Annotated in this window: 101 protein-coding genes, 3 tRNA genes and 2 pseudogenes (1 of these 106 running past the window's edge); 51 read left to right on the top strand and 55 right to left on the bottom strand. The window is 68.4% G+C overall.

What is annotated here, in order from left to right; genetic code table 11:
• From ACY466_RS00530 to glf, 7 genes are all read right to left on the bottom strand, one after another.
• A protein-coding gene (locus ACY466_RS00530; protein WP_463248881.1) for an alpha/beta hydrolase-fold protein crosses the window boundary here: on the bottom strand, positions 1–1464 show its 5' portion. It extends 441 nt beyond the left edge of the window; only the first 1464 of its 1905 coding nucleotides appear in the window; its start codon is at positions 1462–1464; its stop codon lies off the left edge, out of view.
• 265 nt (positions 1465–1729) lie between these two features.
• Entirely contained in the window at positions 1730–2659 is a 930-nt protein-coding gene (locus ACY466_RS00525; RefSeq protein WP_463248877.1) for an alpha/beta hydrolase, read from the bottom strand.
• A 426-nt stretch (positions 2660–3085) separates the two neighbouring features.
• The gene (gene zomB / locus ACY466_RS00520; RefSeq protein ID WP_463248873.1) at positions 3086–4969 is read right to left on the bottom strand and encodes a flagellar motor control protein ZomB; all 1884 of its coding nucleotides are present in this window, start codon (positions 4967–4969) and stop codon (positions 3086–3088) included.
• Positions 4947–5852, bottom strand: a complete 906-nt coding sequence (locus ACY466_RS00515; protein WP_463248869.1) for a decaprenyl-phosphate phosphoribosyltransferase — start codon at positions 5850–5852, stop codon at positions 4947–4949. The genes zomB and ACY466_RS00515 overlap by 23 nt, the downstream gene beginning before the upstream one ends.
• A complete protein-coding gene (locus ACY466_RS00510) occupies positions 5849–6442 on the bottom strand; it encodes a phosphatase PAP2 family protein (RefSeq protein WP_463248867.1) in 594 nt (197 codons plus the stop codon). The genes ACY466_RS00515 and ACY466_RS00510 overlap by 4 nt, the downstream gene beginning before the upstream one ends.
• The gene (locus ACY466_RS00505; RefSeq protein ID WP_463248865.1) at positions 6420–8351 is read right to left on the bottom strand and encodes a glycosyltransferase; all 1932 of its coding nucleotides are present in this window, start codon (positions 8349–8351) and stop codon (positions 6420–6422) included. Before ACY466_RS00505 ends, ACY466_RS00510 begins: the two co-directional genes overlap by 23 nt.
• Entirely contained in the window at positions 8348–9547 is a 1200-nt protein-coding gene (glf, locus tag ACY466_RS00500) for a UDP-galactopyranose mutase (protein ID WP_463248862.1), read from the bottom strand. The genes ACY466_RS00505 and glf overlap by 4 nt, the downstream gene beginning before the upstream one ends.
• A gap of 375 nt (positions 9548–9922) precedes the next feature.
• On the opposite strand from glf, the gene ACY466_RS00495 reads away from it, so the two are divergent.
• Positions 9923–12016 carry an N-acetylmuramoyl-L-alanine amidase gene (locus ACY466_RS00495; RefSeq protein ID WP_463248859.1) on the top strand — a complete coding sequence of 698 codons (2094 nt, stop codon included), beginning with the start codon at positions 9923–9925 and terminating at the stop codon, positions 12014–12016.
• Positions 12017–12078: 62 nt separating this feature from the next.
• Here ACY466_RS00495 and ACY466_RS00490 read toward each other — a convergent pair whose 3' ends face one another.
• Positions 12079–12915, bottom strand: coding sequence for an HAD family hydrolase (locus tag ACY466_RS00490; RefSeq protein WP_463248855.1), 837 nt, complete (start codon positions 12913–12915; stop codon positions 12079–12081).
• A gap of 79 nt (positions 12916–12994) precedes the next feature.
• On the opposite strand from ACY466_RS00490, the gene ACY466_RS00485 reads away from it, so the two are divergent.
• From ACY466_RS00485 to ACY466_RS00470, 4 genes and pseudogenes are all read left to right on the top strand, one after another.
• Positions 12995–14677 carry an ABC-F family ATP-binding cassette domain-containing protein gene (locus ACY466_RS00485; protein ID WP_463248852.1) on the top strand — a complete coding sequence of 561 codons (1683 nt, stop codon included), beginning with the start codon at positions 12995–12997 and terminating at the stop codon, positions 14675–14677.
• Between the two features lie 144 nt (positions 14678–14821).
• A pseudogene (locus tag ACY466_RS00480) lies at positions 14822–16200 on the top strand (GntP family permease).
• A gap of 1 nt (position 16201) precedes the next feature.
• Positions 16202–16729, top strand: a complete 528-nt coding sequence (locus ACY466_RS00475; protein WP_463248849.1) for a gluconokinase — start codon at positions 16202–16204, stop codon at positions 16727–16729.
• Positions 16730–16835: 106 nt separating this feature from the next.
• Entirely contained in the window at positions 16836–17258 is a 423-nt protein-coding gene (locus ACY466_RS00470) for a VOC family protein (RefSeq protein ID WP_463248845.1), read from the top strand.
• Positions 17259–17327: 69 nt separating this feature from the next.
• Here ACY466_RS00470 and ACY466_RS00465 read toward each other — a convergent pair whose 3' ends face one another.
• Positions 17328–18104, bottom strand: a complete 777-nt coding sequence (locus ACY466_RS00465) for a lysophospholipid acyltransferase family protein (RefSeq protein WP_463248843.1) — start codon at positions 18102–18104, stop codon at positions 17328–17330.
• 21 nt (positions 18105–18125) lie between these two features.
• Positions 18126–19139, bottom strand: a complete 1014-nt coding sequence (locus tag ACY466_RS00460; RefSeq protein WP_463248840.1) for an NADP-dependent oxidoreductase — start codon at positions 19137–19139, stop codon at positions 18126–18128.
• Between the two features lie 90 nt (positions 19140–19229).
• On the opposite strand from ACY466_RS00460, the gene ACY466_RS00455 reads away from it, so the two are divergent.
• The gene (locus ACY466_RS00455; RefSeq protein WP_463248838.1) at positions 19230–19859 is read left to right on the top strand and encodes a TetR/AcrR family transcriptional regulator; all 630 of its coding nucleotides are present in this window, start codon (positions 19230–19232) and stop codon (positions 19857–19859) included.
• Here the strand turns inward: ACY466_RS00455 and ACY466_RS00450 are convergent.
• On the bottom strand, positions 19797–20969 hold the full coding sequence (locus ACY466_RS00450) for an MFS transporter (RefSeq protein ID WP_463252396.1): 1173 nt from the start codon (positions 20967–20969) through the stop codon (positions 19797–19799). The two genes, ACY466_RS00455 and ACY466_RS00450, sit on opposite strands and share 63 nt — an antisense overlap.
• A 57-nt stretch (positions 20970–21026) precedes the next feature.
• On the opposite strand from ACY466_RS00450, the gene ACY466_RS00445 reads away from it, so the two are divergent.
• Positions 21027–21473: a hypothetical protein gene (locus ACY466_RS00445; protein ID WP_463248836.1), complete on the top strand. Its 447-nt coding sequence runs from the start codon at positions 21027–21029 to the stop codon at positions 21471–21473.
• Here ACY466_RS00445 and ACY466_RS00440 read toward each other — a convergent pair.
• The 3 genes from ACY466_RS00440 to ACY466_RS00430 form a co-directional block, all read right to left on the bottom strand.
• Positions 21389–21832, bottom strand: coding sequence for a WS/DGAT domain-containing protein (locus tag ACY466_RS00440; protein WP_463248833.1), 444 nt, complete (start codon positions 21830–21832; stop codon positions 21389–21391). The genes ACY466_RS00445 and ACY466_RS00440 overlap by 85 nt on opposite strands.
• A gap of 77 nt (positions 21833–21909) precedes the next feature.
• Positions 21910–23169: a serine--tRNA ligase gene (gene serS, locus ACY466_RS00435; RefSeq protein WP_463248831.1), complete on the bottom strand. Its 1260-nt coding sequence runs from the start codon at positions 23167–23169 to the stop codon at positions 21910–21912.
• A 43-nt stretch (positions 23170–23212) separates the two neighbouring features.
• Positions 23213–23656, bottom strand: a complete 444-nt coding sequence (locus tag ACY466_RS00430; protein ID WP_463248829.1) for an ankyrin repeat domain-containing protein — start codon at positions 23654–23656, stop codon at positions 23213–23215.
• Positions 23657–23691: 35 nt separating this feature from the next.
• On the opposite strand from ACY466_RS00430, the gene ACY466_RS00425 reads away from it, so the two are divergent.
• The 5 genes from ACY466_RS00425 to ACY466_RS00405 all read left to right on the top strand — a co-directional run bounded on the left by ACY466_RS00425 (position 23692) and on the right by ACY466_RS00405 (position 27730).
• Positions 23692–24945, top strand: coding sequence for a septum formation family protein (locus ACY466_RS00425; protein ID WP_463248826.1), 1254 nt, complete (start codon positions 23692–23694; stop codon positions 24943–24945).
• Positions 24946–24958: 13 nt separating this feature from the next.
• Positions 24959–25291: a metallopeptidase family protein gene (locus ACY466_RS00420; protein WP_463252395.1), complete on the top strand. Its 333-nt coding sequence runs from the start codon at positions 24959–24961 to the stop codon at positions 25289–25291.
• A 95-nt stretch (positions 25292–25386) separates the two neighbouring features.
• Positions 25387–25695 (top strand): PE domain-containing protein, encoded by a 309-nt coding sequence (locus ACY466_RS00415; RefSeq protein ID WP_463248824.1) that lies wholly within the window; start codon positions 25387–25389, stop codon positions 25693–25695.
• Entirely contained in the window at positions 25692–26933 is a 1242-nt protein-coding gene (locus ACY466_RS00410) for a PPE domain-containing protein (RefSeq protein WP_463248821.1), read from the top strand. Before ACY466_RS00415 ends, ACY466_RS00410 begins: the two co-directional genes overlap by 4 nt.
• A 56-nt stretch (positions 26934–26989) precedes the next feature.
• Entirely contained in the window at positions 26990–27730 is a 741-nt protein-coding gene (locus ACY466_RS00405; protein WP_463248818.1) for an ESX secretion-associated protein EspG, read from the top strand.
• 47 nt (positions 27731–27777) lie between these two features.
• On the opposite strand, the gene ACY466_RS00400 is transcribed toward ACY466_RS00405, so the two are convergent.
• On the bottom strand, positions 27778–28437 hold the full coding sequence (locus tag ACY466_RS00400) for a histidine phosphatase family protein (protein WP_463248816.1): 660 nt from the start codon (positions 28435–28437) through the stop codon (positions 27778–27780).
• Positions 28434–29351 carry a prephenate dehydratase gene (gene pheA, locus ACY466_RS00395; RefSeq protein WP_463252394.1) on the bottom strand — a complete coding sequence of 306 codons (918 nt, stop codon included), beginning with the start codon at positions 29349–29351 and terminating at the stop codon, positions 28434–28436. Before pheA ends, ACY466_RS00400 begins: the two co-directional genes overlap by 4 nt.
• Positions 29352–30243: 892 nt before the next feature.
• Here pheA and ACY466_RS00390 point away from each other — a divergent pair.
• From ACY466_RS00390 to ACY466_RS00380, 3 genes are all read left to right on the top strand, one after another.
• On the top strand, positions 30244–31014 hold the full coding sequence (locus ACY466_RS00390) for a DUF2470 domain-containing protein (protein WP_463248813.1): 771 nt from the start codon (positions 30244–30246) through the stop codon (positions 31012–31014).
• Between the two features lie 56 nt (positions 31015–31070).
• The gene (locus ACY466_RS00385) at positions 31071–31871 is read left to right on the top strand and encodes a CPBP family intramembrane glutamic endopeptidase (RefSeq protein ID WP_463252393.1); all 801 of its coding nucleotides are present in this window, start codon (positions 31071–31073) and stop codon (positions 31869–31871) included.
• A gap of 460 nt (positions 31872–32331) precedes the next feature.
• On the top strand, positions 32332–33249 hold the full coding sequence (locus ACY466_RS00380) for an LCP family protein (protein ID WP_463248811.1): 918 nt from the start codon (positions 32332–32334) through the stop codon (positions 33247–33249).
• A gap of 2 nt (positions 33250–33251) precedes the next feature.
• Here the strand turns inward: ACY466_RS00380 and ACY466_RS00375 are convergent, their stop codons facing one another.
• A complete protein-coding gene (locus ACY466_RS00375; protein ID WP_463248808.1) occupies positions 33252–34400 on the bottom strand; it encodes a DUF3500 domain-containing protein in 1149 nt (382 codons plus the stop codon).
• Positions 34401–34555: 155 nt separating this feature from the next.
• On the opposite strand from ACY466_RS00375, the gene mhpA reads away from it, so the two are divergent.
• Positions 34556–36247 (top strand): bifunctional 3-(3-hydroxy-phenyl)propionate/3-hydroxycinnamic acid hydroxylase MhpA, encoded by a 1692-nt coding sequence (gene mhpA / locus ACY466_RS00370; RefSeq protein ID WP_463248806.1) that lies wholly within the window; start codon positions 34556–34558, stop codon positions 36245–36247.
• Here the strand turns inward: mhpA and ACY466_RS00365 are convergent.
• Positions 36157–36948 (bottom strand): IclR family transcriptional regulator domain-containing protein, encoded by a 792-nt coding sequence (locus ACY466_RS00365; protein WP_463248804.1) that lies wholly within the window; start codon positions 36946–36948, stop codon positions 36157–36159. The genes mhpA and ACY466_RS00365 overlap by 91 nt on opposite strands.
• A 21-nt stretch (positions 36949–36969) precedes the next feature.
• Between ACY466_RS00365 and ACY466_RS00360 the strand changes: the two genes are divergently transcribed.
• Together ACY466_RS00360 and ACY466_RS00355 are read left to right on the top strand one after the other, a co-directional pair.
• A complete protein-coding gene (locus ACY466_RS00360) occupies positions 36970–37851 on the top strand; it encodes a fumarylacetoacetate hydrolase family protein (protein WP_463248802.1) in 882 nt (293 codons plus the stop codon).
• A gap of 11 nt (positions 37852–37862) precedes the next feature.
• Positions 37863–38426 (top strand): ferritin, encoded by a 564-nt coding sequence (locus ACY466_RS00355; RefSeq protein WP_463248799.1) that lies wholly within the window; start codon positions 37863–37865, stop codon positions 38424–38426.
• A 30-nt stretch (positions 38427–38456) separates the two neighbouring features.
• Here the strand turns inward: ACY466_RS00355 and ACY466_RS00350 are convergent, their stop codons facing one another.
• Genes ACY466_RS00350 through ACY466_RS00335 form a run of 4 tightly spaced genes read right to left on the bottom strand, consistent with a single transcriptional unit; the run spans position 38457 to position 41635 of the window.
• Positions 38457–39368 carry a DUF5926 family protein gene (locus tag ACY466_RS00350; RefSeq protein WP_463248796.1) on the bottom strand — a complete coding sequence of 304 codons (912 nt, stop codon included), beginning with the start codon at positions 39366–39368 and terminating at the stop codon, positions 38457–38459.
• A gap of 50 nt (positions 39369–39418) precedes the next feature.
• Positions 39419–40195 carry a glycerophosphodiester phosphodiesterase gene (locus ACY466_RS00345; protein WP_463248794.1) on the bottom strand — a complete coding sequence of 259 codons (777 nt, stop codon included), beginning with the start codon at positions 40193–40195 and terminating at the stop codon, positions 39419–39421.
• Positions 40192–41280, bottom strand: a complete 1089-nt coding sequence (locus ACY466_RS00340; RefSeq protein WP_463248791.1) for a DUF4328 domain-containing protein — start codon at positions 41278–41280, stop codon at positions 40192–40194. Before ACY466_RS00340 ends, ACY466_RS00345 begins: the two co-directional genes overlap by 4 nt.
• A gap of 13 nt (positions 41281–41293) precedes the next feature.
• On the bottom strand, positions 41294–41635 hold the full coding sequence (locus ACY466_RS00335; RefSeq protein ID WP_463248789.1) for a rhodanese-like domain-containing protein: 342 nt from the start codon (positions 41633–41635) through the stop codon (positions 41294–41296).
• Between the two features lie 239 nt (positions 41636–41874).
• Between ACY466_RS00335 and ACY466_RS00330 the strand changes: the two genes are divergently transcribed.
• Positions 41875–42801 carry an LLM class F420-dependent oxidoreductase gene (locus tag ACY466_RS00330; protein ID WP_463248786.1) on the top strand — a complete coding sequence of 309 codons (927 nt, stop codon included), beginning with the start codon at positions 41875–41877 and terminating at the stop codon, positions 42799–42801.
• Here the strand turns inward: ACY466_RS00330 and ACY466_RS00325 are convergent.
• Positions 42789–43970, bottom strand: a complete 1182-nt coding sequence (locus tag ACY466_RS00325; RefSeq protein ID WP_463248784.1) for an acyltransferase family protein — start codon at positions 43968–43970, stop codon at positions 42789–42791. The genes ACY466_RS00330 and ACY466_RS00325 overlap by 13 nt on opposite strands.
• Positions 43971–44199: 229 nt before the next feature.
• On the opposite strand from ACY466_RS00325, the gene ACY466_RS00320 reads away from it, so the two are divergent.
• From ACY466_RS00320 to ACY466_RS00305, 4 genes are all read left to right on the top strand, one after another.
• Positions 44200–44823 (top strand): superoxide dismutase, encoded by a 624-nt coding sequence (locus ACY466_RS00320; RefSeq protein ID WP_463248781.1) that lies wholly within the window; start codon positions 44200–44202, stop codon positions 44821–44823.
• A gap of 350 nt (positions 44824–45173) precedes the next feature.
• Positions 45174–45704 carry a peptidase gene (locus tag ACY466_RS00315; RefSeq protein ID WP_463248778.1) on the top strand — a complete coding sequence of 177 codons (531 nt, stop codon included), beginning with the start codon at positions 45174–45176 and terminating at the stop codon, positions 45702–45704.
• 222 nt (positions 45705–45926) lie between these two features.
• Positions 45927–46637, top strand: a complete 711-nt coding sequence (locus tag ACY466_RS00310) for a TMEM165/GDT1 family protein (RefSeq protein WP_463252392.1) — start codon at positions 45927–45929, stop codon at positions 46635–46637.
• Positions 46638–46715: 78 nt separating this feature from the next.
• The gene (locus ACY466_RS00305) at positions 46716–47483 is read left to right on the top strand and encodes an SDR family NAD(P)-dependent oxidoreductase (protein WP_463248775.1); all 768 of its coding nucleotides are present in this window, start codon (positions 46716–46718) and stop codon (positions 47481–47483) included.
• 160 nt (positions 47484–47643) lie between these two features.
• Here the strand turns inward: ACY466_RS00305 and ACY466_RS00300 are convergent, their stop codons facing one another.
• Positions 47644–49233 carry a TM0106 family RecB-like putative nuclease gene (locus ACY466_RS00300; protein ID WP_463248771.1) on the bottom strand — a complete coding sequence of 530 codons (1590 nt, stop codon included), beginning with the start codon at positions 49231–49233 and terminating at the stop codon, positions 47644–47646.
• A gap of 129 nt (positions 49234–49362) precedes the next feature.
• Here ACY466_RS00300 and ACY466_RS00295 point away from each other — a divergent pair, with 129 nt between their 5' ends.
• The 5 genes from ACY466_RS00295 to ACY466_RS00275 are packed head-to-tail and all read left to right on the top strand — an operon-like array spanning position 49363 to position 52835.
• Positions 49363–50016: a DUF6474 family protein gene (locus ACY466_RS00295; protein WP_463248769.1), complete on the top strand. Its 654-nt coding sequence runs from the start codon at positions 49363–49365 to the stop codon at positions 50014–50016.
• Positions 50017–50033: 17 nt separating this feature from the next.
• Positions 50034–50570 (top strand): hypothetical protein, encoded by a 537-nt coding sequence (locus ACY466_RS00290; protein ID WP_463248766.1) that lies wholly within the window; start codon positions 50034–50036, stop codon positions 50568–50570.
• A gap of 36 nt (positions 50571–50606) precedes the next feature.
• Positions 50607–51290, top strand: a complete 684-nt coding sequence (locus ACY466_RS00285; RefSeq protein ID WP_463248763.1) for a YcnI family copper-binding membrane protein — start codon at positions 50607–50609, stop codon at positions 51288–51290.
• Entirely contained in the window at positions 51287–51862 is a 576-nt protein-coding gene (locus ACY466_RS00280) for a copper resistance CopC family protein (protein ID WP_463248761.1), read from the top strand. The genes ACY466_RS00285 and ACY466_RS00280 overlap by 4 nt, the downstream gene beginning before the upstream one ends.
• Positions 51863–51872: 10 nt before the next feature.
• Positions 51873–52835: a CopD family protein gene (locus ACY466_RS00275; RefSeq protein ID WP_463248758.1), complete on the top strand. Its 963-nt coding sequence runs from the start codon at positions 51873–51875 to the stop codon at positions 52833–52835.
• 19 nt (positions 52836–52854) lie between these two features.
• Here ACY466_RS00275 and ACY466_RS00270 read toward each other — a convergent pair whose 3' ends face one another.
• The 3 genes and pseudogenes from ACY466_RS00270 to ACY466_RS00260 all read right to left on the bottom strand — a co-directional run.
• A complete protein-coding gene (locus ACY466_RS00270) occupies positions 52855–53901 on the bottom strand; it encodes a hemolysin family protein (RefSeq protein ID WP_463248755.1) in 1047 nt (348 codons plus the stop codon).
• Positions 53898–55325, bottom strand: coding sequence for a hemolysin family protein (locus tag ACY466_RS00265; protein WP_463248752.1), 1428 nt, complete (start codon positions 55323–55325; stop codon positions 53898–53900). The genes ACY466_RS00270 and ACY466_RS00265 overlap by 4 nt, the downstream gene beginning before the upstream one ends.
• A 156-nt stretch (positions 55326–55481) precedes the next feature.
• Positions 55482–57035 (bottom strand): annotated as a pseudogene (locus ACY466_RS00260) (succinic semialdehyde dehydrogenase); the annotation flags it as partial.
• Positions 57036–57209: 174 nt separating this feature from the next.
• Here ACY466_RS00260 and ACY466_RS00255 point away from each other — a divergent pair.
• Entirely contained in the window at positions 57210–58004 is a 795-nt protein-coding gene (locus ACY466_RS00255) for a MerR family transcriptional regulator (RefSeq protein ID WP_463248745.1), read from the top strand.
• 42 nt (positions 58005–58046) lie between these two features.
• On the opposite strand, the gene ACY466_RS00250 is transcribed toward ACY466_RS00255, so the two are convergent.
• Entirely contained in the window at positions 58047–58268 is a 222-nt protein-coding gene (locus ACY466_RS00250; protein ID WP_463248742.1) for a DUF6480 family protein, read from the bottom strand.
• 174 nt (positions 58269–58442) lie between these two features.
• Between ACY466_RS00250 and rraA the strand changes: the two genes are divergently transcribed.
• On the top strand, positions 58443–58937 hold the full coding sequence (gene rraA / locus ACY466_RS00245) for a ribonuclease E activity regulator RraA (RefSeq protein ID WP_463248739.1): 495 nt from the start codon (positions 58443–58445) through the stop codon (positions 58935–58937).
• Between the two features lie 138 nt (positions 58938–59075).
• On the opposite strand, the gene ACY466_RS00240 is transcribed toward rraA, so the two are convergent.
• Complete coding sequence (locus ACY466_RS00240) at positions 59076–59678, bottom strand: MerR family transcriptional regulator (RefSeq protein ID WP_463248736.1); 603 nt, start codon at positions 59676–59678, stop codon at positions 59076–59078.
• Between the two features lie 53 nt (positions 59679–59731).
• Between ACY466_RS00240 and ACY466_RS00235 the strand changes: the two genes are divergently transcribed.
• Positions 59732–60223 carry a DUF4188 domain-containing protein gene (locus ACY466_RS00235; RefSeq protein WP_463248733.1) on the top strand — a complete coding sequence of 164 codons (492 nt, stop codon included), beginning with the start codon at positions 59732–59734 and terminating at the stop codon, positions 60221–60223.
• Positions 60224–60312: 89 nt separating this feature from the next.
• Here ACY466_RS00235 and ACY466_RS00230 read toward each other — a convergent pair whose 3' ends face one another.
• Complete coding sequence (locus ACY466_RS00230; RefSeq protein WP_463248729.1) at positions 60313–60552, bottom strand: RNA-binding S4 domain-containing protein; 240 nt, start codon at positions 60550–60552, stop codon at positions 60313–60315.
• Positions 60549–62063, bottom strand: a complete 1515-nt coding sequence (gene amaB, locus ACY466_RS00225) for an L-piperidine-6-carboxylate dehydrogenase (RefSeq protein ID WP_463248726.1) — start codon at positions 62061–62063, stop codon at positions 60549–60551. Before amaB ends, ACY466_RS00230 begins: the two co-directional genes overlap by 4 nt.
• An 85-nt stretch (positions 62064–62148) precedes the next feature.
• Here amaB and lat point away from each other — a divergent pair, with 85 nt between their 5' ends.
• Together lat and ACY466_RS00215 are read left to right on the top strand one after the other, a co-directional pair.
• Positions 62149–63495, top strand: coding sequence for an L-lysine 6-transaminase (lat, locus tag ACY466_RS00220; protein WP_463248722.1), 1347 nt, complete (start codon positions 62149–62151; stop codon positions 63493–63495).
• Positions 63496–63505: 10 nt separating this feature from the next.
• Positions 63506–64309 (top strand): alpha/beta fold hydrolase, encoded by an 804-nt coding sequence (locus ACY466_RS00215; protein ID WP_463248720.1) that lies wholly within the window; start codon positions 63506–63508, stop codon positions 64307–64309.
• A 9-nt stretch (positions 64310–64318) separates the two neighbouring features.
• Here the strand turns inward: ACY466_RS00215 and ACY466_RS00210 are convergent, their stop codons facing one another.
• A complete protein-coding gene (locus tag ACY466_RS00210) occupies positions 64319–65356 on the bottom strand; it encodes an NAD(P)H-dependent flavin oxidoreductase (protein ID WP_463248718.1) in 1038 nt (345 codons plus the stop codon).
• Positions 65357–65504: 148 nt separating this feature from the next.
• Between ACY466_RS00210 and ACY466_RS00205 the strand changes: the two genes are divergently transcribed.
• On the top strand, positions 65505–66788 hold the full coding sequence (locus ACY466_RS00205) for a GGDEF domain-containing protein (protein WP_463248714.1): 1284 nt from the start codon (positions 65505–65507) through the stop codon (positions 66786–66788).
• 71 nt (positions 66789–66859) lie between these two features.
• Complete coding sequence (locus ACY466_RS00200; protein ID WP_463248705.1) at positions 66860–67147, top strand: hypothetical protein; 288 nt, start codon at positions 66860–66862, stop codon at positions 67145–67147.
• Between the two features lie 96 nt (positions 67148–67243).
• On the opposite strand, the gene ACY466_RS00195 is transcribed toward ACY466_RS00200, so the two are convergent.
• Positions 67244–67819, bottom strand: a complete 576-nt coding sequence (locus ACY466_RS00195; RefSeq protein ID WP_463248703.1) for a TerD family protein — start codon at positions 67817–67819, stop codon at positions 67244–67246.
• A gap of 192 nt (positions 67820–68011) precedes the next feature.
• On the opposite strand from ACY466_RS00195, the gene ACY466_RS00190 reads away from it, so the two are divergent.
• From ACY466_RS00190 to ACY466_RS00170, 5 genes are all read left to right on the top strand, one after another.
• A complete protein-coding gene (locus tag ACY466_RS00190; protein WP_463248700.1) occupies positions 68012–68887 on the top strand; it encodes an oxygenase MpaB family protein in 876 nt (291 codons plus the stop codon).
• The gene (locus ACY466_RS00185; protein ID WP_463248696.1) at positions 68887–69690 is read left to right on the top strand and encodes a transglutaminase-like domain-containing protein; all 804 of its coding nucleotides are present in this window, start codon (positions 68887–68889) and stop codon (positions 69688–69690) included. The genes ACY466_RS00190 and ACY466_RS00185 overlap by 1 nt, the downstream gene beginning before the upstream one ends.
• An 84-nt stretch (positions 69691–69774) precedes the next feature.
• Positions 69775–70173 carry an MmcQ/YjbR family DNA-binding protein gene (locus tag ACY466_RS00180; protein ID WP_463248694.1) on the top strand — a complete coding sequence of 133 codons (399 nt, stop codon included), beginning with the start codon at positions 69775–69777 and terminating at the stop codon, positions 70171–70173.
• Positions 70174–70195: 22 nt separating this feature from the next.
• The gene (locus ACY466_RS00175; RefSeq protein WP_463248692.1) at positions 70196–70795 is read left to right on the top strand and encodes a histidine phosphatase family protein; all 600 of its coding nucleotides are present in this window, start codon (positions 70196–70198) and stop codon (positions 70793–70795) included.
• A 133-nt stretch (positions 70796–70928) separates the two neighbouring features.
• On the top strand, positions 70929–72527 hold the full coding sequence (locus tag ACY466_RS00170; protein ID WP_463248689.1) for a phage infection protein: 1599 nt from the start codon (positions 70929–70931) through the stop codon (positions 72525–72527).
• 9 nt (positions 72528–72536) lie between these two features.
• On the opposite strand, the gene ACY466_RS00165 is transcribed toward ACY466_RS00170, so the two are convergent.
• Together ACY466_RS00165 and ACY466_RS00160 are read right to left on the bottom strand one after the other, a co-directional pair.
• Complete coding sequence (locus ACY466_RS00165; RefSeq protein WP_463248686.1) at positions 72537–72827, bottom strand: putative quinol monooxygenase; 291 nt, start codon at positions 72825–72827, stop codon at positions 72537–72539.
• Positions 72828–72922: 95 nt separating this feature from the next.
• Entirely contained in the window at positions 72923–73777 is an 855-nt protein-coding gene (locus tag ACY466_RS00160) for an NAD(P)-dependent oxidoreductase (RefSeq protein ID WP_463248683.1), read from the bottom strand.
• Between the two features lie 167 nt (positions 73778–73944).
• Between ACY466_RS00160 and ACY466_RS00155 the strand changes: the two genes are divergently transcribed.
• Positions 73945–75477: an MFS transporter gene (locus ACY466_RS00155; protein ID WP_463248681.1), complete on the top strand. Its 1533-nt coding sequence runs from the start codon at positions 73945–73947 to the stop codon at positions 75475–75477.
• 127 nt (positions 75478–75604) lie between these two features.
• Here the strand turns inward: ACY466_RS00155 and ACY466_RS00150 are convergent, their stop codons facing one another.
• From ACY466_RS00150 to ACY466_RS00140, 3 genes are all read right to left on the bottom strand, one after another.
• The gene (locus ACY466_RS00150; protein WP_463248679.1) at positions 75605–77071 is read right to left on the bottom strand and encodes a glutamate synthase subunit beta; all 1467 of its coding nucleotides are present in this window, start codon (positions 77069–77071) and stop codon (positions 75605–75607) included.
• A complete protein-coding gene (gene gltB / locus ACY466_RS00145) occupies positions 77064–81665 on the bottom strand; it encodes a glutamate synthase large subunit (protein WP_463252391.1) in 4602 nt (1533 codons plus the stop codon). The genes ACY466_RS00150 and gltB overlap by 8 nt, the downstream gene beginning before the upstream one ends.
• A gap of 541 nt (positions 81666–82206) precedes the next feature.
• Positions 82207–82292: transfer RNA gene (locus tag ACY466_RS00140), tRNA-Leu, on the bottom strand.
• A 326-nt stretch (positions 82293–82618) separates the two neighbouring features.
• Between ACY466_RS00140 and ACY466_RS00135 the strand changes: the two genes are divergently transcribed.
• From ACY466_RS00135 to pknB, 7 genes are all read left to right on the top strand, one after another.
• Positions 82619–84481 (top strand): DUF3662 and FHA domain-containing protein, encoded by a 1863-nt coding sequence (locus tag ACY466_RS00135; protein WP_463248677.1) that lies wholly within the window; start codon positions 82619–82621, stop codon positions 84479–84481.
• A 164-nt stretch (positions 84482–84645) separates the two neighbouring features.
• Positions 84646–85110, top strand: a complete 465-nt coding sequence (locus ACY466_RS00130; RefSeq protein ID WP_463248675.1) for an FHA domain-containing protein FhaB/FipA — start codon at positions 84646–84648, stop codon at positions 85108–85110.
• Positions 85107–86714 carry a PP2C family protein-serine/threonine phosphatase gene (locus ACY466_RS00125; protein WP_463248673.1) on the top strand — a complete coding sequence of 536 codons (1608 nt, stop codon included), beginning with the start codon at positions 85107–85109 and terminating at the stop codon, positions 86712–86714. The genes ACY466_RS00130 and ACY466_RS00125 overlap by 4 nt, the downstream gene beginning before the upstream one ends.
• A complete protein-coding gene (locus ACY466_RS00120) occupies positions 86714–88168 on the top strand; it encodes an FtsW/RodA/SpoVE family cell cycle protein (protein ID WP_463248671.1) in 1455 nt (484 codons plus the stop codon). The genes ACY466_RS00125 and ACY466_RS00120 overlap by 1 nt, the downstream gene beginning before the upstream one ends.
• Complete coding sequence (locus ACY466_RS00115) at positions 88168–89655, top strand: peptidoglycan D,D-transpeptidase FtsI family protein (protein ID WP_463248668.1); 1488 nt, start codon at positions 88168–88170, stop codon at positions 89653–89655. The genes ACY466_RS00120 and ACY466_RS00115 overlap by 1 nt, the downstream gene beginning before the upstream one ends.
• Positions 89656–89663: 8 nt before the next feature.
• Complete coding sequence (locus ACY466_RS00110; RefSeq protein WP_463248664.1) at positions 89664–91139, top strand: serine/threonine-protein kinase; 1476 nt, start codon at positions 89664–89666, stop codon at positions 91137–91139.
• Positions 91136–93055, top strand: a complete 1920-nt coding sequence (pknB, locus tag ACY466_RS00105; RefSeq protein ID WP_463248660.1) for a Stk1 family PASTA domain-containing Ser/Thr kinase — start codon at positions 91136–91138, stop codon at positions 93053–93055. Before ACY466_RS00110 ends, pknB begins: the two co-directional genes overlap by 4 nt.
• Before the next feature lie 9 nt (positions 93056–93064).
• Here pknB and ACY466_RS00100 read toward each other — a convergent pair whose 3' ends face one another.
• On the bottom strand, positions 93065–93697 hold the full coding sequence (locus ACY466_RS00100; RefSeq protein ID WP_463248658.1) for an aminodeoxychorismate/anthranilate synthase component II: 633 nt from the start codon (positions 93695–93697) through the stop codon (positions 93065–93067).
• 133 nt (positions 93698–93830) lie between these two features.
• On the opposite strand from ACY466_RS00100, the gene crgA reads away from it, so the two are divergent.
• Positions 93831–94094: a cell division protein CrgA gene (crgA, locus tag ACY466_RS00095; RefSeq protein ID WP_463248654.1), complete on the top strand. Its 264-nt coding sequence runs from the start codon at positions 93831–93833 to the stop codon at positions 94092–94094.
• Positions 94095–94175: 81 nt separating this feature from the next.
• A complete protein-coding gene (locus ACY466_RS00090; RefSeq protein ID WP_463248650.1) occupies positions 94176–94643 on the top strand; it encodes a PH domain-containing protein in 468 nt (155 codons plus the stop codon).
• Positions 94644–94655: 12 nt separating this feature from the next.
• On the opposite strand, the gene ACY466_RS00085 is transcribed toward ACY466_RS00090, so the two are convergent.
• The gene (locus ACY466_RS00085) at positions 94656–95534 is read right to left on the bottom strand and encodes a rhomboid family intramembrane serine protease (protein ID WP_463248646.1); all 879 of its coding nucleotides are present in this window, start codon (positions 95532–95534) and stop codon (positions 94656–94658) included.
• A 52-nt stretch (positions 95535–95586) separates the two neighbouring features.
• On the bottom strand, positions 95587–96123 hold the full coding sequence (locus ACY466_RS00080; RefSeq protein ID WP_463248641.1) for a peptidylprolyl isomerase: 537 nt from the start codon (positions 96121–96123) through the stop codon (positions 95587–95589).
• 33 nt (positions 96124–96156) lie between these two features.
• Here ACY466_RS00080 and ACY466_RS00075 point away from each other — a divergent pair, with 33 nt between their 5' ends.
• Positions 96157–96546 (top strand): hypothetical protein, encoded by a 390-nt coding sequence (locus tag ACY466_RS00075; RefSeq protein WP_463248637.1) that lies wholly within the window; start codon positions 96157–96159, stop codon positions 96544–96546.
• A 23-nt stretch (positions 96547–96569) separates the two neighbouring features.
• On the opposite strand, the gene ACY466_RS00070 is transcribed toward ACY466_RS00075, so the two are convergent.
• The 14 genes from ACY466_RS00070 to dnaA form a co-directional block, all read right to left on the bottom strand.
• The gene (locus ACY466_RS00070; RefSeq protein WP_463248634.1) at positions 96570–97880 is read right to left on the bottom strand and encodes an alpha/beta hydrolase; all 1311 of its coding nucleotides are present in this window, start codon (positions 97878–97880) and stop codon (positions 96570–96572) included.
• Between the two features lie 83 nt (positions 97881–97963).
• On the bottom strand, positions 97964–98929 hold the full coding sequence (locus ACY466_RS00065; RefSeq protein ID WP_463248631.1) for a GGDEF domain-containing protein: 966 nt from the start codon (positions 98927–98929) through the stop codon (positions 97964–97966).
• Positions 98930–99074: 145 nt separating this feature from the next.
• A tRNA-Ala gene (locus tag ACY466_RS00060) sits at positions 99075–99147 on the bottom strand.
• Positions 99148–99270: 123 nt separating this feature from the next.
• A tRNA-Ile gene (locus ACY466_RS00055) sits at positions 99271–99344 on the bottom strand.
• A 110-nt stretch (positions 99345–99454) separates the two neighbouring features.
• Positions 99455–100537 (bottom strand): DUF3566 domain-containing protein, encoded by a 1083-nt coding sequence (locus tag ACY466_RS00050; RefSeq protein WP_463248628.1) that lies wholly within the window; start codon positions 100535–100537, stop codon positions 99455–99457.
• A 5-nt stretch (positions 100538–100542) separates the two neighbouring features.
• Positions 100543–104343 carry an intein-containing DNA gyrase subunit A gene (gyrA, locus tag ACY466_RS00045; RefSeq protein ID WP_463248625.1) on the bottom strand — a complete coding sequence of 1267 codons (3801 nt, stop codon included), beginning with the start codon at positions 104341–104343 and terminating at the stop codon, positions 100543–100545.
• An 82-nt stretch (positions 104344–104425) separates the two neighbouring features.
• Positions 104426–106480 (bottom strand): DNA topoisomerase (ATP-hydrolyzing) subunit B, encoded by a 2055-nt coding sequence (gene gyrB, locus ACY466_RS00040; protein WP_463248623.1) that lies wholly within the window; start codon positions 106478–106480, stop codon positions 104426–104428.
• Positions 106481–106734: 254 nt separating this feature from the next.
• Positions 106735–107868 (bottom strand): PDR/VanB family oxidoreductase, encoded by a 1134-nt coding sequence (locus tag ACY466_RS00035; protein ID WP_463248620.1) that lies wholly within the window; start codon positions 107866–107868, stop codon positions 106735–106737.
• Positions 107869–107871: 3 nt separating this feature from the next.
• A complete protein-coding gene (locus ACY466_RS00030; RefSeq protein ID WP_463248617.1) occupies positions 107872–108798 on the bottom strand; it encodes a metal-dependent hydrolase in 927 nt (308 codons plus the stop codon).
• A gap of 183 nt (positions 108799–108981) precedes the next feature.
• Entirely contained in the window at positions 108982–109524 is a 543-nt protein-coding gene (locus ACY466_RS00025) for a DUF721 family protein (RefSeq protein WP_463248614.1), read from the bottom strand.
• Positions 109521–110798, bottom strand: coding sequence for a DNA replication/repair protein RecF (gene recF, locus ACY466_RS00020; RefSeq protein WP_463248610.1), 1278 nt, complete (start codon positions 110796–110798; stop codon positions 109521–109523). The genes ACY466_RS00025 and recF overlap by 4 nt, the downstream gene beginning before the upstream one ends.
• Positions 110799–111704, bottom strand: coding sequence for a phosphogluconate dehydrogenase (NAD(+)-dependent, decarboxylating) (gene gnd / locus ACY466_RS00015; RefSeq protein WP_463248607.1), 906 nt, complete (start codon positions 111702–111704; stop codon positions 110799–110801).
• 40 nt (positions 111705–111744) lie between these two features.
• Positions 111745–112929, bottom strand: coding sequence for a DNA polymerase III subunit beta (gene dnaN / locus ACY466_RS00010; protein ID WP_463248604.1), 1185 nt, complete (start codon positions 112927–112929; stop codon positions 111745–111747).
• A gap of 540 nt (positions 112930–113469) precedes the next feature.
• Positions 113470–115098 (bottom strand): chromosomal replication initiator protein DnaA, encoded by a 1629-nt coding sequence (gene dnaA / locus ACY466_RS00005; RefSeq protein WP_463252390.1) that lies wholly within the window; start codon positions 115096–115098, stop codon positions 113470–113472.
• Positions 115099–115343 lie beyond the last annotated feature (245 nt).

Raw genomic sequence — 115343 nt, 5'->3', positions numbered from 1 at the left:
CTCGTAGCCCTGGCGGGCCCACTCGTCGAGGATGGCGCCGCGCACCGCGTGGGCGCCGTTCTGCGGCGTCCAGTAGATCATTCCGTTGGTGAAGGCGTTGTAGCGTCCGCGGCCGTCCGGCGTGCGGAGTTCACCCGAGGTCGGCATACCGAGGACACCGCCCGGGCCACCGGCCGAGGCGTACTCGCCGCCGATTGCGCCGGCCACGACGTTGGTGCCGGCGCCGGAGGAGAAGATCCGACCGAAGCGGAAGTCCTGTGCGCGGCCGCCCGCGACGTCGTACTCGGTGGTGAGGCAGTCGCCGATCCAGGCGTTGCCACTCGCCGCTCCGCCGATGTTGCCGCCGACGCTGCACGCCGGCTTCTCGACCTCGACACCGAGGGCGGTGGCCATCTGCGGCCACGCCTGCCGCAGCTCGAACTGCCAGTAGTCCCACGTATGGGTGCCGGACGGGCGGTAGTTGATCGAGGCGGGGATGCCCAGCTTGTTCAGCTTCGTCGCGAAGGTCTGCGACGTCAGCCGCGACAGGATCTCCAGGCCCATACCGGCCGTGTTGATCGGCACGCCGGGCAGGGTGGAGGGCTGGTCGTACGGTCCGGTCAGTCCGCTGCCGCTCGAGACGTACAGGCTCATGCCCGCGAGCTTCTCGGCGAGAACGTACGGATCGTGCTGGGCCCACAGCTCGTTGGACGGCACGCCCCACATGGCCGCGGCGTCGAATCCGCCTGCGTCCTGCATCGCGTATCCGATGGCCTGGGGCATGCCCAGGGTGGTGGTGCTGAGGATTCCGGAGAACGATCCGGCGAACTGGAAGAATCCGGGGTTGCGCGCGGAGAGCATCATCGCCGCGGTGCCACCCATGGAGAGTCCGGCCACGGCGCGGGTCTGGTTCATACGCCAGTCGCGCTCGAGGATCGGCGGGAGTTCACGGGTGAGGAACGTTTCCCACTTGTAGTTCTTGCCGTTGTTCTGATCGACCCAGTCCGAGTAGAAGCTCGACTGGCCACCGACGGGCAGCACGACGTTGACGTTCTTGTCCGCGAACCAGGACTCGGCATCCGTCTCCGCCGTCCATCCGTTCTCGGAGTCGGTGGCACGCATGCCGTCGAGCATCCACACGGACGGGAAGGTGGCCTGCGGGTTCTTGTTCCAGTCGCGAGCGAGGAGTAGCTGGACCTGGATCGGGGTCGCCATGGACGGCGAGTCGATCCACAGGGCGACCCGGCGATCGGTGAGCCAGTCGACCCGACTGACGGTGGCCCCGGAGGCGGGCTGCGCCTGGACGGGCGCGGCCTGGAACGGCGCGGCCTGGGCGGGCGCGGCGGCGGCCGGAGCGGCGAACGTGGTGGCGACGGCGCCACCGGTGAGCGGAAGCACGAGCGACATCGCCAGAGCGGAGGCGAGGCGGGTGCGGCGCCGCGTGGGCGGCCGGCCGTCGTGGTGGTCCGCGCTGGATACACGCATGTGGGGGACTCGCTTCCTTCTTTTCGACGCTACGAGCGCTCGCGGGACGGATGCGTCCCACCGTGAACTGAGTGTGTGGCACTTTTTCTACACCGAGAAACGGCGTCGCGGCCGGAGGCTCGCTGTGACTGATGGTGCAAATGTTACTGGAGAAGCGTCATGGGGTGCTATTCGCGCCCACCGAACAGCACAGACCCCGAGAGTGCACCGCACCGCGGTGAACTGTCGGGGTCTGTCGATCTGCTGTGATTCTCGACCGAAGAGGTCAGCCGATGTTGGCGCCGAGGTCGCCGCCGAGCTTGACGATCTCGTCCTGCCAGTAGCCCCACCGGTGCGTTCCCTGCGCCGGGAAGCTGTAGGTGACGTTGTTGGCGCCGATCGAGGCCATCCGAACCTGGAAGGCGCGGCTGTTCGCCAGGGCGAGAGCCTCGAGGCCCATGCCGTTGGCGGTGTTGTAGAAGTCGAGCAGCGAGGCCGGGCGGTCGTAGAAGCCGGGCAGGCCGCTGGCCGCCGAGACCCACACGCGCGTTCCGTTGTCCCGCAGACGCGGAGCGAAGACGAACGGGTCGTTGCGCAGCCACGCGGGATCCCACGGCGGGCCCCACATGGCGTCGACGTTGAATCGGCCGGCGTCGAGCATCGCGAGACGGATGGCCTCGCGCATACCCGGTGCCGAGATGTTCAGGTATCCGGACAGCGATCCGGCGTAGCTGAACTGCTGCGGGTAGTAGGCCGCGAGAGTCAGCGCGGCACTGCCGCCCATGGAGATGCCGACGACGCCGTTGCGGGTCGAGCGGAAGCCCAACCGGTCGCGGAGCGCGTTGCGCAGATCCTGGGTGAGGAAGGTTTCCCACTTGTAGGTGGTCTGCTGACCGTTGAAGTTCGACGGTGCGTACCAGTCGGAGTAGAAGCTCGACTGTCCGCCGACCGGCTGGACGACGTTGATGTTCTGCGCGGCCAGAATGGCACCGGCGCTGGTCTCGTGCTCCCAGCCGCTGATGTCGTTGGTCGCACGCAGGCCGTCGAGCAGGTAGACGACGCGGTTGGTGTTGCCGTCCGCGGCGCGCCAGATTCGGCTCTTGATGTCACCCATCGAGGAACCGACCACGAAATCCTGCGCGGCGGGATCGAAGGCGGCGTTGGCGGTGGCGCCGGTGCCCACCACGGCCAGTCCCATGGGGATGGCGGCGGTCATCACCAGGGATACGAGGGCTTGACGCATGCGTCGGCCTACTCGGGGGGTGCGAAGGCGCGTGGCCTTCGGCAGCTGAGCGCTGTCGTCACCAGCGACGTCGGTAACGGACCCGTCACGCATACATTCGGCCTCTCACAGTTCTGCACAGCCGGACGGCCGCGCTTCGTACTTCGATCGATCTCGGGCGAATCGCCGATTCTGCACTCGGAATTCCGCCCCTTGCTTCGTCACAGCCCCCCGTAGGCGGCCCGAAGACCGCCCGAAAGCGCTGACGCACATCATCTACACATATCCCCGACGACGGGACCAGCGTTACACAACCGAGATGGAAGAATCCACCGGGGTACGAGGAATCGACGCGTGGCCGTGACGGAACACCACGAAGCGGAGACCGGAATGTGACACGGATCTCACTCGGGCGGGCGTTCACGACACCGGCCGTTCGGGCGGCGGCTCCAAGTTACACCGTTGTATTTCGTAGGCCGGAACCCGGTCGATCCGGTAGCCGGCACGATCCAGAGCACCCTTGAGGTTCTGCTTGAAGCGCGGCCACGTCAGCTCCGATCGGTAGGACGTGAGGAGCGCCTGCGTCTCGGGGCACGTCAGTCCCACCTCGGCTTCCGCCACCCAGTCCTCGTCGAGGAACGGCGGGAGGAACGGCGGAACGTCGACCATTCCGGTGTCGGCCACCACCCAATCCGGATACAGCGCCTTGTCGTGACCGATGCGGCCGTTCTCGAGCCGTTCGGTGTGCGCGGCCAACGGGTAGGCCAGGCCCATCTGATCGAGCACCCGGACCTCCAGCCCGACGTTCATGCTGGTCATACCCAGATTGAGGAAGAAGATGATGTGCTCGGCACCGTCCGGGGGAATGGGTCCGGGCGGCGGGACCACCTCCCAGTAGGTGAACTGCGGAGACGGTAGGAGCAATCCGCCGTCGGGTGTCGCGCGAATGGTCTCCACCATTGCGCGCATACGCGGGTAATCGAGGTAGTCGGACGCGAGGATCGGGTGCCGATGCCCGGTGTTCTGGGAGTAGAACGCCCGCTCGTCGACGATGCCGCTGCGGCCGACGGTGTCGCCCGTCGGCATCCCGGTGGTGTTGGCCGCGAACAACGCCCAGACGACGACGCCCAGCCACAGGGCGACGGCGGACACCAGGGCCGGGGTTCCGCGGCGCAGCGGGACCGGCAGCACCGACACGGGCAGGAGAAGCATGAACAGCGCGGGCAGCAGGGTGCGCCCGTGCATGAAGTCGCCACCCACGCGGATCGCATAGACCAGCGAGATCACCCCACTGACCAGCGCGAACACCACCACCGCGCGGGGAGTGCGCACACGCGCCACCCGCTCGGCCACCGTGCGGGCCGGCGTCGGCCGAGGGACGCGTCGGGACCGTCCGCGCGCGCCGACCACGAAGAGAACCGCACCCGTCGCCACGAGCACCAGCGGAACCCACAACGCATAGGGGCCGACGAGATTGCCGAGATAGGCCAGACCCTGGGACCACTTGGCGCCGCCGGCGTCCTTGGACACCGCCGTGTTGGGGTACGGGAGCCCGTAGTAGCCCATCCGCCAGATCTGATAGCCCACCGGCACCGCACCGGCCACGGCCACGACGGCGGCTCGGGCACCCCACCCGGGAGTGGCCACGAACAGCATCAGCAGCGCGAGCGCGCCGACGATGACCAACTCCGGCCGCACCATCGGCGACAGACCGCCCCAGAACGCGATGGCGAGCACCAGTCCGGTCGAGGGCCGCGCGCGCGTCCAGCGGATCATCAGCCACCACAACACGGCGATCCAGAACACGACCAGGCACGTCTCGAGCCCCGACGTCGCGAAATCGCGGGCCGGAGGCACCGCGATGTAGATCAGCGCGCCCGCCGGAAGAAGAAGGACCGCACGTCCCGCGTACAGGCGGGCGGTTCCGAGCATCGCGATCACGACGGCCGCGGTGGTGAGAACCAGCGCGATCGTGAGCACGACGTATTCCAGGCGCAGTCCGGTGAGCCACCCGAACGCGTAGACGACGTAGGTCCACGCGGCACTGGTGTTGGTCTCGACGCGTTCACCCGCGTTGAAGACCGGGCCGTTGCCGGCCAGGAGGTTGCGCACGGTCCGCAGCACGATCAGACCGTCGTCGGCGATCCACCGACGGTTCCAGGCGCCGAGGAACGTCAGCAGCGCCACCACCACGAACCCGACGATCGTGACCGGCCGGGCGTATCGCAGAAGCGTCGTCGATGCGGGCGCCGGTTCGACGCCGTGGGGTTCTGTCCGATCCTCAGGTGAGGTAGACAGCGACACCGACCACTCCGATCCACACGATGGCGAGCATCTGGAGCACCCGATCGGCCAGCGCGATCTCCTCCGGTTCCCCGGCGACTCCACCGTCGACATCGACGGCGTAACGCAGGATAGCGACCGTGAACGGAACCATCGAGATGGCGAACCAACTGCTGTCGGTCTCCGCACCCTGTTCGAACGCCCACAGGCCGTAACAGATCACGACGGCGGTGGCGCTCAGCGTCCATACGAATCGCAGGTAACCGGTGGTGTAGTTCTCCAGCGAGCGCCGGATCTTCGCGCCCGTCTTCTCGGCCAGCATCAGCTCCGCGTAGCGCTTACCCGCGGCCATGAACAGCGAACCGAACGCCATGATCAACAGGAACCACTGCGAGAGCGGAATGTCGGCCGCGACGCCACCGGCGATCGCGCGAAGCAGGAAGCCCGACGAGACGATGCAGATGTCCAGCACGGCCTGATGCTTGAGGCCGAAGCAGTAGGCGAGCTGCACCCCGATGTAGACCGCCATCACGACGGCGAGGTTCCAGTTGGCCAGGAACGACAGCGCGATCGACCCACCGAGCAGCACGACGGCCATCCCGTAGGCGAGCCCGACGGGCAGCACACCGGCGGCGATCGGTCGGAACCGCTTCGTGGGGTGCGCGCGATCGGCCTCGATGTCCATCGCGTCGTTCACGAGATAGATGCCCGACGCGGCCATGCAGAACACCAGGAACGCGAGCGCGACCGGAAGGAGGACGCCGGACTCGGCCACGGAACCGGCCGCCAGCGGAGCCGCGAGAACGAGGACGTTCTTGACCCACTGGCGGGGACGCACCGCCTTGACGATGCCGTCCGGGAGGTTCTTCGGGGGTGCGCCCAAGGGCGGGGCTTCCTCGCTCATGCTGCTCCTGCTGTCGTGGCCGTCAGTCCGAGTCGGACCGCGACGGTGTGTTCGGTGCGGACCGCGATCGACGCGGACACCGCACCCAGTGCGGCGCCGAGCACCACGTCGGACGGGTAGTGGACGCCGAGGACCAGCCGCGAGAGCATCATCGGAGCCGCGATCGCGGCGGCCACCGGTAGCGACGTCGCGCGGCCGATGAGAACCGCCGCCGCCGTGGTCGAGGTGGCGTGCGAGGACGGGAAGCTGAACCTGCTCGGCGTGCTCACCCCGATGCGGACCGCGGGGTGCGTCGGGCGTCGGCGACGGGCGATCCGCTTGACGACGATGGATGCGGCGTGCGCACCGACCGCGCCCACCGCCACGGTGGCCCACTGCTCGCGTCGTGGTGCGTCCACGACCATGCCGAATCCGCCGATGGCGATCCATCCCAGAGCGTGCTCACCGAAATGCGAGAGTCCGCGGGCCGCGGGCACCGCTCCGGGCAGGGAGCCGACGCTGTCCTGGATCGCGACCAGGGCGCGGACCTCCGCCGGCCTCTTCTCGCCGTCGGTTCGGGTGCCGCCGTCAGTTCGGATACTGGAAGACACGTTCCCACCGCTCCTTGCTCGTCAGTTCCGGAACCGCGTCCCGGTAGCGCTGCGACAGTTCCCCGAAGCGCTGGGCCAGTTCGCGTCGTAGGACGATCGCGTCCTTGCCCAGCTGCGCGGCGATCGTGCGGTCCCGCTTGCGGTAGACCACCCCGCGACCGTCGGCCGTGGTGACGGTGACCCCGTCGACCTGCGAGAGGAGGAACCACCGCGCGTCGATGGTGGGCACGTTCAACTGCGGACGGTCGTGATGATCGGTGCCGGGCTCGGACAGGTTGTGCGCCAGACCCTTCGCCAGGCGGCGCACCTGAGCGAGCTTGCCGAGGGGCAGGTCGACGGCCGGAACGTCCGCCCCGCTGGCGACGGGGAGCACCGTCGAGGACGGGAGCACCACCGCGTCGGGATAGTCCTTGCGGGCCCGGTGCACGGTGGGCAGCGCGGAGGGCAGGAGGTCGAACAGGCCCTCCGGTCCGGCGAGGAAGTCCCGAATGGCCATGTTCTGGATCGCGACCGTCGAGTATTCGAGGCACAACAGGTGCTTGGCCGTGGCCTTCACCGTGCTCGCGAGGAGTCCACGCAGGGATCCGGGGCTGTGCAACGCGGCGACCACCAACCGATTGCGCAGGTGGAAGTACGCCTGCCAGTCGATCGCGTCGTCCTTGTCGCTCCAGGCCATGTGCCAGATCGCCGCGCCCGGGAGGGTCACCGTGGGGAAGCCGGCGGCGCGGGCGCGAAGGCCGTACTCGGCGTCGTCCCACTTGATGAACAACGGCAGCGGTTGGCCGATGGTCTCCGCGACCACGCGCGGGATCATGCACATCCACCAACCGTTGTAGTCCACGTCGATGCGGCGGTGCAGCAGCTTCGATTCACGCAGCGACTTCTCCGAGAAATCGTGGTCGTACTCCACGTTCTTCGCTGCGCCCCACATGAACGTCCCGGGGTCGATCTTCTCGCCCATCACGTGAAGATGGCTGCGCGCCTGCAGGTTCAACATCTGACCGCCGACCAGCGTCGGAGTCTTCGCGAACCGCGACATCGCCAGTGCGCGCAGAATCGAGTCCGGTTCGATCTCGATGTCGTCGTCCATGAACAGGATGTGCTCGCACGAGGTGGTGGTCAGCGCCTCGTACATGATGCGGCTGTATCCGCCGGATCCGCCGAGGTTGGCCTGATCGTGCACCGCCAGTCGATCGCCGAATTCGGCGGCGACCTCGGTGAATCCGGGCTCGTCTCGAACCTTGCGGGTTCCCTGGTCCGGCACGATGACGGCGTCGACGACACCCGCCACCAACGGGTCCGACGCGATGGCCGTGAGGGCCTTCACGCAGTCCGTCGGGCGGTTGAACGTGGGGATGCCCACCGCCACGGATGCACTTCCCGGCGCGTCGATCGGGGCGTACCAGCCCGCGGCGGTCAGCTCGGTCTCGGTGTCGGTGGTGACGTCGAACCAGATCCATCCGCCGTCCTCGAACGGACCCAGATCGATCGTGAACTCCAGCGGCGCGTCGGGCTCGTTGTCCTTGCCCTGCACGTGCATTCGCGAGCCGTCGGCCTTGGACCGGTAGACGTCGACGCGGCACGAACCGGTGACCTCGACGCGGAGAACGACGGCGTCGAGAATGCTGTAACGGCGCCAGTAACTCGCCGGGAACGCGTTGAAGTAACTGCCGAACGACACCTCGGACTCGGCACCGATCGTCACCGACGTTCGTGACGTCGAATGAGCGCGACGCGGATTGGTGCTCGACTCGTCCGTGTAGAGGGTGCGCACGTCCAGGGGCTCACCGGCCCGAGGTAGGAGGATGCGAGCGAGGAGGGCCTTGCCGAGCAACGTAGTGCCGGTGTCGAGCCCGTCGGCCTCGTGGCCGTCGTCGCGTTCGGAGTCGAGCAGGTGGCGGGCGCTCACGCCGAATCACCCAGCGGGGCACCCGTCTCGAAGTGCGGGCGGAGTGTGTTCTCGTACGCGGTGAGCGCGCTCGCGATGGCCATGTGCATGTCGAGGTACTGATACGTGCCCAGACGGCCGCCGAAGAGCACGTTGTTCTCGGCGCTCTCCCGCTTCGCGCGCTCGCGGTACGCCGTCAGCTTGCTGCGATCGTCGGGGGTGTTGATGGGGTAGTACGGCTCGTCGCCGGACTCGGCGAACCGGGAGTACTCGCGCATGATGACGGTCTTGTCCGCCGGGTACTCGCGCTCGGGGTGGAAGTGGCGGAACTCGTGGATCCGGGTGAAGGGAACGTCCGCGTCGTTGTAGTTCATGACGGGGGTGCCCTGGTAGTCGCCGGTGTCGAGGACCTCGGTCTCGAAGTCGAGGGTTCGCCAACCCAGCTCGCCCTCGCTGTAGTCGAAGTAGCGGTCCAGCGGGCCCGTGTAGACGACGGGCGCGTCGGGACTCTCCGCGCGCAACTCGTCACGAACGTCGAACCAATCGGTGTCCAGGCGCACCTCGATGAGTTCGTTCTTCGCCATGTTCTCGAGCCACGCGGTGTACCCGTCGACGGGGAGACCCTCGTGCGCATCGTTGAAGTAGCGGTTGTCGAACGTGTACCGGACGGGTAGTCGCGCGATGTTGCTCGCGGGCAGATCCTTGGGGTCGGTCTGCCACTGCTTGGCGGTGTAGTCGCGGACGAACGCCTCGTACAGCGGGCGGCCGATCAGGGCGATGCCCTTCTCCTCGAGGTTCGACGCGTCGTCGACGGAGATCTCGCTGGACTGCTCCTCGATGAGCTTGCGCGCCTCGTCCGGGGTGAAGTAACGGCCGAAGAACTGCGACACCAGACCGAGTCCCATCGGGAACTGGTACGCCTGCCCCTTGTGCAGCGCGTACACGCGGTGCTGGTAGCCGGTGAAGTCGGTGAACCGGTTGACGTACTCCCACACCTTCTCGTTGGACGTGTGGAAGAGGTGCGCACCGTACTTGTGGACCTCGATGCCCGTCTGCGGCTCCGGCTCGGAGTAGGCGTTGCCGCCGATGTGCGAGCGCCGGTCCAGAACGAGGACTCGTTTGCCCAGTTCCGCGGCGCTGCGCTCGGCGACGGTGAGGCCGTAGAAACCGGACCCCACGACGATCAGATCGAAACGGCCTCGCGAAGAATCAGTCACGGGTGACCAGGGTATCCGACGCGGTGTAGTTGTCCCGCAATGCGCGGTGCGGGGACGTCCGGGGCGCGCCGGGTGGCGGTCGACGGCCGCCCGGCCGGAGTGAGGGTGCCGTTCGGTCCGTCTCGCGACATCAGGGTGCCCCTGACTCACGGTCAGCAGCCGCCCGACCGGAGTGAGGGTGCCGTTCGGTCCGTCTCGCGACATCAGGGTGCCCCTGACTCGAAAATCGAACGCATGGCCGAACCCTCTAGTAGAGGTTGAGCCTTAAGGGCTTGTGTGGTTACTGTGGCTCATGTTGCGCATCAATGATCACATGAGTCACACCTGCCTCATGAGCACCTGACCGCGCCTCACACCGATCAGGGGAGAACAACTTTGCACCGTCGACCGAAGCCATCGTTGATCCTGGGCGTCGTCGCCGCGCTCGCCGTCACGAGTCCGCTCGCCGTCTACGCCGTCCACGACGGCATGACCGACGTGCGCGCGACAACCGATGCCACGAATGTCGTTCCCACCGAGATCGCGCAGCTCGCGCTCTCCAATGCGCCCGACATCGTCATTCCGCTCAAGGAGCTCACCGGCCTCGACCTGCCGGACCTCGACATCGGCTCGCTCCGCGACATCCAGCTGCCGCCGGGCATCGTTCTTCCCGCCATTCCGGGTCTGACCACGCCGTCCACTCCCGACGCCCGCGCCGTCGTCCCGCTCGCGCCCGAGGACGTCGCCGCGCCCGGCGAGGTCGTCGACCCCGAGAGCATCGTCGCCCCCGGCGACCCGGTCGACCCGAGCATGGTGGCCGGCGCCGTCGTGAAGGAGGTCTCCCAGGAGACCCCCTTCTCCATGGTCGCGCTCAAGGCCGACGACTTCGGGACCGCCGCGGCTCAGATCCGCGCGCAGCTCGAGGACGGTTCCTGGGGACCGTGGAACGAGGCCCAGCCGCTCGACACGGGCCGCGCCGACGGTGACATCCCCACCCCCGCGGTGGGTACCGAACCGATCTACGTCGGTCAGACCCAGCGTGTGCAGTTCCTGCTGACCCCGACCGTCCCCGTCGGACCGGCGTCCAACCCGGCGGATCCCGCCTTCCCCGAGGTTCCGGCCCCCGCCCCCGAAACCCCCGCGGCACCGGCACCCGCCCCGGCCGAGGCCCCCGAGGCACAGGCACCGGCCGCCGAACTCGGCTACGTCCCCGCGTCGTCGCAGCGCCCGCTGCGCGCCCAGCCCATGGGTGCCACGATGGCCGACACCACCGCCGTCCTCATCACCCCCGGAGTCTCCGAGGCCGACGCGCGCCTCGGTGACATCGCGACGACCGTGGCCGGAAGCGGTCCCGCCGTCATCAGCCGCGCCCAGTGGGGTGCGGACGAGTCGCAGCGCTGCGGAAGCCCCCGCTACAGCAACTCGCTCGGCGCGGCCACGCTGCACCACACCGCGGGCAGCAACAACTACACCCGGCAGGAGTCGGCCGGCATCGTCCGCGCGATCTACGCCTACCACGCCCGCACACTGGGTTGGTGCGACGTCGGCTACAACGTGCTCGTCGACAAGTACGGCCAGATCTTCGAGGGCCGTTCGGGTGGACTCGACCGCAACGTCGACGGTGCTCACACGGGTGGCTTCAACCAGAACACGATGGGCATCGCGCTGATGGGTGACTACAGCTCGACCCAGCCGTCACAGGAGTCCGTGGACGCCGTCGGCAAGTACCTCGGCTGGCGTCTGGGCAAGGCGGGACTCGATCCCCTCGGATCCACCGTCATGTACTCGGAGGGCACGCAGTACACCTTCGTTCCTCGCGGCAACGCGGTGACGCTGCCGGTGATCTTCGCGCACCGCGACGTCGGCAACACCGAGTGCCCGGGTGACGCGGCCTACGCCAAGCTGTCCGAGATCCGCACGATCGCCGCGGCGAACCTCGGCGGAACCCCGGCCCCGGCCCCCGCCGCGCCCGACGCCACGGATCCCTTCGTCGGCACGCCCGCCGTTCCCGCACCCCCGACGGTCGACGCCGCCGCACCGCGGCCGCAGACCCTGACCGGCCTGGTCTCGGAGCTGTTGCAGATGGGCGTTCAGGACCCGATCGTGCAGAAGTACCTGGCCGAGGGTGGAGAGAGCGGACGCCTCGGCGCGGCCCTGACCGGGATCCTTCCGGTGGCCGAGGGCATGAATCGAGCCGACTTCGTCAACGGATCGATCTACACCACGCCCGGAGGCCAGGTGGTCACCGTGCTCGGCGAGATCTTCAAGCAGTTCGTCGCGATGGGCTCGGAGTCGAGTTCGCTCGGCCTCCCCACCAGTGACGAGTACCGGATCCCTGGCGGGTGGCAGTCCGACTTCCAGAACGGTTCGCTGGTCTTCGACGAGGTGACCGGCATCGTCACCACAGTGATCCAGACCTTCGTCGACACCTACCAGTCGGAGATGAACGCCGGCGCACCGGTGAACGAGCAACTGGTTCCGGCTCCGTAGGGGTCGATCCACAGCACCACCGCGGGGAGGGTCCGATCACGGACCCTCCCCGCGAGTGTGTATCAGCTCCACCATCTTTCGAGCACGCGGGCGACGCCGTCGTCCGCGTTGCTCGTGGTGATCTCGTCGGCGACGCCCTTCGCGTCGGGATGGGCGTTGGCCATCGCCACGCCGTGCCCGACGGCTGCGAGCATCGGAATGTCGTTGGGCATGTCACCGAAGGCGATCATCTCCGACGCGGAGATGCCCAGCCTTTCCCCCACCGTCATCAGTCCCGACGCCTTGCTCACCCCGGGTGAGGAGAGTTCGACCAGTCCGTTGTCGGTGGAGTAGGTGACGTCGGCGAGTCCGTTCACGTGCGGAGCCAATGCGGCCGCGATGGCGCCGCTCGTCATCCGCGAGCACCGGATCAACAGCTTGACCGCCGGTGCCGAGAGCACCTCGTCCTCGGAGGTCTCGGTGTTGTCCGGGTTGAGCCACGCGTGCTCGTATCCGGGGGAACTGACGAACTGTGGGGTCGCCGCGTCGTGCGCGCTCTCCCCCACCCGCTCGACCGCGAGACCCGCACCGTCGAGAACACGCAGGGCGACCGCGGCGAGTTCGGCGAGGACGTCGACACTGAGGGTGCTGGCGGAGACGATGCGGTCCGACTCGCTGTCGTAGATGACGGCACCGTTGGCGCACACCGCCATCGGAGCGAATCCGAGCTGCTCGACGATCGGTGAGATCCACCGCGGCGGCCGGCCGGTGGACAGAACGAAGGTGGCCCCCGCGGCCACGACGGCGTGGACCGCGGCCTTGGTCCGAGGTGTCACGGTCTCGTGCGGATCGATCAACGTGCCGTCGACGTCGGACGCGACGAGGCGCGGGGTCGGCTGGATCGGCGGGTCCTGTTGCATGATTCGAGTCTGCCCGACGGCAGGTCGGAGCGTCGGCACCGGTCCCGACGGGCGTGACCGCCGACTAGGGTCGTTCCGCGTGGCCCACCTTCAGCTGACCGACGTCGACTACGTCCTTCCCGACGGTCGACAACTGCTCGACGGAGTCGGCTTCCGCATCGGCGACGGCGCGAAGGCCGCGCTGATCGGCCCCAACGGGACCGGAAAGACGACCGTGATGGGCATCGCCGCGGGGGACCTCTCGCCCGAGGAGGGCAACGTCGCCCGGTCCGGGACGCTCGCGGTCATGCGACAGTTCGTCGGGTCCGTGCGGGACGGATCGACGGTCCGAGATCTGCTGCTCTCCGTCTGCGCACCGGAGATCCGCGCCGCGGCACGCGCCCTCGACGAGGCCGAGAACGCGATGATCGAACGCGACGACGAGAAGTCTCAGCTCGATTACGCTGCGGCGCTGTCGGATTGGGGCGACGCCGGTGGTTACGATCTCGAGCCGTTCTGGGACACGGTGACGACGGCGGCCATGGGCGTGGACTTCGATCGCGCCAAGTGGCGGGCCGCGTCGTCGCTCAGCGGCGGCGAGCAGAAGCGACTGGTGCTCGAGGCTCTCTTCGCCGGCAGTGCCGATCTGCTGCTGCTCGACGAGCCCGACAACTACCTGGACGTCCCGGGCAAGCGGTGGCTCGAGGCCACCATCGCGGCGTCGCCCAAGACCGTGCTGTTCATCAGCCACGACCGGGAGCTGCTGGCCAACGCCGCGGACCGCATCGTGACGCTGGAACCGGGAGCCAACGGGGCATCGGCGTGGGTGCACGGCGGTGGATTCGGCACGTACGCCCGGGCCCGCGAGGACCGGAACGCTCGGCTCGACGAACTCCGACGACGCTGGGACGAGGAGCGAGAGAAGTTGCAGGCGTTGGTGTTACGGCTGCGCGAGAAGGCGAAGTTCAACGACGGGGTGGCCGCGAGGTACCACGCCGCCCAGACCCGGTTGGCGAAGTTCGAGGAGGCCGGTCCACCCGAGGCGGTGCCGCTGCGGCAGCAGGTCGGTGTCCGGCTGCACGGTGGCCGCACGGCCAAACGCGCGCTGGTGTGCACGTCGCTCGAACTGATCGGGTTGATGGCGCCGTTCGACACGGAGATCTGGTTCGGTGATCGGGTGGCCGTTCTCGGTGCCAACGGGTCCGGCAAGTCCCACTTCCTGCGTCTCGTCGCCGGCGGGGGCAGTGATCCGGAGGAGGAGCACCGCCCGGTTCTCGAACTCGCGCTCGAACCCGTGCCGCACACCGGCACGGCCGTTCTCGGTGCGCGCGTACGCCCCGGCCTGTTCGCCCAGACCCACACCCGCCCGGACCTCGCGGGACGAACCCTCCTCGACATCCTGCACGTCGGCGACGAGCACCGCAGCGGCATGGGCCGCGAGGGTGCATCGCGCGCGCTCGACCGCTACGGCCTGTCCACCCGCGCGGAACAGCGCTACGACGATCTGTCCGGCGGACAGCAGGCGCGCCTGCAGATCCTGCTGCTCGAACTGTCCGGCGCCACCATGCTCCTGCTCGACGAGCCCACCGACAACCTCGATCTCGACTCGGCCGACTCGCTTCAGGATGCCATCGCCCAGTTCGAGGGCACCGTGATCGCGGTGACCCACGACCGGTGGTTCGCCCGGAGTTTCGATCGCTTCCTGGTGTTCGGATCGGACGGCCGCGTCCAGGAAGCGTCGGAGCCGGTGTGGGACGAGAAACGGGTCGACCGAGTGCGGTGACGCGCTACGTCGGCACCGAACCGACCGGGCGGCGGAGATTGCTCGAGTGTTGTCGCCGCAAGCGCGCTCCGATCCGCCCACACAGGACATAGGGTGCACGACACAGGGGTCCTGTTGGGGGACAGCACAACGAAAGGCACCCGTATGGAGATGTTGGAGCCCGCGTACGGCACCACCTATCTGCTCACCGTCGCCGCCGTCGCGGTCGCGGTTCTGCTCCTCCTCATCATGAAGGTGAAGCTGCACGCCTTCCCGTCGCTCGTGCTGGTCTCGCTGATCACCGCGGTCGCCGCCGGTATCCCCCTCGCCGACGTTCCGGACACGCTGCTCTCCGGCTTCTCGAGCACCCTCGGATCCGTCGCACTGCTCGTCGCGTTCGGCGTCATGCTCGGCCGACTGCTCGAAACCACCGGTGGTGCACAAGTACTCGCGGACACCCTCATCAACCGCTTCGGAGAGAAGCGAGCGCCGCTCGCTCTCGGTGTCGCGGCTCTGATCTTCGGTTTCCCATCTTCTTCGACGCCGGCCTCGTGGTGTTCCTGCCGATCATCTTCAGCGTCGCCCGACGCTTCGGCGGTTCGATCCTGCTCTACGGTCTGCCCACCGCCGGCGCGTTCGCGGCCATGCACGCCATCGTTCCCCCGCACCCCGGCCCCGTCGCCGCGACGGATCTGATGGGCGGTGACATCGGACTGACTCTGGTGGTCGGTCTGCCCATCGCCGTGCTGGGCTGGTTCATCGGCGCGTACCTCGTGGGTACCGCACTCGGGCGGCGGGTCATGGCCAGCGCCGCCGATCTCTTCACCTCCGACAAGGATCCGAACGCGGAACCGGTGGCGCCGCCGAAGTTCGCCACCGTGCTCACCCTGCTGCTGTTCCCGCTGGTGCTGATCTCCCTGAACACCGTGGTTTCCACGCTGCAGACCGCGGGAACCGTCGACGAGGACGCGGCCTGGGCCGACACGATGATCCTGATCGGGCAGACCCCGGTGGCGCTGCTGCTGACCCTGCTGTTGGCCATCGTGTTGCTGTCCCCCGGCCGCTTCACCATCGCCGGTGCCAGCAAGCACATGGACGATGCGCTGGGACCGATCTGCGCGATCATCCTCATCACCGGCGCCGGTGGCATGTTCGGCGGCGTGCTGCGGGCCAGCGGCATCGGCCAGTCGCTCACCGAATCGCTCTCCGGGCTGGGCTTCTCGCTCATCGTGCAGGCCTTCCTGATCGCCACCGCGTTGCGCGTCGCTCAGGGGTCGGCCACCGTCGCTCTCACCACCACCGCCGGCCTCGTGTCGGCGCAGGTGGTCGAGCTGGGGCTCGGCAACTTCGACATCGCGTTGCTGGTGTTCGCCATCGCGGCCGGCGCGACCGTTCTCTCGCACGTCAACGACTCCGGCTTCTGGTTGGTCAGCCGGTTCTTCGGAATGGACGTCAAGACCACGCTCAAGACGTGGACGGTCATGGAGACCACCCTGGGCCTGGCCGTCTTCGCTCTGGCGTCCGTCCTGTGGGTAGTGTTCTGACGTGGGTTATCGACTGGAAGAGCCGCCCCGTCACATCGTCGTGATGGGGGTGTCCGGCACCGGCAAGTCGACCATCGGCCGGGCCCTCGCCGACCGGATGGACTACTACACGTTCGTCGAGGGCGACAGCTATCACCCGGCCGCGAACGTGCAGAAGATGTCGGCCGGTACCCCCCTCACCGACGAGGACCGCAAACCGTGGCTCGAGGCGCTCGCCGACGAGATCCGCCGGCTCGACGCCGCCGGGCAGCGCTCGGTGACCGCGTGTTCGGCGTTGCGGCACGTGTACCGCGACTGGCTCCGCACCGGGTACGACGGTTTGTTCTTCGTCCACCTGCAGTCCGATTTCGACACCTTGCGTGAGCGCATGGAACGTCGACAGCACTTCATGCCGCCCTCGTTGCTGCAGTCGCAGTTCGACACACTCGAGGATCTGGGCCCGGACGAACTCGGTGCCGGGGTCGAGGACGTCCCGGGAGTCGACATCGTGCTTCGTTCTGCCCTCAAGGCCATCGGCGCAACGGACTGACCGTCGGCTCATCCGTCGTATGCACGGCGCCGAATGCTTCGCGAGTGCATCTACTCGGGCTCCGGACCGCGGAGTCCGATCACTGTGCACGAACGGAGTGATACACGTGCCCATCGCAGCAGTCGATTACAACCACGTCCGCCTGACGGTCACCGACATCGAGAAGTCACGCGCCTTCTACGATTCGGTGTTCGGCTTCGACGTCGCCTTCGAACTCCCGCCGAACCCGGACGAGGAGACGAAGCAGGCTCTGTCCTTCCTGTTCGGCGGCGTCATCTACAAGTTCGGCGGCGGCCTCCTCGGCCTGCGGCCGGTGTCCTCCGACGCGTTCCACGAGGACCGCACCGGCCTCGATCACCTCAGCTTCACCGTCGCGAGTCTTCAGGACCTGCACGACGCGGCGAAGGTCCTCGACGACCTCGGCGTCGCGCACGAGGGCGTCAAGGACCTCGGGGACGCCGGCATGGCCATCCTCGAGTTCCGCGACCCGGACAACATCGCCCTCGAGATCGCAGGCCCCAACACGTAGGTCGCACACAGCACGTCACGGACGCCGAACGCCCCGCATCGCAGAGGGATGCGGGGCGTTCGTGTGGGTTCAGCCCCCGGTGTTCTTCCGGGCGTCGCGTTCGGCCCGCGCGGCCAGGCGAGCCTCGACGTCGGCCGCGTCCAGACGGTCCGCCTCCTCGAGCGTCGGGGCACTGCCACCCAGTCGGGCCGGCACCCAGTACTCCCCGGCGGGGTGGTCGTAACCCTTCTGAAGACCGTCGAGCATGGTGCGCATGGTCTCCCGCAGGTGCGCGGTGAGCTCGGCCGGTTCCATCGTCGGCGCGATGGGGGTTCCGACCGCGATCGCGATCGGAGTGTTGGTGCGCCCCAGTCGCTTCGGAAACCCCTTCGTCCACACGCGCTGAGCACCCCAGATCACCACGGGGACGATCGGTACGTCGGCCTCGATGGCCATGCGCGCGGCGCCGGTCTTGAACTCCTTGATCTCGAAGCTCCGACTGATCGTCGCCTCGGGGTACACCCCGACCAACTCACCACGGGACAGCGCGTCGACCGCGGCGCGGTACGACTCGGCTCCCGCGCCGCGTGCGCTGCGATCGACCGGAATGTGCTTGAGCGCCCGCATGATCGGACCCGACTTCGGGTTGTCGAACACGTCCTTCTTCGCCATGAACCGGATGTAGCGCTTGTGCTTGCGCGCGGGCAGTCCGGCGTAGGTGAAGTCGAGGTAGCCGGTGTGGTTGACCGCGATCACCGCGCCCCCGTGCGCCGGAATGTTCTCCGCGCCCGTCACGTCGAACTTCAGGCCCTGGGCCGCGAAGACGGTGCGGGCGATGCCGATGACGGTGCGATAGACAGGTTCCACACGTGCACAGTAGCGGTAGCGCTACCGGGGATCAGCGATCCGCACGACCATCTTGCCGGTGTTCTCCCCACGGAGCATGCCCAGGAAGGCGTCGACGGTGTTCTCGATGCCGTCGACCACGGTCTCGTCGAACGTGACGCGGCCGTCGGCCAGCCAGCCGGACATGTCCCGCACGAAGTCCGGGAAACGGTGCGAGAAGTTGCCGACGGTGAAGCCGCGCATCGTCAGTCCGCGCGTGACCATGTTGGACATGTTGTCCGGGCCCGGTGTCCGCTCGGTGCTGTTGTAGAGCGAGATCGCGCCGCACAGCGCGGCCCGCCCGCCGTCGTTGAAGGAGGACAGGGCGGCCTCGAGGTGATCCCCGCCGACGTTGTCGAAGTACACGTCGATGCCGTCGGGCGCGGCCGTACGCAGCTGCTCGCGCACCGGAGCCTGCTTGTAGTCGAAGGCGGCGTCGAAACCGTAACGGCCGGTGAGCACGTCGACCTTGGCCGCGGATCCCGCCGAGCCGACGACGCGGCCCGCGCCGAGGATCCGAGCGATCTGGCCGACCGCACTGCCCACGGCGCCCGCGGCGCCGGAGACGAACACGGTGTCGCCCTCCTTCATCTGTGCGACGTCCTGCAGCCCGACGTAGGCCGTCAGGGCCGTCATGCCCAGGATGCCGAGGTAGGCGGAGGATTCGATGCCGTCGAGTTCCTGCACCACGCGGAAGCCCGCGGCGTCCTCCTGCACCACGTCGCGCCAGCCGTACTGGTGCACGACGACGTCGCCGACGGCGTGCGCGTCGGAGCGGCTCTCGACGACGCGGCCGACGGCTCCGCCGGTCATGGTCTCGTTCAACTGGAAGGGCGGGACGTAGGACTCGACGTCGTTCATCCGGCCGCGCATGTACGGGTCGACCGAGAGGAACTCGTTCACGACGCGAACCTGGCCCGCGCCGAGTTCGGGCAGATCGACGGTCACCGAACGGAAGTTCTCGGCCGTCGGCCACCCCGTGGGCCGGGAGACCAGTTGGATCTGCGTGCTCTTCATCGTGTGCGACTCCTTTGTGGATCGATCGGTTCATTACTCTTGTTCACGACTATACTGGACCGAACGATTCACGACGAGAGGAGGCGGACGATGGGTCGACGTCAGGCGTACGACACCTCCGCGGCGGTCGCATCGGCACGGGACGTGTTCTGGGACCGCGGATACGACGGTGCGTCCCTCCCCGACCTCGAGCGCGCCACGGGCCTGAGCCGATCGAGCCTCTACCACGCCTTCTCCAGCAAGAGAGGCCTGTTCGACGCGGCCGTCCAGGACTACCTCGACACCGTCGTCGCACCCCGGCTGGCCGTGCTGACCGGCGACGACGGGATCGACGCGTACTTCGCCGCGCTCGCCGCCGACCTCCCGGCGAACGGCCGTGCAGCACGGCGCGGCTGCCTTCTGGTGAACACGGCCGCCGGGGCCGCGGCGCACGACGACGCCCTCGCCGCCGTGGTCAACGAGTACCGCCGCACGCTGACCGACACCATGCGCGACTCACTGGTCGCACGCGGCGTCGACGACGCGGAGAATCGGGCCCGCGTGCTCGTCACCATGAGCGTCGGCGCGCTGCTGCAGGCCCGCGTGGACCGCTCCGAGGCCCTGGCGATCATCGAGTCCGCGCGGGCGCTGGCCGCGTCGTGGCCGAGTGGCACCGCGTCAGCTCGCGGGCGGGTCGCCGACGGCGCGGTCCCGCGCGATCACCGCCGGGATCAGCAGTAGCGTCGCCACCGCCAGCCCCGCGGTGGCCACGACGGGCGTGGGCCCCCACGCGAACCAGGCGATCAGAACCAGCGCACCGAGCTCGGCCACGAATCCCGATACCGACATCACGGTCGCTCGCGACGAGCCGGTGATCGAGTCCTGCAGCGTCGCCTCGGCCACCACCGCCAGATTCCACAGCACGCCCAGGGCCACCGACAGTGCGGCGAACGCGGCGACGACGCCGACGAACGGCACGACTCCCATCGCGACGGCCGCGACGAGAAGGGCCGTCGACGCCGTCCGCGTCGACATTCCCACGGTGCGGCCGGCCAGCGCAGCACCGACCATCTGTCCGACGGCGGGAAGAACCAGCAGCAACGGCACCTGCACCACGGTCGCCCCCAGATCGTCGGCGACCAGCGGGGTGTACTCGTCGACCGCGAGGACCCCGGCCAGAGCCGCGACGACGATCACCGCTCGCACCACCGGCCGGGACCGAGCGGCTTCGGCGACCCCCGCGGTCAGGATCGCCCGATAGCTCGCCGCCTCCTCCTCCTCCGCGTCCTCCGTTCGGGGCGGGTCCGGAAACCCTGCGGCCAGAACGGCCTGCACGACGGCCGTACCCACGCTGAACCAGCCGAGGGGCTCGATCGACCCGCCGGTGATCACCAGCATCGGGGCGGCGACGCCGTACGCGAGGAGCGTCGTCAGCATCGAGGCCGACTCCGCGAACCCCATCACGCGGGCGTACGACGACGCTCGACCCTCGCGAGCCAACTCGTCGTACATCAGGGCCTGGAACGTTCCCGACTGCAGGGCCGTGCTCAGACCCCACAGCACGAATCCGGCCGCGAACCCCCAGTAGGTGGGCGCGACGATCCAGACGGTGAACGCGGCCCCGGTGAGCACCGCGGCGATCACCAGCAGCAGTCGGCGCGACACCGCGTCCGCCACCGCGCCGGACGGAATCTCCACCACGAAGGTCACGACGGACCAGATCGCCAACAACGACGAGATCTGCGCGACGGACAGTCCGCTCTCACGGAAGAACAGCACGTAGACCGCGTAGAGCGGCATGAACTCACCCGCCGCCGAGTAGGCGACCGCGCGGGCGTCGAGGGGCGGAATGCGTCGTCAAGACATGCCGTGGATGCTACGACGTCGGACGCGGTGGCGCCAGGAAAAATGAGTACCGTCGAACGGGTGGACATCGATCGCTGGCGCAGCCGACTACCCGTGAAACGAGCGTCCGACGGCGAGATCGTGGGCTGGACCGTCTCCGACCGAGCCCTCGACGACGGGGAGCTGGTCGACGCGGTGAACCCCGTCGGTCACGTCGTCGCGGCCGACGTCACCCTGGACGAGGCCGTCGACATCCTCGAAGCTCGTGGGCTCGCGTCGCTGTCCGTGCCGTACTGGGCGCTCGCGCCGTTGCCGATCGTCAGTGAGCAGAAACTGGACCGGCCGGCTTCCGACTGGCGCTGGCGACGCATGACGATGACCCAACTCGACGACACGCGGGTGTGGATTCGGCCGGCATACCCCGCCTACGCGGAGCGCATGGTGGAGATCGCACTGGCCCTTCCGGCGGACGACGTGCTCGTGAGAGAGCCACCCACGACGGACGAGTAGTCGGCGATACCCGCCGCGCGCCGCAGTTCCTCCCATGCCTCGATCAGATGGACGCGGTACCGATCGGAGTCCGGGAACAGGTTCGGATCACACGTGACGTTGATCGTGGCGGTGTCGGCCAGCGTGTCGACGACGTGCGCGAGACCCAGGAACGCCTCCAGGGTGACCACGGCGAACCCGGACGTGCCGCGGGCGTTGCCGAGTTTCCAGTCGCCGGGCCCCATGAACACGTTGGACACGCTGGTCTGCAACGGGAAGGCCTGGTTCGCGTTCTGAACTCGCTTCAGAACCTGCAGAACCCCGCGGAACACGAACCCCGGCACCGTGGCCAGAACGGTGCCGATCCGGCGGTTTCCCACACTGGTGCCGGCCTTGATGGAGCGAAATCGGCTCCGAAACCGGGCCGCTCTCCCGGTTACCGTCCGAAAGGTCCGATTCAGGCCGGGGGCGCCAACACGTCCGTCCCCACGAACGGCACCAACGCCTCGGGGATCCGCACGCTGCCGTCGGGCTGCTGGTGATTCTCGAGGATGGCGGAGATCCAGCGCGTCGTCGCCAGAGTTCCGTTCAGCGTCGCGGCGGTCTGCGGCTTGCCGGACTCGTCGCGGTACCGCACGTTCAACCGTCGGGCCTGGAAGGTGGTGCAGTTCGAGGTGGAGGTGAGTTCGCGGTACGTGTTCTGGGTGGGCAGCCACGCTTCGCAGTCGAACTTGCGCGCGGCCGAGGACCCCAGGTCGCCGCCCGCGGTGTCGATCACCCGGTACGGGACCTCGATCGCGGCGAGCATCTCCTTCTCCCAGCCCAGCAGGCGCTGATGCTCGGCGTCGGCGTCCTCCGGTCGGCAGTAGACGAACATCTCGACCTTGTCGAACTGGTGGACTCGGATGATCCCTCGGGTGTCCTTGCCGTAGCTGCCGGCCTCGCGGCGGAAGCACGTGGACCAGCCCGCGTACCGCTTCGGGCCGTCGTTGAGCTCCAGGATCTCGCCCGAATGGTAGCCCGCGAGTGGGACTTCCGACGTTCCGACGAGGTACAGATCGTCGTCGTCCAGGTGGTAGATCTCGGCCGCGTGCGCACCGAGGAAACCGGTTCCCGCCATGATCTCCGGCCGCACGAGCACCGGCGGGATGACCATGGTGAAGCCGTTCTTCACGGCCTTCTGCGCAGCCATCTGCAGCAACCCCAGCTGCAGGAGAGCGCCGTGACCGGTGAGGAAGTAGAAGCGGGCGCCGGAGACCTTCGCACCGCGTTCCATGTCGATGATCCCGAGCGCCTCGCCGAGTTCCAGATGATCCTTGGGATCGGCGATGTCGGGGATCTCGCCCACGGTCTCGAGGGTGACGAAGTCCTGCTCTCCGCCCGCGGGCGCCCCGTCCTGAACCAGGTTGGAGATGGCGCGGTGGGCGACGTCGAGATCGGCGTCGGCGGCACTCTGGCCCGCCTCCGCCTCCTTGACGCGGGCGGCCAACTCGGAGGCACCCGCGAGGAGAGCCTGTCGCTCGTCCGGAGCGGCCTTGCCTACCTTCTTGCCCAACGCCTTCTGCTCGGCGCGGAGGTTGTCCGCGGCGAGCACCGCGGCGCGGCGACGCGAGTCGGCCTCGATCAACGCGTCGACCAGGGCCGGATCCTCACCCCTGGTGCGCTGCGACTGGCGGACGGCGTCGGGATCTTCGCGGACGAATCTGAGGTCGATCACGGGAAGTCACCCTACTGCGGTGACCGAGTCCGGATCCACGCCGCTACGCGCCGAGGATGCCGAGATAGTCCTCGCGGCCGAACATTCGCGCCGCGTCGACGGCCGTGGGGTGACCGCCGAGAGGATTCGCCCCGGCCTCCACGAGCGCTCGCACCACCTCGTCCTCGCCCTTGAACACGGCGCCGGCGATGGGGGTCTGACCCTTGTCGTTGACCTTGTCCACGTCGGCGCCCCGGCGGACCAGCGCCGTCACCGCCTCGGCGTGCCCGTGATAGGCCGCGAGCATCACCAGGGTGTCGCCGGAATCGTTGGCCAGATCGACGGGGACGCCCGCGTCGACGTACGCCCCCAGCGAATCCGCGTCACCGGCACGAGCCATCGCGAACAGACGGGTGGCCAACTCCTGGACGTCCGCCTCGGCAGAATCGGTCCCGGCCGACGGTGCCGGTCCGTCGTCGTGCGGCTGGGGACTCGTCGGACCACTCATACCCACAGAACTTACCGGCAGGCATGATGGTGGGGATGTCCGAGAAGCCCGACGATCCGACCCCGAGCACGCCCGACGCGGACGTGCCCCCGGCGGATGCCGAGAATCCCGCACCCGACGCGTCCCCGACGGTCGACGACACCCTCGCCGCCACCGACTCGGCCGAGAGCACGGGCACCGGCGAAGACGACGCCACGAACACCTCCGCCGCGCCGGCGGACGGGCCCGACGACGCCCCCACGACCGAATCCGCCCGCCGCACCGTCCAGGCGTCGCGAGCACGCAAGCTGCTCGCTCTGGTCGCGATCGGAGCGATCGGTGCCGCCGGGGTCACGATCGCGGTGTCCGGCGGATTCGACCGTGCGGAGAAGGTCGCCGCACCGTCGTCGTCCTCGGCACCGGTGGCGGCGTCGGCCGTCGGCTCGTTCGACGGGGCGGGCGCAGGCGACTGTCTGCAGTGGACCCCGACGGACGATCCGGACACCGACCGACAGGACCTCGCCGTGGTGCCCTGCGCGGAACCGCACCGCTTCGAGGTCGCGGAACCGGTGGACCTGTCGCTGTATCCGACGGCGGAGTTCGGCGTCGCCGCGGCCTATCCCGATTCCGCTCGGTTCACCGCGCTGCGCGACGAGCACTGCGAGACCGCGGTGCAGGACTACACCGGCGGGAGGTTCGATCCCACGGGCAGGTACTCGATCGGCCTCATGTTCCCCAGCCAGGCCGGATGGGCCGCGGGCGAGCGCACCATCCGCTGCGGCATCCAACAGACCGGCGCCACCAGCGCTCTCCAGCTCATGACGGGCGGTGTCGCCGACCAGGACCAGTCGATGATCTGGGAGACCGGATCGTGTGTCGGCGTCGACGCCGGCGTTCCCACCGACCCCGTCGACTGCGCCGCTCCCCACGCGTTCGAGGTGGTCTCCGTCGTCGACCTCGCCGCCCAGTTCCCGGGCGGCCTCCCGTCGGTCGAGGACCAGGACGCTTTCCTGGAACCGACCTGCACGCAGGCGGCCGACGCGTATCTCGGCAGTCCCGACGCGTTGCGCAACCAGACGTTGACCCTCTTCTGGGACAACGTCGACGCGTCGAGCTGGCTCGCGGGCAGCAAGCGGGTGAGCTGCTCCATCGGCAAGGAGGTCGAGGCCGGCGGCTTCGCCTCCATCGTCGGCAGTGCTCGCGGGGAGATCACCATCGACGGTGCACCGCCCGTTCCGCCGCCCGCGATTCCCGACGGCCGAAGCCTCCCGACTCCGCTGCCCGGTGCCGCGCCGATTCCCGGGAACTGACGTGTCGGTCTCGATGTCGGAGTCCGAGTTCGACGCCGCGGTCGGTGACGCGCTCGACTCCTTGCCGGACGAGTTGGCGAACTTCATGAACAACGTCGTGGTCCTCGTGGAGGACCGGCATCCGACCGAGGACATCCTGGGGCTGTACGAGGGCGTCGCCCTCACGGAGCGGTTCGAGTACAGCGGCCACCTGCCGGACGTCATCACCATCTATCGGCTCCCGATCCTCGACATGGCCGCCGACGAGGACGACGCTCGCCACGAGATCGCCGTGACGGTCGCGCACGAGATCGGCCACCACTTCGGTATCGACGACGATCGTCTGCACGAACTCGGCTTCGGCTGAATCCGTCCCCCCGAATTCGTCCCGCGCGGGCGGAACCGTTTCCGAGGCCCGTGCGTCTTTGCTCTCCGAAGGACATCGGACGTAGGGGGACGCCAGTGATCGGACACGTGTTCGTCGAGCCGGACGCTCTGCTCGCCGCCGCCGCAGATCTCGACGCCGTCGCCGTGCGCCTGGCCGACGCCGTCGGGGCCGCGACGGCCGCGACGGGTCCGCCGCCCGCCGGCGGTGACGAGGTGTCCCTGCTGGCCGCGCGGTACTTCTGGACGGCGGCCCGGTCCCTCGATCCGGCCGCCGCGGCGGCGATCGGCGAGCTGCACGAGACCGCGGCGGCGTTGCGTGCCCAGGCCGCCGCGTACACCGACGTGGACCGTGCTCTCGGGGGCGCGTTGGCGGGATCGGCATGACCGCGGGACCCACCGGCGTGTTCTGGCTGCCTCGCACGGCCACCGTCAACTCCGCTGCTCTCGCCGCCGGGGCCGGAGCGGCTCCCCTGGTCGCGGCGGCGAGTGCCTGGTCGACGGTGTCCGCGGCGTACACCGACGTCGCCGTGACGCTCGCACGCGCCACAGCGGAACTGTCCGCCACGTGGAGCGGGGACACCGCCGCCGTCGCCACCGATCGGTTGGGCGGTCTCGCCGCGTGGTCACACGGTGTCGCCGGCCTCGCCGGAACCGTCGCCGCGAAGGCGTCGGCCCAGGCCACCGCGTACACCACCGCCGTCGCCGTCATGCCGACGCTGGTGGAGATCGCCGCCGTGAAGACGTCGAAGACCGCGGCATACGCGACGGGTGGGGCCGCGGTCGGTGCCGCGCAGGCGGCCGAGGCAGCGGACACCGCACTCGATGTTCGCGCGGCCCTCGTCATGGAGGCGTACGAGAGCGCCACGTCGATTCTCGCCGTCACCGATACCGTCGCCGCACCGCCCGCGGTCACCGTCACGGCGGTCACCGGTCCGGACGGTCACCCCACCCCGGTGCGTGGTCACGCCGACCGCGACGTGGACGCCGATCCGTCGGCGCCGGCCGAGAACACCGTCCACCCCCTCGATCCGATTCGGTTGTCGGACAGTGCACTACGCGATCCGGCGGCTGTCCCCGACCATCCCGCGGCCACCCGAGCGGCGTCTGCCGCCGTCCAGGCCGTCACCCAGGTCCCGTCGACGCTGTCCTCCGTGATCGGCGGCGGCACGAGCGGGCAGGTCGGCTCGAACTCCGGCGGTGTCGGTTCCGGTTCTTTCGGCTCCGGTGGGTTCGGTTTCCTCGGCGCCGGTGGTGGGGGTGGTGCCGGTGGGGGTGGGGGTGGGGGTGGGGGTGGTGCCGCCCGAACGGGTTCCGCCGCAGCCGGTATGGGCATACCGGGCAACGGCGTGCAGGGCGTCGATACCCGAACGCACTCGCCCTCGCCGTGGAGCGCCGCCACCGCGGCCCCGTCCGGCGGCTCGTCCGATCATCGGAGTACGACCATCGGGACGACCGGGGACTCCGCCCACTCCACTCGCGCGAACGTCGGCCCCATGCCGTTGTCGCACAGCCGAACCGAGGACGACGCCGTGACGGCTCGCGTCTCCGGACACCTCGTGCGCTTCGACGACGGTGTCCCCGTGGTGCCCTCGGTGATCGGCGCACCCGACCGGGCGCCGTGACCTCCGGGGTCGGGACACCCGTACCGCTGACTGCATCACCGGTCATCGGTGCACCGATGACCCCACCGATCCATCTGACGGTGGACGATCTGACGTGTCTGCTCCCGGGCCCGGACTTCGCTCAACTGCCTCCGGTACTGGCGCTGCGACCGTCGGTGGACACGGTCGAACGCCTCATCCGCCTGCGCGCCGCCACGGCGTCGTCCCGGCACGCGCGCGGACTGACCGATGCGCACGACCGGCCCACGCCGGGCGTCGCCGACCTTCTGGCGACACTGACCCGTCCGGGCGGAACGCTCGACGTCCGCGCCGTCGAGCACGCTGCGCTGCAGCATGTCTCGGATCGGTGGTGCGTCCGGCTCACCGATCGCGGGTACGCCGTCCGGGCGCGGATCGACCGAGACGGTCTCGATCTCGCACCGCTCGGGGGTGACGTCGCGGCCATCGTGGTTCGGGATCTCGGATCGGTGAGCCCGAGCCGGGCGGAATCGACCCGCTGTCCCGTCGACGACGTGGAGTCGGTACTCGGGCCGTGCCGCCGGCACGTCGAGGTGGTGGGCACCGCTCACCGGGACGGAGTCGGCACACGGCCCGCACCACCGTTCGCGCTCTACGACACCGCCGAGGGCCGCGTGATCGCCCGCACCACCTCTGCGGCCGACGGCTCTCGCTGGGCGACCCTGTCTCCCGCCACCACACCGCGAATTCTCGCGTCGGTGCGGACGCTGCTCCAGGCCACGAGCGCGGCCCGTCCGTCCGATCCCGAACTCACCCGACGTCTCCTGGGCCGAAGCTGACCCATCCGAACTGCCGGCCCATCCGAACTGCTGGCCCATTCGTACTGCTAGCCCATCGGGTCGTCGGGGCCCTTCGTGCCGGAGGAGACGAGCGGTGGGGTGTGCCGACCCCAGCGCACGCAGTCCCACCGGTCCGGTCCGTGCGGCACGAGTTCGACGGTCCCGGTGTTGTCGAGGTGATTCTCCGTCGCGAACACCGGGTCGATGTCGGCCAGCACCGTCGCCACCAGTCGGATCGCGGCTCCGTGTCCCACGAGGTACACCCTCGATCCCGAATCGTCGAGGTACGTCCGACGGACGTCGTCGAGGACCGGAACCCAGCGATCCAGAACTTCGCGACCGGATTCTCCCCCGGGCGTACGACTGTCGAGATCACCGACGAGCCACCGGTGGTACACCGCCTGGAACTCCTCGTGGGCATCGGCGTCGGTGCGGTCCTCGAGGTCACCCACGTGCGTTTCCTGGAGCCCGTTCCACACGTCGAGGGCGACACCGGTCGCATCGGCGATGTACGTCGCGGTCTGGCGAGCGCGCAGCGCGACCGAGCTGATGACGGCCGCGGGGCGCCCGGACACGGTCTCGGCGAACGTCCGGGCCTGCTCGTGGCCGGTGTCCGTCAAGGCTGCTCCGGGCGGCAGCGTGTCCAGACGACGAGCCGCGTTCGAATGAGTCTGGCCGTGGCGCACCATGATCAGCGTGCCGGTCACGTCTCGTCCCGGCCGCGGCGAATTGCGTCGAGCCAGGCGGCGGCCTCGGCGTCGGCTCCGGTGGGGCGCGTCGGCGCCGCGGTGGTCGACCGCCAGGATCCGAGGAAACGCACGTCCGTCTTCTCGTGCAGCGCCTGCAGCGCCTCGGCGACTCCGGTGTCGTCGATGTGTCCGACGCAGTCGATGTAGAAGCGGTAGGTCCCGAAATGTGTTCGCATCGGCCGTGATTCGATGAACGTGAGGTCGATGTCCCGCATACTGAACTCGGTCAGCGCAGCCGTGAGGGTGCCGGGCCGATTGACCGGGGTCAGCACGACGGCGGTGCGGTCGGTGCCGGTCCGGGCGGGCGGCGGGCACGGCCGGGTGACGAGCACGAAGCGCGTGCGCGCGTTCTCCACGTCCGCCACATCCGCGGCGAGGACGTCGAGGCCGAACCGCCGACCCGCCAGCTCCGTCGACACGGCCGCGTCGGCCAGACCGGCCGAGATATCCTCGGCCGCAGCGGCATTGGACGCCGCGAACTCCACACGCGCGTCGGGCACGGTCCGGTCGAGCCACTGCTGCACCTGGGCCGCGGCGTGCGGATACGCCCGCACCGTGCGCACGGCGTCGAGAGTGGTGCCGGGTCGACCGACGATGGTGAAGGAGACGTCGAGTTCGGTCTCGGCGACGATCTGCAGGCGCTCGCCACCCGCCAACGCGTCGAGGGTCGGGGGGACCGAGCCGTGGACGGAGTTCTCGATGGGAACCACCGCGCCGTCGACGTCGCCGGACCGCACCAGGTCCAGGGACGCGGGCGGGCTGGACGCGCTGACGCGCTCGACGACGGCGTCCGCGAAGGCGCCGCCGGATTCGAGTTTCGCGAGGGCCATTTCCGTGAAGGTTCCCGAAGGACCGAAGTAGGCGATGCGCACGGTCACGACGTTACGCGTGCCGGGGTCGCCCGCGCCCGAGTCGCTCGGGACGGGTTCACGAGCCACCGGCCCCGCGAATCCGGTCCTCGAGTTCGGCGGCGACGGCCGCCGCGTCCGGGACGTCGACGCCGAGCAGCACCTCGCGGGTCGCGGCCGCGGCGTCCGGATGCAGTCCGAGCAGTGCGACGAGGTCGGGGGCCCGAAGCGCGCGCCGAATGTCGTCCCCTCGCAGGGCCGCGACGGTACCGGCGACGACGGCGAGAACCTCGGTCGCGTCCGCGGCGCGGGCGAGGAATCCCGTTCGGCGTGCGTGACGACCGCGAGGAAGTCCGCGACCCGATCCCGCGCCGAGGTGTCGACACCCGAGACATCGACACCCGAGACATCGAGACCGGAGAGGTCCAGACCGCAGTGCCGGCCTGCGCGATCGACGGTGCCGACGATCTCCACCACATCGCCGTCGCCGCAGAACACGGTCAGGGGCGCGGGGAGATGGAGCCCGACGGCCTCGGCGAGGTCGTCGGCGTTCGCCGTCACGGTGTACATCGCCCCGACGGGCATTCCGGGCGTGGGCTCGACGTCGAGTCGGACGACGAGACCGGAGGCGTCGGTGTCGGCGGCGATCGCGCCGAGCGGCACGCAGACGCGGCCGATCAGCTCGGACGACGAGGCGGGCGCGTCCGCCGGGTCGTCGCATCGCGCGATCAGCAGACCGGTGAACAGAGCGCGAGGATCGCGGCGGGGTCGCACGCCCAAGGTGAGCATCGTGGGCACGAACGCCGACTCTAGTGCGTCGAGCCCTTGCGAACCGAGCTCCGGGCTGCTTAGCTCAGGCTTACCTAATAAGCGCATCGTCGTCGCTGCGCACGGCTCGGACGTATCAGGAGCAACCATGACCGCCGCCGTCACCACCACCCCCTCGACCGCCGAACGCGTCCGCAGCGTCTGCCTGCGCACCGAGCACGCGATGCTCGCCACTCAGGGCAGCGCGCCGGTCGCCACCACCGTGCACTTCCTGCGCGCGCCCGGCGAGGTCGTCATGGTGGTGCCCTCGGACAGCACCGTGGGCGCCCTCGCGTGGCAGGTCGGACGCGGCGGCCTGCCCGCCGTCCTCGAACTCACCGACCATGCGCCCGTCGAACTGCGGGAATCCGTTCGGTCGCTCGTCTGGCTCAGCGGTGAACTGCGGCGCGTCCCCGAGGACACCGAGCGCGCCGTCGCGGCCGCCGTCGCGGCGCAGTACCCGCACGCCGGCCTGCTCGATGTGGGGCACACCGGAACGCTGATGCGCCTGATCCTCGACTCGGCCGTGGTCGCCGACGCCACGGGAGCCGAGCCCGTGCCGATCGACGAACTGATGTCGGCCGAACCGGACCCGTTCTGGGAGGTCGAGACCGGTTGGCTGCAACACCTCGACAGCGACCACTCCGAACTCGTCGCCCAGATCGCCCGACGCCTGCCTCCGTCGCTTCGACGCGGCCGGCCGCGCCCACTGGGCATCGACCGGCTCGGCATCCGGCTTCGCGTCGAAGGACCGGACGGTGACCACGACGTCCGCGTTCCGTTCCCGGCTCCCGTCGGCGACGTCACCCAGCTGAGTCGGGCGCTGCGCGTGCTCGGCGGCTGCCCTTTTCTCAACGGACTGCGCGCTCGCGAGGCCTGAGCGGACCCGCTCCTGCGTCGCCGATCTTCCCGGGCCCGAGTTCGTGGACGGGCACAATCGATCACGTGTCCGACGATCACCGCCCCGCCGCAGACCCTGCGAAGCCGACCGAATCCCCGACCGCGATTCGCGTCGAGATCGTCGTCGTTCTCCTCGTCACCTTCGGTCTCAGCGGGCTCTCCAGCATCCTGTCGCTCGTCGAATCGAGCCTGGAACAGGGATCGCTGTCGGAGCAGACGGTCGCGATCAACGTCTCGCAATCGCAACTCGGCGTCGTCGACTTCCTTCGCCAGCTCCTCGGCGTACTACGCCTCGTCGCGTGGGGCGCGCTGGGCCTGTACCTGTTGTGGCGCAGCGGGATCGGGCCTCGCGCCATCGGTTTCGCGCGCCCGAGGCTGCGCCCGCACGTGCTGCACGGCCTCGTCCTCGCGGCCGTCATCGGTATCCCGGGCCTGCTGTTCTACCTGGTGGCCGTCGAGCTCGATCTCAACGTCACCGTTCTGCCCAGCACCGTGAACGACGCGTGGTGGCGGCCGATCACTCTCACCCTGTCCGCGATCGCCAATTCCGTCGCCGAGGAAGTGCTGGTGGTCGCCTATCTGATGGCGCGGTTGCGGGCGCTCGGGTGGAGCGACAACCGATCGCTGCTGGCGTCGGCCCTGCTCCGCGGGAGCTATCACCTGTACCAGGGCTTCGGCGCCGGGCTGGGCAACGTGGTGATGGGGCTGATCTTCGGTCGGTACTACCAGCGCACCTCGCGGCTGTGGCCGCTGGTCATCGCCCACGCCGTCATCGACATCGTCGCGTTCGTCGGATTCTCCGTACTGCGCGGTCGGGTGTCGTGGCTGCCCGGCTGAGTGCGCGCACTCGACGTCCCCGGCCGGATACAGTCGATTCGTGAGTCATCAGCCGCCCTACGACCCTCGGCGACGCCCACCCCCTCCGGGGAGGCCTCGGGACGAGGACGCCCCCGTGGTGCGTAGGCGGCCCGGCGCGGCACCCGGATGGACCGAACACAACCGCCCCCGACGGCCCGCTCCCCCGCCCCCGCAACACCCGCGGGCTCCGCAACACCCGCAGGCATGGTCGAACGTCCCGCAGCGGGGCCCTCGCGACGACCGCGGACGGCCGATCCCTTCCCGGCAGCAGAACCCCCAGCAGCAGGACCCCCGGCAGTACAACCCTCAGCGCCGACCACCGCCCCCGCAGCAGCCGCCGATGCGACGACCACCGCCGCGCCCCGCGGGTCGACACGCGCCGCCGCCGGGTCCTCCGCCCCGGACGAGGCGTCGGCCCCGGTGGGGTCGCCGGATCGGCGTGGTTTTCCTGGTTCTGCTGCTGATGATCGTCGGCGCGGGCGTCTGGGCCGACACCTCTCTCGCACGCACCGAGGCGCTCACGAACTACGACGGTCGCGTCGCCGACACTCCCGGCACCAACTGGTTGCTCGTCGGATCCGACAGCCGCACGGGGCTGAGTCCCGAGGAGGAAGCGGCGCTCGCCACCGGAGGCGACATCGGCGCGGGCCGCACCGACACGATTCTGCTCATCAACATCCCCGCCGACGGACCGACGACCATGGTCAGCCTTCCGCGCGACTGGTACGTCCCCATTCCGGGCTACGGATCGGACAAGCTCAACGCCGCGTTCGCTCTCGGCGGTGCGCCCCTGCTGACCCAGACGGTCGAGACCGTGACCGGGCTGCGGATGGACCACTACGCCGAGGTGGGTTTCGGCGGCTTCGCCGACATGGTCGACGCCATCGGCGGTGTGGACCTCTGCGTGCCGTACGACATCAACGATCCCCTCGCCGGCATCGACCTCCGGGCCGGCTGCCAGGAGCTCTCCGGCGCGGAGGCCCTGGGTTTCGTGCGAACCCGCGCCACACCGCTCGCCGACCTCGACCGGATGAACAACCAGCGACTGTTCCTGTCGTCGTTGCTGTCGAAGGCGACGAGCCCGGCGACCTTCCTCAATCCGTTCCGCGCGATCCCGCTCGTTCGCGGAACCGTCGGTTCCCTGCAGGTCGACAACGGCGACCACATCTGGAACCTCGGGTCCCTGGCGTGGGCACTGCGCGGTGACATGGTGACCACCACCGTTCCCATCAGTGGCTTCGAGGATGTGGGCGGCTCCGGAAACGTGCTGCTGTCCGACCGAGAGCGAGCCTCGCAATTCTTCGACCTGTTGGCCACCGGTCAGCAATTGCCCCCGGAGCTGTTGACGGGCGGCTGAGCTCACTCGAGTCCCGGATCGGAGTCGGCGCTGGACGTCCGGCGCGTCTCGAGGTGTGCGCCGCCCCATCGATCGTCGGTGCGAGCCGCGGCCAGGAGACCCGCGCCGAAGTCGTTGGACAGGTCCCGCAGGACGGTGTGCAGATGGTTGCCCCCGCCCACCGCGTTGACCGCCTCGATCAGGTGGTCCTCGGTCTGCACGCGAAAGTAGTGCGGCGCACCGCGGCGCTGCGCCCCCGCCCACGCGAAGTGCACCCCGGCCGGACCCCGCTCCAGCAACCGTCGCGTCGCGGCCGCACCCACCTCCTTCGGGAGCCGCTGGAGGTAGCAGGACACGAGATCGACGAGGACGTCCCACTGGTCGGGTCCGAGTTGCGCACCGCAGATCCCGGCGGGGTGGGCGCGGACGAACTTCAGGGCCACCCGATCCGCGTCGGTGATCACGTAACCGGGCATTCCCAGGTCGTACAGATCGGGGTACTCGTACGCCCCGACCCCGGGTACCTGGCGAGTGACGAAGTCGGCGGGTGCGACGTCGTGGACCACGGCGGCCGCCCGCTGCGCGTCGTCCAGCGATTCCAGGACGGCGAAGCCCAGGCCCTCGTCGTCGGCGAGCGGGGTCAGCACCCCGTCGTACTCGGTGGGTTGCTGACCGAGAGCCATCGGCGTCGCACAGACGTACCGCTCCGCGACGACGGTGACGTTGAGACACACGTGGTGCCCGAGCAGCCGCATCGTCCAGGTGTCCTCGAAGGCCGGTCGGCCGAACACCGTCAGGTGGTAGGACTCGGACGATCGCCACGACTGCAGGGCGGGTCCGAGAAACTCGTGTTCGTAGTCGCGGAGGACGTGTTCGAGCTGGGGAACGGCCAGGATCTTGGTGAACGTCCGGAGCGGGACCGTCCGGCGAATCAGATCCCACAGCAACACGGTCTGGTGTCGATCGAAGCGGTCGAGAGACAGACCCGTGCGGTCGGGGCGCGGGATGATGTCCCAGTCGACGCGTCGGGGATCGTCGAAATCCAGCACCATGTTCGACCGTTGCTCCGGACTGCACGTGTCGAGCAAGCCCATCATCGTGACCGTCGCGGCCGTGGCCGTGCCGTCGGCTCGGTAGTGGGAGAACGGATCCGGGTCGGTGTGCGGGCTCATGGTCGTCCCGGCTCCTTTCTCGGCGGCGGCGCCGTCCGGTGGGGGCGGTCGTCACGATGCTGCGGGCGCGGACCCCGCGGGCACAACGCTTCTGTCCCGTTTCACGGGACACGGCTCTTGGCCCGCCCGAGCGAGCGTCGTAGTGTCCCGCGGCGATGACTACCGACACAGCCACCCCCGCCGACGTTCTCGTGGTCGGTGCCGGACCCGTGGGGAAGTTCCTCGCCGTCCGGCTCGCTCGACGCGGTCACTCGATCGTTCTGGTGGACAAGCAGACCCGAGATTACGAGCTGCCCCGAGCGGTGACCCACGACGCCGAGTTCGCGCGCGCATTCCAGTCCGTCGGCCTCGCCCCGGACCGCATCCCGAGCGTGACCGAGCCGTACGACGGTATGTACGTCTGGCAGAACGCCGACCAGCGCACCCTCGTCGAGTACGACTGGCGAGGCCGTGGTGAATCCGGTTGGTACAACACGTATTTCTTCCACCAACCCGATCTCGAGGCCGAACTGCAGAAGCAGATCGAGCGGTCGGACTCCATCACCGTGCACCGCGGTCTCGAGTACCGGCGGCACGCCGAGAGCGCCGATCGAGTCGTCGCGGGATTCGTCGACCGGAGCGGACGCCGCCACCGTCTCGAGGCGCGCTACCTGGTCGGTGCGGACGGCGCACACAGTCGCGTCGCCGCCGACATCGAATGCGCCTGGCACGATCAGGGGTACTTCCACGACTGGCTGGTCGTCGACGTCGTACCCCGTGACGGCTCCCGAATCCCGAACGTCGCACGGCAGCACTGCGATCCGGCCCGCCCCAGCACCATGGTGCCCGGCGGACCCGGCCGCCGTCGGTGGGAGTTCATGCGCCTGCCCGAGGAGACGATCGAGGAGATGAACACGGCCGAGTATGCGTGGAAACTCCTCGCCCCCTTCGGTGTCCGACCGGATACCGCTCGACTCGCGCGGCACGCCACCTACACGTTCCAGGCGGGCTGGGCCACTCGGTGGCGTCGTGGTCGCATCCTGATAACCGGGGACGCGGCCCATCTGATGCCCCCGTTCGCAGGCCAGGGACTGTGTGCGGGGATCAGGGACGCCATGAACCTGGAATGGAAGCTGTCCGCGGTTCTTCGCGGCGACGCACCGACGACGTTGCTGGACACCTACGGGCCGGAACGCATCGACCACGTCGCCCGGTTCATCGAGTTCTCCATGTCGCTCGGAGACATGGTGTGCGTGACCGATGTCGACGAGGCGACGCGGCGGGATCGCCGACTGCTCGACGGTCACGGCGACGACCCGGCCCGGCCGCCCCGACCCCGGCTCGGACCGGGCATGCACGTCGGCACACACGGGGGGTCGCTCTCCGTGCAGGGCCGGGTGCGACCGGTCGGCGGGCCCGACGCCTCGATCGCGCGCCTCGACGATCTGGCCGGGCCGGGCATACTGCTTCTGCGCCACGGCGTCTCCGACCCGAAAAGCGAACGGACGACGGGACTCTCGGCCGCGGGCATCACGGTCGTGGCCCTGACCGCGGGCGTCGGCGGCGTGTCGCCGGTCGAGGACGGTGTGCTGCGCGTCGAGGACGGTGTGCTGCGCGTCGAGGACGGTGTGCTGCGCGTCGAGGACGGTGTGCTGCGCGTCGAGGACGGTGTGCTGCGCGTCGAGGACGGTGTGCTGCGCGTCGAGGACGTGGACCGCACGTACACGCGGTGGCTGGACGATCTCGACGCGGACTGCGTGCTCGTCCGACCGGACTTCTACGTGTTCGGCGCCGCGACCGCGGGCGAGACCGGCGCCCTCGTCGACGCGTTCCTGGCGCGGACGTCGGACGCGGTATCGGCATCGTGAGTGCGCCGCAGGTCCAGCAACGCCGTGACGTATGCCGTCCGCCGCGCACGGAATCGAGCCGTGGGTGCGACCACGGACACCGCGTGTGTGATCCCGCCCGTGCGCCGGATCGCCACGGCCGCAGCGCTGATCGTCAGGTCGTGCTCCTCGTCGTCGAAGGCGATACCCGTTCGGCGGACCTCGGCGATCTCGGCCAGCAGTGCGTCGCGATCGGTGACGGTGTGCGGCGTGAAGGCCGTCATGACAGCCGGAAGAAGTTCCGTCAGAGTGGATTCCGGGACCGACGCGAGCAGGGCCTTCCCGAGGCAACTCGCGTGCGTGGGAAACACCTTCCCTACTCGGGTGACCGCCTGCAACCGGTGACTCGACGCGATCTGATCCACGATCACCACCTCGCTTCCGTCGAGTACCGCCAGATCCACGTTCTCGTCGACCGTGCGGGCCAGCGCGGCGAGCGCCGGGCGCAGAGGCGCGACCAGTTGCTGCTGGCTGCCGTACGCGACTCTCATCAGTCCGGGGCCCAGTCGGAAACCACCGGCCGGCGCGGGCGCCAGGTACCGCAGCGCGACCAGTTCGGTCACCACCCGGTGCACCGAGGAACGCGGTGACCCGGTCGCGTCGGCGATCTCGCGCACCGTGAGTCGACGGCCCGACTCGGCGAGGACGTCGAGGATCGCCCCGGCTCGACTCAACACACTCATGTCCACCTCGACAGAACGGAAATGCCCGTGCACCTCGTCGGAATCTCTCGACCGGACGCTAGCGCACCGGAGGTCGCGATCCTGCGGAACGACCTGGTCACGGTGTTGGGAGACATCACCACGTTCTGGTCGGACCCGTGGTCGGCCGTCGCCGCCGTCGATCCGGCGGCGCCGACGCTGCGGCGAACCGACATCCGCGAGGTGCCCCTGGTTCCGGACCGAGCCAGAGTGCTGTGCGTCGGGCTCAACTATCGCGAGCACGCGCGGGAGGGTGGATTCATTCCGCCGGAACATCCGACGCTGTTCGGACGGTGGACCGCCTCGCTCAGCGTCGGCGACGTCGCGGCACCGGTTCCCGTCGACGAGGACGGACTGGACTGGGAAGGCGAGATCGCCGCGGTCGTGGGGTCCGAACTGACCGACGCCACCGCCGTCGACGCACTCGCCGCGGTGTTCGGATATTGCACGTTCAACGACCTGACCGCCCGCCGAGCCCAGAAGCTGACCACCCAGTGGACCCTGGGCAAGAACGGTGACGGATCGGGTCCGATGGGGCCCCTGGTGACGTCCGACGAGGTGGGCGATCTGCGCGACGGTCGCCGCCTCACCACGCGGGTCAACGGGACGACGGTGCAGGACGCGAACACCACCGACATGATCTTCGACGTGGGCAGCATCCTGTCGCTGGTCAGCCGGACGATGACGCTGCATCCCGGAGACGTCGTCGCCACCGGCACTCCGTCCGGCGTGGGCTACGTGCGCACACCACCGTGGCTGCTTCGGGGCGGCGACGTCGTGGAGGTCGAGGTGGAGGGTCTGGGCGTCCTCCGCACGCCGATCGGAGGATCTCGTCGACGCCCGATCCGACGGACGACCGTCGACCCGACCACCACGACGCAGTAGCGTTCCGGGTCATGACCGGTGACCACGACGCAACCGACTCCCACGACCGAAGCGCGTTCCACGAGCTCCTGCGCGAGCAGATCCGGCACGAGTTCACCGCGTCCCAGCAGTACATCGCAATCGCGGTCTACTTCGACGGCGCCGACCTGCCTCAGCTCGCGGCCCGGTTCTACAGCCAGGCCGACGAGGAGCGCGGCCACGCGATGATGATGATCCAGTACCTGTTGGACAACGGCCTCGAGGTGCGTGTTCCGGGTGTGGACGACGTGACCACCTCGTTCGCGACCGTCCGCGAACCGGTCGAACTCGCCCTCCGACAGGAGAAGGCCGTGACGGCGCAGATCACCGCGCTGGCCCGCACGGCCCGCGACACGGGCGACTACCTCGGCGAACAGTTCGTGCAGTGGTTCCTCGGCGAGCAGATCGAGGAGGTGGCGAGCATGACCACACTCCTCACCATCGTCGACCGCGCAGGTGACAATCTCTTCCACATCGAGGACTTCGTCGCCCGAGAGATGACCACCGAGGACCGCGGCGGAGCATCGGCGCCGCGGGCCGCCGGCGGGCTCGGCTGAGCAGCCGGTCGAACCGGCGGACCCGGTGCCTCAGCGCAGGGTGACCTGGCGACTGCGCAATCCGTCGCGGGCCCGGATCTCGTCCGAGGTCAGCGCGCCGGTCTCGGCCAGGACGTCGGTCAGGCGCCGACCGAGTTCCTGCGTGCCCGTCGCCCATTCGTCGGGATGTACCTCGGGGTCGAGGTCGAAGACCGGCACGAGCAGACCGTGGGTGCGAAACGATCCCGCGAAGCGGGAGCCGTCGCCGACGTGCAGCGCGTTCCGAGACTGCAACCGAGCCAGGGCGAGCATCAGCTCGTCCTCGTCCTCGGGCCGCACCCAGCGAATGTGGGCCTTGTCCCCGGCGTCGACCCACCAGGCGGCCTCGACACCGTCGGCGGTGATGCGAGCGGACGGCATGACGGCGGTGTTGGCCTGTTCGATGGTCGCGGCGACGTCGGGCGACGGCTCCGTTCCCTCGGGCAGCCACCACGAGAAGTCCTTGTGCACGGTGATGTCGAGACCGGTTCCGGGCTCGAGGAGGTCGACCAGCCGGGGGGTGGTGTCGGTGGGGTTCGCGGCGTCGATGGACGTGCCGTTTTCGCCGGTACGGGCCCATTCGACGGACGCCGCGAGATCGGCGGACAGATCCTCCGAGAACGAGCGCACCTGCATCGCCACGAAGCCACCCGGCTCGTCGCCGTCCCGCACCAGCGCCGCGACGGCTCCCGGCAACACGGTGGTCAGGGTGACGGGTCGTTCGCCGTTCGTCACCGGCAGCGGCGCGGTGGCGGAGGCGACGAACTCGCGCATCGCGACGAGGTCGCACTCGAACGCCACACCCTCGAAAGGGCGAACGGGCGCGGCCGACAGCGCCTCACGCTCGGCGCGGCGCTGCTCGAGGAGCTCCGCGCGGCGGCTGTCGGGCTTGGGTCCACTGTTTCTCTTGCTCTTCTTACCCACGAGGACCGAACCTACAGGTACCGGCGATCCTCCCGGGCGATCGGCAGGTGTCAGAGCAGCCGATTCAGCGGACTGTCGTCCAGCCAGGCGAGCGCCTGACCGGGGTGGTCGGTCGCGATCCACCGCACCCCGAGGTCGTGGCACAGGTGCACGTCCTCGCGTGAATTGACGGTCCAGCAGTACGTCGCACGGCCGGCGGCCGCCGCGCGATCGACGAGGTCCGGGCGCTCACGCAGCGTCTTGATCGACGGACCCACCGCGGTGGCGCCGACGGTGGTGGCAGCGCCGCCCCCCAGATGACTCGACTGCGTGCCGAGCAGGACGGTGGGCAACATCGGTGCCGATCGACGCACCCGCCACACTGCGGTCGGGGCGAACGACATCACCACGGCCCGCGACATCGACGCCGATCCCGGGCGGCCGATTCCGAAGCGGTGCAGTTCGGCGAGCACCTTGTTCTCGATCAGCCCGCCGTAGCGCACAGGGTGTTTGGTCTCGATGAACAGCTTGGCCGGTTTCGCCTTCCACGACACCACCGTGTCGATGAGATCGGAGAGCAGCAGGACCTGCGCGGGGTCGTCCACGGTGCCGTAGTCGTGTCCGCTGAGCGCCTCGTACGTCAGCGAACTGACGATGCCCGTGCCGCTGGAGGTGCGATCGATGCGCCGATCGTGCACGCACACCACTCGGCCGTCGCGGGTCAGCCGAACGTCGCACTCGACGCCGTCCGCGCCTTCGCGCAGAGCCTGTTCGTACGCGGCCAGAGTGTGCTCCGGGCGGGCGCCCGACGCACCACGATGCGCGACCACGAACGGAACCGGAGTCATCGCAGAACGGGTTCCTTCACCTCGGAGGACGGGTCCGGGACGTCGGGGTCGGGGCCGTCGGGCTCGGTGCCGTCGGGCTCGGTGCCGTCGGTCGCGTCGGGATCGGTGGGTTCGACGGTCTCCGTGGCCTCCGAGGTCTCGGCCGTCGCCGCGACCGGTCGAGCCGGCGGCACCACCGTCCATCGGGTGACCGACCTCCGCGAACCTGTCAACGTCCGATCCTGCGAGCGGTGGACGATGGCGAGCGTGGTCATCGCGAGCGCCGCGGCCACGAGATCGGTCAGCATCGACAGCAGAACTCCGTTCGCGCGCGCCTGGATGCCGTCGGACAGGCGCAGAAGGGCGGTCGCCGTCAGCAGGATCCAGTCGAGCACCCACAGCAGCCACCAGCGGGGGACCACCTTCTCCACCCGCAGTCGATGCGGACTCGCCCTCGCGAACTCGGTGAGGAACACCCCCGGCATCACCAGGTTGACCACCGGAATCAGCGATCCGAGATAGATCGTGCGCCGCCGCCGTGGGTCCGTTCGTCCGGTCGTCGCGAACGCGTCGGCCCGGGCGCGGATCAGCCACCCCACCGCGGACACCGCTGTGACCAGCCCGAATCCCACCGCCACGACGCCGAGGGACCACACCGCCGCGTCGGACAGGGCGAGGACGACGGGGCCGATGAGGGAGGTGCGGCTGACCAGGAGCAGACCGTAGCGGGCGAGTTCGGCGAGCGCGGCGGCGACGAACAGAACGGCGGTCAGTCGGAGCAGCATCGGCGCGCGGGCGGCGAATCGATCGGAGGCGCTCGTTCCTTCGGGCGGCGGCGCCGGTGCGGTCATGGGCAGGCCCCAGGTGGGGGTCTGCGCGTAGGAGGGCGTCGGGCCCGGCGCGGCGGGTCGGCTCCGGCGGGGGCGGCCGGACGGCGGCGCGCTCGCGGTCCATCGGAAGTTCCGGGGCGGCTCGAATCGGCCCGGCGGGCGTCCGATCGCGACCGGGGACAGCAACACTCCGCGACACAGAGGGCACCACTGCCGCGGCGCGGGGCCGACGTCGATGCGGCGTTCGCACCGGCCGCACATCTGGAAGTAGTTCACCGTGAAGGCGTGTCTACCGGACCGACGCGGGACGTCCGGAGGAGTCGACGACGCCCAGACCCGCCTGCTGCCACGCGATCATGCCGCCGTCGACGTTCACGGCGTCGATTCCGGCGTGGACGAGGTACTCGACGACTCGGGCCGACCGACCGCCGGAATGGCAGACGACGTAGACCCGCGCGTCACCGGCGATCTCCGACACCCGAGAGGGGACATCGCCCATCGCGATGTGCACGGCGTCCGGAGCGTGGCCCTCTTCCCACTCGTCGTCCTCGCGGACGTCGAGCAACATCGCCGACTCCCCGGACGGCGGAACGTCGCTCACGGGGACGGTGGGGACGGTTCCTGAACTCACTCCTCGATCCTGTCACGACACCGCGATCGACGCCACGGACTCGGCGAACGCTGCGCCGGCACGCGACATCCCGCGACCGAATGCACGAGATTCATCCACAGTTTCCACAGGCCGATCCACAGAAAACGGCGATTCGACGGCGGAATTTGTCGGATACGACCAGACGAAGGCGAGCGGAACTGGAATGTCTCACCACTGTTCCTGCCGACGCCGCGGACGACGCTCTACAGTCGTATTTCATGGACTTGCGAATTTTCACGGAACCTCAGCAGGGTGCGACCTACGACGATCTGGTGCGGGTCGCCCGCGCCTCTGAGGACCTCGGGTTCGACGCCTTCTTCCGTTCCGACCATTACCTCGCCATGAACGCCGACGGCCTTCCCGGACCCACCGACGCGTGGATCACGCTGGCGGGCTTGGCCCGTGAGACGTCGACGATCCGACTCGGAACGCTCGTCACCTCGGCGACCTTTCGTTACCCGGGCCCTCTCGCCATTTCCGTCGCCCAGGTCGACGCGATGAGCGGAGGTCGCGTCGAATTGGGTCTCGGAGCGGGATGGTACGAGTCCGAGCACTCGGCCTACGGAATTCCGTTCCCCTCCGTCGGGGAGCGTTTCGACAAATTCGAGGAGACATTGGCGATCGTCACGGGCCTGTGGGGAACACCCGTCGGAGAGTCGTTCTCCTATGACGGCGACCATTTCCCGGTGAAGGATTCCCCGGCCCTTCCCAAGCCCGCGCAATCGCCGCCGCCGATCATCATCGGCGGCATGGGCAAGAAGCGGACGCCCGAACTGAGCGCGCGGTACGCCGACGAGTTCAACCTCCCGTTCGTCGACGTGGAGACCTCGAAGGCCCAGTTCGAGCGCGTCCGGACCGCCTGCGATGCGGCCGGACGCGACCGCGCGAGCCTGCGCCTGTCCAACGCCCTGGTGTTGTGCTGCGGTGCGACCGACGCCGACCTGGCCCGACGGGCGGACGTGCTGGGTCGCGACGTCGACGAACTACGGGCCAACGGCGCAGCGGGGAGCCCGGCGGAGATCGTCGACAAGCTCGGGACCTTCGCCGAGATCGGTTCGAGCCGCATCTACCTGCAGACGATGGATCTGTCGGATCTCGATCAGCTCGAGCTGGTGGCCTCGGAAGTGCTGCGTCAGGTGGCCTGAGGCTCGATGCGCGAGCGCCGGCGGCCGGTGCGATCGGCGTACACGCGCACGATCCACCGCGACGCCGGCGTCTCCACGTAGCGGTACACCAGGTCGGAGATCACGCCGGTGACCACCAGGAACACGGCCACGGCCGCGGTGGGCCCGAGGTGCGGCTCGACCAGCGAGTACACGCGGTAGAGCACCAGCGTGTGGACCAGATAGACGGTGTAGCTGCGGGTGGCGAGCCAGTGCACGGACCGCGAGCGGGCGATCGGGCCGTCCCGCTTGGCCAGCAGCACGGTGGTCGCGGTGAGCACGACGAGTGTCCAGACGTGTCGGCCCTGGCCCACGTGGAAGGCGTCGACCACGGTGGCGTAGGTGACCACACCGCCCTGGATCGCCATCGCGGGAACCGTCTCGCGCCAGGTCAGCAGCCCGGCCCACGCGAGGTAGATCAGCTGCCCCACGAACACGGCCGGCAGCGTGGCGGCGATCTTGTCGAGCATCGGGACGGTCCAGTCGACCGGAGCGAACTCGGTGTAGACGATGACGGAGAGGCACACGAGCGCGCCGACGGTGGGGACCACGACCGGGCGGGTGAGCAGAACCCGGCGCATCGCGACGCAGTACAGGTAGAACAGCGCCTGCACGCTGAGCGTCCACGTCACCCCCAGCACCACGATCTCGGGGCGGACGAAGAAGCCGCCGAGGACGAAGCTCATCGCGACCTGGCCGTTGCTCAGATCGTTTCCGCCGGAGAACAGGCCGTTGACCCCGAGCCGCACGAGCACCACGGCGGCCAGCACCGAGAGCCAGAACACCGGCAGCAGGCGAGCGGCCCGCGCGACGAGGAACGATCCCGTGGGGTTGCGCATCGCGGAACCGGTGGCCACGAGCCCGGTGAGCATCATGAAGAAGGCCACGCCGACGAACGACAGGTGCTGGTTCAGGCCGCCGACGTTCACCAGGGTCGCGGAGACGACGTCGATCACCCACCACGGCGTGCCCAGGTCGTCGACCAGGTAGTACGAGATGTGCGAGTAGACGACGGCCACGACGGCGATCGCTCGCAGGATGTCGACCCCGGGGAATCGGAGCGCGGGCGCGGTGAGGGTGCGAGGGCGCCCGGACGACGAGGAAGCGCCGCCCGAAACGTCGGGTTCCGACGAAGGCGGGGTCCTGGACATCGTGCTCGAGTTTAAGGTTCCGTTCACGCGATGGTCGACCTGGCCTCGGGAAATCGTGATGACGCACCGCCGGACTTCGGTCCGCTTGGCGATTCGTCACCGGCGCGTGCCGCGTGGCCGCTCCGGTTGCTCGAGGTGTACGAATGAGATTGGCTGGGTAGATCCCCAGCACAGGCGTTGGGACATCAGCGCATGAGTCACGTTGCTATTGATTAGAGAAGGGAAACACGTGTCCGAGTACACACTGCCCGACCTCGACTACGACTACGCAGCTCTCGAGCCGCACATTTCGGGTGAGATCAACGAGCTCCACCACTCGAAGCACCACGCCACCTACGTGGCCGGCGTCAACACGGCCATCGAGAAGTTGGCCGACGCCCGTGACAAGGAAGACCACGCGTCGATCTTCCTGCACGAGAAGAACCTCGCGTTCCACCTCGGCGGGCACGTCAACCACTCCATCTGGTGGAAGAACCTGTCCCCGAACGGTGGCGACAAGCCCGAGGGTGAGCTCGCCGCGGCAATCGACGATCACTTCGGATCGTTCGACAAGTTCCGCGCGCAGTTCACCGCCGCGGCCAACGGCCTTCAGGGCTCCGGTTGGGCCGTGCTCGGCTACGACACGCTCGGCAAGAAGCTGCTCACCTTCCAGCTGTACGACCAGCAGGCCAACGTGCCGCTCGGCATCATCCCGCTGCTGCAGGTCGACATGTGGGAGCACGCCTTCTACCTCCAGTACAAGAACGTCAAGGCCGACTACGTGAAGGCCTTCTGGAACGTGGTCAACTGGGCCGACGTCCAGCAGCGCTTCGCCGCCGCCACCTCGCAGACCTCGGGGCTCGTCTTCCCCTGATCTCTCGCGCTCACGGCACGACCTACGCCGCATCCGTTCCTCGGGTGCGGCGTTCGTCGTGTTCGGGGCCGGGCTGGGGCTGGGGCTGGGGCTGGGGCTGGGGCTGGGGCTGCACCAGCTGCACACAACCGTGCCCCGCGCGGCACTTCCGGCCCTCTCGCTCATGGTTGTGTGCAGATCCTGCAGGGTGACCGAACACCAGCCACGCCTGCCTCGTCTGGCACTCGACACCACTTGTGTGCCAACCGAACCCCGTGGTTGTCTCGACGAATCACCCGACGTCGTGTGGTCGCCTCGACACGCGTCGTGCACGAGGCGCATCGATCGTCGGCCAGTGCGAGGAGAGCGCCATGACCCACGGCTCGGGATTCATCGGAGTCACACCTTTCCAGGCGAGTGGCGCGCTACGCGGCTTCGTCATCTCGGGGCGCTGGCCCGACACCACCAAGGAGTGGGCTCAACTGCTCGCGTTCACCGTGCGGGTCGCGTCCACCCCCGGCCTGCTCGGCACCAGCACGGTCTTCGGGGTGCGTGAGGAACTGCCGGACGATCCCGACGCGTCGATGGTGGGGTTGGCGCTCGCCGAGGGGCCCGTGATCGGTGCGGGTGCCGTCACCCCCGAACGGTTCGGTGCACCCCGTCCCGCGGCGCTGATGATGTTGCATCCGCCGTCGGAGACCTTTCCCTCGTTGCCGGAGTGTGCGGGCGCCGCATCCGGGTGTGTCCTGCTTCCGGGGCTCCCGCATCTGGGCCTCGATCACCGCGCCGCGTGGGTGGAGGCCGAGGCCGACGGCACCGTGACCTCCATGGTCTCGCGCGTCGGCCTCGATCCGATCAGTGATCCCGACACCGCCGTGTTGGCCATGCTGCTCGCCGCGTAAGGGTTTGCCGGATAGCAATTTTCGGGTTTCCCAACTCGATTGTCGAAGTTGCAGAAGCCTTCTCGCCCACCTAGCGTCGTACACAACGAAGGGGAGTAGCCCCCAATCATCGAGTCGACATACTGGCGCAGCAGACCGCGCCCGGCTCCGTGAACCGAGACGACGTTCTCGGTGGGCGAGACCTTCGGTCCGATGACCGTTCGGCCCGGAGGTATCACCGCCATGCTCGCTGCCACCCTGCTCAGTTTCGGCGTCATCTTCGTCGCCGAGCTGGGAGACAAATCTCAGCTCATGGCGATGACGTTCGCCCTCAAGTACCGCTGGTGGGTGGTCATCGGTGGTATCACCGTCGCCACCACGGTGGTCCACCTGCTCTCCGTCGCCGTCGGGCACTCCCTCGGTGTCGCACTCCCGACGCATCTCATCTCCATCGTCGGCGGAATCGCGTTCCTGATCTTCGGACTCTGGACGCTGCGCGGTGACTCACTCAGCGAGGGAGAAAGCCTCAAGGCGGACCGCGTCACCAAGTCGGCCCTCCTGGCCGTGGCCTCGGCGTTCTTCCTCGCCGAGCTCGGCGACAAGACCATGCTCGCCACCGTCACCCTCGCTGCGGACAACGACTGGGTCGGGGTGTGGATCGGATCGACGGTCGGCATGGTCGCGGCCGACGCCCTCGCGATCGCCGTCGGCGCCGTCCTCGGCAAGCACCTCCCCGAACGCCTCATCACGTTCGGTGCCGCGACGCTGTTCTTCGTCTTCGGTGTCTGGTTGATTCTCGGCGGCCTGTTCCCCGAGTCGTCCGCCGGCATCGTGGCCGCACTCGTGACCGGTGCCGTCGGCGCCGCCCTCACCACGTGGCGGCTGCGCCGGGACTCCGCTGCCCGCATCGACGAATCCGTGGAGACGCCGGTCGCGGACGCCGGTCCTCGCTGATCTCCGTCCGGCACCCGCTAGGGTCGACTTCGGTGAGCGGCCACTAACCGAGCGGCCGTCCGACGGAAGGACCTCGAAGTGGAGATCGCAGGAACAGCAGCACTGGTCACCGGCGGCGCGTCGGGTCTGGGAGCGGCCACGGCCAAGCGTCTCGCCGACCAGGGGGCGACAGTGTTCGGCCTCGACCTGCAGGCGTCCATCGACAAGGCGGGCGATTCCGTTCCCGAGGGCGTCACCCTCATCGCCGCGGACGTCACCAGCGACGGGGAGGTTCGCGCCGCGCTCGCGCAGATCGCCGACGCCGGAATCCCGCTGCGCATCGTCGTCAACTGCGCCGGAGTGGGCTGGGCCGGACGCATCCTGTCGAAGAAGGGTGCGCACGACCTCGAACTGTTCCGCACCGTCATCACCATCAACCTGCTCGGCACGTTCAACGTCATGCGGCTCGCCGCGGAGCACATGCAGACCCTCCCGACGGTCGACGAGGCCGGTCAGCGCGGCGTGGTGATCAACACCGCGTCGGTCGCGGCCTTCGAGGGTCAGATCGGGCAGATCGCGTACTCGGCGTCCAAGGGCGGCGTGCACGGCATGACGGTTCCCGCCGCGCGCGATCTCGCCCAGTTCGGAATCCGGGTGTGCACCATCGCGCCCGGAATCGTGGACACCCCGATGCTCGCCGGCGTCACCGAGGAGTACCGCCAGGGTCTCGAGGCCGGGGTTCCGTTCCCGTCGCGCCTCGCGCAACCCACCGAGTACGCGCAGCTCGCGCAGATGATCGTCGAGCACGACTACCTCAACGGCGAGACCATCCGCATGGACGGTGCGCTGCGCATGGCCCCGCGTTAGAGCCGGTCACAGCGTCGGGAAAACCGGGACGAAAGTTTGTTTGCTCCCACCCATCCACTCCCCGTCCCGTCGCGAATCACTTTTCGAGACGCCCGTCGTCGCTGCCAACCCCCGACTGGTAGCTGCGGCGGGCGTTTCGCCGTCCGTGACGGCCCCACCGTCAGCGGCGGCGTTCCCGCAGCCGCGCGGCGGTGACCACCTCGTCCGTGGCCACGGTGTCCATCCAGATCCGCAGTGCCCTCGTCGCCCGCACATCGTCCTCGTTGTACTCGAGCAGCCGATCCCGCTGCGAGGAGTCGACCGGACCGTCGTAGCCCACGGCTTCCCGATACCAGACCATCGACGCCTCGCCACCCGCCTCGTCGTCCCGCCAGGTGAACCCGGCGATGGGGGCGATCTTCTTCAGACCCTTGCCCGACGGGCAGACGAAGTTCTCCGACACAGCGATGTACATGTCCACCCACTCCGGTGAGTCGATGAACTCCTTGATCTCGGACTCCTCCGGTACCCCGTCCACCCCGGCGAACCGTCGCGCGGAGGCCAGCAGCCACTTGTCCTCGGCCGCCCGCGAATAGCAGTAGGCCGCGAAGGTCCGGCCCCGGGCGTGCGCGGCGTCGCGTACGCCCAGCAGCCACGCCCAGAACTCGGCGAACGATCGCGCTTCGTCCATGGTGGGCACCGGCTCCCACGTCACGAACGCGCGGTACTCCGGCTCCGATCCGTCCCGAGCGTCGAGGAGTGTCCCCCACATGTACGCACCGTGCTCCTGGTAGCTCTCCATGTCCACGTCGACCTCGACGTCCGCGCGCTGCACGGTCACCTCGTCGTGGCGCCGCACCAGCGGAACGTCCGCCAACCAGGCCTCCGCGATCACCACCGACTCGTCGAACCCGCCGTGCGTCCAGTCCGCGGGCGGACCCGACGTCCACGTCGCCAACTCGTCGATCGTGCGGATGCCCGCGGCGCGCAGCGCGTCGGTCCGCGACCCCGGCACTATCAGGCTCACGTCGCGCGCGTTCACCAGTGCCTCGCTGCACTCGGACCACCACGGGCAGGTGCGGCACTCGGCCACCTTGGACGGTGCCGTCACCGTCTCGCCGCGTGCGACGGCGAGGCGATCGGCGAAGCGCGCGTCGTACTCCGGTGCCACCGCCGCCAGATCGTGGACCAGGATCACCGAGGCCCCGAACCCGATCACCCCGCCCTGCTTCGACCCCCCGGCGAACCCGATGTCCCCCAGTAGGCGGTGCACGTGCACCGCGGAGAGCTGATCCCGCAGCTGCGAGCGCACCTTGCGGCCGGAGTCCACCGTCGGCGCCCACTCGTCGAATTCGGTGGTCAACGCTCCGCGACCGGGGTCGGTCACCTTGTGGTTGACCACGAGCACCGGGATGTACCCGCCGGCCGGATCGGCGATCAGCAGGTCGCAGCGTCCCCGCCGGCCGGACTCCTCGTCGGCGGCGAAGGTGGCGTTCCAGATGCGCGGTACCCCCGCCTCGCACGCCGCCACCGTGGCCCGGATCCGCTCACCGCGAGACGCCGACGCATCGACGACCGTGGACGCCGCGGGGTCCACCGCGATCAGCCGCGTGCGGACATCGAGCCGATGCGCCTCGGCCGCCTCGATGCGCATGGCCACCCCCGGGTCCACCGGATCGTTCGCCACGAGCGATCCGTAGGCGGTGTCGAGGTACACGCGGTGGCGACACCGCGTGAGGGTCGCGGCGTCGATCATCACCGGAGATCTCATTCTCGCAGCGTAGAACGAGGCGGTGACATCACCACAGGGGTAGGCCGGATAGTCTCGACCTCAGCATCTGCACGCGTCGGACATCTCGATCCCGGTCCCGACGCACGACACGAAGGGGGCTCGTTCACGATGGCCTTGATCAAGAAGCGTTCTCGTCGAGCCACCCGGAAGGCCACTCGCAAGGCCGAGGCCAAGGCGCTTCGCCACAAGGCCGGCCTCGAGGCCAAGTACACGGCGCGCAACGAGCGCAAACACCTGAAGAAGATCGCGAAGAACGACGCCAAGGCACTGGCGAGCCAGCAGAAGGTGGACCAGGCGCACATGAAGGCCCTCGCGGCACGCGAGAAGGCCGCTCGTGAGGGCAAGGTCAACGCCGCCAAGGTCCGCAAGTACCTCGGCATCGCCCGCATCGTCGCTCCGGTCCTGGTCCCCATCGCGTACCGCGCGTCCACCATCGCTCGCGGCCGGCTCGACAGCTACCGGGCGAACCGCATCGGCGTGGACGTCCGCGAGCTGGGCCAGTACACCGGCCACGGCGCCAAACTCACCGCGCGCATCGTCGGGGCCGAGAGGTCCCTCGCCGAGCTCGAGTCGACGCATCCGGGTGACCGCGACACCGGCTCCTTCGCCGACGCGATCAAGAGTCGGCTCACGGAGCTGACCACCGCCGTGCACGCCGCCGAGCAGATGCCGCCGTCGCGGCGCAAGCTCGCCCACGGCGCCATCGGCAACGAGCTCGACGGCATCGAGGCCGACATCCTCGCGCGCCTCGGCGTCCGCTAGAGAAAGCTCCTCCCGCCGTGACCTCCGCCCCCACCGCCTCCGCGTTCTTGCGTGGTGGGGCCGTCGGTGCCCTCACGGCCTCGATGGCGGTGGCCGCCCACGGGTTCGCCGGTGGCGCGGTGCCGTCGTCGGCCGCCCTGGTCCTCCTCCTCGCCCTGTCCGTGGCCGTCGGGGTCACGGCGGCGACGGTGGCGACGCACCGCGTCGGGCGCACGGTCCCCGCGTGGTGGCTGGTCGGCGGTCAGCTCGCGGCGCACTGGGCCCTGTCCCTCGGGGACGTGCACGCCTCGCACAGCGGCGAATCGGGCGCCGGTCCGACGACCATGCTGATCGCGCACGTCGTCGCGATCGCGGTGTGCGCGTGCGTCGTCGACGCGGCCGAGCGTCTCTACGGTCCGATCACCTCCGCGCTGCGCGCACCGCTGCTGCGCGTGCCCGGTCGCGTGGCCGCGCCGTCGATGTTGTTGCCGCACAGCGACGTTCGCGTTCCCGCACCGTCACCCGTCCTCGCGTCCGTGTCGAGTCGGGGTCCGCCGTCGGTACTCGCGTACTGACCTCACGACCCGCATCACTCGACCGAAAGACATGTCATGACCACCTTCTACACGTGTGCCCTGAGCACGGGTGCTCTCACCGCTGTCGGCCTGGTGGCCGCCGCCGGTATCGCGTCCGCCCACGTGAGCGTCCACTCCCCCGGTTCCACGCAGGGTGGGTACGGCGTCCTCGAATTCCGGGTACCCACCGAGTCCGACACCGCCTCGACCACGGCCCTCACCGTGCAGCTCCCCGAGCTCACGTCCGCCCGGACCCAGCCTCTCCCCGGGTGGACCGCCGTCGTCGAGCGCGACGCCGACGAGCGGGCGACCTCGGTGACCTGGACCGCCGATCCCGGCAACCCCGGCGTCGGGCCCGGACAGTTCCAGCAGTTCCTCCTCTCCGCCGGGCCCCTGCCCGACGAGGATTCCGTCTCGTTCCCCTCCACCCAGAGCTACAGCGACGGCGAGATCGTGAACTGGGACCAGCCGATCTCCCCGGACGGCACGGAGCCGGACTACCCGGCTCCGACCATCGCCCTGGCCTCCGCGGGGGACGACCACGACGGACACGGAGCCCACGGCGGCACGGGAGCGGCGACCACCCTCGCGGCCTCGTCCACCGACGTGGCGTCCGCGAGCGATTCCACGGCCCGATGGCTCGGCGGAGCCGGACTGGTGCTCGGCGCACTCGGCGCCGCTCTCGGCATCGGCGCCACCGTCCGGAGCCGACGCTCGTGAGGGCCGTACTCGCCGTCGTCGCGCTGCTCGTCGCGGCGTTCCTGGCGGGTGCGGGCGCCGCATCCGCGCACTCGGTCGTGCTGTCCAGCACCCCCGAGAACGAGTCGAGCATCGACGCCGGACCGGCCACCGCGTCGGTCACGTTCAACGAGGCGATCCAGGAGCAGTTCGCGGCGCTCACCGTCGTCGGACCCGACGGCAACCTGTGGTCCCGAAGCGACCCGAGCGTCGACGGAGCGACGGTCTCCGTCGATCTCGGCGACCTCGGACCGGTGGGGACGTACACCATCGCGTACCGCGTGACCTCGGCCGACGGCCACCCGGTCACCGGCACCCGAACGTTCGAACTCACCGCCGAGGGCAACGGCACGCCCGGTCCGCCCGCCGACGGTTCCGCGCCGCCGGCCCCGGCCACCGGCAGCGCGAACGGCGGCAGCACGGACGCCGCGAGCACCGAGACGGCGAACGCCGCCGACACCGCCGACGACGGCCTTCCGCTGTGGCCGTTCCTCGTCGCCGCGGGCGTCGTGTTCGCCGGTGGACTGGCGTTCACGTTGCGCACGCGGAACTGACCGGCGCGCGATGGGGACGACGACGGCACGGCGCTGGGAGCCGGCCGTCGTCGTTCCCGCCGGACTGCTGGGGGTAGTGCTCGCCGAACTCCTCGGCGGGCCCGCGTCCGCGGGCGCGGCCACCGCGGCCCCGGAACGGGGTGCATCGGGCGTCCGACTCGCCACCGACCTCTCCGGATCCCTCGTCCTGGGTCTGGGACTTCTCCTGCTCCTCACCCGCGGTACGCGCCATCTCCGCGGCGCGCACCCGTGGCGGTGGACGGCTCTCGCGGCCGCCGTCTGGGCCGGCGCCGAGGTGGCGCTGCTCGTCGACGGCGCCGCGGCGGCTGCCGGTGGTTCGGTTCTCGAGCTCTCCACCGGGGTCTTCGCGGACTACCTCCTCGACATCTCCGCCGGACGGGTGGGCATCGCGACGGTCGCGGTGGCCGTCGGAATCACGGTGCTCGCCGCCGTGGCCGCCACCACCGAGACCGACGTTCCGGGTGTCCTCGTGGTGGCGCCGACCACCGTCGCGCTCATCGCCCGACCCGTCACCGGGCACATGTCGCAACAGTTCGCGGGAGCGCCGCTGATCGCGGCACACGTACTCGCCGCCGCCGTGTGGCTCGGGCTGTTGCTCGCCATGGCTCTGACTCTGCGCACGCGCACGGCCTGGGCCGCACTGCTTCCCGTCTACTCACGGGCCGCCTTCTGGTGCGTGATCGTCATCGTCGTCACCGGCGTGATCGATGCGGCCGTCCGGCTGGGGTCGGTGAACGAGCTGCTCACCGGTGCCTACGGGCACCTGGTGATCGCCAAGACGGTACTGGCGATCGCGCTCGTCCTGGGCGGTTGGTGGCGGCGTCGGACCTGGGTGTCCACCATCGCCGACCACCGCACCGACGCACCCGTGTCGGTGCGGCGGGCGGCGGTGGAGACGGCGGTGATGACGTTCACCGTCGGTGTCGCCGCCGTGTTGGCGACGACGGCCTGATCTCTCGGTCCCGGAGGACCTACCGGGCCGGGGTGGGCTCGGCGCTCGGCAGCAACCGCACCAGCACGTCCGACATCGTCACCACTCCGACGGTCGCACCGTCCCGCGTCACGACGGCGAGGTGGTTCCGGGTCTCCCGCATGCGGGCGAGGGCGACGTAGACCGGGGTCTGCGCCTCCAGGGTGAACAGCGGCCGGATGAACTCCGTGATGCCGTGGGCCGGATCGGACTCCAGTGCGTCACGCACGTGGACGACGCCCATGACCTCACCGTCGTCGTCGGCCCGGACCAGGATGCGCAGGTGCCCGGTGTCCACCGCGGCCCGGCGCACATCGGCCACCGTGGCCGACTCCGACACCGCGGTAGGCGGTTTCGGCGTCGCGTCCGGACGGGAACGGTCCGCAGTCAGGTCCGCCACCGTGAGGTCCTGCAGTTCGAGAGCACCCGAGATCTGGTTCGAGTACTGCTCGTCCAGCGATCCCACACTCACCGAGTGCGCGACGAGCTGCCGTAGGTCGTCCGGGTTCTGACCACCGACGACGTTGTCGGCCGGCTCGACGCCCGCCTTGCGCAGGCACCAGTTGGCCATCGAGTTCAGCGTGGTGAGGATCGGCCGCGTGAACCACATGAACCCGCGCATCGGCAGGGCGAGCATGGTCGCCGACTTCTCGGGGTGCGCGATGGCCCAGGACTTCGGGGCCATCTCGCCGACCACGAGGTGCAGGAAGGTGATCACGATCAGGGCGAACACGAACCCGAGCGCGTCCGACGCCCAGTACGGCAACCCGGTGGACTCGATCGTCGGCCGCAGCCAGTAGTGCAGCGCCGGCTTGCTCGTCGCGCCGAGACCCAGGGTGCAGAGGGTGATGCCGAGCTGGGAACCGGCCAGCAGCACGGTCAGTTCGGTCGAACTCCGCAGTGCGGCGCGCGCCGACCGCGACGTCGCCGCGGCGTCCTCGAGCCGGTGTCGCTTGGCGGCCAGCAGGGCGAATTCGATCGCCACGAAGAACGCACTCAGTGCGATCAGGCCGATGGTGACGGCCAGGAAGACCCAGATGTTGTTCATCGATTGCTCTCCGATGCGTGCAGGGCAACCGGTTTCGGATCATCGGTCGTGGATGTCGAGTCGTCGTCCGGGTCGCGTTCGCCCACCTCGAGCGTCAGCGACGACGGCACGTGGTTGTCGATGTCGCGAACCGTGACGGTCAGGAACCGTTGTGGCGGTTCGCCTTCCGTGGCCAGGTCGCCGTGGTCCATCGGCAGGTCGATCACGACGACGTCACCGATGTCCGGCAGCGAACCGTGGTGGCTGATCGCCAGACCCGCCACCGTCTCGTAATCGCCCTCGGGCAGTTCGCGATCGAGTGCACGCTCGATCTCGTCGAGGTGCACGTCGCCGGAGACGGTCCAGACGCCGGACTCGTCCTGCGTGGGCTCGACCTCCTCACCCTCGACGTCGTGCTCGTCGGTGATCTCACCGACGAGTTCCTCGGCGAGGTCCTCGATGGTGATGACGCCGGTGAAGGTGCCGTATTCGTCGATGACACAGGCCAACTGGTTCTTCGACGTCCGGAGCTCGCCCATGGCGTCGGGAAGGGACTGCGTCTCCGGGAGGATCAGAGCGTCCCGGCTGAGTTCGGAGACCGGGGTCTCGTCGGCGAGGGTGCACGAGAGCACGTCTCGCAGGTGGACGACGCCCTCGATGGAGTCGTCGCCGTCCAGCACCGGGTAGCGCGAGTGCTCGACGTTCATGAGCGCGCGAACCTCGGCGATGGTGTCGTCCGCACGGACCGTTGCGACCTTGGAGCGCGGAATCATGGCGTGGCCGGCGGTGCGCGTCGGGAAGTCGAGGATGCGATCGAGCAGAGTCGACAACTCGTCGGGGAGGTCGCCGGTGTCGCGGCTCTCCTCGATGATGTGCTCGAGGTCGCGCGGGGTGGCCGAGTGCTCCACGTCGTGGACCGGCTCGATGCCGAGCGCCTTGAGCAGAGCGTTCGACGACGCGTCGAAGATGCGGATCAGCCAGCCGAACAGCTTGAGGTAGATCGTGGTGGAGAGCGAGAGCCACCGAGCGACGGGCTCGGGGCGCGCAATGGCGAAGTTCTTGGGGAACAGCTCACCGAAGAGCATCTGGATGAACGTGGCCACGACGATCGCGGTGACCGCGCCGACCGCGATGCCGATGCCGCTGGGGACCCCGACGCCGCCGAGCAGCGTGCCCAGGGACTGACCGATGAGCGGTTCGGCGAAGTTACCGACCAGCAGACCGGTCACGGTGATACCCAGTTGGGCACCGGAGAGCATGAAAGATGTGCGCTTGGTCACGGTGAGCGTGCGGGCGGCCTGCACGTCACCGACCGCCGCCCGCGCTTCGAGGCGTGAGCGGTCGACGGTCATGTAGGAGAATTCCTGCGCCACGAAGTAACCGGTGGCCGCCGTGATGGCGATGACGACGAAGAGACCGAAGAGGAGCGTCAACAGTGCGCTCATGTGCCGGTCACCGCCCCGATCGCATTCGAAAATGTCAGGGGGGCCATGACCGGCCCGGGTTTGTCGCTGTCCATTCGTCCTCTGTCAGTGTGGGTTGGTGCGTTCATCGTAGCGAGCATTCGCCGCTACGCGAATCGACACCGACCGAACGGACCGTTACCGGCCCGGTACGTACTTGATCGCGCGAATGAAGAACGGCAGCGCCTTCGCCCACAGCTTGGGTGGCAGGCGGCGGCCGCCGAGGTTGATCAGACGAGTGGTGGACACGGTCTGCGACTCGGTGAACTTCAGCAGGCCTTCCGCCCCGTGCCGACGTCCGACGCCCGAGACACCCATGCCGCCCATGGGAGCTCCGGTGCTGCCCCAGGTCGGGGCGTAGCCCTCGTCGACGTTGACGGTGCCGGCCCGCAACCGGGCGGCGATGGCCTCGCCCTGCGCCTTCGTCTTGGCCCAGACGCTGGCGTTGAGACCGTAGTCGGTGTCGTTGGCGCGGCTGATCGCCTCCTCGACGTCGGCCACCGGGTAGATCGACACCAGCGGCCCGAAGGTCTCGCCGCCCCAGCACTCCATGTCGTCCGACACGCCGGTCAGCACGGTCGGCTCGTAGAACAGCGGACCGATGTCGGGGCGGGCCCTGCCGCCGGCGACCACGGTCGCACCCTTCACCTTGGCGTCGTCGACGTGGTTCGAGATGGTCTTGACCTGGTCCTCCGAGATGAGCGACCCCATCTCGACGCCGAATTCGTATCCCGCCCCGACGGTCATCCGGCGCACGCGCGCACCGAACGCGGCCGTGAACTCGTCCGCGATGGACTTCTCGACGTAGATGCGTTCGATCGAGATGCACAACTGCCCGGAGTTACCGAAGCACGCTCGGACCGCGGCGTCGACCACCTCGCCGATCTTGGCGCCCTTCGCGACGATCATGGCGTTCTTGCCGCCGAGCTCGGCGGAGAATCCGATCAACCGGCGACCCGACTGCTCGGCCAGCAGCTGACCGGTGGCGGTGGATCCGGTGAACATCAGGTAGTCCGCGGTGTCGACGATGGCGGTGCCCACGACGGAACCGGGTCCGGGGACCACGGCGAACAGGTCCTTGGGCAGCCCCGCACGGTAGAGGAGTTCGACGCAGGCGAGGGCGCAGTACGGCGTCTGGCTGTCCGGCTTGAGCACCACACCGTTGCCCGCGAGCAGGGCGGGGATGGCGTCGGACACGGCCAGGGTCATCGGGTAGTTCCAGGGCGAGATGACGCCGACGACGCCCTTGGGCTGGTAGTGGATCCGAGTCTTGGTCAGGACCGGGAGCATCCCCTTGGCCTTCTTGGTGGCCAACAGCCCATCGGCGACTCGCGCGTAGTGGCGCGCCGTCATCGCGATGTCCAGAACCTCTTCCTGAGCGGCGGAGCGGGACTTGCCCGTCTCGGCCTGCGCGAGGTCGATCAGCTCGGCGCGGTGCTTCAGCACCAGGTCGCGGTAACGGTGGAAGATCTTCGCGCGGTCGCCCACCGAGCGAGCCGCCCACGCGGTCTGGGCACGCCGAACCTTCGCGTTCGCCGCCATCACGTCGTCTCGGGTACCGACGGGGATCGTCGCCAGTTCACGCCCCGTGAACACCTCGGTGACCGGTTTGGTCTCGCGCGAGACGGCGGGATCGAGAGCGGCGAGGGCCGCGAGGCGGGTGAAGGTGTCGGGCGTGGGTGCTGGCATGTGAGTTCTCTTCCGGTGTCGGTGGAACGGGTGCGCGGCGGCGTCGGGTGACCGGTGATTGCGTGTGACCGGCGTTGACGGTTACCGCCAAGATACCGTTTCGGGTGCTCCACACCACACCTCCCCGGGCAGAATGGGGTTGACCCTCACGCTACGAGAGGCGGCACGGTGGGACGGGTGAACGATTCGACGACGACCGGTGACACGGAACTGCGGCGGACGGTCGGCGACGTCGCCCGCGCGGTGGGCATCAGTGTGCGCACGCTCCACCACTACGACGCCGTCGGTCTGGTGACGCCGTCGGGGCGATCCCCGGCGGGCTACCGGACCTACGCGGCGGCGGACGTGGAACGCCTCTACACCGTGTTGACCTACCGTGAGCTGGGATTTTCGCTCGACGAGATCAAGACCGTCGTCGACAGCCCGGACACCGACGCGCTCGAACACCTGCGTCGGCAACGGGACCTGCTCGCCCGTCGAATCGATCACCTGACCGCGATGGCACACGCCGTCGACACCGTGATCGAGGAGAAGACGATGGGAACGAATCCGACGCCCGAGCAGCAACGCGAGATCTGGGGCGACGACTGGACCGGGGAGAAGTACGAGGAGGAGGCCCGCGAGCGGTGGGGCGACACCGACGCGTGGGCGCAGAGCACGGCGCGCACGGCGGCGTTCACCGCCGAGGACTGGGCGACCATCAAGGCCGAGACCGAGCGGCTGGAAGCAGACTGCGCGGCGGCCCTGCACGCCGGCGTGGCTCCCGGATCCGACGAGGCGAACGCACTGGCGGAGCGGCATCGGCTGAGCATCGACCGGTACTACGACTGCGATCACGCCATGCAGAAGTGCGTCGCGGCGATGTACACCTCGGACGAGCGCTTCCGGAACCACTACGACTCGCGGGCCGCCGGTCTGGCGGAGTGGCTGGTGGCCTCCGTCGACGCGAACGCGCGCGCCCACGGAGCCTGACGGTCGGTGCGGTCGTCTTTCGACTGCCGCACCGACGATCCGTCAGAAGAAACCGGCGATGCGCCCGACCAGGCCGACGGCCATCAGCAGCACGATCACGCCGATGACGCTCAGGAACACGATTGCGGGCATGCGGGTGCGCTGCGGCGGTTCGTGGTTGGGTCCCGCCGCCGAGGTCGAGTCCGGTGGGGTGTCACCCGGTTGCACACCACCGCCGGACTCGAGTCCGGCGATCTCGGCGGGGTCTGGATTCTGGCCGGACATCGGCTGGTCCTCTCGGGAGTTCGGGCGGGGGGTGTCCTCGCCGTGTGTAGCTGTCATTGCAGTCGAGTTCCCTGCTTGGAGGAGGTCCAACCGGCGCTGCCGCAGTCACCGGGGTGAGAATCGCCTCTCTCGGCCGGTCACGGGAGTCGCGTCGTCCGTGAGATCGTGTCCGCCATGAGTACATTCATCGCCACGGCCGACCTCGCCGACACCATCGGACCCGGCATCCGCAGTTGCGACACGCAGTTCCGTCAGCTCGGCGGCGTGACCGAGTTCTCCGGGCAGATCACCACCATCCGGTGCTTCCAGGACAACCTGCTGGTCAAGCAGACGCTGAGCGAGCCGGGGAACGGCGCCGTCCTGGTGGTCGACGGCGATGCGAGCGTGCACACGGCGCTGGTCGGGGACATCATCGCCGGTCGCGGCGTGGACAACGGGTGGGCCGGGGTGATCGTGAACGGCGCGGTGCGGGACTCCGCGATCCTGCGCACCCTCTCGATCGGGGTCAAGGCGCTCGGCACCAACCCCCGCAAGAGCTCGCAGACCGGCAGCGGCGAGAAGGACGTGACCGTGGAGTTCGGCGGCATCACCTTCATTCCGGGCGAGTACGTCTACAGCGACGACGACGGTGTCGTGGTGGTCGCGCAGCCGCTGCCCGCCGAGAGCTGAGCTCGGCGCGCGGGGCTCGGGCTCGGGCTCGGGCTCGGGCTCGGGCTCGGATTCGCACACCTTCTCGGTGATCCGCACCCCCTGCAGTCCGCCTCAACCGGTGCGGACCCTCGTAGGGGGTGCGAATCGTGTCGGCGGCTACCCGTCACGACTCGCCGACTCCAAGGCCAACCGGCGAATCTCCGCGTACACCCGCTCGTAGACCACGGTTCCGATCAGCATCGATTCCACCGCCGCGGTGCGATCGGGCTTCGATCGGGCGTACTGCACCTCGACGCCCGCGGCCGCCTCCACCGTGTCGGCCATCGAGTCGAACTCGTCGACGCTGCCGCCGAATCCGAATCGCCGCAACGTGGCGACCAGCTCGGCGAGTCGGTACAGCGCGGGTGCACGGTCGTCGACGGACCACCCGCGTCGGTGCAGCCAGGCCCGGACCTCGTCGAGCGGGTCGGGTTCGGTCTCCGGAACGGAATCCAATCCGTGCATCACGGCGCCGAACGCATCGTGCAAGGGCACCGCCTCGTCGTCGACGGCCGTCAGGGTACGACGCACCTGCGCGATGGACAGTCCCCCGATGTCGACGAGCGCACGGATCAGCCGGAGGCGTCGAACGTGCTCGTCGTCGTAGACCGCCTGGTTGTTCGCGGTCTGCGTTCCCGACGGCAGCAACCCCTCCCTCAGGTAGTACTTGATCGACGCGACCGAGACGTCCGTGCGGCGGCTGAGCTCGGAGACCTTCACCCTTGACATCATAAACGGATAGCGGCACTATCCGTTATGACGAAAGGGTTCCCATGGCCGAGGTACGCAACGGACGCTTCACCGCCGAGATCGACGACGACTTCGTGGTCTTCGTCATCGGAATGCGGATCAATCACCTGAGAAAGCTGCGGGCGTGGACGGGGCCGTTCCTCGCGATACCTCGCATGCTGCGCGAACTCGAGCAACATCCCGAGACGGGACTGCTCCACGCGCACCTGGCGATCGGCGGACGCACGATCGCCATGACGCAGTACTGGCGGAGCTTCGACCACCTCGAGGCCTACGCCAAGAACCCCGATGCGACGCACCTTCCCGCCTGGCGCCGGTTCAACCAGCGTGTCGGTGCGAGTGGCGACGTCGGCATCTTCCACGAGACCTATCGCGTCGGACCCGGTGCGTACGAAACGATCTACGCCAACATGCCGGTCTTAGGCCTCGCGGCCGCAGGTCGCTCGGTACCCATCGGACGTCGACGCGACACCGCCCGGCGGCGACTCACCGACGCATCGTCGGCGGAGAACTGAGGGTGCCCGGTCGATCCGCACACGTTCCTGCGAATTCACACCCCCCGCAGCACACCGCAACCGGTGCGAACTCGTGGAAGCGGTGCGAATTACCCCGGCGCCCCCTCGATCGCTCCCTCGACCGGCCCCTCGACGGTGGCCGACACACCCCCGACGCTCACCTCGTCGCCCGGGCGGAGCTGCCGGCCACGCCGCACCTCGACCTCGCCGTTCACGGTGACCAGGCCGTCCGCGATCACCGCCTTCGCCTCCGCGCCGGAGTCGATGAGGTTGGCCAACTTCAGGAACTGACCCAACCGAATGGAGGAGTCCCGGATCGGAACCGTCACAGGAACGTCACCCCCTGGGCGAGCGGCAGTTCCGAGCTGTAGTTGACCGTGTTGGTGGCGCGGCGCATGTACGACTTCCAGGCGTCGCTGCCGGACTCGCGCCCCCCACCGGTGTCCTTCTCCCCGCCGAACGCACCCCCGATCTCCGCACCCGACGGTCCGATGTTCACGTTCGCGATCCCGCAGTCCGATCCCGCGGCCGACAGGAAGGTCTCCGCCTCGCGAAGGTCGGTGGTGAAGATCGACGACGACAGGCCCTGCGGCACGTCGTTGTGGATCGCGATCGCCTCGTCGAGCGAGCTGTAGGTCATGACGTACAGGATGGGCGCAAACGTCTCGTGGCGCACGATCTCGGTCTGACTCGGCATCCGAACGATCGTCGGCTGCACGTAGACGCCACCGGACGCGCTGTCGTGGCGTTCGCCGCCGACCGCCACCGTTCCCCCGTCCTCGACCGCCCGGGAGATCGCGGCGGCGAAACCGTCGTACGCGGCCTCGTCGATCAGCGGCCCCACCAGCGTCGCCTCGTCCAGCGGTGATCCGATGGGCAGCGATGCGTAGGCGGTGACGAGACGCTCGACCAGCGTGTCCGCGACGGATTCGTGCACGATGACCCGCCGCAGCGACGTGCACCGCTGGCCCGCCGTGCCCGCGGCCGAGAAGACGATGCCGCGCACCGTGAGGTCGAGGTCCGCGGACGGTCCCACGATCGCGGCGTTGTTGCCGCCGAGCTCGAGCAGACACCGCCCGAACCGGGCCGCCACTCGAGGCGCGACCTCCCGCCCCATCCGGGTCGATCCCGTGGCCGAGACGAGTGCGACCCGCGGGTCGTCCACGAGCACCTCACCCGCGGCACGATCGCCGATGATCAGTTGCGACACCGCGGGATCGACGCCGGCGCGATCCGCGGCCCGCTCGACGAGGGCCTGGACGGCGACGGCCGTCAACGGGGTCTTCTCCGACGGCTTCCACACCACGGTGTCCCCGGCGACCAACGCCAACACCGTGTTCCACGACCACACCGCTACGGGAAAGTTGAACGCGGTGATCACGCCGACGACACCGAGGGGGTGCCACTGCTCCATCATCCGGTGCCCGGGCCGCTCGGTCGCGATGGTGTTTCCGTAGAGCTGACGGGAGAGCCCGACGCCGAAGTCGCAGATGTCGATCATCTCCTGCACCTCGCCGCGGCCCTCGCTCACGATCTTGCCCGCGTCGATGGACACCAGTTCACCCAGTTCGTCCTTGTGCTGGCGCAACAGCTCGCCGAGTTCGCGCACCACGGCTCCACGCCGAGGCGCCGGCACCGCGGACCATGCCGGGAACGCGGCCGATGCGCGCTCCACCACGGCGTCCACGTCGGCCGTGACGCGGACGTGTCCCAGCACCTCACCCGTCACCGGTGAGACGGCCGGAATCGTGTCGCCCGCGTCGGCGAGCAGGACGCCGGTAGCGCCGACCGAGTCGAGCAGCTGCGTGGTGCGGGCGATCAGATCGGTTCCCGAAGTCATGGCGTCCATTCTCTCCGATGGTCGGAACCGGATTATTTCCGGTCCAAGTGTGGATGAACAGGATAATATCGCCTACTATCGTTGCATGACCCAGGTACTGCCGCCCGCTGTCCTTCCCCACGAGGTTCACGACGTCCTGTCCCGCCACATCCTGGCCGACGGTTTCGACATGGTGCTCGACCTGCAGCGCTCGCACGGCTCCGTCCTGGTCGACGCCCGAGACGGCACGGAGTACCTCGACCTGTTCACCTTCTTCGCGTCCAACGCACTCGGAATGAACCACCCCGCTCTGGTACGCGACGACGAGTTCCGTGCCGATCTGCTCGAAGCCGCGCTGCACAAGCCGAGCAACTCGGACCTCTACACCACGGCGATGGCCCGATTCGTGGACACCTTCGCGCGGGTACTCGGGGTGCCGGAGCTGCCGCACCTGTTCTTCGTGGAGGGTGGCGCACTCGCCGTGGAGAACGCACTCAAGGTGGCCTTCGACTGGAAGAGTCGCCTGAACGAGAGCCGCGGACTCCGCGGCGGATCGCGAATCATGCACCTGGAGCATGCTTTCCACGGCCGTTCCGGTTACACGATGTCGCTCACCAACACCGATCCCGTCAAGGTGGCTCGGTTCCCCACGTTCGACTGGCCGCGCATCCCGTCGCCGTACCTGCGAGCCGGGGCCGACATGGACGCACTCGAACAGCGATCGCTCGACGCGGCTCGGCGACACTTCGCTGCCGATCCGCACGAGATCGCCGCGATCGTCGTGGAGCCGATCCAGGGGGAGGGCGGCGACCACCACTTCCGCCCGCAATACCTGCGGGCGTTACAGAATCTCGCTCACGAGTTCGACGCGCTGTTCGTGGTCGACGAGGTGCAGACCGGTGCGGGAATCACCGGAACCGCCTGGGCCCATCAGCAATCGGGGATCGAGCCCGATGTCGTCGCGTTCGGAAAGAAGACCCAGGTCTGCGGCATCATGGCGGGTCGGCGGGTGGACGAGGTACCGGACAACGTCTTTCGCGTCGGCTCCCGGATCAACTCGACCTGGGGCGGAGGCCTGGCCGACATGGTGCGCTCCCGACGCATCCTCGAGGTCGTCGAGTCCGACGGTCTGATCGAGCGTGCGTCGGTGATGGGAACCGTTCTCCTGCAACGCCTTCACGAATTGGCACACTGTCATCCCGAGGTCACGGAGGTGCGAGGTCGCGGCCTGATGTGCGCCTTCTCCCTACCCGACGCGGCGAGCCGGGACCGTCTCCTGGAACGCATGCGGACCGAGGAGCGAGTGGTGCTGCTGGGCTGCGGAACACGCAGCGTTCGGTTCCGGCCGGCGTTGACCGTGCCGGACACCGTTCTGCACGCGGCGGTCGATGCCCTGGATCGAGTACTCGAGTCGGACCGCACCCCGCACCGAGATATCCGATCCTCTGCGTAACATGCACCGCATGAAGCTGCGCTACGACGTCGAGGGCACCGGCCCCACCCTGGTTCTGGTCCACGGCGTCGTGCACCGCCGTCAGGCCTGGGCGCCGGTCCTGGACCTGCTCACCCCGTATCGCCGCGTCGTGACCGTGGATCTGCCCGGCCACGGAGAATCCGACCCCATCGACGCGTCGGGACCGGCCGTTCTGGAGTCGTTGCTGAACGAGCTCAACGCCTTCGTACGCGAGATCGAGGAGCCCGGTACACAGGTCCACGTGGCCGGTAATTCTCTCGGCGGGTGGCTCGCGCTGTGTCTCGCGGCCCGCGGCGAGGTGGCCAGCGCGACGGCGCTCTCCCCGGCGGGGTTCTTTCTCAACAAGGTGGACCAGGAACGGACGATGAGCACGTTCCGAGGTCTGCGAGCGGTGGCCAGGCGCTTCGGCACCCACGCCCCGGAACTGTTGAAGTACCGGGCCGTCCGCTATCCGGCGATGTCCGCGTTCTTCGCCCGGCCGAGCCAGGTCACCTACCGGTCGGCCGTCGTGGACACCGCCTCGCTCACCAGTAACGCCCTGATCGACGCCGGACTCGATTCCGATTTCGACTTTCCCCCGATGACCACGCCCGCGGTTCCGGTGACGGTCGCCTGGGGCCGACGGGATCTGATCCTGCCCGTCTACCAGGCTCGGAAGGTCACCCGCTCGTTCCCGCACGCCAAGGTCATGGTGGTTCCCGGCGTCGGTCACGTACCGATGAGCGACAACCCCGAGCTCGTCGCGTCCATCCTGCTCGCGGGCAGCGAGACGGCCGCCGTTCCGCAGACCTGAGCCCGCCGGTCAGGCGACCTCCATCTCCCGCACGATGCGCGCCACGATGTCGCCCGCCGGGCCCGTCGTCACCGCACGCCACCCCGTTCCCGCCCAGAGGTTGGGGACGTCGGCCCGACCGGCCGCGACCGCCGCCGTGCGCAGCGCCCCGGTCGCCGCGTTGACATCCGGGTACGCCGCCGGCGCACCCGCGGTGAAACGGCGGGCGAACTCGTTCTCCAGCCCGCGCGCCGGGCGGCCGGAGAACGCGCGGGTGACGACGGTCCGCTCGTAGGTGCGGTCGAGCAACGCCGCGCGGTGCACGGCGTTGGTTCCCGCCTCGTCGGAGCACAGGAACGCCGTTCCCATCTGCGCCGCCACCGCGCCCAGACCCATCGCGGCCACCACTGCCGAACCGTCCATGATTCCGCCCGCAGCGATGAGGGGCACCTCGACCGACAACCCGACCGCCAGCAGCAGCGGGGCCGTGGACATGGCGATCCCGCCGCGGGGATGCGCGGGGTCGTCGACGAAGACGCCGCGGTGACCTCCGGCCTCGCTACCCTGCACCACCAGCATGTCGGCACCGTCGGCCACGGCGAGCCTGGCCTCCTCGACCGAGGTCACGGTGCCGATCATCAGGGCGTCGATGCCGTGGACGCGCTCGGTCAGAGCTCGTCCCGGACGACCGAAGGTCACCGACACCGCGGCGGGGCGATGCGCGCAGACGACGTCGATCTTCTCGTCGACCCGGTCGTCGTTCCAGGCCGCCGGTCCGATCTCCACGCCCAGGTCGGCGGCCGACGAAGCGAGGTCGCGCCGGTACCGCTCGACCTCGTCCCGCGATTCGGTCCGGGTGGACGGCAGGAACAGGTTGACGCCGTAGGGCACCGACGACGCCTCGATCTCGGTCAACTGTGCGTCGAGTGCCTCGGGTGTGAGGAGGGCGCCCGCCAGGATGCCGAATCCACCCGCCTTCCCGACGGCGATCACCAGTGCGGGAGTCGACGGACCGCCCGCCATCGGTGCGGCGATCACGGGCACTCGGGACGGGAGGGTGGCGTTCACATCAGGTCACGATAGTCGCCGCGACCCGCGTTATCGGATGACACAAAAGAACTGTCAACTATTCAATCAATCGCCCCGAAACGTACTCCGTGTCAGTTATCTTCTTTTCCGGGCGGAGGACCCGCACCCCGTTCGTCGAAGGATCGCGATGGCACCGCCGAGGCACCAACCGTCGTCACCGGTCACCCGGCTTCGGGCCGCGACTCCTCACCGCGAGCGCCGTCGCCGCCTCGATCCGGCGTGGTCGGATCAGCCGAGGAATCCCGGCCGGCATCATCGACCAGGACGCCGTGGCCAGGATCCGGTACCCGCGCGGCCGACCGACGCGATGGACGGGACCGGCGTGCTCGACAGCGTGCGCCGGTGGCTCGGTCGACCCCACGATTTCGACTGGATCTTCGAACATCACTCGACGAAGCCGCTGCACCGGGTCATCCGGGGTGTCTTCGTGGGTGCGGTCGCGGTCTACGCCCTGGTGTTGCTGCTCATGCTGGGCTCGCCCAACGGCCCGCAGGGCACCGTCGCGGTCGGGTACTCGATCGCGATCCTCGTGGTCCAGGTGCTGGTCATCGGCTGGCTGCTCGTCGGACCCGTGCCGACCCACAAGTGGCAGTTCACCGGGTTTCTCGTGTTCGGGGACCTCGGGCTCGCGTCCGCGATCGTGCTGGACACCCCCACCTCGGCCATGCTCGGCACCTTTCTGTTCTCGATCAACGCCTCGATCTGCGTGTTCTTCCTCAGCCCGCGATGGTTGCTCGCGCACTTGCTCTTCACGAACGCGGTGATCGTGTATCTCGGTGTCGCCGCATACACACAGGGTCTGTGGGGAGTGAACGACGCGGTCGCCGCCGTCGTCACCGCGAGCGCGGCGAACTCGGCCGTTCCCATGTTCGCGCAGTTCGCCTGGTCTCTCGTCTCGCACGACGCCCGCCAGTCCGAACTGGATCCGCTGACCGGCACCCCGAATCGCCGCGGCCTCCAGAACGCGCTGGAGGACCTGTGGGCAGGGGCGATCGCGGCGGACCACCCGGTCGCGGTGGTGATGGTCGACATCGACCGGTTCAAGAGCGTCAACGATCGGTACGGGCACGACGAGGGCGACGCCGTCATCATCCGCGTCGCACGACGCCTGCAGGAGCACCTGCGCGATCACGGGGTGGTCGCGCGCACCGGGGGCGAGGAGTTCCTGGCGGTGATGGTGGCCCCGCCGAAGGACGTGGAGCCGGCGATCCACACCGCGCTGGCCGCACTGCACGATCGCACCGATCCGGTTCCCATCACCGCCAGCACCGGAATCGCCATCGTCAGCCCGGGGACGGCGCTGTGGAGTTCCGGCGTGTCCGCCATGACGAGCGTGACCCGCGCGGCGGATTCGATGATGTACCGCGCCAAGGACTCGGGCGGTGACGGCTCGTGCACGGTCTACCTCTGACCGCGTCGTCCTCAGCCGTCTCTCAGCCCTGCCCCGGGGGAACGCACAGCCGGGCAGAGGACAATGGGCGGGTGCCCGACTCCTTCTTCTATTCTCTCGTCGCCATGAACTCGCTCTTCGCCGCATCGGCCTGGTGCCTGTCGCGGCCCACGATGGTGTCGTCCACCGCCGTCGTGACCGCGTCGATCGGGTGGCTGATCCTCAACGGGCCCATCGAGGGACGGGTCCTCGTGGTGTTGACCCCGCAGAACGGCATCACCGAATCGGATCTGCTGTCGGTGGTGGGCGTCGGGATCGGTCTCGTGGGCTTCGCTCGGGCCGCCCGGACCCGACGCGGTCCGCAGCGCCGCGCGGCCTGACCCCGGGAACGCGAGAGCGGCCCGCACCGTCGAGGTGCGGGCCGCTGTCGTTCCGGGAGCCGAGTGGCCCGGCAGTCGCTGTTCGGACGTCGTTGCTCAGACGTTGATGCCGAAGTCGCGGGCGATGCCCGCCAGCCCCGACGCGTAACCCTGGCCGACCGCGCGGAACTTCCACTCCGCACCGTTGCGGTACAGCTCACCGAACACCATGGCCGTCTCGGTGGACGCGTCCTCCGTCAGGTCGTAGCGGGCGAGCTCCGAGCCGTTGGACTTGTCGACCACGCGGATGTACGCGCCGCGGACCTGGCCGAACGACTGCGACCGCGCGTCGGCCTCGTAGATCGACACCGGGAACGTGATCGAGTCGACGGTCGCGGGAACCGCGGCCAGATCGACGTTGATGACCTCGTCGTCGCCGTCGCCCTCGCCGGTCTTGTTGTCTCCGGTGTGCTCGATGGAGCCGTCCGGGGTCTTGAGGTTGTTGAAGAAGACGAAGTACTCGTTGCCCGGCGCCTTCTTGTCGGTCCCGAGGCCGATCGCGCTCGCGTCGAGGTCGAAATCGGTGCCGGTGGTGGTGCGGATGTCCCAGCCCAGGCCGACCGACACGGCCGTGAGGTTCGGTGCCGCCTTGGTGAGCGAGACGTTGCCGCCCTTGGTCAAACTGACGCCCATCGCTGAAATCCCTTCGATTGCCCGTGTGAACATCTGCTGTCGGATCAACGTGCCACCCTACGTTCCGGTTCCCGTCCGACGCCCGAGCGTCGGACACGAGGATCCTCGCTGCGGGTGTCGATGTTTCACATGAAACCGCCGGCAGGCCGTGACCCAACTGGCACGTCTGGTGCACGAGCGCACACTGGAGTGATGAACCCCTTCGAGTCCGTCCAACACCGCGTCGGCGCGACGATCTTCGCCAAGGTGGCCGGAGACGAAGGCCCTTCTCGTCGCGACCGTATCCACGGCGCCATCGGTCCACGCCGCTTCGGCCCGGACTCCGCGATACAGCAGGTCAACGGAGACGCGTCGATGTTCATCGGCGGTATGCGTGCCCTCCTGCTGCAGTCTTTGCACCCCCTCGCGATGGCGGCGGTGGATCAGCACTCCGGGTACCGCGGCGACCCGTGGGGACGGCTGCAGCGCACCAGCACGTTCCTCGCCGAGACGACGTTCGGGACGATCGAGGACTCCGATCGGGCCATCCGCATCGTCCGCGCCGTGCACAAGAAGATCACCGGCGTGGCTCCGGACGGTCGGCCGTACGCCGCGTCCGATCCGCACCTGCTCCGCTGGGTGCACGTGGCCGAGGTCGACAGCTTCCTGCGGGCGCACGATCGCTACGGCGCGCACCCCCTGGATGCGGACGGCCGCGATCGCTACGTCGCGGAGGCCGCCCACATCGCCCGCGGGCTGGGGGCCGACGACGTTCCCGAGTCCGTCGCCGAGCTCGACGCGGCACTCGCGGCGTACCGACCGGAGCTGACGAGCACCGAGGCCGCTCGCCGCACCGCACGATTCATCCTGCTCAACCCGCCGATTCCGCTGCCGCTGCGCCCGGCGTACGGGCTGCTCGCCGCGTCCGCCGTCGCGCTCATGCCGTGGTGGACCCGCTTCCCCCTGCGCCTGCCGTACCTGCCGCTCACGGAGGCGACCGCCGTCCGGGGAACCGGCGTCGCGATCACCACGGCCATCCGCTGGGCGCTCGGTCCGGGACCGTCCGAGCAGATGGCATCATCACGCTGATGAAGCGTGACGTATCGGCTCGGCTCGACGTACAGGTCGACGACCCCAGCACCCTCGAATTCCAGATCGCCGTCGCGCACCGACCCGGCCTCGACATCGACGAATCGTTGTCCTTCGACCTCGACGGTCGCAGCATCACGCCGACCGAGATCGTCGGCGAGCACGGTTCGCGCATCCACAAGTTCGAGTGCGATCGTGGATCGCTGACGGTCGTGTACCGCGCGTCCGTCACCGGCACCGCGGAGCCCGATCCGATCGTCGAGCGTGACCTGTCGACCTACCTGCGCCCCAGCCGTTACGCCGAGGCCGACAAGTTCTTCGGTTTCGCCGCGACGGAGTTCGGCAAGTACACCTCCGACTCCGAGGTGCTCGAGAAGGTGTCGTCCTGGGTGGGGCGACGGCTGCAGTACGTCCCCGGCAGCAGCGATCCCATCGACGGCGCCGCGGACACGTTGCTCTCCGGCAGCGGCGTGTGCCGCGACTACACGCATCTCGTCATCGCGCTGCTGCGGGCGATGAACGTGCCCGCGCGCCTCGTCGCCGTCTACGCACCCGGCTGCAACCCGATGGACTTCCACGCCGTCGCCGAAGCGCACGTCGACGGTGTGTGGCGCGTGGTCGACGCGACCCGTCTCGCGCCCCGCCAGTCGCTGATTCGCATCGCCACCGGTCGCGACGCCGCGGACACCGCGTTCCTCGACAACCACGACGGCTACATCCTGCTGAACTCGATGATCGTCACGGCCGTCGTGGACGGACAACTGCCCATCGACGACATCACGGAGCTCGTCTCGATCGCCTGAGCGCGAGCGATCCCGGAATCCGGTGAGGAACTGTTCGCTCAGCGAGCGGATTCTCACCGGATTCTCGCCTACGATCTGCAGGTCATGAGCCACCCGGTCCGGTTCCGCGACGACGATCCGCTGTTGACGACCGTCCGCGAACTGGCGCTCGCCTTTCCCGGCGCGCAGGAGAAGGTCTCGCACGGACGCCCGAACTTCTTCACCGTCACGGTCTTCGCGGTCTACGGCGCCACCGTGAAGGGCGACCACCGATCCACCGTGTGGGACCGCTCGCTGCAGATACGGCCCGATGCCGACGAGCGCGACGCCCTTCTGAGCGACGAGCGGTTCTTCGAGCCCGCCTACACCGCTCGATCCGGATGGATCGGCCTGCAGCTCGCGGGCGAGGCTCCGGACTGGACCGAGGTGGCCGAACTCCTCGACATGTCCTACCGCAACACCGCCCCGGCGAGGCTGGTCCGCGAGCTCGACCCGCGCCGCTGACGGCCCGTGCGAGAGTGGGCGGGTGCAACTGCTGCTGATCCGACACGCCCTGCCGGTCCGCTCCGACACCGGAGCGGACCCCGAGCTCGCTCCGCTCGGCGTCGAGCAGGCGGCGCGGATCCCCGACGCCCTCGCGCACTTCGGGGTCCGGCGCATCGTCAGCAGTCCGCAGGTCCGTGCTCACCGCACCGCCGAACCCCTCGCCGACGCCACCGGGCTGGGCATCGACACCGTCGACGGTCTCGCCGAATACGACCGCGACTTCGCCGGATACCTCCCTATCGAGGAGGCCCAGACGCAGTTCCCGGCGGAGTTCGAACGGATCAAGGAAGGCCACCTTCCCAGCGCGGTCGACGCCGGCGCCTTCAGCGAACGAGTGCGGACCAGCATCGACACCCTCGTGGCCGAGTCGGAGCATCGCGACACCGTCGCCGCGTTCGCGCACGGCGGGGTCGTCAACATCTACCTGCACGAGCTGCTGGGCACGACGATGCCGCTGACGTTCCCCGTCGACTACTGTTCGGTGACCCGAATCCTGTTCTCTCGCAGCGGCCGCCGTACGGTGGCGTCGGTCAACGAAACGCAGCACGTGTGGGATCTGCTTCCCCGCAACCGAGGCTGATCCTCCACACCCGCGACCGCGCGACGAAACCTCACCGAACCCTTAGTCCTGCTGGTCGGGGCGCTTTTTCGGGGCTCGCAGCGCCGATGGGTGGCGAGAGACGCGTCCGGCACGGGTTAGCCTGAGCAACACTATGGCTTCTTCACACGGCGCAGCGACCGGCAACCGGCGCGGACCTCTCTCGGTTCTCACACGTCCGATCGTCGCGATCCTCGTCATCGCGTTGCCGCTTCTGCTCGCGGGACTCTACGCCTCCTTCAGCGGCAACGACGTCTCCCCCGCCGGTGCGGCGGCCACGTCGAGCACCGACACGCAGACCCCCGGCTCCGAGGCGGCGCCCGGCGAGGAGGAGCCCGCAGCCGGCGATCCGCTCGCCCGGACCCGCTCTGCGCTCACCCAGTCGCAGCTTCCCCTGAGCCTGCTCAGTGGTGGACTCACCCAGCTCACCGACGGCGCCCCGTTGCTGACCGACGGCGTCAACCAGATCGCGGACGGGCTCGGCCAGGCCCGCGTCGGGGCGGATCAGCTCGCCGACGGCAACACCCAGCTCGCGGGCGGGTTGCTGGAACTGCAGGGCGGTGTCGCGCAGCTCGGTGACGGTGCCCAACAGATCAGTGGTGGTGTCAATCAGGTGACGACCCCGCTGCTGGAGATCGGCGACAAGCAGGCACAGGTCACCGCGACCATCGCCGACATCGCCGCGAACATCGAGCAGTTGAACAATCCGATCACCACCGACGCCGCGAACAACCTCCGCGAACTCATCGTCACGTTGAACACCCAGGGCGTCGGGCCGGACACCATCGCGCAGATCCAGCAGCTGCGCGAGGGTGCGGAGCTGCTCGCGTTCCAGCTCGGTGACCCGTCGAGCGAGTTCAACGCGGGCGTGGGCACCGCCGTGGACGGATCGAGCCAGCTCGCAACCGGGGCGACCCAGCTGCGCGACGGCATCGCGATGCTCGACGAGGGCGGCACGCAGCTGCGAACCGGTACCGATCAGCTCGCGACCGGTATCGATCCCATCGAAGGCGTCGTGAACAGCCTCTCCACCAGCGTGCAGACCGCGACGTCGTCGCTGCCCGCGGCGGGTGCGACGTCGACCACCACGACGACCACCACCGATGCCGACGGCCGGACCACGACCACCGTCGTGCAGTCGGCCGGCGGCACCTCCAACAATTTCCTCATCGCCGCGCTCGTCGCGGTAGCGGCAGCCGCAGCGGTCAGCCTGGTCCGTCGACTCTCGCCCGGCGCTCGCATCGCGCGTCTGGCCCCCGCCCTGGGTGCCGTCGCCATCGCCGCGGCCGCGACCATCGTCTTCGCCGTCGTCACCGACGGCATCGGGTTCGGTTCTCTGCTGGGCGGCGCGGTGTTCCTGCTGCTCTCGGCCGCGGCGTTCCTCGCCGTCGCCGGAGCCGTGCAGATGGTGTTCGGCCGAGTCGTCGGTCAGTCGGTGAACCTGGTGCTCCTGCTCGTCCAACTCGCCGTCGTCGGGCTCGCGTTGGTGGGCTCGCCGGACAATTCGCTGTTCGGCCGCGTCGCCGCGTTCACCCCGCTGGGCTGGCTCGCCGCCGGTCTCGACCGCATCGGCTCCGACAGCATGGATTCGACCGGTTGGCTCGCCGTTCTGGTGATGATCGCGCTGCTCGGACTCGCCGGCGTCGTGTACGCGGTGGTGTCCCGGTCCGAACCGGCCGACACGCGAGAGACCACCGCGGCGCACTACGCCTGATCCGTCGGCTCAGGACACCGGCCTGAGCGGATGGATGCCCACCTCACCGAGGTGGGCGCCGTGCTCACCCATCACGGCGGCCATGTGCGGCGACGCCATGTGCGCGTCGAGGGCCGCCTGGTCCCGCCACACCTCGACGGTGACCAGGGTGCCCGCGGCCGCCGCGGACTCGTAGAGGTCGTAGGAGATGCACCCGTCCTCGGTGCGGGTGGTCTCGACGAAGGCGCGCATCGCCGCCGTCACCTCGTCCACGAATCCGTCCTTCACCGGGATCACGGCCACCACGTGCAGATCGCTCATGCTTGTCTCTCCTTCTCCGCCGGCGCACGGCGTGCGCACGGTGTCGAACCTACGGACTCGGCCCGACGCTCGGAGCGGTTCTCGGGTCGACGCCGTCAGGCCGGTCCCTCGAACGCGCGCAGCACCGCGGCCAGATCGTCCGACCCGTGCCCGGCCTCGCTCGCGGCCGCATACGCCGCCCGCACTGCGGTGAGCACGCGGGCGGTCCGCTCTCCCGTCGCGTCGATCATGAGGTCGACGTCCTTCACCACACCGTCGACCCCGAACGACGGTGTCCAGTCCTGTGCGATCATCGCCCGCCCTTTCAGCTGGGTGTAGGGCGCACCGATCGGGCCGCCGTCGAGCGCCTCGAGGAACAGGGCCGGGTCGAGCCCGAACGACGCCATCATGGCGATCGACTGCGCGGTGGCCGCGGTCAGAGTGGACACCATCGCGTTGCAGGCCAGTTTCAGGGCGCTCGCATCTCCCACGATCGGCCCGGCCTCGACGATCTTCGCGGAGATCGCGTCGAGCGCGGGGCGAACTCTCGTCAGGAGCTCGGCGTCCCCGGAGACCAGAGCGGTCAGGGTCCCGTCCTCGGCGGGCGCCTTGGTGCCGAGCACCGGACCGTCGACCATGGACGCCCCGTATTCGGCCGCCAGATCACCGAGACGACGCGCCCCGGCGGGCCCGACGGTCGCGGACTGGATCCAGACGGCATCGGGGCGCAGCGCGGGCAGGAAATCACGGGCGCGTTCGCGGGTGGCCGCCTCGTCGTAGAGCATCGTGAAGACCACGTCCGCGCCCGCCGCCAGGGACGCGAGATCGGCCGCGACGGTGGCCCCGGCCGCGCGTAAGGGCTCCGTTCTGGTCACGTCGCGATTCCAGACCCGCACCTCGTGCCCGGCCCGCAGCAGCGATCCCGCCATGCCGGCACCCATCGTCCCGGTCCCCACCACACCGACCTGCACGTCTTCTCCTCGCGTCCGGAGCCGCCCGGCGTCGGACGAGATTCCCGGACCGGGAATCATCGTCGGTGTCGCCGCCGTTGGCTTCGTCGGGGACTACCCGATTCCCGACGCGTCCACGCGCCGTCGTCGTCACCGTCCGAACAGAAGAACCCGAGGTCATCACCACCGTGCGCACCACCGCTTCCCACACCATCGCCGATCGCGCCGGGCGTCGCGAATGGATAGGCCTGGCCGTCCTCGTCATGCCCATCGTGTTGGTGTCGATGGACATGTCCGTGCTCTACCTGGCGCTTCCGTCGCTCGCCGAGGACCTGCAGCCCAGCAGCGCCCAGGAACTGTGGATCCTCGACATCTACGGCTTCATGCTGGCCGGTCTGCTGGTGACGATGGGTTCGCTCGGCGATCGCATCGGTACGCGCAAGTTGCTCATGATCGGATCGCTGATCTTCGGCGTGGCGTCCGTCGCGGCCGCATTCTCGCATTCCCCCGAGGCGCTCATCGCGTCCCGCGTACTGCTGGGTCTGGGCGGCGCCACCCTCGCTCCCTCGACACTGGCGTTGCTGAGAGTGCTGTTCCGGGACCCGGTGCAGCGCGGTATGGCGGTCGGCGTGTGGACCGCGGGCTTCGCGGGTGGCGGCTCGTTCGGTCCCGTCATCGCGGGCACCCTGCTCGAGTACTTCTGGTGGGGATCGGTCTTCCTGATCAACCTGCCCATCATGGTGGTACTCCTGATCGCCGCGCCCCTGCTTCTCCCCGAGTCCAAGAACCCCAACCCCGGTCGGTTCGACCTTCCCGCCGTGACCGCATCGATCGTCGCGATGCTGTCCATCGTGTACGCCGTCAAGCACACTGCGCAGAGCGGAATCGACTGGCAGTCCGTCGCCGCGCTGACGGTGGGCCTGTTGGTGGGCACGTGGTTCGTCCGGCGGCAACGCCGATCCACGCACCCCATCATCGAGTTCGATCTGTTCCGTACCCCGGCCTTCGCCGTCGCCGTGATCGTGCTCCTGGTCTCGGTGTTCGTCATCACCGGCTTCAGTCTTCAACTGGCGCAATACCTTCAGTTGGTCCTGGGTCTGGGCACCCTGCAGGCCGGTCTGTGGTCGCTCATTCCCGCGCTCGCGACGGCCACCGCCTCGCTCACCGCGCCGCTGGTGATGAAGCGCAAGCGGCCGTCGGTCATCCTCGTCGGCGCCGTCACGGTGATGGGCTTCGGGGCATCGATCATCGCCATGGTCGCGCTACCCGCGGACGTCACCAGCGGAACCACGCTGGCCGTACTCCTCGGTGGCATGGTCGTCATGGCGCTCGGCGTGGGTACCGGCACCACCTTCGGTTCCGACACGGTGCTCTCGACCGCGGCCCCGGAGAAGGCCGGCGCCGCGGGCGCCATCTCGGAGACGGGGGCCGAACTCGGCGGTGCACTGGGCATCGCGCTTCTCGGGTCGATCAGCGTCGCGACCTACCGGCTGGTCCTCGGCGGCGAGGCCTCGGCAGACGGCACCCTGACCGCCACGTTGGCCACCGCGTCCCCGCAGTTGGCCGAGCGGGCGAGGGACGCCTACGTGGACGGGATCGTCGCGGCGGCCGGCGCGACGATGGTGACCATGCTCGTCGCCGGGCTCACGGCCGCGTGGCTGTTCCGACGCGGTGCTACGACGACGACCGAGGCGGACGTGGTGTCGGTGTCGAAGCACTGAGCTCGGGCCGGATCCGCACCCCCGCGCCCGATCCGCACCCCCGCGCCCGATCCGCACCCCTTACCGAACGCGAACACCCCGTGCAGTGCGCTGCACGGGGTGTTCGCGTTATGGAGGTTGTGCGGATCTACCGCTGCGGCGCCTGGGTGGGAACGATCGGCGACGGCAGCGCCGTCTTCCCCATCAGGTGCGCGTCCACCGCGGACGCGCACGAGCGCCCCTCGGCGATGGCCCACACGATGAGGGACTGACCGCGTCCCATGTCGCCGGCCACGAACACGCCGTCGACGTTGGTGTTCCAGGTGTCTGCACGCGAGACGTTTCCGCGCTCGTTGAGGTTCACACCCAGATCGCGGAGCAATCCCGGCTTCTCCGGACCGGTGAAGCCCATGGCCAGGAGAACGAGGTCGGCTTCGAGGTGGAAGTCGGAGCCTTCCACCTTCTCGAACTTGCCGTTCTTGAACTCCACCTCGCACGCGTCGAGTCCGGTGACCGTTCCGTTCGCGCCGGTGAAGCGTTCGGTGTTGACCGAGAAGACGCGCTCCCCACCTTCCTCGTGCGCCGAGGACACCCGGTAGACGAGCGGATACGTCGGCCACGGGGTCGACTCGGCGCGCTCCTCGGGCGGGCGGGGCATGATCTCGAACTGGTGGACGCTCGCCGCGCCCTGACGGTGCGACGTGCCGAGGCAGTCCGCGCCGGTGTCGCCGCCGCCGATGATGACGACCTTCTTGCCCTTCGCCGAGATCGGCGGCTGACCGTCCGACCCGGCGACGTCGTCGCCGAGCTGGACTCGGTTGGCCCACGGGAGGAACTCCATGGCCTGGTGGATGCCCCAGTACTCCCGGCCCTCGATCGGCAGATCGCGAGCCTCGGTGGCGCCACCGGACAGCACGATCGAGTCGAACTCCGCCCTCAGCTCGTCCGCCGTGATGTCGACGCCCACGTTGACGCCGGTGCGGAAGACGGTGCCCTCGGCCTCCATCTGCGCGAGACGGCGGTCGATGTGCCGCTTCTCCATCTTGAACTCGGGGATGCCGTAGCGCAGCAGTCCGCCGATGCGATCGGCGCGCTCGAAGACCGTGACGGTGTGCCCGGCGCGGGTGAGCTGCTGGGCTGCCGCCAATCCGGCCGGACCCGATCCCACGACGGCGACCTTCTTGCCCGTCAGGTAGGTCGGGTACACGGGCTGGACCCAACCCTCGTCGAAGGCGCGGTCGATGATCTCGACCTCGACCTGCTTGATGGTGACCGGATCCTGATTGATCCCCAGCACGCACGACGCCTCGCACGGTGCGGGGCACAACCGACCCGTGAACTCCGGGAAGTTGTTGGTCGCGTGCAACCGATCGATGCTCTCGCGCCACCGGTCCTTGTAGACCAGGTCGTTCCACTCGGGAATCAGGTTCCCCAAGGGACAACCGTTGTGGCAGAACGGAATACCACAGTCCATACAGCGACTGGCCTGCTCGCGCAGAGTATCGGTGGAGAAGTCCTCGTAGACCTCTTTCCAGTCGAGCAGTCGAAGATCGACCGGACGGCGCTGCGGCAATTCGCGCGACGTCTTCTTCATGAATCCCTGCGGATCACCCACGAGCTGCCTCCATGATCGCCTCGTCCACGTCGTCGCCGTTCTTCTCGGCTTCGGAAATGGCGAGAAGTACCTTCTTGTAATCGCGGGGCATCACCTTCACGAAGTGATTGACCTGCTGCGACCAGTCACCCAGAATGCGGTCCGCGACGTCGGATCCCGTTTCGTCGCGGTGCCGGGTGATGGTGTCCTTGAGCCAGCCGAACTCGTCGCCGACGAGCTCTTCGATGTCCACCAGCTCGGTGTTCAAATTCGCCGCGAACGTCGAGTTCGGGTCGAACACGAACGCCACGCCACCGGACATGCCGGCGCCGAAGTTGCGTCCGGTGTCGCCGAGGATGACCACCTTGCCGCCGGTCATGTACTCGCAGCCGTGGTCACCCACGCCCTCGACCACCGCGGTGGCTCCCGAGTTGCGCACCGCGAACCGCTCGCCGACGACGCCGCGGATGAGCGCCTCGCCCTCCGTGGCTCCGAACAGGATCACGTTGCCCGCGATGATGTTGTCCTCCGCGACGAAGGCCTCGGCCGCGTCCAGCGAGGGGCGCACCACGATGCGGCCACCCGACAGACCCTTGCCGACGAAGTCGTTCGCGTCACCGTTCAGTCGCAACGTCATGCCGCGAGGCACGAAGGCACCGAAGCTGTTGCCGGCCGAGCCGGTGAACGTGATGTCGATCGTGCCGTCGGGCAGGCCCTCGGCGCCGTACGCCTTGGTGACCTCGTGACCGAGCATCGTTCCCACGGTGCGGTTCACGTTGGTGATCCTCGTCGCGAAGGACACCTGCTCGCCCTTGTCCAGCGCGTCCCGGCTCTGCACGATGAGCTGCTGATCGAGCGCCTTGTCCAGCGCGTGATCCTGCGTGCCCGTGCAGTAGAGGTCCTGGTTCATGAACGCGGACTCGGCCTCGTCCAGGATCGGCGACAGGTCGAGCTTCGACGCCTTCCAGTGCTCCTTGGCCTTGGTGGTGTCCAGCAGTCCGACCTGGCCGACGGCCTCGTCGAGCGTGCGGAATCCGAACTCCGCCAGGTACTCGCGCACTTCCTCCGCGATGTACATGAAGAAGTTCTCGACGAACTCGGGCTTGCCCGCGAAACGCTTGCGCAGCACCGGGTTCTGCGTCGCCACGCCCACCGGACAGGTGTCCAGGTGACACACGCGCATCATGATGCATCCCGAGACCACCAGCGGTGCGGTGGCGAAACCGAACTCCTCGCCGCCCAGCAGCGCCGCCACCATCACGTCGCGTCCGGTCTTGAGCTGACCGTCCACCTGGACGACGATGCGGTCGCGAAGTCCGTTGAGCAGCAACGTCTGCTGGGTCTCGGCGAGACCCAGCTCCCACGGTGCGCCTGCGTGCTTGACCGACGTCAACGGCGTCGCGCCGGTGCCGCCGTCGTGGCCGGAGATGAGCACCACGTCGGCGTGCGCCTTCGAGACACCGGCGGCGACCGTGCCGACACCGACCTCGGAGACCAGCTTGACGTGGATTCGAGCCGACGGGTTCGCGTTCTTCAGGTCGTGGATCAGCTGGGCCAGATCCTCGATCGAGTAGATGTCGTGGTGCGGCGGCGGCGAGATCAGACCGACACCCGGCGTGGAGTGCCGGACCTCGGCCACCCACGGGTACACCTTGTGCGCCGGAAGCTGGCCGCCCTCACCGGGCTTGGCGCCCTGCGCCATCTTGATCTGGATGTCGGTGCAGTTGGTCAGGTAGTTCGACGTGACGCCGAACCGACCCGACGCGACCTGCTTGATCGCACTGCGTCGCCAGTCGCCGTTCTCCTCCGGCACGAAGCGGGCGGTGTCCTCGCCGCCCTCACCCGAGTTCGATCGTCCACCGATGCGGTTCATCGCCACGGCCAACGTCTCGTGGGCCTCGGCCGAGATGGAGCCGTAGCTCATGGCGCCGGTGGAGAACCGCTTGACGATCGCCTCGGCCGACTCGACCTCGTCGATCGGAATCGACTGGCGGCCTTCGGTCTTGAACCGGAACAACCCGCGCAGCGAGGCCAGTCGCTCCGACTGGTCGTCGACCATCTGCGTGTATTCCTTGAACACCTTGTACTGACCGGTGCGCGTGGCGTGCTGCAGCTTGAACACGGTGTCCGGGTTGAACAGGTGGTATTCACCGTCACGGCGCCACTGGTACTCGCCACCGGTCTCGAGGTCGCGGTGGGCGCGCTCGACCTTGTTGTCCAGGTACGCGATCGAGTGCCGTGAGGCCACGTCGGCGGCGATCTGGTCCAGGTCGATGCCGCCGAGGGGCGACTTCAGTCCGTAGAAGTACTCGTTCACCAGGTCCTGCGACAGGCCGATGACCTGGAACAGCTGGGCACCGGTGTAGGACGCAAGCGTGGAGATGCCCATCTTGGACATCACCTTCAGCACGCCCTTGCCCACGGCCTTGATGTAGTTCTTGACGGCCGCGTCGTACGTGATGCCGGTCAGCGAGCCGCGGTCGATCATGTCCTCGACGGATTCGAAGGCGATGTACGGGTTGACCGCTGCCGCACCGAATCCCACGAGAGTGGCCATGTGGTGCACCTCGCGGGCGTCACCGGCCTCGACGATCAGACCCACCTTGGTGCGGGTCTTCTCGCGGATCAGGTGGTGGTGTACCGCGGCCGTGAGCAGCAGCGACGGGATGGGGGCCAGCTTCTCGCTCGACTCGCGGTCCGAGAGGATCACGATGCGCGCGCCGCCGGCGATCGCGGCCGAGACCTGCGAACGAATGATCTCCAGCGAACGACGCAGTCCCTCACCGCCTTCCGACACCGGGTACAGGCCGCGGACGACGACCGACCGCAGACCGTCCTGGTTGCCGTCGTCGTTGATGTGGACGAGCTTGGCCAACTCGTCGTTGTGCAGGATCGGCGACGTGAGCACGATCTGCTTGCACGCATCGGCGGTGGGCTGCAACAGGTCCCGCTCCGGTCCGATGGTTCCGCCGAGGCTGGTGACCACCTCTTCGCGGATGGCGTCGAGCGGGGGGTTCGTCACCTGAGCGAACAGCTGCGAGAAGTAGTCGAAGAGCATCCGCGGACGGTTGGACAGGACCGCGACCGGCGTGTCCGTGCCCATGGAACCGATCGCTTCCGCGCCGCCCTTGGCCATGGGTGCGACGAGGAGGTTCAACTCCTCGGTGGTGTAACCGAAGATCTGCTGCCGGATCAGCACACGATCGTGCGTCATGTGCACGTGCGGGCGCTCGGGCAGATCGTCGATGCGGATCAGGCCCTCGTCGAGCCACTCCTGGTACGGGTGCTCGGCCGCGAGCTCGTCCTTGATCTCGTCGTCGCTGACGATGCGGCCCTGCGCGGTGTCCACCAGGAACATGCGGCCGGGCTGCAACCGCACCTTGCGCACGATCTTCGACGGTTCGATGTCGAGCACGCCGACCTCGGACGCCATGATCACCAGACCGTCGTCGGTCACCCAGAGACGGCTCGGGCGCAGACCATTGCGGTCCAACACGGCGCCGATCACGGTGCCGTCGGTGAAGCAGACCGACGCGGGTCCGTCCCACGGCTCCATGAGCGTGGAGTGGTACTGGTAGAACGCCCGACGAGCGGGATCCATGCTGTCGTGGTGCTCCCAGGCCTCCGGGATCATCATCAGCACGGCGTGCGGCAGGCTTCGGCCGCCGAGGTGCAGGAACTCGAGGACCTCGTCGAAGCGGGCGGTGTCACTCGCGCCGTGGGTGCAGACCGGGAAGATCTTCTCGAGCTTCTCCGGACCGCCGAACACCTCGGAGTCGATGAGCGACTCTCGCGCCCGCATCCAGTTCTCGTTGCCGGTCACGGTGTTGATCTCACCGTTGTGCGCGACGCGGCGGAACGGGTGCGCCAGCGGCCACGACGGGAAGGTGTTGGTGGAGAACCGAGAGTGCACCAGGCCGAGGGCACTGACGACCCGCTCGTCCTGCAGGTCGAGGTAGAAGCCTCGCAACTGCGGCGTGGTCAGCATGCCCTTGTAGACGATGGTCGCGGGCGACAGCGACGGGAAGTACACCGTCTCGCTGCCGGTCGCGCCCTTGCCGGGGCCCTCGTTGCCGAGCTCGTGCTCGACCCGCTTGCGCACGACGAAGGCCCGACGTTCGAGATCTATGCCGGACAGCGACGCGTCGGGGGCGGCGATGAAGATCTGACGGAAGGTCGGCATCGCGTCGCGGGCGAGCGCACCGAGCGACGCATCGTCGGTGTCGACGTCGCGCCACCCGAGGACGGTGAGTCCCTCTTCGGCGACGATGGCCTCGACCCGCTCGCTGGCAGCCTTCGTGGCCGCCCTGGCCTGCGGAAGAAAGGCGATACCGGTGGCGTAGGAACCCTCGGCCGGCAGCTCGAAGTCGACGACGGCGCGGTAGAACGCGTCCGGAACCTGAATGAGAATGCCGGCTCCGTCGCCGGTGTTCGGCTCCGCGCCCGCCGCACCACGGTGCTCGAGGTTGATCAGCGCCGTGATGGCTTTGTCCACGATGTCTCGACTGCGACGGCCGTGGATGTCGACGACGAACGCCACACCACAGGAGTCGTGTTCGTTGGCCGGGTCGTAGAGGCCCTGGGCTGCTGGGTACCGGTGACCGGGAAGTTGCATGTTGCCTTGCCTTCTGTCGTGCCGAATCCGCGGTGAGGCGGTTCGAATGACGAACCGGGCCGCCGCGGGGCGGGCGAGCACGCGCTCGTCGTTGAACGTGCACTCGGGTGGCGCTACGGCATCGCGCATGGAACGGTCTGTCCCGCGAGATGCCGGTGTTTTCCGGCAGGGTGAAGCTGTCGTGGGCTTACGTCCCTTAGCAGAACGATAAGTCAGTACCCGGGCGAATCCACAAATTAGGCGACACTCATTGTGCAACCACCTGCGAAAACCCGTCCGTGGTGAGAACCGGGCCGCGCGTCGTTGCGCGTGTTTCCCGGCGACCGGGCCGAAAACTTCGGTCCGACCCACCGTGTGAGGCAGAGAATACCCGCGTTCGGCAGGGGTTGCGGCCGAGATCCGGACCACAGCGACCGGAGGAGGCCGACGACTCGATGTCGGCGCCCGGGAACACGTCGGCGCCCGCGGCCTTGTGGGCTCGCGACCATCGGTAGGAGAAAAAACTGCTGGCCGTAGCGATCGAGATCAGCTACGGCCAGCGTGGTGGGCGAAGGGGGACTTGAACCCCCACGTCCCGAAGGACACTGGCACCTGAAGCCAGCGCGTCTGCCATTCCGCCACTCGCCCGAGCGACGGGACGACATTAACACGGCCCCTCGAGCGCCCCGAAATCCGCGGTGTCGCCGGTGGAGGATCCGGCAGCGGCTGATGGGAAATTGCCGGTCGGCGTATATCATGCGAGGGCAGCACCACGCGGTCAGGACACGCGAGGGTTGTGGAGAACAGTGCTCGTGGACGCTCGGGGGTGTCCACCGGCCGTTGACGTGGTCGTTCCGCTCGGGTCGCGGACCGGACCACATTCCCCGGATGCGTGCCGGAAACGGACCGCGGGTACCACCGTACGAGCATCATCGGCCGCACGAAACGTGCGCACGGAAGAGAAGGAGGGCGTCGTGGGAGTGGTTCAGCGCTTCGAGAGAAAGTTGCAGAACGCGGTCGGCGACGCCTTCGCTCGTGTCTTCGGCGGTGGCGTGGTTCCACACGAGGTGGAGACCGCCCTGCAACAGGAGGCGGCACATCGGGTTCGTACCCTCGACGGCGGCCACCTCCTCGCCCCCAACGCGTACGTCATCACCATCAGCGCAGGTGATCACGAGAAGATGGCGGCCGACCGCGACCTGACCACCAAGGCGTTCTCGCGACACCTCGAGGGCTTCATCGCCGAACAGGGTTGGCAGACCTACGGCAAGGTCGTCGTCGGTCTCGAACCGTCGTCGAGCCTGCACACCGGCCAGTTCCGTACGACGAGTTCCGTCGATCCGGATGCAGGCACCCGTCCGCGACCGACACCGGCCCCGAAGCCCACCCCGGCACCCGTGCCCACCCCCGCACCGAAACCCGAACCAGCGCCGACGGCAATCCCGACATCGGCGAACCGAGGTTCCGAAACCCGAGCTCCCGGTGTCGATCCGGCTGCTTCGTCCGCATCACCGACACCGACAGCCCACCCGTCGTCGACCACAGGAGCCGGCCCCATGACACAGAACTCCGGGACCCAGAATCAGGGTGACGAGCCCGATCACGACGGTGCGCAGACCCGTGCACCGCGCAACGGCAGCGCATATCCATCCGCACCTCGCGGTGAACAGCAGGGAGGACCCGTGTCCGAGAATCGAGTTCGGCCGCCACAGGCGTACCAGGACTACCCGGCGGGTAGCGAGGGATACGACCGGGCGGAACAGGACGACGACCGGAGTGCCCGCGCCTACGGGCAGGCCGACCGCGATCAGCAGGGATACGACCCCCGCGCACCCCGTGCGTACGACCCCCGTGGAAACGCGGGACAGGGCTACGAGGGTCAGGGCTACGAGGGCCGGGGCTACGAGCAGCGCGGTTACGACCAGCCGGCGTACGACCAGCCGCGGTACGACCAGCGCGGCTACGAACCCCGCGGCTACCAGCCGGATCCCCGTGCTCCCCGCGGTTACGAGGGTCAGGGCTACGAGGGTCAGGGCTACGAGGGTCAGGGCTACGACCCCCGCGGCGGCGGTTACGACTCCCGTGGATACGAGCAGCCCCGTGGGTACGAGCCCCGCGGCTACGAACCCCGCGGTTACGAGCCTCGCGGCTACGAGGGTCGGTCCTACGACCAGCAGGGCTACGACCAGTCGGGCTTCAACCAACAGGGCTTCAATCAGCAGGGCTACGACCAGCAGGGCTACGACCAGCGCGGCTACGACCGCCAGGGTTACGACCAGCGTGGCCACGACCAGCAGGGTCGCGAGCGCCAGGAGTACGGCCGCCCGGCGGCCGGCGAGCCTGCCGCGTACGGCCGCCCCGCGGCCGGCGAGCCTGCCGGCGATCAGGCCTCCTACGACGATCGTTCCTACGGCCGGTCGACCTACGATCAGCCCGCGTACGGCGCGCAGGCGTACGCAGGCGCGCCCGCCTACGACCAGCCCTCGACTCAGGGCTACCAGGCCGTGCACGACGACGACGATCGGGCGCCCGCCGCACCCGCGTCGCAGACCGTGACGGCAACGCTGCAGCTCGAGGACGGCAGCGGCCGGTACTACCAGCTTCGCGAAGGCGGCAACGTCGTCGGGCGTGGCCAGGAGGCACAGTTCCGCCTCCCCGACACCGGGGTGTCGCGGCGGCACTTCGAGATTCGATGGGACAACCGCGTTGCGATGCTGTCCGATCTCGGGTCCACCAACGGAACCACCGTCAACGGCTCACCCGTTCAGGACTGGCAGCTGGCCGACGGAGACATCGTCCGCGCAGGTCACTCCGAGATCCTGGTTCGTATCGTCTGACCCCGGCATCGATGTCACCCCCGACACGTAGGGTGGCCGTGTCGTAATCCGAAATGTCCGAAAGACAGTCGTCGCGTCGGCGGCTGTTCGGACTGCCCTTATGATGTGATGCTCCGAGACGGTCGCCGCACGGGCAGCCGAGAGGGTGAGGAGGTGAGCCAGAAGTGCAGGGACTGATTCTGCAACTGACACGGGCCGGTTTCCTCCTGATCCTGTGGTTGTTCGTGTGGGCGGTGTTGCGCACGTTGCGCACCGACATCTACGCCGCGTCGGGAATGAGGGTTCCGCCCGCCCGCTCCGGTAAGTCGGCGGTGTCCTTGCCCTCGCGCAAGCAGAAGATCGCCCGGCAACTCGTGGTCACCCACGGTTCGCTGGCGGGCACCCGCATCACGCTCGGCACCCAGCCGGTCCTCATGGGTCGCGCCGACGATTCGACGTTGGTTCTCACCGACGACTACGCGTCCACCCGCCACGCCCGGCTGTCGCCGCGCGGGGGTGATTGGTACGTCGAGGACCTGGGCTCGACCAACGGGACCTATCTCGACAGAGCCAAGGTCACCACGGCGGTCCGGGTGCCACTGGGTACGCCGGTTCGCGTGGGCAAGACCGTGATCGAGCTTCGCCCGTGACCCTCGTCTTGCGGTACGCCGCTCGAAGCGACCGCGGTCTCGTTCGTACCAACAACGAGGACTCCGTGTACGCGGGTGCGCGCCTGCTCGCCCTCGCCGACGGTATGGGTGGACACGCGGCCGGCGAGGTCGCCTCGCAGCTCATGATCGCGGCGCTCTCGCACCTGGACGACGACGAGCCGGGTGACGATCTCCTGGGCAAGCTCGCCCGCGCCACCAAGGACGGCAACGCGACCATCGCGGAGACGGTCGAGGACGAGCCCGAGCTCGACGGTATGGGCACCACGCTCACCGCGATTCTGTTCGGTGGCAAGAAGATCGGTCTCGCACACATCGGGGATTCGAGGGCGTATCTCTTCCGCGACGACGAGCTGACCCAGATCACCCGCGACGACACCTTCGTGCAATCACTGGTCGACGAGGGTCGCATCACCGCCGAGCAGGCTCACTCGCATCCGCAGCGTTCGCTGATCATGCGTGCCCTCACCGGTAACGAGATCGAGCCAACCCTCACCGTGCGCGAGGCCCGCGCCGGTGACCGGTATCTGCTGTGCTCGGACGGACTCTCCGACGTGGTCAGCAGCGAGACGATCGCCGACACCCTTCGCGAGGGCGAGAACGATCAGTGCGCGGACCGGCTGATCGAGTTGGCTCTGCGCAGCGGCGGCCCCGACAACGTGACGGTCGTCGTCGCGGACGTCATCGACCTCGATTACGGCCAGTCGCACCCCATCCTCGCCGGTGCCGCCTCCATGGAGGACGAGGAGGACGCACCGCCGCCCGATACCGCCGCGGGCCGCGCCGCGGCCATGCGCCCGCCGCGCACCGCGCCCAAGCGCGTGGTCAAGGCAGCTCCGGAGCCGGAGAAGAAGTCGCACAAGCTGCGGTGGACGCTGGTCGGTCTCGGATTGGTGGCGCTGCTGGTGGGCGCGGGCGTCTTCGGTGTCTCCCTGCTCCAGCGCAACTACTTCGTCGGTACCGACGACGAACGCGTCGTCGTCATGCGCGGCGTGCCCGGCTCCGTGTTCGGCTATGCGCTGCAGGAAGTCGACCTCGTCGGCTGCCTCGAGGACGTCGCCGACACCCAGCCCACCGACACCACCGAGACACCGAGCGTTCCGACGCCGGTGCTGCCACCCGCGGTCGTCCCCACGCCGGGTGTGCTGCCGCCGGAGACCTCGCCCGTCGACGTGCCGCCCGGCTCCCCCGCTCCCGGCACGGCCACCCCGTCGGACGACGCCCCCGCGGAAGACGACACGACCCCCGGCACGACGGCCGTCGAGGTCGATCTCGTCGCTCCCGCCGACGCCGCATCCGATTGCCGCATGCTCGGCGTCGACGACCTGCAGCCCTCCGCGCGCGAGCAGGTTCGAGCCGGATTGCCGTCGGGAACGTTGGACGAGGCACGCGAACAGGTGTCACGCCTGATCACCGGTGATCTGCTTCCCCTGTGCGAGCCCGAACCCACCACCACCGCGCCGACCCCCGAGCCCGCTCCGGTCGAGGGCGCACCGGAGGCTCCGGTGTCGGGCGAGACCGCCGAACCGACTGCCACTCCCGCACCGCCGCTCGTCGCCGGGCAATCCTGCCGGGCGGGTAGTTGATGTCCACGCCGAACCCGTCCTCGGTGGGATCGTTCCCCAGTCCTCCCGGTGGTTTCGCTCCGGCGCCCCCTCAGTCGACCCGCCGAGGCTCCGAGGCGCTGCTGCTCTCCATCGCGGCGGCGATCGTCACGGTCGCGCTGTTCCTGGTCGAAGCGAGCCAGGAACAAGCGATCTCGTGGAATCTCGCGCGGTACGGCGTCGCGTTCCTCGCCATGTTCGCCGTGGCCCATCTGGCGGTACGCCGTTTCGCGAAGCACGCCGATCCGCTCCTGCTCCCCATCGTCGCGCTCCTCAACGGGCTCGGGTTGGTCCTGATCCACCGACTCGATCTGGCCGCGCAGCAATCGGCCGTCAATCTGGGGCAGGAAGCGCCCTCGGCGGACGCCACCCAGCAGGTTCTGTGGACCGCGTTGGGGGTTCTGGGTTTCGTCGCCGTTCTGGCTCTGGTCCGCGACTACCGCACGCTGGCCAAATACGGATACACGCTGGGACTCGGCGGGTTGATCTTTCTCGCGATCCCGGCGGTGCTGCCGTCGTCGCTGTCCGAGGTCAACGGCTCCAAGATCTGGATTCGGCTCCCCGGTTTCAGCATTCAACCCGGTGAGTTCTCGAAGATTCTGCTGCTGATCTTCTTCGCCTCGGTGCTGGTGGCCAAGCGCGAGCTGTTCACCACCGCGGGCAAGCACTTCCTCGGCATGGACTTTCCGCGAGCGCGTGATCTGGGCCCCATCATCGCCGCCTGGATCGTCTCCATCGGTGTGCTGGTCTTCCAGAAGGACCTCGGAACGTCGTTGTTGATCTACTGCACGGTTCTGGTGATGGTCTACATCGCGACCGAGCGCATCGGCTGGATCGTCATCGGGTTGGCGTTGCTGCTCGTCGGCTTCCTCGCCGCGTACCAGTTCTTCTCCCACGTGCGGGTTCGCACCGACACCTGGCTCGATCCGTTCGCCGATTACAACAACACCGGCTACCAGATCTCGCAGTCGCTGTTCGGGCTCGCCACCGGCGGGATGGGCGGCACCGGACTGGGAAGCGGGCGACCGTCGCAGGTGCCGTTCGCGAGCACCGACTTCATCGTCGCGACCGTCGGCGAAGAGCTCGGCCTGATCGGACTCGCGGCCGTCCTCATGCTCTACCTCGTCCTCGTGCTCCGCGGACTGCGCACGGCGTTGGCCGTACGCGACAGCTTCGGTAAGTTGCTCGCCGCCGGGCTGTCGGTGACCATCGCCGTGCAGCTCTTCGTCGTCGTCGGCGGCGTGACCAAGCTGATCCCGTTGACCGGTCTGACCACCCCGTTCATGTCCTACGGTGGTTCGTCGTTGTTGGCCAACTACGCATTGGTGGCACTGCTGATCAAGATCTCCGACTCCGCCCGTGCACCCGCCGGACCGCAGAAGCGGCCTCCGGCCGCACCGATCGGCGACGCCCCCACCCAGGTGGTGAAGCGCTAGTGAACACTCCGCTTCGCAAGGTCGCCATCGGTGTGATGGTGATGGTGATGTTGCTGCTCGCCAACGCTACGTACGTGCAGGTCATCAACGCCGACAGCCTGCGCGCCGATCCCCGCAACTCCCGGGTGCTGCTCGACGAGTACGGCCGGCAGCGCGGTCAGATTTCCAGCGGCGGCCAGGTTCTCGCGTCCTCGGTCGCCACCGACGATCGCTACAAGTACCTGCGCACCTACCCGGCCAACCCGGCGGCGCCCAACAGTGCCGAGGCCAACGCACCGATCACCGGGTACTACTCGATGCTGTACTCGAATTCCGCCCTCGAGCGGACGGAGGACTCGGTCCTGAACGGCTCGGACAGCCGCCTGTTCGGCAAGCGTTTCGCCGACCTGCTGTCGGGTCGAGATCCGCGGGGCGGCAACGTGATCGCCACCATCGATCCGGTGATGCAGCAGGTGGCGTACGACCAGCTGACCTCCAACGGATACACCGGTTCCGTGGTCGCCATCGAACCGTCGACCGGGAACATCCTCGCGATGGCCAGTGCGCCGAGTTACGACCCGAACCTGCTGTCCACCCACAACGGTGAGCAGGCGACGCAGGCCTGGGAGCAGCTCAACGCCGATCCGGCCGAGCCCCTGGTCAATCGGGCGATCGCCCAGACCTATCCGCCCGGATCCACGTTCAAGGTGATCACCACCGCGGCGGCCCTGGCCGACGGCGCGACCCCGGACACCGAACTCACCGCCGCGCCGAGCATCACTCTGCCCAACACGTCGACGACGCTGGAGAACTACAACGGCGTCAACTGCGGAGGCGGCGCGACCGCGACGTTGCGGGAGGCGTTCGCGCGCTCGTGCAACACGGCCTTCGTGGAGCTCGGTGTCGACACCGGCGCGGACAACCTGCGAGACACGGCGACGGCGTTCGGCGTCGGCGCCGAGGATCAGACGGTGCCCCTGCCGGTCGCCGACAGCACCGTGGGCCCCATCGAGGACGACGCGGCGCTCGGACAGTCCAGCATCGGTCAGCGAGACGTCGCGCTGACGCCGATGCAGAACGCCGAGATCGCGGCCACCATCGCGAACGGCGGGGTCCGGATGGCGCCGAACCTGGTCGCCCAGCTGCAGGGCCCGGATCTGTCGACTCTCGACACGCCGTCGCCGACGGCGCTCGGTCAGGCCGTCTCGCCTGAGGTGGCCGCGACCCTGACCGACCTGATGATCGACTCGGAGAACAACACCGGCGGCGAGGGTCGGATCCCGGGGGTGCAGATCGCGTCGAAGACGGGCACCGCCGAGCACGGCAGCGACCCGCGGAACACCCCGCCGCACGCCTGGTACATCGCGTTCGCGCCCGCCGAGGATCCACAGATCGCGATCGCGGTGATCGTCGAGGACGGCGGCAACCGTGCGTTGGCCGCGACCGGTGGTTCGGTGGCGGCACCCGTGGCCCGAGCAGTGCTCGGTGCCGGATTGCAGAGGAGGTGAGCTCGGGCATGAGCGGAGGACTCGGAAACGGTGCGTTGGTCGCCGACAGGTATCGCCTGTTACGGCTCATCGCCACCGGAGGCATGGGACAGGTGTGGGAGGCGACGGACAATCGCCTGGACCGGCGCGTCGCGGTCAAGATCCTGAAGCCGGAGTTCTCCGAGGACGCCGAGTTCGTGGAGCGGTTCCGCATCGAGGCTCGTACCACCGCGCTGTTGAACCACCCCGGCATCGCGAACATCTACGACTACGGCGAGGTGCGCGACGCCAACGGCCAGTCGCTGGCCTACCTCGTCATGGAGCTCGTGATCGGCGAGCCCCTCAACGCGGTGCTGACCCGGATGGGTCGGTTGCCGTTGGTGCACGCCCTCGACATGCTCGAGCAGACCGGCCGCTCTCTGCAGGCCGCGCACTCGGCGGGGATCGTCCACCGTGACGTGAAACCGGGCAACATCATGATCACGCCCGACGGCACGGTGAAGATCACCGACTTCGGCATCGCCAAGGCCGTCGACGCCTCGCCGGTGACCCGGACCGGCATGGTGATGGGCACCGCGCAGTACATCGCCCCCGAACAGGCGCTGGGCCAGGACGCGACCTCGTCGTCCGACGTGTACTCGCTGGGGATCGTGGGATACGAGTCCATCAGCGGGACCAGGCCGTTCGTCGGCGACGGTGCGCTCACCGTCGCGATGAAGCATGTGCGCGACGTGCCGCCGCCGCTTCCCGCCGATCTGCCCGCCCCGGTGCGCGAGCTGATCGAGATCACGATGACCAAGGACCCCGCCGGCCGATACGAGAACGGCGGCGAGTTCGCCGACGCGGTGGCCGCGGTGCGGGCGGGCCGTCGACCCCCGCAGCCGGGCAATGCTCCGTCCACGTCGGCTCGCCCGGCGCCACTCGTCGGTGCCGGCGGGTCGAGCACGCGGATGATGAACACCTCCGCCACCGGATACGGCGCGACCAGGGCTGCCGCGGCGGCTCCAGCGGCCGGGCCCGGCGGTATGTCGTCGGGTCAGAAGGCCTTGGCCTGGGCCGCAGGCGGCTTGCTGCTGCTCGCCGCGATCGTGGCGTTCGGGTTGTTCGCCTTCACCGGGAACGAGGAAGCGACCCCACCTCCCACCACCGAGGCACCCGTCGTGACCACCGAACCCGAGATCACCACCGAGGAACCGACCCCCGAGCCCACACCGGAACCCACCACGGCGCCCGAACCGACGGTCACCACCGAGGAACCGACGCCGGAACCGACGACGCCGGAACCCACCACCGACGAACCCACCACCGACGAACCCACCACGGACGAACCGACCACCGGCGGTGGCGGTATCACCATTCCCGGGTTGGGAACCATCGGTGGCGGCAACGGGAACGGCAACGGCAACGGTGGCAACAGCGGTGGCGGCAACGGGAACGGGAACGGGAACGGGAACGGGAACAACTTCTTCGAATTCCAGATCGTTCCACCGCAAGGACAGCCATGACGACGCCCCGCGAACTCTCGTCCCGATACGAACTCGGCGAGATCCTGGGATTCGGAGGCATGTCCGAGGTCCATCTCGCCCGTGACGTTCGGCTCAGCCGGGACGTCGCGATCAAGGTCCTGCGTCAGGACCTGGCCCGCGACCCCACGTTCTACCTGCGCTTCCGCCGCGAGGCGCAGAACGCAGCGGCTCTGAACCATCCCGCGATCGTCGCGGTGTACGACACCGGCGAGGCGGAGACCGAGACGGGCCCGCTTCCGTACATCGTCATGGAGTACGTGGACGGCGACACGCTGCGCGACATCGTGCGCGGCGAGGGGCCGATGCCGGCCAAGCGCGCGATGGAGGTCATCGCCGACGTCTGTGCGGCCCTGGACTTCAGTCACCGCCACGGCATCGTCCATCGCGACGTCAAGCCGGCCAACGTCATGATCAACCGCGCGGGTGCGGTCAAGGTCATGGACTTCGGAATCGCCCGTGCGATCGCGGACAGTTCCTCTCCGATGACCCAGACCGCCGCCGTGATCGGCACGGCTCAGTACCTCTCGCCCGAGCAGGCCCGCGGCGAACAGGTCGACGCGCGGTCGGACGTGTACTCCCTCGGCTGCGTGTTGTTCGAGATCCTGACGGGCGAGCCGCCGTTCACCGGTGATTCTCCGGTGGCCGTTGCCTACCAGCACGTGCGCGAAGATCCGAGGTTGCCCTCGACGGTCAATCCGGACATCCCGCGCGAACTCGACTCCGTGATCCTCAAGGCGATGAGCAAGAACCCCGCCAACCGATACCAGAGCGCCGCGGACATGCGGACCGATCTGGTGCGCGTGCTCGGTGGCCACCGTCCCAGCGCCCCGATGGTGATGAACGACGAGGACCGCACCACGATTCTCGGATCGATGGACGCACCTCAGCGGTCCGACGACGGGTACGCGCCGCCGACGGAAGCGCGCCGACCCGCTCGACACGGCGTCGACGAGGTCGAGGACGAGCGGCCGAAGCGTCGCGGTCTCAAGATCGCGGTCGCCGCACTGGCCGTGATGCTCGTCGTGGGCATCGTCGGTGTCTTCCTGGTGAGTCTCACTCAGGAGAGCACCCCGGTCACCGTCCCCGACGTCACGGGTCAGACCTCCGAGATCGCCCGCAGCACCCTCGAGAACGCCGGCCTGAACGTCGACGTGCAGCAGATTCCCAACCGCGAGGTACCCCAGGGATCCGTCGTGGGTACCCGGCCCGTTGCCGGTAGCACCCTCGAGGAGAGCGATACCGTCGTCGTACAGGTCTCGAGCGGCCCGGCGCAGATCGAGGTCCCGGAAGTCACCGGATTGACGCAGCAGGCCGCGGCTCAGCTCCTCGCCGATGCCGGACTCGAACTCGATCAGAACGTGGCGCGGGCTCCCTCCGACGTGGCCGACGTCGATCGAGTGATCGATCAGGAACCCGCTCGGGGGTCGACGATGTCCGAGGGATCTCCGGTACGCATCACCCTGGGTACGGGTCCACGTCAGATTCGTGTTCCCGACGTGGTCGGCCAGAACATCGACGTGGCGCAGCCCAACATCGCGGGGGCCGGTTTCATCGTCGACCGGCAGTCCGTGGACTCGCCGCTTCCCGCCGGACAGGTCGTCGCGACGTCACCCGCGGGCGGCAGCAACGCACCCGACGGCGGGACGGTGACCGTGCGGATCTCGAACGGCAGCCAGTTCGCGATGCCGGATCTCGTCGGTCTGACACCGGTCGAGGCCGTCGAGGCACTGAACGCGGCCGGCTGGGAGGGAACCCTCACCGAGCTCGATCAGGTGAACGTACAGACGCTGAACGCCACCGAGGTCAACCGCGTGCAGCAGCAGGCGACGCCGGTGGACACCGTTCTTCCGCGGAACGCTCGAATCAACGTGGGCGTCGGCCGGTTCGGGATCTGACCGTTCGCATCAGACCCGGGCGGCACCTTCGAGCGTGTCGACCAGCGCGGGATCGGGGGCGTCACCGCACACCGCCAACCAGTTGGCCAGCATGCGGTGACCGCCCTGGGTCATGACCGACTCGGGGTGGAACTGCACCCCGTGGATCGGAAGTTCCCGATGCTTCATCGCCATGACGATTCCGGACTCCGTGCGCGCCGTGACCTCGAGGCTGTCCGGAACCGTGTCGGGTCGCACCGTCAGCGAGTGATACCGCGTCGCCACGAACGGATCGGGCAGCCCGGCGAGAACTCCCGCGCCGCTGTGGTGCACCACGCTCGTCTTTCCGTGCAGCAGCTCCGGGGCGCGTTCGACCACGCCACCGAACGCGGCACCGATGGCCTGGTGACCGAGACACACTCCGAGCAACGGCGTGCTCGACTGCGCGCACGCGTCGACCATGGCCATCGTGACGCCCGCTCGATCGGGCGTACCCGGACCGGGGCTGAGGAGAATGCCGTCGTACTCGGCGGCCGCGGCCGCCACGTCGAGAACCGCGGGGTCGTCGTTCCGCACCACGGTGGCCCGCGTTCCGAGTTCGCCGAGATACTGGACGAGGTTGAACACGAAGCTGTCGTAGTTGTCGACGACGAGAATGCGCATGGGGCCACAGTAGTGCGGTCCGGCGGTGCTGCCCGGGGCCGGGGACGGCGGTGGGTTAGCGTGGAGGTGACCAGCGGTGACACCACCCGCACCCGAGAGAACCGTCCCACCATCAGATGAAGAGGTCGACCCGATGCCCAAGTCGAAGGTCCGCAAGAAGACCGACTACACGATCAATCCGTCGTCACGCACTCCCGTGAAGGTCAAGGCGCCGCCGTCCAGCCGGCTCTACCTGTCGGTGATGTTCGGGTTCATGCTGCTCGGCCTGATCTACCTGATCGTCTACTACTTGGCCCAGGAAGACATCCCCTTCATGGCGAGCCTGGGGGCGTGGAACCTGTTGATCGGCTTCGGATTCTGGATCGTCGGGCTCGTGATGACCATGAAATGGCGGTGATCGGCGCCGCGCACCGCCCTGAACAGGCTCGATGCAATCGGCTTACACGCGTGTTATTCATCCACACTGTGGATAACTTCTGTGGATAACTTCTCTCGGGGGGACGAGAGGCCGCTCGCCTGGGCCACACCGAAGCTCGCCGTCGTCGCACTCACGGCCGGCTCCGCGGTCCTGGCCGGCGCAGCCGTCGTCACCGAGGCCGACGCGGCCGGTCGGCTCCTGATCGGACTGGCGGCGACCGCAGCTCTCGTGCTCGCCGTCCTCGCCGCGGTGCAGCGTCCACGGTTGGCCGTCGAGGGCGACGAACTGACGGTGAAAACCGTGCGGGGGGTGCGCGGATACCACCGCACGGACGTGTATTCGGTGCGCGTGGTTCCGTACCCCCGGCTCGGTCGGCGCGTACCGATGCTGGAAATGGACGTCGCAGCTCCCGGAGACGACGACAGACTGCTCATCTTCGGCCGGTGGGACCTGGGCGCGGACCCTCGGGCGGTGTTCGACGTTCTCGACGAACGCGGTTGGGTCGCGGACGAGCGCTCGGAGCGCTGATCGACCCTTCTTCTACACCGTCTGCAGAATCACGACGCGCACTACGACGATGGCCAGAGCCACCGCCGCGACCGCGCCGATACCGATCCATCCGACCGTGCGCGAGCGCCGCGGGTCCGGCCCGAGGGTGAACAGGACGGCAGCGGTCGCGGCGGCCCCGGCGATCAGACCACCGAGGTGCCCCCACAGCGAGATGCCGGGGATGGACACGCTCAACACGATGTTCAGACCGATGATCACCAGGACGGGCGTCGGGCTCCGCTTCATGCGCACGAGGATCACGGCCTGCGCGCCGAGAAGTCCGAAGACCGCCCCGGAGGCCCCCACCGTGGCGGTGAACGGGGTGAAGAGCATGACGGCGGCCGAGCCACCGAGCAGGGCGGTGCCGTAGACCGCGAGGTACCGGGAGCGCCCCAGCACCATCTCGCAGTCACGCCCGATGATGTACAGGGCGAACATGTTCACCGCGAGGTGAATGATGCCGGAGTGCAGGAATCCGCTGCCGACGATGCGCACGAATTCGCCGTCGGCCACCAGGATCGGGACCAGCGCCCACTCCTGGAACAATGCGCTGCGCTGATTCGCGAGACTGCCGGCCTGGAACGCCGTGAACGCGAAGACCAGGATGTTGAGCGCCATCATCGTGTACGTGACGACGGGCGTGGCGTTCTGCCGCAGTTCGCCGCCCGCGATGGTGCGGGCTCGCGGCACGGAGGCCTCGGCCGCCGCCACGCAGTCGACGCAGTGCTGGCCTACGGATGCGGGCCGCAGGCACTCCGGACACGCGGGTCGGCCGCACCGTGTACAGGACAGTCCGGTCGGACGGTCCGGGTGACGCACGCAGCCGGGCTGGGGCGGAACCGGAGCGCCGCCCCAGCCTGGTTGTGTCATGTGTGTTCGTCTCTCGTGCGGGTACCGGTGCGGTGGATCGGGCGAAAACGGATCAGGCGATGGTGACGCGCTCGATGACGACGTCGTCCTTCGGGCGGTCGCCGCGCGCGGTGGCGACGGATCCGATCTCGTCGACGACCTTCTGCGACGCGGGGTCGATGACCTCGCCGAAGATGGTGTGCTTGCGGTTCAGGTGCGGGGTGGGGCCCACGGTGATGAAGAACTGCGAGCCGTTGGTGCCGGGGCCGGCGTTGGCCATGGCGAGCAGGTAGGGGCGGTCGAAGGCGAGCTCGGGGTGGAACTCGTCGCCGAACTTGTAGCCGGGGCCGCCGGTGCCGGTGCCCGTGGGGTCACCACCCTGCAGCATGAAACCGGCGATCACACGGTGGAAGATCGCGCCGTCGTAGAACGGTCCGCTGTCGGATCCGGACGCGTTCTTCGTGGAGTAGTCCTTCGAGCCGTCCGCGAGGCCGACGAAGTTCTCGACGGTCTTCGGGGCGTGGTTGCCGAAGAGGGCGATGACGATGTCACCGTGATTGGTGTGCAACGTCGCGGTCTGGGTCTGTAGAGGTGAGGTCACGACCTCCATCGTGCCACCCTCCCGATGTGGAAAGGTGAAGGCATGACGCCAACACCGGATCGGGCCACCACCAAGAAAGCGCTCGGGATCGCTCGCGAGGTGGCGCTGACCCTCGCGAAGGGCCCCGCCGCCACCGGGTTCATCGTCACCAAGAAGGGGGTGTCGACGGTCCGGGCCCGGCGAGCCGACCGGCGTTCGACGACACCGACCGCGCTCGTCTCGTCCCCCGGTGCGGGCCGGGAACGGTCTCGCGGCCGTCGGTTCTCCACCGTGCTGGTCGTCGCGCTCGCCCTCGCGGCCGGTGCCGTCGCCTTCTCGCGGGCGCGGCGGACCGAACTCCCGCCCCCGGCCGCCGAACCGCCCCGACTGGGAGCGCCGTCCACCAACGGTCATGCATCCCCGACGGTCGACGTCGTGACCGATCGGTCCTGACCCGGTCGTTACGACACCGTCGGTCAGAACAGGACGCGCGCCAGGATGCGCAGCGCATCGGCGACGTCCACGACGCGTCGGGCCGGGACCGGCGGGGTGCCCGCCACGACGGCCGCGACGTTGTTCGCACTCGTCGATCCCGGCTCCAGATAACGTCCGTGCCCCACACTTCCCTGCGCCGACAGCTGGGTGGTGCCGAACAGTTCGCTGGGGTCCGTGTCGAACCACCCCAGGTCCGCGACCGGATCGGTCGCCGCCTCGAGGACGTAGATCGGGGTGGTCTCGGTACCGACACTCCAGCCGGGCGAACCCATGAGGACGACGTCGTCCGGTCGGGCGCCGTGTCCCAGCGCTGCCGCGGCGACAACGGTCCCGTAGGAATGCCCGACGAGGGTGACCCGGTGGTCCGGGGCGGCCACGGCATCGAGCGCGGCGGCGAGGTCGGCCGCTCCCGCCTCGGCGACTGCCGTTCCCATCACGCTCCGGTCCGGATCCACGAGCTCCGTGTTCCATTGCGGTGCTTCGTAACCCATCCACACGACGCCGGCGACCGCATCATCGGAACCGGCCGACGCAGCGGTGACCACCGCGGTGACGTCCCGGTCGTACCCCGCGAGGGACGCACGGACCGTGGACCCTGCGCCCGGAACGAAGACCGCGAACCGCGTCGCCCGGTCGACGTCACCGACGGATACCGCCGCTCGGGTCAGGACGTCCCCGGGGTCGAAGTCCATCAGACGTCGACCGGGCCGGGCGAGCACGGCCTCGAGCGCGTCGAGATCGGCCAGCCGAGCACGGGTCTGCTCGAGGCCCGCGTCGGCGTTCGAGAACAGACCTCCCCACCGGGTGCCGCGCAGCTCCTCCGTCAACGCCGCCTCCACCGCGCGCAGGTGCCGACGATGATCCGCGACGCGGCGACGGTTGCCCGCGTCGAGCAACGCCGACACCGTCGGGTGGGGCAGCGGTACCGGGTCGTCCGCCGCACGTCCGTCGGCGTTCAGCGAGTCCAGGGCGGCGGCGACATGACGGTCCAGGCCGTCGATCGCCCCGGTCGAGGAATCTCGGTCCCACCCGTCGAGGGCGGATCGATCGTCGCCCGCTCGCCCCACGATCAGGCCGATAGCGGTCAGGACGTCCACACAGTCACCGATGTCGATCGCCGATCGGCGAAGCGAGTCGGCGGCGGCGTCCGCGGCGGCCCCCGACCAGTCCGGAAACCGGGACATCACACCCACTCGAGCCTGCAGGGCCACGAGCGTGGCCGCCGATCGCACCAGCATCGTGTGTCGCGCCCACATGTCTTCCGCGCTCCAGCGCGCCTGTCCGTCGCTCATGGTCCTCCTCGGGTCGTGACCACGAGTCGAACCCGATACGGCCCCGCTGTGGGGACCGTTGTCCACAGGCTGTGGACGAACCGTCACTCCACCGGCGCGGACCTGGCGTTGTCGTCGCGCTCGGCCCGGCGGCGACGCTTCGCGCGGTACAACTCCGCGTCGGCGGCCCGGTAGATCTCCGACCACCGACGCACCGTGGGCATGCAGACCAACCCCACACTCCACTCGGCCTGATGCGCCGTCCGCAGTGAGTCGAGCAGCTCCGCCGCCTCCGTCTCCTCGGTTCCCGGCATGAACAGCACGAACTCGTCACCGCCGAGTCGGCCGAGCACATCGCCCTTGCGCAGCTGCGAGCGCCAGGCCGTGGCAACCCGGTTCAGCAGTACGTCGCCGGCGATGTGCCCGTACAGATCGTTGATCGTCTTGAAGTTGTCGAGGTCCAGCACCGCCATGCTGACGGGGAGGCCGCGGGAGGCGTAGCCGGGAAGGAGTTGCTCGACCTGGTCCTCGAGACCCTGGCGGTTGAGAAGTCCCGTCAACGCATCCCGCGAGGCCGAGTGCCGCTGGTGACGCGCGAACGCGCCGAAGACCTCGGCGGCCGCCACCGTGCCGAATGCCGTCAGCACGTAGGCGACGCCCGGCATCCGCGAATCCGAGAGGGCGGCCGCGACCACCACACCGACGGTCAGGACGAACACCCACGCCCACCCCACCCTCTCGCTGCGGTATCCCGCGAGATGCATCGCGAGAAACATCGAGGCCTGGCTGAGCAACAGGTAGGCGACCGAACTGTCCGAGATCACGAACGCGACCCACAGGCCGACCATGGCGCCTGCGGTCACCCCGGTACTCAGCGCGGGTGGCGTCGGTCGCGGTCCGACGTAGAGCACTGCCGCGCCGATCAGGCCCAGGCAGCCGATGACGACCAGGGTGAGGGTTCCCGATGTGGTGTACGAGAACGCCACCGCTCCGGTGACGAACAGGATGGACGTCACGACGAGATACGCCACCAACGACGTCGTGGCATCGGAGAGGGATCGTCGGTTCACGTCTCGAGTATTTACGATGAGGCGACAAACCGGCAAAGATCCCGGTTTTACGGGCGAAGACCATGTCCTCGAACGACAACGGCACTCCGTACGAGTACGAAGTGCCGTTGTGCAAGATCAGTACTGCCGGCGTTGCCGGTTGTTGTGGAGCCTAGGAGATTCGAACTCCTGACATCTGCCTTGCAAAGGCAGCGCTCTACCAACTGAGCTAAGGCCCCGGATCGGGAAGGCTGTGCCACCGGCGTGATTCGGCCCGCACTGCACGGATCGACACCACCACGACACTGCTCACGAGAACCGACAGAAGAAGTCGCATGGATCTCTCCGTTCGAGTCTCGTCGTGGGCCTAGGAGGACTTGAACCTCCGACCTCTTCCTTATCAGGGAAGCGCTCTAACCGCCTGAGCTATAGGCCCGTACACGGCACCGAGAAGCGCGAAGTCGAACGCTTTTCGAACCGAGGCACGAGGTTACCGCACACACGGGGCGAAGACCAAAACGCCGTCGGCCGCCGCCCCGCGGGTGCTCAGTCGCGGTCGGCGAGGGTGACTTCCAGACCCCCGACCAGGTCCGACGACATGTTGTAGATGAACGTGCCGACGGTCGTCAACGCCGTGAACAGCACCACGTTGATCAGCCCGATCGCCGCTGCGTACCCGAAGATCTGGCCGGCGGACACCAGGCCGGCGTCACCCGACGTCGCGACGATGTCGGAGAACGCGTTGTTCAGCCGATCCCAGACACCCATGCCGTCGAGAACCATGTAGAGCAGGCCGACGGCCACCATCCACACGAAGAACAACGACACCGAGACCACCAGCGACAGCTTGAGCGTCGACCACGGATCGAGCTTGCGGATCTGCACGGTGGCGCGCAGCGGGTCCGACGTCACCGTCGGCCGTGCCGCGGTGGCGACCCGCTCCGACCGCGGGGACTCCTCGTACCCCGGGTGACGGACCGTCGACAGATCCGGCATGTCCGTCGGTAGCGCATTGCGGGCGATGTTGCGGGTGGGCCCGTCGATGCCCGCCGCCTTCGCCGCGGCGTCGTCGGGGCGTGACGTGCGCGGCTCGTCCTTCACCCGAGGGACGTCGGTACGTGTCGCCTCGTGTTCCTTGGACGTATGCGTCTGCAGGTTGGTCTGCGGCTGCTTCTGCGCTTCACGCGAGTCCCCGGCCGGACCGGAGCCCTGCTGAGGACCCGGACCCGACGGTCCCGGGCCACCCGACTGAGGGGGCCGCGGGCCCCGAGGGCCCTGCTGGTTCGGACCCTGCTGGTTCGGACCCTGCTGATTCGGACCCTGCTGGTTCGGACCCTGCTGGGCGGGCCGTCCCCGGGCGGGACCCTGCTGAGGTGCGCCCTGCGGGCTCGGTGCGGGCCGACCGTTGCCCTGCTGCGACGCATTCGAGCCGGCGGTGCGCGGCTCGGCGTTCTGCCCACCTGAACCTTGCTGATCGGAACCCTGCGGACCAGAACCCTGCGGACCCGGACCCTGCGGACCCGGTCCCTGTGCCGGTCGCGGCCGCGCGGGCGGCTGCTCGTCGCGCGGCCGGTCCGGCGTGGTGCTCGATGCGGGACGCCCGTGACCGGGCTGCTCGGGAGTACTCACGTCTCTCATGACTCCTTGGGTGCGTCGGACTCGTCGACCGGAATGGCTTCCGGCTCGTCCGCGTTACGCGCGATGGCCAGCAGTGTGTCCCCGTCGCCGAGGTTCATCAACCGGACGCCCTTGGTCTGGCGTCCTGCCTTGCGAACCTGCCGGGCCGCGGTTCTGATGACACCACCGCTCGACGTGATCGCGTAGAGCTCGTCGTCGTCTTCCACGATGAGCGCTCCCACCAGGGTGCCACGACGCGGGTCGTACTGAATCGTGAGCACGCCCTTGCCACCTCGACCCTGCGGGGGGTAGTCCTCCATCGCGGTGCGCTTGGAGTAACCGCCCGACGTGGCGACCAGCAGGAACGTACCGTCCTTCACCACGTTCAACGACAGAAGTGCGTCCTCGCCGTTGAATCGCATTCCCTGCACACCGGACGTCGCGCGGCCCATCGGGCGCAACACCTCGTCCGTCGCGGAGAAACGAATGGACTGGCCCTGAGCGGACACGAGCAACAGGTCGTCGTCGGAGCTGCACAGCACCGCACCCACCAGTTCGTCCTCACCGCGAAGGTTCACCGCGACGATGCCGCCGGACCGGTTGGAGTCGAAGTCCGTCAGCTTGGACTTCTTCACCAGACCTGCCTTGGTCGCGAGGACCAGGTAGGGGGCGTCCTCGTACGTCTTGATCTGGATGATCTGGGCGATGCGCTCGTCCGGCTGGAACGCCAGCAGGTTCGCCACGTGCTGACCGCGGGCGGTGCGGTTCGCCTCGGGCAGCTCGTACGCCTTCGCGCGGTAGACCCGACCCTTCGTGGTGAAGAACAGGATCCAGTCGTGCGTAGAGCACACGAAGAACTTGCTGACGATGTCGTCCTGTTTGAGCCCGGCACCCTGCACGCCCTTGCCGCCGCGCTTCTGCGAGCGGTAGAGGTCGGTCCGGGTTCGTTTGGCGTATCCGGTCTCGGTGATGGTGACGACCACGTTCTCGCGGGCGATCAGATCCTCGTCGCTGACGTCGCCGTCGCTGGCGATGATGCGGGTGCGGCGGTCGTCGCCGTACTTGTCGACGATCACCTTCAACTCGTCCCGCACGATCGAACGCTGGCGATCGGGCTTGGCCAGGATGTCCTCGAGATCCGCGATCTCGAGTTCGATCTCCGCGAGTTCGTCGATGATCCGCTGACGCTCGAGAGCGGCGAGTCGACGCAGCTGCATCGCCAGGATGGCGTCGGCCTGGATCTCGTCGACATCGAGAAGCTCGATCAACCCGGTCTTCGCGGTGTCGGCGTCGGGTGAGCGCCGAATCAGCGCGATGACCTCGTCGAGCGCGTCGAGCGCCTTGACCAACCCTCGCAGGATGTGGGCGCGCTCCTCGGCCTTGCGCAGCCGGTACCGCGTCCGACGGACGATGACCTCGACCTGGTGGGCGACGTAGAGCCGAATCATCTGATCCAAGCGCAACGTTCGCGGCACCCCGTCGACGATCGACAGCATGTTCACACCGAAGCTGGTCTGCAGCTGACTGTGCTTGTAGAGATTGTTCAGGACGACCTTGGCCACCGCATCCCGGCGGAGCTTGACCACGATGCGCATGCCGACACGGTCCGAGGACTGATCCTCGATGTCCGAGATGCCCGCGATACGACCGTCTTTGAGCTGCTCGGCGATCGAGGCGATCATGTTGTCCGGGTTCACCTGGTACGGCAGCTCGGTGATGACGATGGTCGTCGTCCCGCGGCTGTCCTCCTCGATGTCGACCACACCGCGCATGCGCACGGAACCGCGACCGGTGGTGTACGCGTCGTGAATCCCCTGCGAACCGACGATCAGGCCGTGCGTGGGGAAATCGGGACCCTTGACGCGCTCCATGACCGCCGCGAGGGTGTCCTCCTCGCTGGCCTCCCAGTTGTCCAGCGCCCAGTACACCGCTTCGGCGAGTTCCCGGAGGTTGTGCGGCGGAACGTTGGTGGCCATGCCGACCGCGATGCCACCGCTGCCGTTGGCGAGGAGATTCGGAATTCGGCTGGGAAGAACCGTCGGCTCGAGGGTACGACCGTCGTAGTTCGCGATGAAATCGACTGTCTCCTCGCCGATGTCGGCCAACATCTCCATCGCGAGAGGCGTCAGACGGCATTCGGTGTTGTGACTGACGAATCCGTTCGTGACGAACGAATGATCATCGGTGTCGACTCGAATGCTGTACACCGGCGCCTCACCGGCGTCCTCCAACGACTTCACCGGCGCGTAGTAGAAGCGGCCGTCGGTCAGCTCCGTCGCGATGGCGGCGGCATCGGTGTCGGTGATGTGCGAGAGAATGTCCGCCGCGCGGTGCTCCCACCGCGACAGACGGTCTATGTTGTTGCGTGCCAACCAGTGTCGATTCGCGGAATCGGAAGCACCGTGGTTCCGGAGAAATTCCGCCAGACCGGGAACTCGATCGGCGCTCATCGACCGGGACTCCGACTCCGGGCTCGCCGATTCGGCGTCGGCCAGCAATGACGTCAACTTGGCCTGCTTCGCACCGCCGAATCCGATCCGAGTGGCGAAGAAGCGCGCTTCCCGACGGCTGCTGATCACGACCTTGTGCTCACCGCTCGCGTGCACGTACCGCTTGCCGACCACACCGAACTCCAGCAGCATCTGCTGCACGTCCTTGGCGAGCTGTGCACTGCGGGTCGAGTACGACACCTGGATCGTGTTGCGCGGCAGTACGGAACACGAACCGTCACCTTCGAACAGCGCTTGCAGGAACACCCGCTTGAGATCCGTCGGCATCTGCCAGACGATCTCGGGAACGGCCTTGGCAGCACTGCGGTGTCCCATCAGGACCCCGAGCGGAGATGCAGCGAACGCCGTCATGTTCTGAACGTCGAGTTCGTAGAGATGCGAGCCGGACTTGATCGTGCGTTCGTAGATGTACCGAGGACCGCCGACCGCGGTGTCGTACGCGGCAACGACCGACGCGAAGAACGCCGCGTCGAGATTGTTGAAGCCGGCCCGCGTGGTCGAGGCGAAACCTTCGCTGACGAAAGCGCCGAAGAGCATCGCGAGTGCAACCTCGGACCATTCCGAAGAACCGAGCTCCTGTGACGGGACCCGCTGCATGACGACGTGATCGGAGGTCGTGATCTCCTCGAGCAGCTTCCACAGCAGCGTCGGAACCCCCGCGACGTCGACCAGGCAGAGCACGGGGTGGTTGACGGTGCCGGTGAGTTCGAACCCCTCGGCGGTGGTGAGCCTGAGGGTGCGGTGGGTACCGGAATGGAAGAGCGCATCGGCGCGCACGGCATTGCCGTGACGGTCCAGCACCTTGAGATCGATGTCGCTGTCGCTGTGGGCGGCCGCACCCGGAGCGATGTCGGCCATGCGGACGCTCTGACCCAGGGGAAGACGGACCAATGCGTCGCCGGTGACGCAATACCTCATTGCGGCCGCGCCATCGTTTCCGCGCGAACCGAAGTTGCCCTGCCCGTCCACCATCGGGTACCGCATCGACCACGGCTGAGCCATGCGCACCAGGGTGTCGTAGATCGACGAGTCACCGTGGGGGTGGTAGTTGCCCATGGTCTCGGCGACCGGCCGGGCGGACTTCACGTAACCGCGATCGGGCCGATATCCGTTGTCGTACATCGCGTACAGCACGCGGCGGTGCACGGGCTTGAGCCCGTCGCGGACCTCCGGCAGCGCGCGACCGACGATGACACTCATCGCGTAGTCGATGTAGCTGTTCTGCATCTCCTGCTGGATGTCGACCAGTTCGATGCGATCGCCCGTGGGTTCGTCGCCGCCGGTCGGGGGCAGGGTGGTGTCGGTCATCAATTCTCCTTGTGCGGCCCCGCCATCCGTGAGCCTCGTGCGGACCTAGGCACGCGTACGAGGACCACGGATCGCGAAGCGCCTATACGTCGAGGAAACGAACGTCCTTGGCATTACGGGTGATGAAGCTCCGGCGGGCCTCGACGTCCTCACCCATGAGGATGGAGAACAACTCGTCCGCGGCCGCGGCGTCGTCGAGGGTGACCTGTCGCAGGACGCGAACCGTGGGGTCCATCGTCGTCTCCCACAGTTCCTTGGCGTTCATCTCGCCGAGGCCCTTGTATCGCTGGACGCCGTCGTCCTTGTTGATCTTCTTCCCGGCTTCGAGACCGGCCTTCATCAGGCCGTCGCGCTCGCGGTCGGAGTAGGCGAACTCGGGATCGGCACCGCGCTGCCACTTCAGCTTGTACAGCGGCGGCATGGCCAGGTAGACGTACCCGTGCTCGATGAGCGGGCGCATGAAGCGGAACAGCAACGTGAGCAGCAGCGTCGAGATGTGCTGACCGTCCACGTCGGCGTCGGCCATCAGCACGATCTTGTGGTAGCGCACCTTGGTGATGTCGAACTCGTCGTGGATACCGGTTCCGAACGCGGTGATGATCGACTGGACTTCGGTGTTCTTGAGGACGCGGTCGATACGCGCCTTCTCGACGTTGATGATCTTGCCGCGCAACGGCAGAATCGCCTGGTACATCGAGTCTCGACCGGACTTGGCCGAACCGCCGGCGGAGTCACCCTCCACGATGTAGATCTCGCACTTGCTCGGATCGTTGGAACGGCAATCGGCGAGCTTGCCGGGCAGACCGCCGATGTCCGTTGCGCTCTTGCGTCGCACCAGATCTCGGGCCCGACGCGCTGCCGTACGCGCCTGCATCGACGAGACCGCCTTGTTGATGATCGCCTTCGCCTCGGCGGGGTTCGCCTCGAACCAGTGGGTGAGGTGCTCGCCGGCGGCCTTCTGCACGAAGGACTTGACCTCGGTGTTGCCGAGCTTGGTCTTGGTCTGGCCCTCGAACTGCGGCTCGCCGACCTTGATGCTCACGATGGCGGCGAGACCCTCGCGGATGTCGTCTCCGCTGAGTTCGCCGTCCTTCTCCTTGATGAGCTTCTTCTCTTTGGCGTACTTCTTCACGACGGTGGTCAACGCCGTGCGGAAGCCCTCTTCGTGGGTACCGCCCTCGTGCGTGTTGATGGTGTTGGCGAACGTGTGCACGGACTCGGTGAAGCTGGCGTTCCACTGCATCGCGACGTCGAGCTCGTGGCCCGGTCCCTTGGCGTTGAAGCCCAACACCGACGGGTGGATGGGCTGCTTCGAGGTGGTCTTGTTGATGTAGCGGACGTAGTCCTCGAGTCCACCGGGGTAGTGATAGGTCTTGGTCTTGACCTTCTGGGGAGCCGCCTCCTCCGCGGCTTCCTCGGACGCCGACTTCGGAGCCTCGGCCACGTCGGTCTCGGCCGCCTCGTCGGCGATGACCTCCACGTCGGACGCCCGCTCGTCGGTGAGGACGATGGTCAGGCCCTTGTTCAGGAACGCCATCTCCTGCAGCCGTCGGGCCACGGTGTCGAACTTGAAGACCGTCGCCTCGAAGATATTCGCGTCGGGCCAGAACGTGATGGACGTGCCCGTGCGGTCGGTCTTCTCGCCCTTGGTCAGCGGTCCGGGGACCGACAGCGAGTACGTCTGGGACCAGTGGTGCCCGTCGCGATCGATCTCGGCCTGCAGGGTGGTCGAGAGCGCGTTGACGACCGAGATGCCGACACCGTGCAGACCACCGGACACCGCGTAGGAATCGGAGTCGAACTTGCCGCCGGCGTGCAGCTGCGTCATGACGACCTCGATGGTCGGCACACCCGACGCGTGCATGCCCACGGGAATGCCGCGGCCGTCGTCGGTGACTCGCACGCCGCCGTCGGCCAACAGGGTGACCTCCACGGTGGTGGCGTGACCGGCCATGGCCTCGTCGACGGAGTTGTCGACGACTTCCCAGATCAGGTGGTGCAGACCGCGCTCGCCGGTGGAGCCGATGTACATACCGGGCCGCTTGCGGACCGCTTCGAGTCCCTCGAGAACGGTGATCGAGGATGCGCCGTAGTCGTTCTTGGGCTTGTCACTCTTGCCTGGGTTCTGGGCAGCCACGGTCAGCTGGTCTCCTTCTCGACTTCGGACAACGCACCGCAATCGCTTCGCAGCAACTATCGGCCGGGGGCACCGTCGAACCGAGGTCCAGGACGGTCGTTACCGGATCATCCTACCGGTAACGACCGACTCGGTTGTACCGACGACACCGAAAAGGGCCCCTCATTCGTCCGCAGACGGATTTTTGCCCCCTTCCGGGCGTCGGACACTGGGTGGACGGCGAGGCGGGTGAGAGGGCCGCGACATCCGTCTCGTCAGAGATCCAGACGCAGTCGGCCCCCTTCGGACCGCGACACGCAGATCAGCATGTGGTCCTCGCGTTCGGCGTCGTCGAGACGTCGGTCCCGATGCTCGGGTGTGCCGTCCAGAACGCGGACGCGGCACGTTCCGCAGAACCCCTGACGACACGAGTAGGGCACGTTCGGCAGAACTCGGCGTACCACCTCGAGCGCCGTGTCGTCGGCCGGAACGTCGAGAACCTCTCCCGTACTCGCGAGTTCCAGCGTGAACGGTTCACCGCCGACCACCGGGGGCGGGGAGAAACGCTCGTAGTGCAGTCGCGTCGCCCCGGTGTTCGACATCTCGGCACGCACCGCCGCGATCATCGGTGGCGGGCCGCAGCAGTACACGGATCCACCGTCCGGAGCGTCGCGAAGAAGGGTCGGGCCCGACGGCACACCGTTCTCGTCGTCCGTGAGGACCGTGACGAATTCCGGTTCCCACGTGGATACTTCGTCGAGAAATGGCATCGACTCACGGGACCGCCCGCAGTAGACGAGGTGCCAGTCCATTCCGGCGGCACGCGCTCGTCGCACCATGGGCACGATCGCCGTCATCCCGATCCCGCCGGCGACGAACAGCGCGCGACCACGCGGGACGAACGGGAACGCATTTCGCGGCCCGGTGACCTCGATGGCCGTGCCGACCTCGAGACCGTGCATCTCCTTCGACCCTCCGCCGCCGTCGGGCACCAGTCGCACCGCGATGGAATAGGCGTCGTCCTCGAGGGGATCACCGCACAGCGAGTACTGCCGACGCCGCCCGGACGGGAGAACCAGATCGAGGTGACTCCCGGGATGCCACGACGGCAACACGTCGCCTTCGGGATCACGGAACGTCAGACCGACGACCTGTTCGTCGTGACACAGGATCATCCGCTCGGACAGGACGAGCGTCCGCGTGGTCGCCCGAGTCGGAGCAGCGACACCGCGGTACTCGGACAGGTCGAGCATCGCGAACAGCTTGTCGAGGCCGTCCAGGATCTGGGCCATGGCCTCGTCGTCCTTGCCGCCGCCGTACAGGTCCTTCGGCAGTACCCGCCCCTCGCGGTACGCGCGGACCGTGCCGAAGACGCGACCGACCTTGCTGTTCGCGTATCTCTTTCTCACCGATCAGTGCGCGGCGGCGCGAGCCGCCGGCGACATCGCCAGGTACTCGACGGCAAGCGCCGTCGAGCTCTCCTTCGACGGGTGGTAGTCCTTCTTCAGGTACCGCGCCGACGCCTTCAGAATGCTGCCCGCCGACGGGAACAGCCCGCGGTCGGTGACCTGCTTGATCCGTCGCAGCGACATCTTCCGATCCTCGGGAGCCAGCGTCGGATCGTTCTCGAGCAGATACTTCAGCCCACGCCCCCACATCGACACGATCGACGGCGTGACCATGATGTACGTCCGAATTCGGCGGAAGCGGCGCGTGTCGAAGTACTGGAGCACGTCGTACGCCACGGCGCGGTGCTCCACTTCCTCCGCACCGTGCCACCGGATCAGGTCCAACATCCGGGGATCGATGTCCGCGGAGTCCAATCGTGATTCCGTCAGCACCCAGTGCCCGAGGAACGCGGTGAGGTGCTCGATGGCCGCGATGAGGGACAACCGCTCGACCAGAGAATTCTTCGTGTCCGTCGGCCGCTTCCCCATGGCGACGCGGAAGATGAACTCGATGTGCTCGAGATACGGCGTCGGGTCGATACCGTTCTGCTGCAGGAATCCGTGAATTCCCGTGTGTGCCTGAGCGTGCATCGCTTCCTGCCCGATGAAACCGATGACGTCGGCCCGCAACTTCTCGTCGTGAATCAGCGGCAGAGCTTCCTTGAACACCCGCACGAACCATTCCTCGCCCTCCGGCAGGAACAGGTGCATGACGTTCATCAGATGCGTGGCGACCACGTCGTCGTCGAAGTAGTGCAGGCGCATGGAGTCCCAGTCGAACGACACCTCGCGGGCCTGCAACGAGACCGGACCGGGATCGGTCGCCTGCAGTTCGGTGGTGCGCAGTTCGGTGGTGCGCAGCGAGCCTGAGTTGCGTTGGTCGATCGACATGATCGAGACCGCCCTTCCGTCGTTCGGACAGCACGGCAACCGACGCACTTGCCGCGTGTCATCCGAGAAATTCGGAAACGATCGCCCCCGCGACCATTCCCCCCGACAGACCAACCTACGCAGCCGTAGCCCACCCGTGCAAGACACCCCGTCCCTGTGGAATCACCTCGAGAACGTCTCGGATCATCCGTACGTGTCACGAGGTCCGCGCCCCGAGATGTGCCGTTCGCCTTTCCTCCAACTCGGGGCCGACGGTCCGGTGATACGCAACGACGTGACCACACCGTCACCCACGGCCAACGCGATTTTCTTGAGGATCTGCGACTGCATCAGTCGTAACTGGGTGGCCCAGGCGGTGGACTCCGCCGACACCACCAACACACCGTCTCGCAGCGCGGTCGGCTCCGCGTGGGACGCGATGTCCTCGCCCACCACGTGACTCCACCGACCCAGCACCGTCCCCTCGTCCACCTTCACGGACCATCCCCGACTCCGCGTGAGCGACGCCGCGAGCGAGCCGAGGGCCTGGGGATCCCGATCGTCGGGTCGCGACGACGACCACGTCCGCGTGCGACGCTGCCGCTTCACCACCGACGAGCGCCCCTGGCCGACCGACTTGCCACTGGCCTTCGCGGCGGCGCGTGCTTCCTCGAGTGCGCGGCGCGCGATGTCGACTCCCCGCAACGGCTCGTCCGAAGCGGTCTTCGGTGTGTCGTCGTCCGTCATGAATTCCGATCCTCTCCGCTCGCGTCGACAGAATCCTCGTCGCCTGACCCGGGATCCGGTGTCCCCGACAGTGTCGTCCCGGGGCCCGACACGGTCGAGACGCGACCGCCGCCGACGTCGTGCGCCACCACCTCGAGCCGTCGTGCGTTCAGCTCGGCCGGGATGTCGCCCGCCACCGCCGCGGTCACCAGCACTTGCTCTGCGGTCAGCGCGACGCCCGCGAGCGCGGTTCGGCGCGCCCGGTCGAGTTCGGCGAACACGTCGTCGAGCAGCAACACCGGATCGGACCCATCGGAACGCAGCAGTTCGAACGCACCCAATCGCAACGACAGGGCGAACGACCACGATTCGCCGTGACTGGCGTACCCCTTGGCCGGCTCCGTGCCGAGGACCAACTCGAGATCGTCTCGATGCGGACCGACCAACGTCACCCCTCGATCGATCTCCCGCGAGCGGACGACCGAGAGTTGTTGCAGGAAAGCCGCTTCGAGAACATCGATGTCGTCCGGCTCGGGAGCACGGGTGATGTCCGAGAACTCGGCGGGCAGCGAGTCCCCCAGGCTGGAGCGGTAGGCGACGGTCGCGGGTCGCGACTGCGGAGCGATGGTCGCGTACGCGGCCGTCACGTGGGGCGCGACATCACGGACGGCACGGAACCGGTGTTCGAGGATCTCGGCACCGAACGCGGCCAACTGGCTGTCCCACACGTCCAGTGTGGCGAGCGCCGTGGCACCGTCGTCGGAGCGCGCCCCTCGTCGCAGCGCCCCGCCCGCCGTCTTCAACAGGGCGGAGCGCTGACGCAACACCCGGTCGTAATCCGCCCGCACGGCCGCCATGCGCGGCGAACGCGCGACCACCAACTCGTCGAGATATCGACGGCGGTCCGTCGGCTCGCCCCGCACCATCGCCAGATCCTCCGGTGCGAAGAGCACCGTGTTCAGAATTCCGAGAATCTCTCGAGGTCGACGCGTCGGCGACGTGTTGATCCGTGCCCGGTTGGCCTTGCCGTCGTTGATCTCGACGTCCACGGACAGTTCGCGATCCCGGTTGACCACCGCGGCGCGCACCAACGCGCGTTCCGATCCACTGCGCACCAACGGCCCGTCGCCGGAGACTCGATGCGACGACAGGGTGGCCACGTACCCCAACGCCTCGAGGATGTTCGTCTTCCCGTGCCCGTTCGGACCGACGAACACGGTCACCCCCGGCTCCAGATCCACCGAAAGGTGTTGCCAGGAACGGAAATCGACCAGAGTGAGGGATCGGACGAACACTCAGGCGCCGGTGGATTCCGTGTTCGGGGCCCGCTGCACAGCGTGTCCACCGAACTGGTTGCGCAGCGCGGAAACCGCCTTCATGGCCGGCGAATCCTCTTGCCGCGAAGCAAATCTCGCGAACAGAGCCGCGGAGATGACCGGAGCCGGCACGGAGTGGCGAATCGCTTCCTCCACCGTCCACCGACCCTCGCCGGAATCCTGTGTGAACCCGGAGATCTCGGTGAACCCGGGATCCTCCTGCAGGGCCTTGACCAGAAGATCGAGCAACCACGAGCGGACGACCGTGCCCTTGCTCCACGCTCGGACGACACCGGTGACGTCCTCGATGAGGTCCTCGGCCGCCAGCAGTTCGTAGCCCTCGGCGTAGGCGTGCATCAGTCCGTACTCGATGCCGTTGTGCACCATCTTGGCGTAGTGGCCGGCACCGACCGGTCCGGCGTGGACGAATCCGTCGGCACGCTCGCCCTCGGGCCGCAGAGCGTCGAAGATCGGCATGGCCCGCTCGACGTCGTCCTTCGTTCCGCCGACCATGAGTCCGTACCCGTTCTCACGGCCCCAGACGCCACCGGACACGCCCGCATCGACGTAACCGATTCCCTGTGCGGACAGCATGTCCGCGTGGATCGCGTCGTCGGTGAATCGAGAATTGCCACCGTCGATGACCAGGTCGCCCTCGGACAGCACCGACGCCAAGGTGGTGACGGTGTCACGAGTGACCGGACCGGACGGCACCATCACCCACACGATGCGGGGAGCCGGCAACGCGCGTACGAGGGCCTCGAGGTCGGGGACGTCCGTCACCTCGGGACGCGGATCGAACCCAATCACCTCGATGTCGTGTGTACGCAGCCGCTCGCGCATGTTGAAACCCATTTTGCCGAGACCGACAAGTCCGATGTTCACGTGAGCACCCTTCGGTGGTCGAGGTGGTGTGCGGGGCGGATCAGCCCGGAAGTCGTACCGGCATGAGCAGATACGTGTACGCGCTCGCCGGGGCGGCGAAGTTGCCGGACTCGTCCGGTTCGAGGGGCTCGTCGGCCGCCGGCCGCAGCACCGCGGGACGACTCGGAGTGGTGAATCCGAACGAGACCTTGTCCGTGTGCAGAGAATTCAGTCCGTCGATCAGGTAGCCGGGGTTGAAGGCGATCACCAGGGGCTCGCCCTGGAAATGCGCTTCGATGGACTCCTCGGCGCGGCCGGCGTCGTCACCACCGGCGGAGAGCGTGACGTTGTCGGACGAGAATTCCAGGCGAACCTGGGCACCGCGCTCGGCGAGAAGCGCCACGCGCTTGATCGCCTCGAGCAGCGGCGGGATCGGCACCGTGGCCACCGCGGTGTGCTCGGCCGGGAGCAGTTGCCGGAACTTCGGGAACTCGGCGTCCAGCAGGCGTGTGGTGGTGCGGCGGCCGTCGCTGACGATGCCCAGCAGACCGTCGTTACCGATGTGGGACGCGGAACCCAGAGCGAGTTCCACGGCCGATTCAGCGCCTCCGCCAATGCTTTTCGCGGATTCCGAGAGCGTCTTCGCCGGAATCAACACCGCGGCGGCCGTACCGTCCGCGGCGGGGGTCCACTCGAGTTCCCGGACCGCGAGTCGGAATCGGTCCGTCGCGGCGAGGACCACGGACGTGCCGTCGATCTCCATGCGAATGCCCGTCAGCATCGGCAGGGTGTCGTCCTTGCCGGCAGCGATGGCGACCTGGCCGATGGCCTGCGCGAACAGGTCCACCGGGACGGTGCCGGTCTGCGAGGGCAGTTCGGGCAACTGGGGGTAGTCCTCGACCGGCATCGTCGGCAGGGAGAACTTCGCGCTGCCGCACGTGATGAGCACCTTGGTGCCGTCGACCGACACGTCGACGGGCTTGTTGGGCAGCGACCGCGTGATATCGGCGAGCAACTTGCCGGACACCAGGACCTGGCCACCGCCGGCGACCTCCACGGGTACACGTACCTGCGCCGAGACCTCGTAGTCGAAACCGGACACGGTCAGGCCCGAATCATCGACCGAGAGCAGCACGCCGCCGAGAACGGGTACTGCCGGACGGGACGGAAGCGAGCGCGCCACCCAGGCGACGGAATCGGAGAAATCTTCTCGAGCGACTCGAAACTTCACACTGCCAAGCTCCATCGCTCGGTTGATCCTCTCGTTCGTCGCGTCGGCGCTCCCGGCGTCGGCCACCCGGTGTACGTCGACACCGATCTGCGGCGACACCGAAGTGCGGCGACACCGATGCGGGCAAGCACACCGTATGCCTTCTCGGCGGTCGGTGGAAAGTCGGCGCCGTCGACGGGCGGTGGATCGACGGTGGTGAGTCCGGTGTCGTCGATCGCCTGTGAACCGATCCGTCCCCACCCTGTTTTGAAAGAGAGGTTCTTCAAGAGAAATACAAGTAGTAGTCATAGGGCCTGTGCATTCTGTGGACGAAGCACATGTTCCGCTGGTCGCACCGCGTGGCGGCTCGAGGATGAACCCGGGCACCGACCGGGCCGTTCGGTGGACGGGTTGTGGACCGTCGTCGACCGTTCGGCGAACTCCAGGTTTCATCCCCGGGCAGTCCACGTTATTCACACAGTTATCCACAGGTGTGAATCAATGGTTCAGGGTTGCTCCGGGGACAAAAAAATCACCGCCGGCCCGGTAGGCACGGCGGTGATCTCTCGGTGGGTCTCAGCGCTTCGAACGCTGTTTGATCCGTGCGGTCAGTTCCTGCACCTGGTTGTAGGTGCGGTGTCGCTCGGCCATCTCCTTGCGGATCTTCTTGTCGGCGTACATAACGGTGGTGTGGTCGCGGCCGAACGTCTGGCCGATCTTCGGCAACGAGAGGTCCGTCAGCTCGCGGCACAGGTACATCGCGATCTGTCGAGCCTGGGCCAGTGCACGGGCCTTCCCCGGCCCGCACAGCTCGTCGATCGTGGTGTCGAAGTACTCCGCGGTCACCGCCATGATCGTCGCGGCGTTGATCTCCAGGTTCGACGAATCCGGCATGAGGTCGTGCAGCACCACCTCGGCCAGTTTGGTGTCGAGCGTGTGGCCGTTGAGCGAAGCGAACGCCGTGACACGAATCAACGCGCCTTCGAGTTCGCGGATGTTGCGCTCGATGCGACTGGCGATCAACTCCAACACGTCGTGCGGCACGTCGAGCCGGTCCATCTGCGCCTTCTTGCTGAGGATCGCGATGCGCGTCTCGAGCTCGGGAGGCTGGACGTCGGTGATCAGGCCCCATTCGAACCGGGTCCGCAGACGCTCCTCGAGGGTGGCGAGCTGCTTGGGAGGACGATCCGACGACACGACGATCTGCTTGTTGGCGTTGTGCAGGGTGTTGAAGGTGTGGAAGAACTCCTCCTGGATTCCCTCCTTGCCCTCGATGAACTGGATGTCGTCCACGAGCAGAACGTCCGTCTCGCGGTAACGACGCTTGAAGGCGACCTTGCGGTCGTCTCGGAGACTGTTGATGAAGTCGTTGGTGAATTCCTCGGTCGAGACGTACTTGACTCGCATGCCGGGAAACAATCGCTGGGCGTAGTGGCCGGCGGCGTGCAGGAGATGAGTCTTGCCCAGTCCCGACGCTCCCCAGACGAACAACGGGTTGTACGCGCGGGCAGGGGCCTCGGCGATGGCGACCGCGGCGGCGTGCGCGAAACGGTTCGATGCGCCGATGACGAACGTGTCGAACGTGTACTTCGCGTTGAGGCTGGTGCTGCCGGAGGACGTCGACGCCGAGCGCGGCGGGGCGGTGTAGGACGTCGGCCAGGAGTTCTGGACGCTGGTCAGCGCATCGCGGTCGTCGTCGACCTCTTCGTGGTCGCCGCCGTCCTGACCGTGATCGGACGGCCCGTGGTCCGAACGTCCGTGGTCCGAACGTGCATGGTCCGAACGTCCGTAGTTCGAGTTCCCGTAATCGGAATCGCCGTAGTCCGAGCTCTCCGAGTCCGACGGCTCGTTGTCGGTGGATTCGGTCAGCAGACGTCGGCGGTAGACCGGGGCGCTTCCCGCGTCCGAGCGTCGGTCGGCGTCGCGTCGGCGGTCCGGTTCCGCGGGGTCCGGATCCACCTGGTCTGCCGTGGGAGCCAGACGGACGCCGAGTCCCTCGACGTTGCGTCCGAGGTGACGGCCGAGCGCGGCCAGGATCGGTTCGCGCAGTCCGCGCTCGACGGCCTCCTGGACGAAGGGCGACGGAACCGAGAGCAGAGCGAAGCCCTGGGCGAGCGTGATGGGGCGGACGAGGGCGAGCCAGGCTTTCTGGGATTTCGACAGGCGCGGTCCGGACTCCGGGTCGGTGGTGAGGTCTGCGACCACCTTGGGCCATACGGCTGCCAGTGCGTCCGGATCGTCGTCCACGATGCCTCCCAGTGAAGATCACGCCAGTGATGATCACGACGGAGGAACCGTGCGATCGAAGAGAACTCGCTGCGGGCTTCTCGGGCGCCGCGTCCGTACCCGAATATGCCACCCGACCAGTGTTTCCACATAATTATCCACAGCTGTGGACAAACGACACCGCTGTAGCTCGGAAACGAGAGCGTGCGACGCGCTGATGCTCG

Source organism: Rhodococcus sp. K11/5, from assembly GCF_055193735.1.
Note: the sequence above shows the minus strand (reverse complement) of the source record. Positions and strands in the feature narration are given on the sequence as shown.

Bases quoted from the DNA above. Each gene is read 5' to 3' on its own strand.
- ACY466_RS00525 (WP_463248877.1), bottom strand. From the start codon at position 2,659: ATGACCGCCGCCATCCCCATGGGACTGGCCGTGGTGGGCACCGGCGCC.
- ACY466_RS00515 (WP_463248869.1), bottom strand. From the start codon at position 5,852: ATGAGCGAGGAAGCCCCGCCCTTGGGCGCACCCCCGAAGAACCTCCCG.
- ACY466_RS00490 (WP_463248855.1), bottom strand. From the start codon at position 12,915: ATGCAACAGGACCCGCCGATCCAGCCGACCCCGCGCCTCGTCGCGTCC.
- ACY466_RS00460 (WP_463248840.1), bottom strand. From the start codon at position 19,139: ATGAAGAGCACGCAGATCCAACTGGTCTCCCGGCCCACGGGGTGGCCG.
- ACY466_RS00455 (WP_463248838.1), top strand. From the start codon at position 19,230: ATGGGTCGACGTCAGGCGTACGACACCTCCGCGGCGGTCGCATCGGCA.
- ACY466_RS00445 (WP_463248836.1), top strand. From the start codon at position 21,027: ATGAGTACCGTCGAACGGGTGGACATCGATCGCTGGCGCAGCCGACTA.
- ACY466_RS00430 (WP_463248829.1), bottom strand. From the start codon at position 23,656: ATGAGTGGTCCGACGAGTCCCCAGCCGCACGACGACGGACCGGCACCG.
- ACY466_RS00425 (WP_463248826.1), top strand. From the start codon at position 23,692: ATGTCCGAGAAGCCCGACGATCCGACCCCGAGCACGCCCGACGCGGAC.
- ACY466_RS00420 (WP_463252395.1), top strand. From the start codon at position 24,959: ATGTCGGAGTCCGAGTTCGACGCCGCGGTCGGTGACGCGCTCGACTCC.
- ACY466_RS00410 (WP_463248821.1), top strand. From the start codon at position 25,692: ATGACCGCGGGACCCACCGGCGTGTTCTGGCTGCCTCGCACGGCCACC.
- ACY466_RS00405 (WP_463248818.1), top strand. From the start codon at position 26,990: ATGACCCCACCGATCCATCTGACGGTGGACGATCTGACGTGTCTGCTC.
- ACY466_RS00390 (WP_463248813.1), top strand. From the start codon at position 30,244: ATGACCGCCGCCGTCACCACCACCCCCTCGACCGCCGAACGCGTCCGC.
- ACY466_RS00375 (WP_463248808.1), bottom strand. From the start codon at position 34,400: ATGAGCCCGCACACCGACCCGGATCCGTTCTCCCACTACCGAGCCGAC.
- mhpA (WP_463248806.1), top strand. From the start codon at position 34,556: ATGACTACCGACACAGCCACCCCCGCCGACGTTCTCGTGGTCGGTGCC.
- ACY466_RS00365 (WP_463248804.1), bottom strand. From the start codon at position 36,948: ATGAGTGTGTTGAGTCGAGCCGGGGCGATCCTCGACGTCCTCGCCGAG.
- ACY466_RS00360 (WP_463248802.1), top strand. From the start codon at position 36,970: ATGCCCGTGCACCTCGTCGGAATCTCTCGACCGGACGCTAGCGCACCG.
- ACY466_RS00355 (WP_463248799.1), top strand. From the start codon at position 37,863: ATGACCGGTGACCACGACGCAACCGACTCCCACGACCGAAGCGCGTTC.
- ACY466_RS00345 (WP_463248794.1), bottom strand. From the start codon at position 40,195: ATGACTCCGGTTCCGTTCGTGGTCGCGCATCGTGGTGCGTCGGGCGCC.
- ACY466_RS00330 (WP_463248786.1), top strand. From the start codon at position 41,875: ATGGACTTGCGAATTTTCACGGAACCTCAGCAGGGTGCGACCTACGAC.
- ACY466_RS00325 (WP_463248784.1), bottom strand. From the start codon at position 43,970: ATGTCCAGGACCCCGCCTTCGTCGGAACCCGACGTTTCGGGCGGCGCT.
- ACY466_RS00315 (WP_463248778.1), top strand. From the start codon at position 45,174: ATGACCCACGGCTCGGGATTCATCGGAGTCACACCTTTCCAGGCGAGT.
- ACY466_RS00310 (WP_463252392.1), top strand. From the start codon at position 45,927: ATGCTCGCTGCCACCCTGCTCAGTTTCGGCGTCATCTTCGTCGCCGAG.
- ACY466_RS00300 (WP_463248771.1), bottom strand. From the start codon at position 49,233: ATGAGATCTCCGGTGATGATCGACGCCGCGACCCTCACGCGGTGTCGC.
- ACY466_RS00295 (WP_463248769.1), top strand. From the start codon at position 49,363: ATGGCCTTGATCAAGAAGCGTTCTCGTCGAGCCACCCGGAAGGCCACT.
- ACY466_RS00285 (WP_463248763.1), top strand. From the start codon at position 50,607: ATGACCACCTTCTACACGTGTGCCCTGAGCACGGGTGCTCTCACCGCT.
- ACY466_RS00275 (WP_463248758.1), top strand. From the start codon at position 51,873: ATGGGGACGACGACGGCACGGCGCTGGGAGCCGGCCGTCGTCGTTCCC.
- ACY466_RS00270 (WP_463248755.1), bottom strand. From the start codon at position 53,901: ATGAACAACATCTGGGTCTTCCTGGCCGTCACCATCGGCCTGATCGCA.
- ACY466_RS00265 (WP_463248752.1), bottom strand. From the start codon at position 55,325: ATGAGCGCACTGTTGACGCTCCTCTTCGGTCTCTTCGTCGTCATCGCC.
- ACY466_RS00250 (WP_463248742.1), bottom strand. From the start codon at position 58,268: ATGTCCGGCCAGAATCCAGACCCCGCCGAGATCGCCGGACTCGAGTCC.
- rraA (WP_463248739.1), top strand. From the start codon at position 58,443: ATGAGTACATTCATCGCCACGGCCGACCTCGCCGACACCATCGGACCC.
- ACY466_RS00235 (WP_463248733.1), top strand. From the start codon at position 59,732: ATGGCCGAGGTACGCAACGGACGCTTCACCGCCGAGATCGACGACGAC.
- amaB (WP_463248726.1), bottom strand. From the start codon at position 62,063: ATGACTTCGGGAACCGATCTGATCGCCCGCACCACGCAGCTGCTCGAC.
- lat (WP_463248722.1), top strand. From the start codon at position 62,149: ATGACCCAGGTACTGCCGCCCGCTGTCCTTCCCCACGAGGTTCACGAC.
- ACY466_RS00215 (WP_463248720.1), top strand. From the start codon at position 63,506: ATGAAGCTGCGCTACGACGTCGAGGGCACCGGCCCCACCCTGGTTCTG.
- ACY466_RS00205 (WP_463248714.1), top strand. From the start codon at position 65,505: ATGGCACCGCCGAGGCACCAACCGTCGTCACCGGTCACCCGGCTTCGG.
- ACY466_RS00195 (WP_463248703.1), bottom strand. From the start codon at position 67,819: ATGGGCGTCAGTTTGACCAAGGGCGGCAACGTCTCGCTCACCAAGGCG.
- ACY466_RS00190 (WP_463248700.1), top strand. From the start codon at position 68,012: ATGAACCCCTTCGAGTCCGTCCAACACCGCGTCGGCGCGACGATCTTC.
- ACY466_RS00185 (WP_463248696.1), top strand. From the start codon at position 68,887: ATGAAGCGTGACGTATCGGCTCGGCTCGACGTACAGGTCGACGACCCC.
- ACY466_RS00180 (WP_463248694.1), top strand. From the start codon at position 69,775: ATGAGCCACCCGGTCCGGTTCCGCGACGACGATCCGCTGTTGACGACC.
- ACY466_RS00170 (WP_463248689.1), top strand. From the start codon at position 70,929: ATGGCTTCTTCACACGGCGCAGCGACCGGCAACCGGCGCGGACCTCTC.
- ACY466_RS00165 (WP_463248686.1), bottom strand. From the start codon at position 72,827: ATGAGCGATCTGCACGTGGTGGCCGTGATCCCGGTGAAGGACGGATTC.
- gltB (WP_463252391.1), bottom strand. From the start codon at position 81,665: ATGCAACTTCCCGGTCACCGGTACCCAGCAGCCCAGGGCCTCTACGAC.
- ACY466_RS00120 (WP_463248671.1), top strand. From the start codon at position 86,714: ATGTCCACGCCGAACCCGTCCTCGGTGGGATCGTTCCCCAGTCCTCCC.
- ACY466_RS00110 (WP_463248664.1), top strand. From the start codon at position 89,664: ATGAGCGGAGGACTCGGAAACGGTGCGTTGGTCGCCGACAGGTATCGC.
- pknB (WP_463248660.1), top strand. From the start codon at position 91,136: ATGACGACGCCCCGCGAACTCTCGTCCCGATACGAACTCGGCGAGATC.
- ACY466_RS00100 (WP_463248658.1), bottom strand. From the start codon at position 93,697: ATGCGCATTCTCGTCGTCGACAACTACGACAGCTTCGTGTTCAACCTC.
- crgA (WP_463248654.1), top strand. From the start codon at position 93,831: ATGCCCAAGTCGAAGGTCCGCAAGAAGACCGACTACACGATCAATCCG.
- ACY466_RS00085 (WP_463248646.1), bottom strand. From the start codon at position 95,534: ATGACACAACCAGGCTGGGGCGGCGCTCCGGTTCCGCCCCAGCCCGGC.
- ACY466_RS00080 (WP_463248641.1), bottom strand. From the start codon at position 96,123: ATGGAGGTCGTGACCTCACCTCTACAGACCCAGACCGCGACGTTGCAC.
- ACY466_RS00075 (WP_463248637.1), top strand. From the start codon at position 96,157: ATGACGCCAACACCGGATCGGGCCACCACCAAGAAAGCGCTCGGGATC.
- ACY466_RS00070 (WP_463248634.1), bottom strand. From the start codon at position 97,880: ATGAGCGACGGACAGGCGCGCTGGAGCGCGGAAGACATGTGGGCGCGA.
- gyrA (WP_463248625.1), bottom strand. From the start codon at position 104,343: ATGACCGACACCACCCTGCCCCCGACCGGCGGCGACGAACCCACGGGC.
- ACY466_RS00030 (WP_463248617.1), bottom strand. From the start codon at position 108,798: ATGTCGATCGACCAACGCAACTCAGGCTCGCTGCGCACCACCGAACTG.
- ACY466_RS00025 (WP_463248614.1), bottom strand. From the start codon at position 109,524: ATGACGGACGACGACACACCGAAGACCGCTTCGGACGAGCCGTTGCGG.
- dnaN (WP_463248604.1), bottom strand. From the start codon at position 112,929: ATGGAGCTTGGCAGTGTGAAGTTTCGAGTCGCTCGAGAAGATTTCTCC.